The sequence below is a fragment of the Buchnera aphidicola (Aphis glycines) genome (assembly GCF_001280225.1).
GTDB lineage: Bacteria > Pseudomonadota > Gammaproteobacteria > Enterobacterales > Enterobacteriaceae > Buchnera > Buchnera aphidicola_E.
Genome location: NZ_CP009253.1, coordinates 346,029 through 461,371 on the forward strand (window position 1 = coordinate 346,029; position 115,343 = coordinate 461,371).

Consider the following 115,343-nt stretch of genomic DNA (forward strand, 5'->3'; position numbering starts at 1 on the left):
ATGAGAAACTATTAAGATTGTACAATTTAATTCATCACGTATAGAATAAATTAAATTATAAAAATCTAGCTGTCCCGTTACATCAATTCCCTGTGTTGGTTCATCTAATATAAGTAAATTAGGATTATTTAATAAAGCTCTAGCTAATAAAACACGCTGCATTTCACCACCAGATAACATTCTTAATAAAATATGCCTAAGAGATTCTGCTTTTACGCGTTTTAATATTTTTAAAACATTTGTGTTTTTCTTTTGACAAGACAACTTCATAAATCGTTCTACTGTAATAGGTAGTAAATGATTAAAATAAAACTTTTGAGGCACATAACCAATAGATATATATGGAGATCGAAATACTGTTCCCAAATTAGGTTTGATTAAGCCCAATATAACCCGTATTAAAGTAGACTTACCAGATCCATTTGGACCAATTAATGTTATTATACGATTGGAATTTAAAGATAATGATATGTTATGAAGAATAGATCGATCAGATAAGGTAACATAAATGTTTTTTAAAACAATAAACTCTAACATAATAAGATAGACTTTGTGTATTAAATCCTAATTTTTTATATTATAAAAGATTTTTTTAGAAATGAATATACATTTATTTGAAAAATGTAATTATAATTTTTATTTCGTATTAGCAATAATACAGACATTATTTAACAATTTGTTTTTTAAAATTATTTTACATATAAATTTTTTTAAAATAAAAAAATTTGAAAAAATTCATCATATACATTATATATAATATATTTAAATTAAAATAAAATTTATCGATTTTTAAATTCATTTATATCATTTTAAAACATATTTTTTTAAAATTTTTATAAATTACAAGATTTAATTTGTTTCAAAAGTGTGTGGTAGAAAAATAAAATCATTCAATAATGGCTAATATAGAAAAAATATTCTAATTATTATGCTAAGCAAAAAAATTAAATATTTTTTGCTTAAAATTTTCATATTATCAATTCATTTTGTTTAATTATATTTTTAAATTTATTATACTATTATAATTAATATATTATCCGATTAAAATTATTCGAGGAATGCAAGAAGTGTATTGTGTTTACAAAAAAATTTCTTTATTTTTAAATCTCTTACATTTAAATTATATAGTTAACTTTTATAATATATCTATATTCTTCATAAAAATCATTATTTTTACTTTGATACTATCCAGTTGTAACATTGAACTGAAAGAAAAAAAAACGTTATTTAATCGAATTATTAATCTTAAAAAAAACGATCAATTAATAAATCATTCGAAAGACGATACTAAATATAAAAAAAACAAAAACGTTAACTTTCAATTTTTTAAAAATTTTATGACAATTAAAAATGAATCTAGTTTTATTTCATTTTTGTCAAATAACACGTTATTTAAAAAAACAGTTTATATTCAAAAAAATTCTAATTTTTTCAGAAGCGCACGTCAAATAGGATTAAATTTATTTGATATTAATACTGCTATTCAGGCTATAGAATGGCAAATTAGTTTTCATAAAATACATCCTAATAGTACATTTGATCTCATTTTTTTAAAAGAAAAAACAAATTCAAAAAAAAATAAAAATATATTACTAGGTATAAAATTAAATAATATAGACAAAACGTATTATTCTATACGAGCTATGAATGGAAATTTTTATGATATTCATGGTTTTAATACATCAAAAATGAATATGAACTTTTTATTTTTAAAAAAATATCGAATTTCTTCTTCTTTTAATTTACATCGTATTCATCCCATTACACATCGTATAAGTCGTCATTTAGGAGTAGATTTAGCAATGCCACAAGGAACTGTAGTTCGAGCTACTAGTAATGGGAAAGTCATAAAAACGGGATTCAATAAAATCTCAGGTTTTTATGTAGTGTTAAAACATTTTAATCAATGTATCACTAAATATATGCATCTTAAAAAAATCTTAGTTAAAATAAATCAAGATGTTCAAATAAATCAAAAAATTGCGTTATCTGGAAATTCTGGTAGAACAACCGGACCACATTTACACTATGAAATATGGATTAATAAACATGCAGTCAATCCAATATATGCTCAGTCTGATTTTATAGAGCCACTGACAGACAAAAAGTTAACTTTATATTTTAAAATATCTAAAATCATTTTATCAAAATTAAAATAATTTTTTTAATACATTGCAATTAACATAAATTCAAGCTAATAAATAACTTTTAAAATTCTACTAGTATTTGTTTTTCCTGTTTTTCCCATTATATCTCCTTGAGTGACGATAACTAAATCATTATTAAATAAAAAACCTTTTTTACATAATAATATTATAGCTTCATTAGCAGCTTTTACCCCATCATGTTGACTATCAAAATAAATAGGAATAACACCTCTATATAAAGTAGATAAATTCAAAGTTTTCTTATGTTTTGATAAAGCAAAAATAGGCAATCCAGATGTAATTCGAGATGTCATTAAAGCAGTTTTACCAGATTCAGTCATAGTAATAATTGCTGTAATTCCATTTAAATGATTTGCTGCGTACATAGCCGACATAGCAATAGTTTCTTCTATATCATTAAACTTTATATTCATGCGATGTCTAGATACATTGATACTAGGTACCCTTTCAGCTCCCATACAAACTTTTGACATATTTAAAACAGTTTCTGCAGGATATTTACCAGATGCAGTTTCAGCAGATAACATAACTGCATCACTCCCATCTAATACAGCATTTGCAACATCCATTACTTCTGCACGAGTAGGTGATGGATTTAAAATCATAGATTCCATCATCTGAGTGGCTGTAATAACGACTTTATTTAATTTCCTAGCACTTCTAATTAAATTTTTTTGAATACCAACAAGTTCTGCGTCTCCAATCTCTACTCCTAAATCTCCTCTAGCAATCATGATAGCATCTGACGATAGTATTATATCTTCTATTGAATTTTGGCTGCTCACAGCTTCTGCGCGCTCTATTTTCGCAATAATTTTAGCTTGACTACCAGCTTTATTTAATAAATATCTTGCTTTTTTTAAATCTTCTCCACATCTAGGGAAGGATATGGCTAAATAATCTACATCTATTGTGGAAGCAAGTATTATATCTTTTTTGTCTTTTTCTGTTAAAGCATGAGCAGATAATCCACCACCTAATTTATTAATACCTTTATTATTTGATAAAATTCCTCCTATAACAACTATAGTATATATTTCGAAATCTGTAACTTTTAATACTTTTAATTGTATTTTACCATCGTCTAACAGTAAAATGTCATTAATATTTAAATCATATGGTAATTTTTTATAATCAATTCCTACTCTTTCTTGATTACCATCAGTATCTTTCAAGTTTGCATCTAATATAAAAATTTCATTTTTTTGAAGTAAAATACTATTGTTTTGAAATTTGGAAATTCTAATTTTCGGCCCTTGTAAATCACCAAGTAAGGCAATATTACAATTTAAATGGCACATAATTTCTCTTGCTTTTTCAGCTCTTTCAATATGTTCATTAGCAGAGCCGTGAGAAAAATTTAAACGAAGAACATTGACTCCAGATTCAATAATTTTTTTAAGATTATCGTTTTTGTCTGTAGCAGGACCTAAAGTAGCAACGATTTTAGTTCTTCTTAAACGAGTTAACATGAATACCTCCAGTAATTTATTTTATTATAATATTATTAATTAAATTTTATTTTTAAAATTCACTTAAAATAAAATATAACAAACACTAAGCGTTTATTTATATTGATTTATTTAGTAAAATTGATAGAAAAATTTTAAATTTAGTATTAATAATAGATGATATTAAATAAAAAATCTTAAAAATATATTTTAATCTATAATGATTTTCAAAAAAAGTGTATTAATTTTCTATATTTTTAAACACATAAAATATGATATTTTAGAAAAGAGAACCGTTATGATCGATACTATTCAAGCTTGCGATTTAGTTATTTTTGGAGCCAAGGGAGATTTAGCTCAAAGAAAATTATTACCTGCTTTATATAAATTAGAAGAATATAAAAAAATACATCCTGATACACGCATCATCGCATCAGGCCGTGCTGATTGGACTAGAAAAGAATATATAAAAATAGCAAAAACAGCAATTAAAAAATTTTTAACACAAGAAATCAATGAAAATATTTGGAATAAATTTAGTGCACGTTTATATTTTTTAAATGTTGATATTTTTAAAGAGCTGTGTTTTATAGAATTAAAAAAAATACTAAATCAAACAAAAAGTATAATTATTTATTATTGTGCTGTCCCTCCAAGTGTATTTAGTACTATTTTTAAAAGATTAGGACAAATTAATTTAAATTTATTTCCTGCAAGAATAATCATAGAAAAACCATTAGGTGTATGTCTTAAAACATGTAAAGCAATTAATGATCAAATATCTAAATATTTCTTAGAATCACAAATTTTTAGAATTGATCACTACCTAGGTAAAGAATCAATACTCAATTTAATTTCTTTACGATTTGCTAATTCATTATTTTTTAATAGTTGGAATAATAAAATAATTGATCATGTGCAAATTACTATTTCTGAACAAGTAGGTATTGAAAACAGATGGAACTATTTTGATAAAATGGGCCAAACAAAAGACATGGTTCAAAATCATCTTTTACAAATATTAACTATAATTGCAATGGATCCACCAAAAAATATTTCATCAACAAGCATACAAAATGAAAAAATAAAAATTTTACGTGCGTTAAAAACTATTAATTCAGAAAACATAAATATTAAAACTGTTCGCGGTCAATACACCGAAGGTAATATTCAAGGGAAAAAAGTTTCTTCATATTTAGAAGAAAAGGGAGCAAATGTAAAAAGTCAAACTGAAACATTTGTATGTATTAAAGTAGATCTTAAAAACGATCAATGGTTTGGTGTACCTTTTTATTTAAGAACTGGAAAAAGATTAGCAGAGAAATATTCAGAAATAGTAATTGTGTTCAAAAAAATGCCAATTAATTTATTCAAAAATAATAATTATAATTTGTCTCAAAATAAATTAATTATACGTTTAGATCCAAATGAAAACATCCAAATAGATTTTTTAAAAAAAATATCAGGATTAAATGAAATATATCAATTAAAAAATGAAAAAATTCAGTCAAATTTATTTACAAAGACAAATTCAAAAAAAATTGATGCTTATGAAAGACTTTTATTAGCAGCTATGAAAGGGGATCAATCTTGTTTTGTATGTCGTGAAGAAACAGAAGAAGCATGGAAATGGATTGATCCTATTATAGAAGCTTGGAAAAATAGCAAAGAAAACACTCTTAAATTATATGCTGCAGGTACATGGGGGCCACAAAATGCAGATGACATAATTATGAAAGATGGGAGATATTGGCATAAATTTCATTAAAATATAATTAATTTATCTATCTTGACTTTTTTAACAAAAATATGTTATTTTGTCAATATTTTTACATATTTAATTTAAAAATTAACTTTTTTATATAATCAATGTTCAAAAATTAATTTTAAAATACTATTTGACTGAATTGAGGAAGATCATATCTTATGATACGCATCATTCTTTTCTTAATAACTAACTTAGCAGTTACATCAATATTTTCTCTAATTATTGCATTAACAGGAATTGCTTCGGATAGTATTTATGGTATATTTATTATTTCTAGTTTGTTTGGTTTTAGTGGATCCCTTGTATCATTACTTATATCTAAATGGATTGCGTTACGTTCAGTTAATGGTAGAATAATCAAATCTCCTAGCAATGATATAGAAAAATGGCTAGTTTCGACTGTACATAAGCAATCAATTCAAAAAGGAATAAAAACACCTCAAATTGCCACATATGATGCTATTGATATCAATGCATTTGCAACAGGTCCTCGACGTAACTCGGCATTAGTTGCAGTATCATCAGGGCTATTAGAAAAAATGACTAAACATGAAGCAGAAGCAGTGATCGGTCATGAAATTAGTCATATTGCTAACGGAGATATGATTACCATGAGTTTAATACAAGGAGTGGTAAATACTTTTGTTATTTTCATATCTCGTATTATCTCACAAATATTAAATAGCTTTCTATCAAACAATAACGATGAAGATAATACAAATGAAAAAAATTCATTTGTTTTTTTTATCATTTCAACATTATTAGAAATAACGTTTGGTATGCTAGCAACTATCATAACTATGTGGTTTTCTAGACATCGAGAATTTTATGCAGATGCTAGTTCTGCCAAATTGGTTGGGCGTAAAAAAATGATTGCTGCGCTAAATAAATTAAAATCAAGTTATGAAGTTCAAGAATCACAGAGTATTATTACACTTTGTATTAATGGTAGATCTAGATCGATAGCATTATTTGCGTCTCATCCTTCTTTAGATAAAAGAATACAGGCGTTAAATAATAAAAAATATATGTAAAATAAATTGCATACAATTTCTCTTAGTAGAAATATATCTATTAAGAGAAAACATTAAAAAAATTTATTTTTTATTAAATTCTGTTAAGCTTGTATTTTTATGTAAAAAAGTTTATAATTAACGTAAATATAGTTTAAAAAGCAATATTTTTATTCACAATAATACAATTTTAATTAATCAAATAAAAAATATATTTATATAATATTTATATATTTAAAAAACAATATTTTTTTGAATACTATAAAAAAAATAAAATATTTGAATTTAAAATTTAAAATAAAAAAATCCTGGTATAATTAACGTAAATTTTTATATAAAAAAACAAAATTTTTTATAAAATACCTCTGTTCAAAATCAGAGAATGTTGTTTCAATATCAAATTAAATATATAAAATATTAAGAAAGTAAAAATCTAAAAATAATTAAAAAACTTTAACTTCACAGATAAATTCTCTCAAAATCTGTTTTATTCAAACATAGATCTAGATGTATCTAAATGATTTTTTCATCTTCTCGACAATAAAATATGTAATATTTATATAAAATAACTTGAATACTATGCTGTCCTATTTTTTTTACGGAGTTTTTCTGATGGATTTTTTTTTAGAACCGTCAACTTGGGCCGGCTTATTAACACTAGTAGTTCTAGAAGTAGTTCTAGGAATTGATAATTTAATTTTTGTAGCAATTTTATCCGAAAAATTACCTCCTAATCAAAGAGATAACGCAAGATTAATTGGTTTAGGACTAGCACTGGTAATGAGATTAGGATTATTATCGTTTATATCTTGGGTGGTAACTTTAACTACTCCTATCATTAATAATAGATTTTTTACCTTATCAGTTCGTGACTTGATTTTACTTATTGGTGGTTTATTTTTATTATTTAAAGCAACAATTGAATTGCATGAGCGATTAGAAAATGAAGATCATGAAAATTCAGACAACAAAAATTACGCTGGTTTTTGGGCTGTAGTTATTCAAATTGTTGTTTTAGATGCGGTATTTTCATTAGATGCTATTATTACGGCAGTTGGAATGGTTAACCAATTGTTAATTATGATGATTGCAGTGATATTGGCCGCAATACTTATGTTGTTAGCCTCGAAAGCATTAACTAACTTTATTAATTTACATCAAACAGTTATAGTTTTATGTCTTAGTTTTTTATTAATGATTGGATTTAGTTTAGTTGCAGAAGCACTAAAATTTTATATCCCAAAAGGGTATTTATATGCAGCTATAGGATTTTCTATTTTAATCGAAATATTTAATCAAATAGCCCGACATAACTTTATGAAAAATCAATCCAGAAAACCTATGAGACAAAGAGCTGCTGAAGCAATTTTGAGATTAATGATAAGAGAAAAAAATACAAATAAAAATATAACCAATGCACAATTGAGTGAAAATAAAAAAATAAATATCATTCCTTCATTAGCAACAGAAACATTTCAAGATGAAGAAAAATATATGATTAATGGAGTTCTTACGTTAGCAGGTCGATCAATTAAAAGCATTATGACACCAAGAAGTAATATATCTTGGGTGAATACAGAAAAAAACACTAATGAAATTCGTTCTCAATTGTTAGATACACCTCATAGTTTGTTTCCAGTTTGCAAAGGCGAATTAGATGAAATTATTGGTATTGTACGTGCTAAGGAATTGCTTGTAGCGATCGAAAAAAATGTAGATGTTTATCAATTTTCCTCTCAAATACCACCCATCATTATACCTGATACTCTTGATCCTATTAATCTTTTAGGTGTTCTTCGTCGCGCCCAAGGAAGCTTTGTAATTGTTAGTAATGAATTTGGGGTAGTACAAGGATTAATCACTCCATTAGATGTATTAGAAGCTATAGCTGGAGAATTCCCAGATGCTGATGAAACACCAGATATTATAAAAGAAAAGAATAGTTGGTTAGTAAAAGGAGAAACAGATTTGCATTCTTTACAACAATTACTCAATACAAAAGAATTTATTAAAGAAAATGATTGTGCTTCTTTAGGAGGGTTATTAATAGCTCAAAACGGACAATTACCTATCCCAGGAGAAATCATTCATATTAATTCTTTTTCATTTCATATTGTTAAAGTAACCGCATATCGTATTGATTTAGTTCGAATCACTAAAAAATAAAATATTTTTAGTGATACAATAAAAAAATTTTTAATTTTGAGAAAATTATGTCTAATATAATTTTAGCAATTGATACTTCGATGAATTATTGCTCAGTAGCGATATATAAAAAAAAAAATATATTCGTTATCAGATAACTGCAATAAAGAACATACTGCAAAAATATTACCAATGATCAAAAAAATACTATTAATTTCGAAAATAACATTTAAAGATCTTAATTATATATCTTTTGCAAAAGGACCTGGAAATTTTACTGGAATACGAATTGCTATAGGAATCGCTCAAAGTTTATCTTTAAGTTTAAATATTCCTATTTTAGGAATTTCTACTTTAGCTATAATGGCAGAAAAAGCATGGAGGAAGTATCATCAAAAGAAAATTTTAGTCACTATTGGAGCTGGAATCAACAAGATATATTTGGCTAAATATATCAAAGATAATACATTATTATGGACTGGAGAGAAGACAGAAGTTTTAATACATTCTTATGAAATTAACAAAGAAATGAAACACTTGAATAATGATTGGTTTCTTATTGGAAATGGATTAGAGAAATTCAATCAAAAAAATTTTTTTAATTTTAATAAAATAAAAAATATATGGCCTAATGCAAAAGATTTAATTCCATTTTCTTTATTTAATATAAAAAAAAAGAATTTTTTACATTTTACTGAATTAGAACCTAATTATTTAAATAAAGTTTTTTAAATGTAAAAATGTCAATACTGAAATACCAAAAATACTTCAGTATTGATCTCATTACTATTAACGTTAATATAGATTGAATTTGATAAGATTATTTTAACTGTTATATAACTATTCTAGTTATTAGTCTGGTAAAACAACATTTAGTTCTAATATAGAAATATCTTTATTTTTTTGCTCTAACTGTATTGTTACCATGTTAGGATCTATATTGACATATTTACAAATTACAGAAAGTATTTCACGTTTTAATTGCGGAAAATAATCTGGTTCGTTTTGAAATTTTCTTCGTTCTGCAACAATAATTTGCAATCTTTCTTTTGCTACATGAGCAGTATTTTTGTTCCGGGATAAAAAAAAATCTAATAAAGCCATATCTATCTCCCGAATAAACGTCGTAAAAAGCTTTTTTTTTCTTCTTCAATAAAACGAAACTTATGATTTTCACCTAGTAATCGATTCACTGTATCAAAATAGGCATGTCCTGCATTGGAATTATTATCTAAAATCACAGATTCTCCTTGATTTGATGCTCTCAAAACAGATACATCTTCAGGAATTACACCAATAATTGGTATACGAAGGATATCTAATACATCATTCATACTTAACATCTCACCATTTTTAACACGTGTTGGATTATAACGTGTTAACAAGAGATGTTCTTTAATAGGGGCATTATTATCTTCAGATCTTTTTGATTTAGATGATATAATTCCTAAGATTCGATCAGAATCTCGCACTGAGGAAACTTCTGGATTGGTCGTAATAATAGCTTCATCTGCAAAATATAATGATAAAATAGCTCCTTTCTCAATTCCAGCAGGTGAATCACAAATAATAAAATCAAAATGCATTTTAATTAATTCATTTAAAACTTTTTCAACTCCCAAATGCGTTAGAGCGTCTTTATCTCTAGTTTGAGATGCTGGTAGAATAAATAAATTCTTTGTTTTTTTATCTTTGATTAAAGCTTGATTGATTACTGCTTCGCCTTGAATAACATTAACAAAATCATATACTACTCTGCGCTCGCATCCCATAATTAAATCTAAATTTCTTAAACCGATATCAAAATCTATCACAACAGTTTTTTTTCCTTTTTTTGCCAAACCAGTTGCAATAGCAGCACTTGAAGTAGTTTTACCTACACCTCCTTTCCCTGAAGTAACTACAATAATCCGTGTCATATAAAAAGTTCCTAAAAATGCACTTTTAACTAAGAGAATTAATAGTTAAAATTTTATTACGTAAATAAATTTGCGCTGATTTTCCAATAAACTTCAATGGTATTTGATCCGACAACCAATATTCACCAGATATTGACAATAATTCAGCAAATAATGCTGTGCAAAATATATTACTTGTAATGTCTCCATTAGCACCTGCAAGAACTCTACCTCTAACTGAACCATATATATGGATGTTACCGTCAGCAACTAATTCTGCTCCTGCGCTGACATTATTTGTGACTATTAAATCAGAATATTTGGCATATATTTTTTGCCCTGAACGCACAGGTGTATTAATAATATGTGTTTTTTTTATTTTTTTCTTGATTGCTTTATTAGTTTCATTTTCGATATTATGTGTTTTATAAAAAAAACTAATTTTTTGATTTATATTATTTTCTATATTTGTTGATTTTTTTCCTTCTAATAAAACGGGTAATCCTGAATCAATAATAATTTTTTTAAGATAGTTATCTTTACAACCAGTCACACCTACAATAAAAAAACTATGTGAAATAATAACTTTTTGTATTTTTCTCCAATTTTTTTGATTGAATGATAAATATGAAACATTAAGAATAATAGGTGCATTTTTTAAAAATTGAGGATATTCTTGAATTTTTTTATATAATGACTTATCAATTAAATCTATATTATCACTTTTTAGATATAATACTAATAATGTGAAATTACTGCCTTTTATTTCAATAGACGTTTTTTGCATATATATTGCTCGATAATTTATATTTATATGCATATTAAATGTACATGTATTATTTTTAAAAGCTAACACATATTAATTTAGTTAAATTATAATATAAATATCATTTTATAACAATTTCTATTTTTTTAGAATTTTTACACAATTCAAGATATTTCAATGTAACTGATGTGGAGTTTAAATAAAATTTCTAATTAATAAAATATTAAACTTTTTCAAGATCAAATTTGTGAGGATCATTAAAATTTTGTTATTTTCTCAGAATAGTCAACTCATCTTACGTTATCAAAATATTTTTAAAAATAAAAAAATTTTTTTTTCAGGAAATATTCAAGATGAATTACCAAGATATTTATCTTGTATAGACAAAAGCTTACATCTTAGTGTAAAAAATGATTTTTATGAAAAAAAATCGGATCATCCTAAAAAAATTCATATACATTATAATTTACTTGTCTCGAAAAAAACTGTTAAAAATTATAATACACTTATTTACTATTGGCCTAAAAGTAAGTCAGAAGCAAAATTTCAATTGTATAATTTGTTATCTTGTTTTGCTATTGGAACTGAAATTTTTATTGTAGGAAATAATTCATGCGGCGTAAAAAGTGCGATAAAAATATTAAAAAAATGGACACATATAAATAAATTAGAAAGCGCAAAACATTCTATTCTATTCGCAGGCATTCTTCAATATAAAACAAAATTTATATTAAAAGATTTTTTTCACACACATATTTGGAAAGATTTATACATCAAATGTTTACCAGGAGTTTTTGGTTATAAAAAAATAGATTTAGGTAGTCAACTACTTGCTTCTACTTTTTCTAAACATATTCATGGTGAAATATTAGATGTAGGATGTGGATCAGGTTTTTTATCAGTATCTTTGCTTAAATATTCACCAAATTCTATAGTTACTATGATAGATAATAAGGAATCTGCAATAATATCTAGTCAGGAAACACTTTCCTCTAATCAATTATCCGCAAAGGTACTATCTAGCAATCTTTATTCAAATATATTTAATAAATTTAATTTAATTATATCGAATCCGCCATTTCACAATGATTTAAAAATAAACTTTAATATTATTAAAAATGTTATCATGATGGGATCGAAATATTTAAAAAAAAGAGGAGAGTTGAGATTTGTCGTGAATAGTTGTTTTAATTATGATTTAATTTTAAAAAAAAATTTTAAATCATTTCACGTGATTGAAAAAACCAATCTATATAAAGTATATCAAGCTTTATTATAAATATAATATGGTACCCGGAGCGGGACTTGAACCCGCAAAGCTTTTAAAGCCGAGGGATTTTAAGTCCCTTGTGTCTACCAATTTCACCATCCGGGCTTTTTATAGAGGCGTATCCCGGAATCGAACCGGGTTATACGGATTTGCAGTCCGCTACATAGCCAATCTGTCAACACGCCTATAGTTTTATATTATAAAAAAAAAAAAATAAAATTACAATAAAATTTTATAAATATAAAAATATTTATATAAAATTTTTAATAAAATAAAAAATTGTCTTTACATTCATCAATAGAATGTTTTAACATTACTAATGTTTCATAATTAAAACATTATGTTTTTTAAGGAGAGGTGGCCGAGTGGTTTAAGGCAGCGGTCTTGAAAACCGCCGATGAGAAATCATCCGAGAGTTCGAATCTCTCTCTCTCCGAAAAAATTAAAAAATAAAATTTTTATCCTCAAAAAAATTACTGATCAGCAGAAACTTCAATTTCTACACGACGATCAGGTGCTAAACAACTAATCAATAAAGCCCGACTTTCTATATCTTTACATACTTGATCAGTTAAAGGATACTGATTCCCCATTCCTTGAATGTTGATTTGATTTTCAGATATTCCATGAGAAGTAAAATAATTTTTGATACTATATGCACGATCTTCAGATAACTTCTGATTGTATTCTTTATTTCCTATTCTATCTGTATGACCTGATAGTGTAATATAAATTTTTTTTGATTTAATATTATTTATTTCATTATTAATTTTTCTTAATTTGTCATATGAAATAGGTCTTAATTCTGTGCTATTAAAAGGAAAATTAATGTTTTCATTAAGGGCGACATATTGTTGATTGGATGTTTCTGGTGTGTATGATGTAAACATATCATTAATTTTAGACTTTCCGAACTTCCATGCAAATGAAACAACTGCATCTCCTAAAGTAGGTTTTGATAAATTCATTATATTTTCAACACTACTTTTCCATGTATAATCAAATCTAGTAATAAATTCATCATTAAAAATATATTCAGCACCTACAGATAAACTAGGAAATAAACAACTATGTTTAGTAAAAGTTTTTTTCAAATCTTCTTTAGAAGCTAAATTTTCCCAAAACATCATCCCTCCTAATCGTGTGTAAAATCGAAAATCATCTGTAACAGGATAGGATAATTTTGTTGAAATTTGTACGTTATTTGCTTGTATATGTTCTTTCGATTTTTGAAACATTAGATGAGGAAAAAATCCAGTTGTATCATTTTCTATTTCCAAACCAAAATATGGATTAAATTCATATCCTAGAAATAATCCAAAAATAGGAGCATTTGTGCTTTCATCATGCTTTATATCTTGCATTTTCTTATAGTTTAAAAGATTAAAATTCGACCATCCAATTTTAGTACCTATATACCATCCATCGTTATTTTTTGATTGAACATTACTGACCAAGCTTACTAATAAAATTAGAATAGTAAGAGCTCTTTTTTTCATTTGAAAACTCCATTTTTAAGATAAATTACCAATAAATAAAAAAATTTAAAAATCTGAATTATTTTATAAAAAATTATAATACAATCTATTATATAATAAATATTATATTAATAACATAATTCAATATATTTATATTATTTATATAATATTTACATATATCTAACTAATAAAATTCAAAACTGATTAACATATATACATAATTCTTAATTAATAATTTTATTGTTATTGATGTTATTAGGATTATGGAAAAAGGATATACCTAAAAAATATAGACAAGCTAAATAAATCATTCCAGAAAAAAACAATATTGTAAATAGACGTATTATTTTAATAAAACAAGAATTTACATTATATAGAGGTATAAAATATAACATAAAAATTAGAAAAAATATCATAGAAAATGCTGCAATTAATAAACGAAAAATAAAAATTAATTCATTAGAATTAAAAAAAATCAGCTTCTTTTGATATAATTTCCAATATAACAGAAAAAAATTTATCCACCCAAATATACTAAAAGATAAAGCTAAACCTGCATGTTGTAAATAATAAATTAAACATGGGTTAAATATTTGCGTCATAGATAAAGTAAATAATGAAACTCGTGTTGGAAAACTTATTTCTTGAGATGCGTAAAAAGCTGAAGATAAAATTTTTACTAAAACTAATGCCACTAAACCAATAGAATATAATTGTAATGCTTTTTGTGTCATTAAAACATCAAAATCTGTAAATTTTCCATGTTGAAATAATATAACAACTAATGGTTTCGCAAGCATAAATAATAAAATAGAAGCAGGTAATGATAAAATTAAAGCGATTCTAAATCCCCAATGAAGTAATTTTTTATATTCTTCTAGTTTATTTTTAGAATAACTTTTTGATAGCGATGTAAATAAAATTGTACTTAAGGAAACACCTAATATCCCTATCGGAAATTCAATCAATCTATCAGCATAATACATCCAAGATATAGAACCTGAATGTAATAAAGAAATAAAAATAGTATTCAAAATTAAAGCAGTTTGATTTGCAGAAGTAACAATCAAGGACGGACCTATTTTTTTTAAAACTTTTAATAAGCCAGCATTTTTAAAATTAAATTTTGGAATTATTAACATATTTATTTTCAATAAATATGGAAACTGATATATTAACTGGATAAGTCCACCTATAATAACAGACCAAGCTAATATTAAAATTGGCGGTGTAAAAAAATTATTCAAAAAAATAGAACAAACAATCATAGTAATATTTAAAAGACTGGGTGCAATTGCCGGAATTGTAAAGTAATTCCAACTATTTAAAACAGAAGAATATAACGATGATAGAGAAATTAATAAAACATAAGGAAACATAATTTCTAGTAAAGTAGAAGATACTTTCAATGTTTGGAAGCAATTGGAAAAACCTGGCGCAGTCAATTTAACTAAATAATTAGAAAATATCATGCCTAATATTGTTAGGATAGATAAAATACAAATAATTAAACCTAACAAAGATGCAATGAAACATTTTGTATGATGTATGTTTTTATTTGATTTATAATATATTAGAATAGGGATAAAAGATTGCGAAAACACACCTTCGAAAAACAATCGACGTAATAAATTGGGAATTTTAAAAGCTACAAAAAAAGCATCAGTATAAATAGAAACACCAAAAACACGAGCAATTATAAGATCTCTAAAAAAACCTAATATACGTGAAATCAACGTCGTAAAACTAAGAGAAAATAAAGTTTTCAAAAGATTCATATTAAACTGACCTGAAACAAGTTACACATTATATTCACAGAATATTTTATTAAAACCTAAACAAAATTTTCTTGCTCATAAAATACTTAATATGTTATAAAATAAAATTATTTCTAAATAAATTTATTACCTTCAAATACATTCTAAATAATGTCTTCTTTAAAAAAAATAAAAATAATTAAACCTGATGATTGGCATGTTCATCTCAGAGATAAAAGAATCTTAAAAAAAGTTCTAAGATATACTGAAATGTTTTATCAACGAGCAATAATCATGCCTAATCTTAATAAACCGATTATAAATTGCAAACAAGCTATTGCGTATAAAAATAGAATTTTGCAAGCAACAAAACTCAATCACACTCAATTTGAACCATTAATGACTTGCTATTTAACAAGGGAAACTTCTTTAAAAGAATTAAAATATGGTTTCTTGAAAAAAATATTTATAGGCGCAAAATTATACCCTAATCAATGTACAACAAATTCAACAACAGGTATAAATAAAATTAGTGAAATTTTTCATATATTAGAATTAATGCAAAAAATAAAAATGCCATTATTAATTCATGCTGAAGAAAATAATATTGCTATTGATATTTATGATAGAGAAGCAAAATTTATTGAAACAACACTAATACCATTGCGTAAACAATTTCCAGAATTAAAAATAGTATTAGAGCATATTACAACCAAAGAAGCTGTTTCTTACGTTGAAGAAAACAATTCTGCATATTTAGCAGGAACTATAACCCCACATCATTTAATGTTAAATAGAAATAACATGTTTATTCACGGAATTCAACCTAATCTATATTGTTTACCTATTCTAAAAAGAAAAATACATCAAAATGCTTTAAGGAAAGTTATATCTAATGGTAGTACAAATTTTTTTTTAGGAAGTGATAGCGCTCCACATCTTTATAAGAATAAAATTAATTTATTTGGATGCGCAGGAATATTTAATGCTCCATCATCTTTATTATGTTACGTTACTATTTTCGAAGAAATGAAAGCATTAAAATATTTTGAATCTTTTTGTTCAAAAAATGGTCCTAATTTCTATAATTTACCAATCAATCAAAGTACTATCACATTGATAAAAAAACCTTGTAAAATTGTAAAAAAAATAGATCTTGGACAAGATTTTATTTTACCTTTTTTATCCGGAGAAATCTTAAAATGGTCTATTCTTTAAATATTACTAGTATAATTTTTGAATTTTAATAATTTCAGTTCTATAATTTTCCATTAATGTCATAAATAATACTATTATTATAAGATTTATAAAAATTTAAAAAATTTTGATTTAAATAAAATTTGTGTTCCACTAATTTTTTATTTTTAAGATTTATTTTCTTTAAAGATAAGCATTTATTTTTTATCTTATTCAAATAATAATGAATTTTATCACAATCTACACCAGAAGAAATACTATTATATTGCTTTTCAAGAGATAACTGTATTTTTTTTGCATAGTTTAATTTATTCAATAAAATATGTTTTCTTTCTATAATAAGAGATAATTCCTTTATGTTAGTTTTTGAGTTCAATAAATTTATGTTCTCTTCATGCATAGTTTTATCTAATAAAAATAAAATATTATCTATTTTTTTAACAACGTCGATTAATTTTTTCATATTTTTATGTATTTTATAATTTGTATCATTGATAAATATAATATTATTAAATTTATAAAACAACTATTACTTCTCTATCATTGTTAATTATTCCAGTAAAAATTTTCCCACTTTTAATTTGAATACGTATTTTTTCGTTTATGCCGCCATTATCGAGTGCTTTTCCGGTAGTAATAATTTCAAAATTGTTTCCTTTGAACTTAATAGTAACCTCTTTATTTAATCTGATCACCCAGAAAGCACGTGTCATAAAAGATGTAATAGGTTGAAAAGGAAAAATATCTCGTAAATTTACTCTATTTATAACATCTTGTTTATTCAAATAAGTTCCATTAGGTAAATTATTTAAACTTCCTGTTATAGATTTTAAATCTGATTCGCTTATTTTTGTTCCTCGAAAAATTTTTTTCTTTGCTACAATATACTGCCCTTGAACTTGTAATTCTAATTTTAAAAATCGATGTTGATGCCCACAAATGTATAAAATATCAAATAATCGCGCATTATGAAAATGATTTGATAATAAAAAATATGGTTTTTTACAAACTTGATTTGTTTTAAGAGGAACATGAAATAATATTTTAAAATTTTTTGTATTCAGAGAATATTCTTTTTTAAAAAATTTATTTAAGTGATTTATTAAATCATCAGCGCTAATTTTAAAAGATAAAAAAAACAATAAAATAAAAAAAATTTTTAATAATTTCATTTTCTTCCTTATTCACTGACAGAAATTAAAACTTAACCCATTACGGTTAATAAATACATATAATATATTATAAATTCTTTATAGATTTTCTTATAATCTACAAAGATTTAATAAAAAATTTAATATAAATCTATTTTAAATTTAAATTTTTTAAAAATTTATAATATAATTATATTTACAGAAAAAATTTTCTAAGTTAGCTAAGAATCATTGAAAATAAATTTTCAATGTTATTTTAATTTTATAAAATATAATGTAAAAAATTATTATTAAATTTAAAAAAGCAAAAAGGTATAAATATGTTTGAAAAAATAAATAATATGTTTAATTTAAATCAAAAATTATTAAATTTTTACGCTACAAGAAGTGAAATTTTGTCATCAAATATAGCTAATTCTGAGACACCAAAATATCAAGCAATGGATATTAACTTCAAAGATACCTTTCAAAAAATATTACAAGAAAATAAAAATTATTCTTTAAAAGTTACATTAAAAAGAACCTCAAAAAAACATTTAACACAAAACCTAAGAAGAAATAGTAATTCTTTATTTTCAGTTAAACCTGTCAAAAATACAAATATTAAAGTTGATGGTAATACAGTAGATATGAATCGTGAACGTATCGAATTTCTAAAAAATACTTTAAAGTACGAAGAAAATTTAGTATTCATAAAAAATGAAATTAAAAATATGATGCATGTACTAAAAGGATAAAAAAATGTCTTTATTTAATATACTTAATATTGCAGGTTCGGCTATAACTGCGCAATCTGAAAAAATGAATATTGTTGCTACAAATTTAGCAAATGCAGATAGTGTAATATATAAAAATGAACAATATTACCCATATATCGCACAAAGAGTTGTGTTTAAATCGTTCAATTTAAACCAAAAAGGAGCAAAAGGAGTTAAAGTAACTAAAATAATTAACGATAAAAATCCAATACAAATGATATATGATCCGAATCATCCGCTTTCTAACTCAAAAGGATATGTTTTAAAATCTAACATTAATCCCATGACAGAAACAATAGATCATATTACTGCTTCACGAGCTTATCAAGCGAATATAGAAATTTTAAAAACTGCTAAAAATATGATATTAAAAACACTATCTATTGGAGAATAAGAAAAAAAAATGAATAATATCAATGCAAATTCTTCTATTAATAACAACGTTGATAATAAAACTACTAGTGATTTTGATAGTGCTACTAATCCATTAGATCTGCAAAACAATTTTTTAAGTTTATTAATTGCCCAAATTAAAAACCAAGACCCGACTGATCCTATTAAAAATACCGAGTTAACATCACAGTTAGCTCAAATTAATACCGCAACTGGAATTGAAAGATTAAACAATACTGTAGGAAAATTTTCTGATAAAATCAATCAAAATCAAAATATTCAAATATCTTCATTAATTGGTCATCGAGTCATGATACCTAATTCACAAATTGTTCATACTAAAGATATAAAGACAGAATTTGGAATAGATTTAATTGGTTATGCAACATCAGCTGAGATAAAAATATTAGATGAAAAGGGAAAAGTGCTGCATATCAAAACAATAAAAGATGCCAAACCTGGAATATATAGTTTTACATGGGATGGTTTAGATTTAGATAAAAACACTGTTCCTACTGGAAAATATAATGTCAATGTAATAGCTAAAAACAAAGACAAAGACATTCCGGTAGAAATCTTATGTGAAGCATTGGTACATAGTATAATTACTTCTTCTAGAGACCCTATAATAGATTTAGGAGCAATGGGTACCACAACGTTATCAAAAATTCGTAAAATTTTAAAATAAATATATATGCATTCAAAAAAAATTTTAAAATCAATTGTTTAAGGAATAAAATATGTCAACGATGGAAGCTATTAGTGGATTAATGGCAAACAGTAATAATATAGATGTTGTATCAAATAATATAGCAAACGCTTCTACGATTGGATTTAAATCGAGTACTCTTTCTTTTTTTGATATAGTATCTAGCTCGTTTTGCTCTAATAAAATTATCGGTTCTGGTGTTGGAACTTCTAATATGAGACAAAATTTTAGCAATGGAATATTAATGCAAACAGGCAGAGATTTAGACTTAGGTATTGTACAAGATGGTTTTTTTAGAGTATTAAATTCTAAAGGTTATGTATATTATACGCGAAATGGACAGTTTTTATTAGACAAAGATAAAAATATTATAAATATGGATGGAATGTATTTAACTGGTCAAAATCAATTCGATTTGCAAAATAATTTAAATAACATATCTAAATTAGAACCTATTAATTTAAAAAAATCTGATTTTCTCAAGTCTAAACAAACAAATACAATCAAATTACATGCAGATCTAATTGAAAATAATCACTCCTCCACTAATACTATCACAGGTTCTGATGATGATATATCAAATTCAGAAATCAATAACATTACTGTATATGATAAAAATGGACAAGCTCAAAACATAAATATTTTGATCAATAAAGACGAAAATGAATGGACTATTAAAATTGAGTCAAATAATATTAATAATTCAAATGATGATAAAATTGATGATACTATTCATTTAAAATTTGATTCTGAAGGTAAATTAACTTCTGATTCAAAAATAAAGATTAAATCAAAAAAATTTAAAGACCTGACTTTAAATCTAGAGTGTACATTAAAAAAATCAGAAGATGATAATAATACAATACAGATTTCTCAAGATGGATATCCAGAAGGTCATTTAACATCTTTTGAAATCTTAAATAATGGCGAAATTATAGGTCAATATACAAATCAAAGAGTAGAAAAAATTGGACAAATATTTTTATCTAAGTTTATCAACCCAGAGAAACTTAAACCTGAAAGTGGAAACGTTTGGTCCGCAACGCACGAATCTGGCAATGAAAATATTGGAATTGCAGGAGATAAAGGATTTGGAATCATAATTTCAAAAACTTTAGAATCATCTAATGTTAATTTAAATAAAGAATTAATTAACATGATTGTAGCTCAACGTAATTACCAATCTAGTGCACAAGCTTTTAAAACAGAAGATAAAATAATTAACACATTAATAAATTTAAGATAATTATAAAAATTAGGTGTTTTCATGGATAACACAATTTATCAATCAATGAAATCGGCTATTCAGTTACTAGAGAATCAAAATATCATTGCAAATAATTTAGCGAATATATCGACTAATGGTTTTAAAGAAACGTTTAATGTTTTTATAAAAGATAAAAATGAAAATAATTTATATAAAACTCAAACAAAAAAATACTATAATTTTTCAGAAGGTTTAATAACACATACACAAAGAAAACTTGATTTAGTTGTTAAAAATAATGGTTGGTTAGTAATAAAAGACCAGAATGGAAAAGATGCATACACAAAGAATGGACATTTACAAATCAACGCGCAAGGACAACTTACCATTCAAAATTATAAAGTAGTTGGAAAGCAAGGAGATATAAAAATACCACACAATGTAAATGTAAAAATTTTATCTAATGGAACCATTAAAGAAATAGAAAACAAACAAAATAACATTTCTGAAAAAATAATAGGATCATTAAAATTAGTATGTTTTAAAAAAAATGATCTTATTCAAAAAGATAATGGATTATTTTACTTAAAAAAAAATAGATTCAATCAAAATTTAAAAGTACTACATGATAATACTATTCGTGTGCAATCAGAAATGTTAGAAAATAGCAACGTTAATCCGACTAAAAATATAGTAGATATGATATCCAATGCTAGACAATTTGACATGAACATGAAAATGATATCAATGTATGATCAAAATATAGAACGTGCAAATCAACTATTTAATGTAAACAATTAAAAGGATAAAAAATATGATTCCTTCTTTATGGATTTCTAAAACAGGTCTTGACGCGCAACAAATTAATATGAATGTAATTTCAAACAATTTAGCAAATGTTAGTACAAATGGATTCAAACGGTCTAGAGCAGTTTTTGAAGATTTAATGTATCAAACAATACGGCAAGCAGGAACAAATTCTTCTGTTGATACCACTTTACCTTCTGGGTTACAAATAGGAACAGGTGTAAGACCTGTCGCTACTGAAAGAATTCATAGTCAAGGAAATTTATCTAAAACAGACTCTTCTAAAGATGTAGCTATTAACGGTCCTGGGTTTTTTCAAGTACAATTACCAGATGGCAACATAGCATATACAAGAGATGGATCATTTCAATTAGATCAAAATGGTCAACTAGTAACTAATAGTGGATTTGCAGTAATGCCTGAAATAAATATTCCTCCTAATTCCACCAATATTAACATAGCAAGAGATGGTATTGTTAGTGTTACTATACAAGGTCAAACGCAACCAATGTCTATTGGTCAATTAAACTTAATTAATTTTATTAACGATTCTGGATTAGAAAGTCTAGGAGAAAACTTATACCAAGAAACACAAGCATCTGGAAGTCCAATAGATACTACACCAGGTTTAAATGGAACAGGTTTATTATATCAAGGATATGTTGAAACATCCAATGTTAACGTTGCTGAAGAATTGGTTAATATGATTCAAACTCAACGCGCGTACGAAATTAATAGTAAATCTATAAATACTTCAGATCAAATGTTACAAAAATTATCTCAACTATAAAAATTGATTTTAATAATAAAATAAATTTAACATTTATATATTAAGATTTTTTTATTAAGGATTATTTTTCCGTGGTAAAGTTATTTATTTATACAATTAAATATTATTTAACTTTTCTTGTTTTATTAGTTATTCAAAGTTGTTCGTCTATTGAACATCAACCTTTAGTTAAAGGAATTACTACTTCTATAGCGCCTAATGTTTTTCCTAAAACTACAAATGGCTCAATATTTCAAGAAACTACACCTATTAACTATGGATATCAACCGCTATTTGAAGATCATCGATCTCATAATATCGGAGATACAATTACTGTTGTATTGCAAGAAAATATCAGTGCAAGCAATAGTTCGTCTTCTAATATCACTCGAAATGGTACTGCTAATTTAGGCATGACAATCACACCAGGACAATTAAATCCTATATTAGGATTTAATATTAATGAAAGTAAAACGGGTTTTGATAGTATAGGAAAAAATGACTTTTACGGAAAAGGTAGTCATTCAGCTAAAAATACATTTACAGGGCTTATGTCTGTAACTGTAAAAAGAGTATTACCAAATGGTAATTTACAAGTAGTTGGAGAAAAACAAGTTGCTATTAATGAAGGAATAGAGTTTATTCGTTTTTCAGGGGTAGTAAATCCTCATAATATTAATAAGAATAATTTAGTTGCTTCAACTCAAATTGCAGATATACGTATTGAATATGTCAGTAATAATCGAATTAATGAGACTCAGAAAATGGGTTGGTTACAACGATTATTATTAAAAATTTCTCCCATTTAACACTAAAAATTAAAAAACAAAATTCTTAGTATCATTTAAACTCATAAAGGATTAGAACAATCCTTTATGAGTAAAGATTTTTTATGAGATTAAAAATTATTCATAAATGACATATTGTATATTTTGTATATAATATATATTAAAAAAATAAAATCAATAAAGCACATGTATAAGGTATTTTATGTTTAAGATTATATCGTTATTAAAATTTATTATTTGTATTATAATAAGTTTTTATTCTTTTGCACATGCTGAAAAAATACGAGATCTAACTAGCATTGAAGGTATAAGAGAAAATCAACTCATTGGTTATGGTTTAATTGTTGGATTAGATGGAACTGGCGACCAGTCAACACAAGCCCCATTTACTAATCAATCATTATATAATATGCTTTCTCAATTAGGCGTAACTATTCCACCGGATACTAATATGCATTTAAAAAATGTAGCAGCTGTAATAGTTACTGCAAAATTACCTCCTTTTAGTCATACAGGAGAAAAAATAGATGTAGTAGTTTCTTCTATGGGTAATGCAAGAAGTCTTAAAGGCGGAACTTTATTGATGACTCCTTTGAAAGGTGCTGATAATCAAATTTATGCGATTGCTCAAGGGAGCATATTAGTATCTGAAAAAATGAATGCTCAAAAAAAAAATAACTATATTATATTTAATCAAGTAAATTCAGGAAGAATTAATCACGGAGCAACTATTGAAAAAGAAATAAATACTGATTTTGGAAGTAAAAAAATAATTAATCTTCAGTTGAATCAAGAAAATTTTAGTATTGCACAAAAAATAAGTGATATGATTAACATAAAATATCCAGATACAGCTATAGCTATAAATTCTAAAACAGTACAAATAAATACATATCCAAATAATACAATACAAGTGCATATGCTTTCTAATATTCAAGACATAGATATTTCTATACCGTCTGAAGAAGCTAAAGTAATAGTTAATCCTAGAACCGGTTCGGTTGTAATGAATCAAGAAGTCAGATTGGGGACATGTATTGTAGCACATAAAAATTTGTCTGTGATCATTAACAAAACAATCAATACAAATAATCAGTTAAACTTATTACAAACAGATTTAAAAAATAAATCAGATTTATTAAAAAATATTAATAATAAAAATTATTTAGAATATCAACAGAAAAGCAATGAAAACTTAAATAATATTATACGAGCATTAAACGCGCTAGGAACAAAACCTGATGAATTGATATCTATTCTTCAATCGCTGAAAAGCGCAGGTTGTCTTCATGCTAAATTGGAAATTATTTAATGGAAAATCATTTATCTTTATTTAATATAACAAACTATAGTGCTAAATTAGTTGATAATCTAAAATATCAAGTAAAAAATAACCCTAAAAAATATGCTTTAGAAACGGCTAAACAAGTTGAAAGTATTTTTATTCATATATTACTCAAAAGCATGAGATCTTCCTTAACAGAAGAAAATTTTTTAGATAATAATCAAAGTCGTTTATACACTGAAATATATGATGAGCAAATTTCGAAAGAATTAACTAAAAAAGGTATTGGTTTAACAAATATTATTTTAAAGCAAATTGAACAGAAAAAATCATATACATAATGATTATTTAAAGAGGGGGCTATATGAGTTCCATATTAAATGCTACTATTTCAAGTATTGATGCTATTCAAATATTAATTGATAACACATCAGAAAAAGTTTTAAATCCAAGTTATAGAGATTCATCAGAGCGTATTTCGATAGAAAATAACATAGATGAATCTAATGCTAATGCAGGAGTAAAAATACAAAAAGTATATGATGAATATAATAATTTTATTGAAGAAGAAAAACGAAGAACTAGTGAGCGAGTGCAGGATGAACAAACAAGAATTGATGAATATATAAAGCTAGAAGATTTATTTATTAAAAACATAAATATTTTTAGCGACTTAATAAACAAATTATTTTCTTCTATTCAAGAAAACATTTCAAATAAAAATCAAAATGTATTCAATGAGGAAATAGAAAAAAATTTAAAAAACGTTGTAGATGGATTGAAAAATTTTAATGATAAGCTCACATGCCTAGAAAGCGACGTTAGAAACACTATATCAGAGAATATAAAAAAAGCAAATATCTTAATTAATAAAATTTATAATCTTAACGTCACTATTCGTTATTTTCCAGTGCAACAAGTTCCTAATGGAATTTATAAATATATCGACGAAAGAGATCAATTAGTTGATGAACTAAACGATATTATCGGCGTAACAGTAATCAAAGATAATAATAACTTTGAAGTTCGCTTACATAGCGGAATGTGCCTGATTAATAATGATACAAAAAAAAATTTAATGATTTTAACATCTGATACTGATAAAAAATATATTAGTGTTGGATATTGGGATAATCATGAAAAAACACTAAAAAAAATAGAACATATGATTCCAAGTGGATCTTTAGGTGCTCTTCTCTCATTTCGAAGGGAAGAATTAAAAAATGCTAGAAATAAACTCGGACAATTAACTGTCAATTTTGCTGATAGTATCAACGAAAATCATACATTAGGATATGATATGCTTGGTAACCTTGGAAAACAAGTGTTTAACATTAGTACGCCTGAAATTATATCTAGTTCAAATAATAAATCAAATCCTTTTACATCTATTCAATGGATATCTACAAGCAATGCGCAAGATACTGATTATGTAGTATATATGCAAAATAATCATTGGAGAGTCCAAAGGTTACTAGATAAAACAACATTTGAACCAGAAATATATCAAAACAATAATAATGTATACCTTACTTTCGATGGAATAGAGTTAAAAATTGAAGGAACTAATAATGAAGGTAATATGTATATGATTAAACCATATGATAAAACATTAGATGAATTAGAACTTTTAATTGTAGAAAATACTCCATTCGCATTTTCTTCAACTAACGACATAAACCAACAAAATAGAAATAATGCAATTATTATATATAATTTGAACAAAGATAAATTAGTGAATAAAAAAGATACATTAGGTACGTCTTATCTTAAATTTTTAAAATCTATCTCTTATAAATGTAATGATCTTGAAGAAAAAGTTCCTTTCAAACGTCAAATGATTACAATATTAAAAAATAAAAAATTATCAATGTCTGATGATATAAATGAAGATTATGAAAACCTTAGTTACGAACAAAAATGTTATATTGCAAATGTGAAAATTTTAAAAATGGCTGAAAGTATCTTTAATGATATTATTGACTGTTACAGTTAATACTTATAAAAATTTTTTATAATAAAAACTTACTTTAGAAGTAAGTTTTTATTTTTTATATGTAACTATTGAAGTAAAGAATAATTTCTCTAAAATATTGAGCATAAAAATAATTTTATTCAGTTTTAGTAATAGGTGACATAGCAACATCAGTCGCAACATGCGCTCCAGCAGCATTTTTTTTCTTATTTATTTGTGTTAAAAAAATTGAAGATTTTATCGTTTTTTTATGCGTATTCGGATGTAAACTATTAAAAATTTTTGTAATAGGTGCGTAAGCTTTATTTTTAGTTTTTTCTTGTCTAAAATTCTTATTATTTAAAATTTTTTCGTGATGTAATATGAACGTATTACTTTTCTTCAAAGATAAGTGAAATTTTTTTCTCTCTCTAATTATATTTGGATTTTTAAAACTTTTTCTAATTTTATAAGAACGATTTTGTTTGTTTTCTTTTAAATCATTATTTTCTTGCAATGATATACTTTTTTTAGTCATTTCATCATTTAAATACATAGACGAAATATTTATTTTTTTTTTAGCATTAAAAACACAATTGTTATTTATTGTATTTTCTTTTATTAGTGAATTTTTAAACCACACTCTCCCTAATGCCAATTCTAATGAAACAACAATTCCAGTCACTTTTTTTGTGGAATTAGGAGAACATACATTAATAAATTTATTTTTTAAAAGATTAACATTTGTAGAATTAAGCTTTCGTTTAGGTGGTAAAATAAAAAAATTTTCATTTTTCACAATATTAATGCATTGGCGTCGATTATCGAAAATATTATCTTCTGAATTATATGCATTTAATTTAAAGAAATTAAATTGTTCTATATAATTTATAAAATGATTTTTTTTAAAATACTTATTTTTCAAAGATAAATTATATTTTTTACTTAATAAATTAAATTTATTTTCAAAAATTCTTTTATTGTTTATATTGTTTTCAATTTGATTTTTTTTAGATTTAATTGTGATATTGCTGTTCGCATCGTTTATGCAAATATTCTTTTCTTTTTTGAAAAAAATATTATTTTTGCAATTAAAAATATTTTTTTTTAATATTTCGCTTTTAATAAAAATATGTCTTATTAAAACAGATTCTTTTATCCAAGACATAAAATTAATAAAAAAGTTATTTTTGATATTTTTTTTAAAAAATCTTTTTTGAGTGATATTTTTTGAATTAATAGAACAATAAAATAATTTATTATTTTTTAAAAATGGTCTAGATTTAATTTTTTTCTCTATCATTTCCTTTTTTTTATTTTTTAAACTTTTGCTATTTTTAATACTCGAAAGATAATAACTCATTGATGGTATTCGTTCTCCTTTTCTAATTCTAGAAACAAGATAATGAGGAGTTTTCATATTTTTATTAGGAACAATAATTGTTTTTCCACCTGCTTGTCGTTTTTCAATTGCATGCACTGCATTTCTTTTTTCATTTAATAAATAACAAGCAATTTCTATAGGCACAATCGCATGTACTTCGTATGTATTTTCTTTTAATGCTTCCTCTTCAATTAAACGTAAAATTGATAAAGACAAAGATTCGTTATCTCTGATAGTACCTGTGCCTGTGCATCTAGGACAGATATGATGACTAGATTCGCCTAAAGATGAGCTTATCCTTTGCCTTGACATTTCTAAAAGACCAAATCTAGAAATATTACCAATTTGCACACGTGCTCGATCTTCACGTACAATTTCTCGAAGTTTGTTTTCGATAGCTTTTTGATTACTCACAGGAGTCATATCTATGAAATCAATTACTATTAAACCACCTAAATCTCGTAATCTTAATTGTCTTGAAATTTCTTCAACTGCTTCTAAATTTGTATTAAAAGCGGTTGATTCAATATCTAAACCCCGTGTAGAACGAGCAGAATTAATATCAATAGCTGTTAACGCTTCTGTACTATCTAACATGATAGAACCACCAGAAGGTAACCGTACTTTTCTTTGAAAAGCAGAATTTATTTGAGATTCAATTTGATAATAACTAAATAACGGAATATCACCAGTATAAAGCTTAATTTTATTAATAAAATCCGGACGACCTAAAGCAGAAATATGTTCTCTAGCTATATGTAATATTTCCGGGTTATCAATTAATATTTCACCAATATCTTGACGTAAATAATCTCTAAAAGCACGAAAAATTACATTACTTTCTTGATGAATCAAGAATGGAGCAACTTTATTTTCTGCAGCTTTTTGAATTGCATCCCAGTGTTTTAATCGAAGCGATAAATCCCATTGCAATGATTTTATCGGTTTTCCCACTCCCGCTGTGCGAATGATTAAACCCATATTTTTAGGCACTTTTAAAGACAGAAGAGACTCTTTTAATTCAATACGATCATTGCCTTCAATTCTTCTAGATATACCAGCAATATTAGGACTATTTGGCATCAAAACTAAATAACTTCCTGCCAAAGTAATAAAAGTTGTTAAAGCTGCACCTTTAGTACCTCTTTCCTCTTTATTTATTTGAACTATAAGTTCTTGTCCTTCTTGTAAAATATTTTTAATATTTAAACGAATATTATTATTATAATTTTTTGGAAAATATTTTTTAGAAATTTCTTTTAAAGGTAAAAAACCATGCTTTTCCATTCCATAATCTACAAAAGCAGCTTCTAAGCTAGGTTCTATTCGAGTAATTTTTCCTTTATATATATTTGACTTTTTTTGTTCTGATCCAGAGTTTTCTATATCAAGATCATATAAACGTTGACCATCAACAAGAGCTACACGTAACTCTTCCTGCTGAGTTGCGTTAATTAACATTCTTTTCATTATAACATTTTCTCTCTTATTTTTATAAATAAGTAAATGAATCAACAGGAAATATATACTTTTAAAAAAATTAATATTTTATTATCTAACTATGATTTTTATTTAAAATATATATAAAAATAAGTTGTTTTAAAATAATATAAAAATAACTTAAAAATTAACAAATAAAATTTTTTATAATGTAAAATTATAAATAATTTAATTATTGATACTAATATATTTATACATTTAATTATATTATAATTAATAAAAATTAAAAAAATTACATAATTATAGAGATTTTTTTAATGACATATAAAATATTATCTACATCTATTATATATATTAATGAAGATATGATAAATCAACGAATTGACAATTTTTTGAAAAAAAAATTTAAAAATATACCAAAAAGTATGATTTATCGTATTATCAGAACAGGAAAGATTCGAATTAATAAAAAAAGAATTAAACCAAATTATAAATTAAAAATTGGAGATCAAATCAAAGTTCCTCCAATAAAAATTTTCGCAGAGAAAAAAAAATATTGCCATATTAATTATGATCAAATAAATCTATCAAATAATATACTTTATGAAGATAACTATTTATTAATAATAAATAAACCTTCTGGTATCGCAGTACATGGTGGAAGCGGTATTAATTTTGGAGTCATAGAATATTTTCGTAAAGTTCGTCCGTTAGAAAAATTTCTAGAACTTGTGCATCGTATTGATCGAGATACATCAGGAATATTAATTTTAGCTAAAAAAAGAACATCTCTTATATCTATGCATCAACAAATCAGAGAAAAAAAAATACAAAAAGAATATGTTGCATTAGTGCATGGTTTATGGCCTTGTAATTTAAAAAAAATATCCAAACCTTTATTAAAAATTTATTTTAAAAATAAACAAAAAAAAATGTTTATTAATAATAATGGAAAAGTTTCTGAAACTTATTTTAAAATAAAAAAACAATATTCTTCTACAACATTCATGTCGATTTTCCCAAGAACAGGAAGAACACATCAAATTAGAGCACATACATCATATGTAGGACATCCAATATTATTTGATAAAAATTATGGAAATTTAGATTTAGACCGATTAATAAAAAATAAAATTAATTGTAACAGACTTTTATTACATGCTATTTCGATTCATTTTATACATCCAAATGATGGTAAAATATTACATATAGAAGCACCATTAGATATGAATATTAGAAATTTTTTACAAAATCTTGTATAATATATTAAATAACAAATGTATTTTAGTTTAAAAATTTACAGAGAAAATTATATGGCTGTTCAAAAAAACAAACCTACTCGCTCCAAAAGAGGAATGCGTCGATCACATGATAGTCTAACAAATATGAAATTATCTATAGATAAATCATCTGGAGAGACGCATATTCGACACCATATTACCCAAAAAGGATTTTATAAAGGTAAAAAAGTTATTTAAAAAAATATAATAACGGTATTTAAAAAATACCGTTTGATAAAGGAATAAATTATTAAATTTTATTTGTAAAACATTTAATTATTTATTGATATCAATCTTTTATTTAAATAAAAAGGTCATTTTAATGCGTTTATTTGCTATGTTATTTCCAGGACAGGGTGTCCAGTATATCAATATGTTATCTAGCTTTTTAAAGAAAGAAAAAATTTTTCGAAACGTCTTTGAAGAAGCATCAGAACATATAAGTTGCAACTTACTAAAATTGATCAAAGAAGGTCCGTTAGAAAAAATAAATCATAGCAAATATACACAACCAATGATATTAGCTTCATCAATTGCAATTTATAAATTTTGGAGAAAATGCAATGGAAAAAATCCATCATTTATGTCCGGTCATAGTTTAGGTGAATATTCTGCATTAGTTTGTGCTAAAGCTTTAAAATTTACAGACGCATTAAAAATTGTTTCGTTGCGCGGCAAATATATGCAAAAAACAATTTTCAATAAATCATACCTAGTCAAAGCTATAATTGGTTTAAACGAAAACATCATTAAAAAAATTTGTCATAAATATACATCTAATACTGTTTCTATTGCAAGCATTAACTCAGATAATCAAATAATTATTTCAGGAAGTAAATTAGATGTATACAAAGCAAGTTTAGATTGCAAAAAATATGGAGCTAAATTTATTTTTGATGTTAACCTGAACATACCAGTACACAGCTGTGTAATGAAACCAGTGGCTAAAAAAATTGAAAATATATTAAAAGATATTAAAATTAAACAACCTAGAATACCAGTGATTAATAATGTAGATGTAAAATGCGAAAATAATAGTAAAAGTATTAAAAAAGCATTAGTCAAGCAAATATATAAAACTGTAAGATGGAAAGAAATAATAGATTTTATACAATCAAAAAATATTTTTACTATGCTAGAAGTTGGACCAAATAATATTTTAACTAATTTAAATAAAAATAACGTTAATTTAATTTCTCTTAATACAAGCAATAAAAAATGTTTTTTTTATGCTTTCAAGAAAATTAACTAAAATCATGAAAAATATTAAAAAAACAGCTTTAGTCACAGGTGCAAATAAAGGTATCGGAAAAGCAATAGCTATAAAATTATCAAAACAGGGAATTAGAGTTATTGGCACGTCTACTAGTCAATATGGAGTACAAGCAATTAATGCATATTTAAAAAAAAACGGTTTTGGTTTAATTTTAGATCTAAAAGATACTAATTCTATTTCAGAAAAAATTGAAGAAATTTATAAAAAAAAATATTCTATTGATATATTAATTAATAATGCTGGAGCAAAATTAGACAAACTGCTGATTCAGATGAAAAATAAAGAGTGGGAGGATATAATAAAAATTAATTTAACATCTATATTTTATATTTCTAAAGCAGTCATTCGTTCAATGATCAAAAAAAAATCAGGGCGAATAATAACAATTAGTTCTATAATTGGTTATACAGGGAATAAAGGTCAAATTAATTATAGCGCTGCAAAATCCGGTCTGATTGGATTTCATAAAACATTAGCATTAGAAGTAGCCTCAAAAGGGATCACTGTAAATATTATTGCTCCAGGACTGATTAAAACAGAATTTATTAAAGATTTAAATGCATCTCAATATAAAAATTATTTATCTAAAATTCCAATGAAAAGATTAGGTACAGTAGAAGAAATAGCAGATGCTGTTATATTCTTATCTTCTCACAAAGCATCCTATATTACTGGTCAAACATTACATATTAACGGTGGTATGTATATGTAAATGATATATTACATACATAAAACATTTAAAAGTGAATAACATGAACAATATTGAAAAAAAAATAAAAAATATTATTACTAAAAAATTAGATATAAAAATAGATGATATTACTAAAAATTCTTCATTTTTAGAAGATCTTGGAGCAGATTCATTAGATATTGTAGAATTAATTATGACTTTGGAAGAAGATTTTAATATAGAAATATCTGATAATGAAGCAGAAAAAATTAAAACAGTACAAAACGCTGTAGATTTTATTAAAAGTAAAATTAAAAATTAAAATTATCAAATACTACTTAAAATGAATTTATATTACATATCTAAAAAAATAATGATAAAAAATAAATTTATTGTGATTGAAGGCTTAGAAGGTGCAGGAAAAACACATGCGTGTTTTTATGTAAAAAAGACTTTAAAAAAAAACAACATTAAAAATGTTGTATTAGTACGCCAACCAGGTAGTACACCTATTGCAGAAAAAATAAGAAATTTAATTAAAGCATATCACACGGAAAAAATTACCAGAGAAACAGAATTACTATTAGTATATGCAGCGAGAATTCAATTAGTTGAAACAATTATAAAACCTGCATTACAACGGGGAGATTGGGTTATTTCAGACCGCCACGACTTATCTTCTTTAGCTTATCAAGGAGGAGGTTTAGGTATTAGTGAGAATATGATCAATCAGTTAAAAAATTTATTATTAAAAGATTTTACTCCTGATTTAACTCTATATTTAGATGTTATACCCGAAACTGGTTTAAAAAGAATATTAAAAAGAAGTCCATTAGATAGAATAGAAAATCGGTCTTTAACATTTTTTAAAAAAACAAGAAAAAGTTATTTAAATAATGTAAAATACGACAACAAAATTATTACAATTGATGCTAATTTAGACATTAAAAATGTTACTAAAAATATTAAAAAACAACTATTAAAATGGCTTCAAAAACAATTCATATGAAACGCTATCCTTGGCTAATAAATCCATATAAAATAATTATCAAACAACATCAAATTAAAAAAACGCATCATGCATTTTTAATAAAAACTATTAAAGGACTAGGAGTATGTAAATTAATTTTAGAAATTAGCAAATGGTTATTATGCAACCACAGAAATGGAATTAAATGTTGTAAAAAATGTCATAGTTGTCAATTAATGTTATCTGGAAACCACCCAGACTGGCATCAATATATTAGCAAAAAAGATGAAATCATTACTGTTAACCATATCCGAGAAATAAATGAAAAAATATTTAAATATCCAAAACAAGGAAAAAATAAAATAATATTTTTATCCAATATTCAAAAAATGACAGAATCTGCAAAAAATGCATTATTGAAAACGCTAGAAGAACCACCAAAAAACACTTGGTTTTTCCTAATTGATTATAATAATTTAAGAGTGAATTCTACACTACATAGTCGTTGTTTAATATATATATTATCTCCTCCACTAGAAAAAAACAGTTTAAGTTGGTTAAAAAATCAAAATTTATTAAATAAAAAATTAAATTTAATTGCATTACGTATTTATCAAGGATCACCAATATCGGCTAAAAAATTTATCAATGATGGTCTTTGGGAAGAAAGAAATAATTTATTTTTATATTTTTTAAAATCTATTAAAAATCAAAATTTACTAAAAATATTACCAATTTTATCTATAAAAAATACTATATTAAAAATAGATTGGATCTGTTTATTATTATTTGATTCTATACAACTATATTTTAATCAAAAAAAAAAATTAACTAATTTTGATCAACTAGAATTAATTCAATTTTTTTCTAGTAACTATAATTATTTTACTTTGCATCAAAGTATTTATACATGGACTAAATGTAGATATAGATTATTAAATATACCTAGCATTAATAGCGAATTATTATTATTAGAACAATTACTTAAATGGGAAAAAATTTTAAGCTTTGTTATTTAATTTTAATCGATGAATAATTTTAAACGAAAGAGATAAAATTATGTTTTTAGTTGATTCTCATTGTCATCTTGACCAATTAAATTATCATTCATTACATAAAAACATAGAAGATATGTTAAAAAAATCAAATCAAAGCCATGTAAAAAAATTTTTAACAGTATCTACTTCTATTAATAATTTTTATAAAATAAAAAAATTATTTGATAAATACAATTCTATTTTTTATTCCTGTGGTGTGCATCCCATATATTGTCAAAAAGAAATACAAAATTTTAACAAATTAGAATCACTATCAAAAGAAAAACGTGTAATTGCCTTAGGCGAAACAGGTTTAGATTATTATTACTCATATGAAACAAAAAAAATACAACAATATTTGTTTCGAAAACATATACAAATTGCAATCAAATTAAATAAACCTATCATAGTTCATACACGCAACGCCATAAACGATACAATAAAAATATTAAAAGAAGAACATGCAGAAAAATGTGGAGGTATTTTACATTCATTTACTGAAAATGATACAGCGGCATTCAAATTATTAGACTTAGGATTTTATATTTCTTTCTCTGGAATCATTACTTTTAAAAATTCAATTGCATTACGAAACACATTAAAAAAAATACCATTAACAAATTTGCTAATTGAAACAGATTCCCCATACTTATCGCCTATACCATATAGAGGAAAAGAAAATCAACCAGCTTATTTAATTAATATAGCAAAAGATATTTGTTTGATAAAAGAAATACATTTAAAAAAATTTGCTGAAATTATAAAAAATAATTTTTATACATTATTTAGATTTTAAAATAAAACATATTATTTAATTAATTTTATATTTTATATATACTTAGGAGTTTTCAATATGTTTAAAAATGTATTTTCAAGTCTTCAAAAAATTGGAAAATCACTTATGTTACCTGTTTCAGTGTTACCAATAGCAGGGATATTACTTGGTATAGGATCAGCTCATTTTAGCTTATTACCAGATACTATTTCTACAATTATGGCTCAAACAGGGGGATCTGTTTTTTCAAATATGCCATTAATTTTTGCTATTGGGGTAGCGTTAGGTTTTAGTAACAACGATGGTGTAGCAGCATTAGCAGCAGTAGTAGCATATAGTATATTAATTCAGACATTATCTGTAATTGAACCTAATACTATGTTATATGCAAATATTGATATAACAAAAAGTAAACATTTTTCTGATATAGGAATATTAGGTGGTATTATAGCAGGAGGAATTGCTGCTTATATGTTTAATAAGTTCTATAAAATTCAATTACCTGAATATTTAGGATTTTTTGCTGGAAAAAGATTTGTTCCTATTATCTCGGGACTATGTGCAATATTTATAGGATTATTATTATCTTTAATTTGGCCATCAATTGCTATAAAAATTCAAATATTTTCTCAATGGGCTGCTTATCAAAATCCAATTTTCGCTTTTTCTTTATATGGATTAGTAGAAAGAGCATTAGTTCCATTTGGCTTGCATCATATATGGAACGTTCCATTTCAAATGCAAATTGGAGAGTATACTAACTCTATTGGACAAGTGTTTCATGGTGACATCGCAAGATATATAGCCGGAGATAGAACTGCAGGAAACTTATCAGGCGGATTTATTTTCAAGATGTATGGTCTTCCAGGAGCAGCTTTAGCAATTTGGCATGCAGCAAAAAAAGAAAATAAAAAAAAAATAGGAAGTATTATGATTTCTGCTGCATTAACAGCTTTTTTAACTGGAATTACCGAGCCGATTGAATTTTCATTTATATTAGTTGCTCCAATATTATATGTTATTCATGCTTTTTTAGCAGGATTATCTTTTCCATTGTGTATTTTTTTAAATATGCGGGCAGGAACAAGTTTTTCACACGGATTGATAGATTTTATAGTGCTAAGTGGGCATAGTAGTAAGTTGTTTCTTTTCCCAATCGTTGGTATTTTATATGGTTCTTTATATTATATAATATTTTATTTTGTAATAATGACATTTAATTTGAAAACTCCAGGAAGAGAGAATAAACGAAATAATATTGTAATAAAAAATAATAATGAGATAGCACCTGAGATTGTTCATGCATTAGGCGGAAAAGAAAATATCAAAAATTTAGATGCTTGTATTACTAGATTGCGTATTACAGTATTAGACATGTCAAAAGTTAATAAAGTTGCTTTAAAAGATTTAGGAGCAGCAGGAGTAGTAATATCAGGGTTAGGAGTTCAAGCTGTTTTTGGGACTAAATCTGAAAATATTAAGACAGCAATAGATGAATATATAAAAAATAAATAAACAATAGGGTGAGTAAACTATAACTCGCCCAATAATAGGCATATTTTGTCAAACCAACATTGGAATAAAAATATTTTATTATGAATAATGATTTAATTTTTCAAAAAATTATCAAAAAAGAAATTTCATCAAATATCTTATATCAAGACAACATAGTTACAGCTTTTGATGATATAAATCCAAAAGCTCCTATACATATATTAATTGTACCAAACTGTATAATAAAAACAGCAAATGACATAAATAAAAAAAATAAAAATATTTTTGCACATATGTTTTATATTGCAGTTCAGATAGCTAAAAAGAAAAATATCAGTGAAGATGGGTATAAGATTATTATTAATTGCAATAAAAATGGAGGACAAGAAATTAATTATTTACATATGCATTTATTAGGTGGAACTAAACTAAAAGCATTATATTAAAATATAGCTTTTTAAAAAAGTAAATCATTTAAAAAATAAATTAATATTTATATTAATTATTTTTTTAAAAACAAGTGTTCATTTTTTAAAAAAATAAATTTAAAAATACAAGTTTTATTTTATTAAAATTGAAAATACTATTAACTATATTGTTGTAGAAAACATTTTTTGATAAAAGTATTTTTTTTAAAAATACACTTATATATATGAACACCTTAAAAAATGAAGAGAAATATTTTTTAGATCACAAAAAATCAATAAACATATGAAAAAAATTGTTAAAAAATAAAAATATTTAACATTATTAATGATAATCAAATCAGTGCAAGCACAAAAAATTCGGACTACCTGAGAAAAAATAAATTTTTAAATATCAATAACCTCAATATTCTTAGCTAAAAATCAAAATGAAATATATTATCTTAATCCTAGGAATTATTATTGTTGATAAATAATTTGTAAAAATTAAGTTAATTTTTTTAAAATAAGAGAAATTGTACTTTAAAAAATAAAAAATTTATTTTCTTAAAAAATATATTAATTGTAAATAATTATGAAACCATTTAATACAGTAAAACTTTCTACTCAAATGTATAACATAAAATATATATTGTATATTTAAAAAAATACATTTTACTTGTTATCAATGAGTAGAAAGTTTTAACCTTAATTTTTTATATAAAAACTTTTTTAAAAATTTAATTGAAAAAGTTATTTAGTATGCAATTAAAATTGGTAAACCAATCCAGCACCAATAATATTATCCGTAGAAATTTTATTTGTTTTAATAAAATCATTTTCTTTCAACAAATTAATCTTATAATTCATATAAGTTGAAATATTTTTATTAAACTCGTAACGAGTAGAAATATTAATTTGTTTTGCTAAACCTAATTCACTTTTTTTAGAACCATGCATATTATAACCTTTAGAATCTAGATAACTTAAAGAAGGACGAAATCCAGATTTAAAAGTATATTCCGCAATAGCCTCAATATTTTGCGTTTCGTTTATATAACTGCTAGTATGAATGTTATGAGGTGTTAAATTTCTCGCTGCACCATAAAAAGCAGCAAAATATATATTATTAGCATCATATTTAAAACCTAACCCATATGAATTCACAGATTCATTTGTTAAAATTTTACCTGTTGCAGAATGAGTTCTTTTCGATGTAAAACAAGATCCGATAGCAGTTAATCCAGAATCACTTTCATATTTTAAAGATGCGCCCCAACCTGAATGATTTTTTTGGCTTGGATGTCGATTTTTAGTTTCATCTTGATATTGTAATGCAAAACTCATACCATCAATTAAACCAAAAACATTATCATTTCTATAAGTTAACAAACTGCTATTTCTACCTACCATATAATTATCATTATATGCAAAAACACTGTCATTTTTGATATATGGCGCACGATTAATCAAAGACTCCACATCATGAATAACACCATAATTTCTACCATAATCTATAGATCCTAAATTACCATACTTCAAACCAGCATATCCTAAACGTATAGTATTATTTTGTTGTTGATTCATTAATTCTTCAGGCATAAAAAAATCAGTTTTATATTCAATTTTTGCATAACTAGATAGTTTATTAGTGATATTAATTTTTCCAGATAATCCTAAAATAGCATTAGTATTATCTTCTTTTGGAGTAATCTTGGTAGATAAAAAACTATTAGAAAATTCATGATTAGGGTTTATAATTCCATATAATTCTAACTTGTTTCCATTTTTGTTAAAAATTTCAGCAGCTTGAACTGCACTACTAGTTGCAAATAACATAGGTATCAAAATTGATAAAGATTTTTTTTTGTTCATATTTTTAAATTACCTTATTAGTAATGTCATATAAATTAAACAATTATAAAAATAATTTGATATAAAAATTTATTTAAAAACGAGAGTTTTTAGCAGTACGAGGAAATGGTGTTATATCTCTTATATTCGATACACCAGTAATATAAGCAATAAATCGCTCAAAACCCATACCAAAACCTGAGTGTTGAACAGTCCCGTAACGTCTAAGGTCTCGATACCACCAATAATCTTCTTTTTTAAGACCTAATTCTAATAAACGTAAATCTAGTATTTCAATACGTTCTTCACGTTGAGATCCACCTATTAATTCGCCAATACCTGGTACTAAAAGATCCATAGCAGAAACAGTTTTTTTATCATCGTTCAGTCTCATATAAAATGCTTTTAATTCTTTTGGATAATCCGTTATTATTACAGGTCTTTTAAAGTGTTTCTCAACAAGAAAACGTTCATGTTCAGCATTTAAGTCAATTCCTGAATAAATAATTTTATCAAATTTATTTTGAGAACTTATTAAAATATTTATAGCTTCAGTATACTTTATTCGTATAAAATCTAATGATACAAACTTTTCAAGACGGTTAATTATATCACTATCGATGTAATTTTTAAGGAATTTAATATCTGTCGTACAGTTTTTTAGAACACGTTTACAAATATACTTCAACATTTCTTCTGAAAATTTAGATATTTCATGTAAATTTAAAAAAGATGATTCAATTTCTAACATCCAAAATTCCGCTAAATGACGAACAGTGTTTGAATTTTCAGCTCTAAAAGTTGGTCCAAAAGTGTATACTTTAGACAAAGAGCAAGCATATGATTCTAAGTTTAGTTGTCCCGAAACAGTTAAAAAAGACTCTTTTCCAAAAAAATCTTTTTTAAAATCAACGGAACCATTATCGTTTTTAGGAATATTTTTCATATTTAATGTTGAAACATTAAACATTTCTCCAGCACCTTCAGTATTTAAACTAGTAATAATAGGTGTCGGAATCCAATAATATCCTTTTTTATTTAAAAATTTATGTAATAGTTGAAATACATAGTTTCGTATTCTTACTATAACTCCAATTAAATTTGTTCTACCACGTAAATGCGCTACTTCTCGCAAATATTCTAAGCTATGTTTTTTAGCAGAAATTGGATAAGTATCTGGATTGTCTACCCATCCTAATACTTGAATTTCTGTCGCTTTAATTTCATATTCTTGCTTCCTGCCGATAGATAAAATAAGATCTCCTTTAATCAATACGGAACATCCAACAGTTAAACGCAATATTTCTTTATAATAGTTATATAAAGTATTATTAGCAATAACTTGTATAGCATGAAAACACGATCCGTCGTATACTGTAATAAAAGAAAATCCAGATTTTGAACTTCTTCGACTCTTGACCCATCCAGATATAGTAATTGAATCATTTAACATAGTATCATTTTGATATATTTTTGATATTGATACTGTATTCATTATATTTTCCCTTATACTCTATTTTTTAAATAATATTGATAAAAATAAGTATAATCAAAAAAATTATTAATATTATTTTATATTTTTTAAAGGTAAATCAAATGCTTTAAATAACGATTTCATAAATTCTTTGTCTAAACAAAACATTTTCCCAGGACTATCAGATATTTTTGCCACAGGTTTTCCATTGCATTTAACTAACTTAATTACAATATTTAACGGTTTTACATTTGGAATATCACAAGTTAATTTTGTTCCAATACCAAATACAATATTAATTTTTTGATTAAATTTGCTATATAAAGTTATAATTGTGTTAAAATTTAAGTTATCTGAAAACAATAAAGTTTTACTAGAAGGATCAATTCCTAAACGATTATAATGCTTTAAAGCTTTTTTAGCCCATTGTATTGGATCACCTGAATCATGCCTCATCCCTTGGTATGATTTAGATAAAAATAAATTAAAATCACGTAAAAAAGAATCCATTGTAATACAATCTGTCAAAGCAATTCCTAAATGTTTTTTATATTGACACAACCATATTTTTAAAGCTAAAGATTGACTGTATTTTAAATTAGAACTAATTTGCTGGTGCGCTTGAAACCATTCATGCGCTTGAGTTCCCACTGGGGATAATTTTAAAATACGAGAGATATGATAGTTGCTTGATCCAACTAAAAAAGGAAATTGTTTTTTCAATCTTTTTACAATAGAATATTGTACATCATATGAAAATCTGCGTCTTGTCCCAAAATCAATAATTTTTAAGCGAGAGAGATCTAAATTTTTAGTGTAGTTAAAAAATTTTTTTAATTTTAAGTTCAAATAATCTACTGCAATTTCCGGAGTCACTTCAGGATAATGGTTTTTATGAAAAATTTCACTAATTAAAGATAAAATAGGAACTTCCCATAAAATTACTTCTTTCCATAATCCGGAAATTCGAATACGCAATTGACCATGATGATTATTGACTTTGACTTGTTTTATATTATATCGAAAATTTTTTAACCAATGTAAATATTCTTTTTTAAAGAATGGAAATGAATTCATATATAAATATTCTTCATGACTCAAAGATAAAGATTCCATCATATTAATTTGATCTAACAAAACATGCGAATACGATCCTAAAATATTAGGTCCTCTACAAATAAAATCTGAAACAACATTAACATTCTTGTAGAAAAAAAACACAGCTTGCTGCATATGAAGCTTATATGCATCAGTATCAAGTAATGTTTTTACTATTGGATAATTGTATTTTTTCATAGTATATCTATTTTATAATATTTTTTGTATTATGATAATTACGATATAATTCTTAGTATTGAGCTAATTGTACAATTTATATAAAAATATAGCATAAATAAGAAAGTTATCAATTTTTCAATATTTATTATAAACTAATAATAAATTGAAACTTTTAATGTTTATTGGAATTATAATAAAATAATTACGCTTTTTAAAATGAAAAAATAGTTAAAAACGCACATCTTACGTGGTCAGTAAAAAGGAATTATAATGTTTTACTATTTAATACGTAAACTTTTATTTTTAATAGATCCTGAAAAATCACATACATTGACGTTGAAATATATTAGTTTTAAATACATACAAAAATTAATAAATTTTTTTTTAAAACCTATTCCATCTAAACCAATTAAATGTATGGGATTAAAATTTCCTAACAAGGTTGGTTTAGCTGCTGGAATGGATAAAAATGGTGAATATATAGATTTTTTTTCTAAACTAGGTTTTGGTTTTATTGAATTAGGCACGGTTACTCCATTACCTCAAACAGGAAACCCAAAACCAAGAATGTTTCGAATAATTCAATCAGAAGCAATTATTAATAACATGGGATTTAATAACCTTGGTATAGAAAATCTTATTTATAATATCAAAAAATCAAAATTTAAAGGAATAATCGGGGTTAATATAGGAAAAAATAAAAATACTTCTATTAAAAATGCAATAAATGATTATTTAATATGTATCGAGAAAATATATTGTTATACTCATTATATAACTATCAATATTTCTTCTCCTAATACAAAATATTTAAGAGATTTACAATATGGAGTATTATTTGAAAATTTACTAAAAAATATTAAAATAAAACAAAAGGAAATGCATAAAAAATATTTTAAATATGTACCAATAGCTATCAAAATTTCACCAGACTTATTAAAACATGAAATAATCCATATTGCTAAAAAATTAATTCAATTTAATATAGATGCAGTTGTCGCAACTAACACCACTACAAATCATTTCTCTATCCACAAAAAAATAACAAGTAAACACATGCAAGGAGGTCTCAGCGGTTTACCTTTACAAAACAAGAGTAATTATGTAGTGTCAATATTACATCAAGAGCTTAAAAAAAAATTCCTATAATTGGAGTAGGAGGAATTAATTCTTTAAATTCAGCAAAAGAAAAAATAAAGTTAGGAGCTGATTTAATACAAATATATTCTGGACTTATATATCATGGTCCAATATTTATTAGAAATATAATTAAAAAATTATGAACTATTTATATGCAATTACAAATTCAGGATGTGAAAATTGTTAGAAAAGGAACTTATTTCTTTAAGAACAAAAAATTTAAATATTATTGACGGAGGTATTTATTATGAAGCGAAGGATTTGCTATTATACGAAAGTGTAATATGAAATCGAATTGCTTCTAATATTTATATATGTATTAAAAATTTTACCATTAACAGTATCCATAATTTATATACTAACACTTATCAAATTAATTGGAACAAAATTTTTTATTTAAAAAATACATTTTTAATAAAATTTAAAGGATACAGTAATATTGTTAAAATAGTTCGTTTGCTGTATTAACTATAAATAATGCAATTATAGATCAATTTTATAAAAAATATTCTATGTATCCTAATATTAATCTTATTAATCCTGATATCAATATTCAAGTATTATTAATTAATAACAGAATAAATATTATGTTATATCTATCTGGATATTCTTTGCATCAAAGATGGTATCGAAAATGTTTTAATATTACTTCGCTACAAGAAAAATTAAGTGCGGCAATTATATTAAGCTCTACATGGAAAAAAATTTTCTTTTAATCGATCCTATTCGTGGTTCTGAGACTATGTGAATTAAAGCAGCTATGATTTATTCTGATAGAGCACCAGAATTAAAAAGAAATAAATTAGGTTTTAAATATCGTAAAGGATATAATAGTTTTTTATGGAATACAGTTTGTAATGAAGCAAATAAAAGATTTGAAACTAAAATAAGTAAATGTCATAAAAATTTATTTATAGGATATGATTATAATAAAAAAATTATAAAACAAGAAAAAGAAAATGCGTTTAATGCAAACATATTAAAAATTATTCAATTTTCAACATGTAATTTAAATAATATTATTAACCTGTATAAAAATAAAAAAATTAGAATATTATTAAGCAACCCATCGCATACAGACAAAGAAAATGCTGAAAGCACACTAGTAGTATTATATGTTCAAATCGGTTTTGTATTGAAGAAGTACTTTAAAAATTAAACACTATAAATATTTACTAGATCAGAATTTTTATTGCATTTCGTACAAATAGAATATTATGAAACATTTTTTTAAGAATGCTCTATCCGACTGTTTTTTAAGAAATTATAAAATGTCTTCAAACATACTAAATTATGAAAATAAAGAATACGAAAACAGACTAAAAAAGAATATCAAAAAATTAAAAACATGGAATGACTGAAAAAAAATAGACTGTTTTCGTATATATGATAGAGATATACCTAATTATAATATTGTTGTACATGTTTGTAAAAACTGGTTAGTTATTCAAGAATATCAAGTTCCAAAAGAAATAAATATACATAATTCTTATAAAAGATTATGCGATGCAATGTATTACACTAAAGAAGTATTATCTATTTCAATTAATAAGATAGTGCTTAAGATAAAAAAACAAAAAAATTACAATATCAAAAACTTTTTAATAGTAAAAAATTTTTTATAATTCAAGAATATAAGACTAAATTATTAATAAATTTATTTGATTATTTAGATTGTGGATTATTTTTGTAACATCGATACGTAAGAAAGATTATAAGTACGATATCACATGGTAAAGATTTTTTAAATTTATTTGCATATACTGATAGTGTGACTGTTTTTACTAAATTAAGAGGAACTAAAAGTACAACGACTATAGATATATCCAAAAAATATATACAGTATTCTATAAAAAATATGTCAATTAATAATATAATTGGAATACAACATTCTTTTATCCAAACAAACTGTTTAGAGTAGATCGAATCAACTTATCAAAAATTTGATTTAATATTTTTTAATCTACCAACTTTTTCAAATTCGAAAAAATGAAAAAGTTTTTTGAATTAAAAAAGATTATCTTAACTTATTAAAAATTTTAAAAAAACTTTGCGAAAAATGGTTGTATTATTTTTTCAAGCTCTAAAAATAATTTTAAATTAGATTTTGATAAAACTAAAAAAATGAAAATATATGTTAAAAATATTACTCATTTAATGCAATCAAAAGATTTTTTAAATGAAAAATATTACTCCTGGATAATAAAACATACATAATGAATTTTAAATGAGAACAATATGAATGTTATTAGTATACAAGATGCTTCTTTGTCATTTAGCGATTTAGAAATACTAAAAAATACTTCTTTTTATTTAAATAAAAATGAACGTGTTTGTTTGACTGGAAAAAATGGAGTAGGAAAATCAACTCTATTAAAAGTGATCAATAAAAAACAAGATTTAGATTCAGGTGTAGTTATCTATAGAAAAAACATTAAAATATCATATTTATCTCAAAAAAATTTAGATCATTTAAATATTTCAATTTTCGAATTTATTAAAAAAAAATTTAAAAAAATTAATCTTCACGAAATCCTAAAAATAGAAAAAATCATTGAAATATTAAATCTTAAAAAAGATACTTTACTTTCAGAAGCATCTGGTGGATTTTTAAGAAAAATTGCATTAGGCGCTGCATTAGTAAATGAACCTGATATATTATTACTAGATGAACCCACTAATCATCTAGATGTCAATACAGTAAAATGGTTAGAAAATTTTTTAAAAAATTTTTCTGGGAGTGTTGTATTCATATCACATGATAGATTTTTTATTAATAATATATGCACAAGAATTATTGATCTTGATCGAGGAAAACTTAGATCATTCCCAGGAGATTATAAAAAGTTTATTATATTAAAAAATAAGAATCATGAAATTGAAAAAATTCAAAAAAAATTGTTTGATCAAAAATTAAACAAAGAAGAAATTTGGATTAAAAAGGGAATTAAAGCACGAAGCACAAGAAATGAAGGTAGAGTAAAAAATTTAGAAAAGCTAAGAAAAGAAAATGAAAATTATAAAAAAATAGAAAAATTTGAAAATATTTTAATTAATGAAACTAAAGATTATTCTGGAAAAATTATGTTTCATTTAAAAAATATAAATTTTTGTATTTCAAATAAAAAGATTATTCACAATTTTTCTTCAATAATACAATATGGTGATAAAATAGGATTTATAGGTAATAGTGGTTCTGGTAAAAGTACTATGATAAAAATACTCATAGGAGAAAATAAAATCAAAACAGGATGTTTCTACTCAAGTAAGAAGGTGAAAATAGCATATTTTGATCAAAATCGAACAATATTAAATCCTAAAAAATCTATTTTAGATAATATTAATGAAGGGAAAAATGAAATAATAATTAACGGAAAAAAACATTATTTAATAGGATACTTAAAAAAATTTTTATTTCAACCATACGAATTAAAACGATTAGTAAAAACTTTATCTGGTGGAGAGTGCAATAGATTACTTTTAGCTAAATTATTTTTACAAAAAAACAATACATTAATTCTTGATGAACCTACGAATGATTTAGATCTAGATACATTAAAATTGTTAGAAAACATTATTATTCGGTATTCTGGAACTGTTATAATAGTCAGTCATGATAGAAGTTTTATTCAAAATACGGTTAATCAATATTGGATGTTTAAGGGTAACGGATTAATCACTAAACACTTAAATAGCTACAACGAAATAATAGATAAAAAAATAAAAAAAGATAAAAATAAAAAAAATATATATGTTTTAAATAAAAAATTAAATTTACCAAACAAAAACAAGCTCAAAAAAGAAACAGAAAAAATATTAAATCAAATTGAACAAATAGAAAAAAATATTACAATTTTACAAAATAAAATAAATCAACCTGAATTTTTTAGAAAAAATTTTATTAATCAATTGCCTATGTTGAAAGAATTAGATTTAGAAGAAAAAAAATTAGAAAAAAAAATAACATATTGGGAAAATTTAGAAAAAAATATAAATAACTCCAATAATTAGTTTCAAATTAAACATTATTTTTTTTTAATAAAACGTTAGCCTGTTTCATACAATCAAAAGAGCAACAATTTTTAAAATTGATTGCACAGCTATGACATTGAATAAACAATAGATGACATAAATTAAACATACAATTTACATAGTTATTTGAAGGCTGATTGCATTGTGTACAAAGAGATAAAACATCTTCTGATATTTTTTCGCTCATTCGATTATCAAATACAAAATTACTTCCTTTAAATAAAATAGGTAATCTATTTCTTTTTGCTTGATTTACATACCCAATAATTCCACCTTCTATGTGATAAACATTCGTAAAGCCATTAAAAATCATCCAAGATGTTGCTTTTTCACAGCGAATACCACCGGTACAATACATTACTATTTTTTCATTTTTAGCATAACTCATAGTTTTAATTATATTTTTTAACTGTTCTCGAAACGTATTGCTTTTAATTTCGATAGCATTAGGAAATCGACCTATTTTATATTCATAAGAATTTCTCATGTCAATAAATATTATTTTTTTATTCTGAATCATTAAATTAACTTTTTCTGCATTAACATATGTTCCAACATGTTCAAATTTAAATAAAGGATTTTCAATACCATCATTTACAATGTTTTTTTTAACCTTGACAGAAAACATCCAAAATGCATATACATTATTAAAACTAAATGTTTTATTAATACGTACGTTATTTAATTCCGAGTCAAATTGATATAAAAATTTTTTAAAACTCGAATAGATATGAACAGGGATACTAATTTGAGCATTTATTCCTTCATTAGCAATATATACTCTACCTAATATTTGATATTGTAGAAAATTTTTATAAATTTGATCTCTATAACTTTGAGGATCTTTAATATAAAAATACTTATAAAATGAAAGAATTAAACGAGGTGTTTTTTTTAAAAACATATTATTTTTTAATGCTTTTTTAGAACTACGATTATGTAAAATTGACATAATAAACCTATAATATAATAAAAATAAATGTTACATTTTATCACGAGATAAATTATTTTCATTTTCATTTAAAAGATTATTAAAAATTTTTATTTGACGCGATAATTTAGAATATATTTCATTTAAATTTTTTAATTTTTCTTTTTCTTTTTGTATAATATTTTGAGGAGCATAACGTAAAAAATCTTGATTTAATATTTTTTCTTTTATAGATATAATTTTTAATGTAATATTTTTTATTTCTTTATTTAATCGTTTCAATTCAATTTTTTTATCTATTATATCAAATATAGGAATTAAAATTTCTACGCCATCAATAATTTTTTTAATAGATAATAAAGGTTCTTTATATTTTTTAGAAACAATTTCAATTTTATCTAAATGAACTATATTTTTTAACAATAAAAAATTTTCTTGAATAATTTTTTCTCGATCATAAGAGACATTTTTTAAAAATAATGATAATAATGTTTTTGAACCAATTTTCATTTCAGATCTAATATTTCTTAAAGCAATTATTATTTTTTTGATCCAATGCATATCTAATAAAATCTTTTCATTAAAAAACAAATTATTATATTTCGGAAAAGGTTGAAGCATAATCGTTTTTTCTTTAATATTTTTAATTTTTTTAACACGTTGCCAAATGGTTTCAGTAATAAAAGGTATAATTGGATGTAATAATTTTAAAAGTTTCTCCAAAATATCCACTAAAATATTTTTAGTATAATATACATCTTGAGATGAACCAGATTTTATAATTAATTTAACAAACTCTAAATACCAATCACAAAAAGTATTCCAAGTAAAATCATATAAAATATTCGCCGAAACATCAAATCTATAGTTATCTAATGAATTTCTATATAGTTTTACTACCTTGTTAAACTCCGTTAAAATCCATTTATTTATAAACATCATATTATCATTTATTTCAAAATGAAAGAAACGATGATTATTGGTATTCATCAAAACAAATCGACTAGCATTCCACAGTTTATTACAAAAGTTTCGATAACCTCTCAATCTACTCATATCCCATTTTATATCGCGTGTATTAGAAGCTAAAGCGCAAAAAGTAAAACGTAATGCATCTGTACCTGTTGGACTAATTCCATTTGGAAATTGCTTTATAGTACGTTTTTTAATTTTATAAGATAGTTGTGGTTTTAATAAATTATGTGTTCTTTTCTTAATTAAATCATTTAACGTAATACCGTCTATCATATCCAATGGATCAATAACATTACCTTTCGATTTTGACATTTTTTGACCTTCCTCATCACGTATTAAACCTGTAATATACACGTTTTCAAAAGGTACTTGAGATATACCAAAATTATCTTTAACAAGATACATAGTTAACATAATCATTCTAGCAATCCAAAAAAAAATAATATCAAAACCGCTCACTAATACATTAGTGGAATGAAAAACTTTTAAAAATTTTGTTTTTTTAGGCCATCCTAGTGTGGAAAAAGTCCATAACCCAGAAGAAAACCAAGTATCTAAAACATCTTCGTCTTGAATTAATTTTATATCATTTGATATTTTATAATTTTTCCGTATTTCATTCTCATCACGTCCAACATATATATTTTTTTTACAATCATACCAAACTGGAATACGATGCCCCCACCATAATTGACGTGAAATACACCAGTCTTCAATATTGTTCATCCAAGATAAGTACATAGCTTCATATTTTGATGGAATAAAATTAATTTTTTTTTCTTTAACTGCAGAAATCGCTAAATTAGCTAATTTTGATGTTTTCAAGTACCATTGATTAGTCAACATAGGCTGGATAATGACACCACTTCTGTCGCTATGAGGTGTAAGAATTTCACATTCTTCAACTTTTTCCAGTAATCCTATTTTTTTTATTTCCTCAATGACTTTGATTCTTGCAGAAATAATATCTAAATTTTGAAACTTATTCGGTACTAATGAACTATATATATTAGATATTTCGCCTTTATAATTATAAACATCAAAATTATTTTTAATTTTACCATCAAACGTGAAAATATTAATCATTGGTAATTTATGCCGTAATCCTACTTGGTAATCATTGAAATCATGTGCAGGTGTAATTTTTACACAACCCGTTCCTTTTTTTAGATCTGCATATTGATCTGAAATAACAGGTATGATTCTATTCACTAACGGACATATAACAAATTGACCAATAAACTGTTGATAATTTTTATCTTGCGGATTAATAACTAAAGCTGTATCTCCTAGTAATGTTTCAGGTCGAGTTGTGGTAACTGTTAAATATTGAATCTGCTGATTATTTTTTTTTTGATTAAAAAAAACAGGATATCGAATAAACCATTTTTTGCTTTTTACTAAACGATGCTCTACTTCTAGATCGGAAATAACTGTTTCTAATTTTGAATCCCAATGTACTAATCTTTTTTTTTGGTATATTAAATTATCTTTATAAAAAATAACAAAAGCTTCTTTAACAGCATTGCAAATATCAGGATCTAAAGTAAATTTTTCACGATCCCAATCAACAGAATTTCCTAAACGTCGCATTTGTTTTGTAACGATAAGATTATATTTATTTTTCCATGACCATATTTTTTTAATAAAATCATCTCTATGATAATCTTTTTTAGTTTTATTTTCTGTAAGATATATATCACGTTCAACTAATACTTGTGTTGCTATTCCAGCATGATCTGTTCCAACTTGCCATAACGTATTTTTTCCTTGCATTCTGTGATAACGAATTAATATATCCATAATAGTTTGTTGAAATGCATGCCCCATGTGTAAATTCCCAGTAATATTAGGAGGTGGCATCATAATACAAAACGATGGTTGAGTTGCATCGTTACTAGGTTTAAAATATCCGTTTTTTTCCCAAAAATTATATAAAGATTCTTCAATATGCTGAGGATTGTAAGTTTTTTCCATTGTATTTAATTATTTTCTGTTAACAAGTAATGTTTTTAATTGAATATAAAACGTTTTAAAATTATTTAGCATTCATTTAATTTTGATATATTTAATAAAAACTGAGACAAAAGTTCGACAGGACGTCCTGTTGATCCTTTATTTATACCAGATTCCCAAGCAGTTCCAGCAATATCTAGATGTGCCCAATGGTATTTTTTTGTAAATTGCGATAAAAAACACGCCGCTGTTATTGCTCCAGCCCCGCGATTTCCAACATTAGAAAAATCAGCTATATTAGATTTTATATCTTTTTCATATTCTTCAAATAAAGGTAATTGCCAAACTTTATCATCTGTTTGTTGAGCAGCTTCTTTTAAATTATTTACTAAAGTTTGGTGATTAGAAAATAAACCAGTAACATCATGTCCTAATGCAGTAACACATGCACCAGTTAAAGTGGCAACGTCAATTACTATATTCGGTGAAAAACGTTCTATATATTTGAAAACATCACATAAAACTAAACGTCCTTCAGCATCTGTATTTAATACTTCCACTGTTTTTCCAGACATAGTATTTAAAACATCACCGGGCCTGAAAGAACTTCCTCCTGGCATATTTTCACAACTCGCTAAAACTCCAATAATATTTAAAGGTAAATTTAATTCAGCAGCCATAATTAACGTTCCGTAAACCGCAGCTGCACCACACATATCATATTTCATTTCATGCATGTTCTGAGAAGGTTTGATAGAAATACCTCCAGAATCAAATGTTAATCCTTTTCCTACTAATATAATAATTTTTTTGTTAAGAGTATTTTTTGTAGAATATTGAATAACAGACATATATGGCTTGTTTTTTGAACTACTCCCCACTGCTAAATAGGCATGCATACCTAAACTTTTCATTTTTTTTGAATCAATAGTTTTTACTTCAATATTATCTTTATATATTTGAGATAATTTTTCCGCTTGTAGAGATACATATAATGGGTTACAAATATTAGGAGGTAAATTACTTAATTTTTTTGCGGCTATTAATCCAGCACTAATAGCTTTAGCATGTTGTATAGCAGTTTTAGCTAATAAGAGTAAATTTTTATCTTCTATATCAAATGTAATAGATTTTAAGTAGATTTCTTTTCTTAAAAATGTACTTATGTCAAAAATTTCTTTTTGAACATCACTAATTATTTTCCGAATAAACCAGTATATTTGATTCTTATTGCAATGCAATTCAGTTAAAGAAAAAAATATATTTTGAATAGATTTTTTATTTAACATCGGAATAATTTTTTTAATAACTTTTGTTAAACAAAACAAGTTAAAGTTATTTTTTGCTCCGCATCCTACCAGCAATATTCTTTTCGAGATAATATTTGGAACATTATATAACAATAAATGTGTTCCTATTTCTCCGTTAATATCTCCCTGATTAATTAATTGACTAATATAACCATCACTATATTTATTTAAAATGTCAGCGGACATTGTTAATTCACCAAATTTAAAAACACCAACAACTATACAATCTGTTTTCACTATATTTAAATTTAAGTGATCTAAAAAAAATTTCATAATATATCTCTATAATTTTATTTTTTACAGTTTATAATGTACAAAGCAGCCATAAATAATTTAATTAAAAATAATAAAATATTATATACTATAATAGTATGAAAATATTCAATCATTTAAGATTTTTTATTAGTTTCATTTTTATATATATTTAAAACCCATTGAAATCTAATTTTAAGAGAATTGAAATTATGAATTATCTTTATCAACGTGATTTTTTAAGATTATTAGACTTTTCTAATATAGAATTAGAAAGTATTATTATATTATCTAAAAAACTAAAAAAAATAAAAAAAAATAATCAAGAAACTCAACTATTGAAAAAAAAAAATATTGCCTTAATCTTTGAAAAAGAATCTACTCGTACAAGATGCTCATTTGAAATTGCCGCATTTGACCAAGGTGCACATGTAACTTATCTTGGGCCAGGAAGCACTCATTTTGGTACAAAAGAATCTATTGAAGATACAGCGCAAGTTCTTAGTCGTTTATATGATGGAATTGAATATCGCGGTCATAGTCATAAAGTAATAGAAACATTATCAAAATACTCTGCTGTTCCTGTATGGAACGGATTAACTGAAAAATTTCATCCTACACAAATCATAGCAGATTTATTAACAATGAAAGAAATTTTTCCAAAAAAACAATTTTTTGAAATAAAATGTGCATATGTTGGTGATTCACATAACAATATAGCAAATAGTTTGCTAGAAGCTTCAGCTATTTTAGGGATAGATCTACGTTTAGTTTCTCCAAAGCAATATTGGCCAGAAAAAAATATTTTAAATATATGCAAAGAAAAAGCTAAAAAAAATAGCAGTAAAATAACATGCACTGACAATATAAAAGAAGGTGTAAAAAATGTAGATTTCATTTATACAGACGTTTGGGTATCTATGGGGGAACCAGAAAAGCAATGGAAAGAAAAAATAGCATTATTAAAAAATTACCAAGTTAGTCAAAGTATGTTAGATATGACTGATAATAATTCAGTCAAAGTATTACATTGCCTCCCTGCACTGCATAGCCAAAAAAACATTATAGTTAAATCAATTTTAAAAGAATATAATTTTCAAGACGGAGTAGAAATTACAGATAGTGTTTTTCAAAAAAATAAAAATATTATCTTCGAACAAGCAGAAAATAGATTACACACTATAAAAGCTATTCTCATATCTAGTCTTGTTAAAAACATTAATTTTTAGCGAAATATATAATTTATAAAATAATTATTTGTTACTGTTTCTCATCTTTTTCAAAAATAACAATAACTACTTTTTCTTTCTCTACAATTAAGGAATTTAGAAGTTGAGAAACTCTCTATATAAAAAAAGCATAATTTCAATAAATGATCTTAGACGCGATGAACTAGAATTAGTTTTAAAAAAATCTGCCATTTTAAAAAAAGAACCTGCACCTAATTTATTAAAAAATAAAATTATTGCTAGCTGCTTTTTTGAAGCCTCTACTCGTACACGATTATCTTTTGAAACAGCAATTTGCCGATTAGGCGCTTCAACAATAGGTTTTTCTGATGGGAATAATATATCTTTAGGGAAAAAAGGAGAATCATTAGCAGATACTATTTCAGTAATTAGTTCGTATGTAGATGCTATTATTATTCGACACCCTCAGGAAGGATCGGCTCGTTTAGCCGCAGAATTTTCGAATAATATACCAATATTTAATGCTGGAGACGGATCGAATCAACATCCTACGCAAACACTTTTAGATTTATTCACTATTAAAGAAACTCAATATCGACTTGATGATTTAAACATTGCAATGGTAGGAGATTTAAAATATGGACGAACTGTACATTCTTTAACACAAGCATTAGCTAAGTATAATAAAAATAAATTTTTTTTTATTTCTCCTGATGCATTAACAATGCCAAATTATATTAACGATATGCTTTTAGAAAAAGAAATTGCTTGGACGAGATGTCAAAACATAGAAGAAGTTATTTCTGAAATTGATATTCTTTATATGACTCGCGTTCAAAAAGAAAGGCTGGAATCTACAGAATATGCAAATGCTAAATCAAAATTTATACTAAATACTAAGATTTTACAAAATGCACGCAGTAATTTAAAAATATTGCATCCTCTACCGCGTGTAGATGAAATTAATTATGATGTTGATTATACACCGTACGCTTGGTATTTTAAACAAGCAGCAAATGGTGTTTATGCACGTCAAGCCATATTATCATTAGTGTTAATAGAAAATCATTTTTAATAAGAAAATATGCAAATAAATAAACTACAAGTAGAAGCTATAAAATGTGGTAGCGTAATTGATCACATTCCATCTCAAATAGGTTTTAAACTATTATCTTTATTTAGATTTACAGAAACAGAAAAACGCATTACTATTGGTTTAAACTTGCCCTCTCAAAAATTAGGAAAAAAAGATATTATTAAAATTGAAAATACTTTTTTAAGTGAAGATCAAATAAATCAATTAGCTATTTATTCACCATGTGCCACGGTTAATTATATTGATCAATACAACTTAGTAGGAAAAATATTTCCAAAATTACCTAAAACAATAGATCGTATTTTAATTTGCCCAAATAGTAATTGTATTACTCATGATAATTTTATTAATTCTAGTTTTATTTTTGTCAAAAAATTAGATAAAAATATGAATTTAAAGTGTCAATATTGCGAAAAGGAATTCTCTAAAAATATAGTTCTATTATAGATAAATTTGATTAAACAATGGTGTAATATGAATATTATTAATACAAAAAATGCTCCTCAACCAATTGGACCATATTCGCAGGCTATACAATTCGAAAATTTTTTAATTATATCTGGCCAAATACCAATTGATGTAAAATCTGGATTTATACCAGAAAGCATTGATGAGCAAACATATATAGTATTAAAAAACATAAAATATATTCTTAAAAAATCTAAATATCAAGTAAAAAATATTGTCAAAATAACAATTTTTACTATTGATTTAAATAAAATTCAGATAATTAATGAGATATATGAAAATTTTTTTTTAAAAAATAAATCCTCTTTTCCTGCAAGATCTTGTGTAGAAGTGAAAGCATTACCAAAAAATGTTAAAATTGAAATAGAAGCTATGGCATATAGATAAAAAATAACGATGAATGTACTTAATTATTTATCAAGTTTCAATATGCCGCAAAGCGGCATAAAAAATTAAATATTTTTACGACGGAATGAAGACGATTTTATTTCATTTTTAGCAGAATGAGATTGCATTACACGATTTTTATCAAACCTGCGATTAGAATTTGAATCTTTGCTCAAAATAGATCGATTATATGATTTATTTTGATAATATTTGAAATTTCGAAGTAATTTGATATTTATTGGCTTATTTAAAATTCTTGTTTTCATTAATTTCTGTAATAATTCTTTAGATAAACCTAAAGGTAATTCAACAATCGAATATGAAGAAAATAATTTGATATTACCAATGTTACGACTATTTATATTTCCTTCATTAGCAATAGCTCCAACTATATGACGTACTTCAATTCCATCATTACGACCAACTTCAATGCGATATAAATCGATATTCTTTATTTCGTTTCGATCACGACGATGCCGAGTATTTCTATTTTCTTCTTGTTTATAATGATTTTTATAAAAGCCTTCTTTATTAGGACGTTTTAATAGATCTTTTTTAATAATTAAAGGACGACCTCCTTGAGCCATTTTCAATAAAGCTGCTGCAAGAGTTTTAATATCTAGATCGTCAGGAAAATATAATTTATCTAATAAAGACACATATTCATTTAAGTCTTTACTTTCAAGTTGTTGTTGTACTTTTTTCGCAAATTGTTGAAGACGTTTTTCGCACAACAATTCAATTCTTGGTAATTGTACTTCTGGAATTGATTGATTAATCGTTCGCTCAATATTGCGAAGCAATCTACGCTCACGGTTTTCTACAAATAATAGTGCTCGACCTGCTCGACCTGCTCGACCTGTACGTCCAATACGATGCACATAAGATTCAGAATCCATAGGAATATCATAATTAATGACAAAACTAATTCGATCAACATCTAAACCACGAGCTGCAACATCTGTTGCAATTAAAATATCTAATCTACCATTTTTTAAGCGTTCTAAAGTTTGTTCTCTTAAAGCTTGGTTCATATCTCCATTTAACGCCGCACTGTTATATCCATGTTTCTCTAAAGCTTCGGAAACTTCTAAAGTAGCATTTTTCGTTTTGACAAAAATAATTGTAGCTGAAAATTCTTCTACTTCTAAAAAACGAATTAAAGCATCTGTTTTTTTTCCATATACCATCCAATAACTTTGTTTGATATCAGGACGTGTTGTTATATTAGATTTAATTCTTATTTCCTGAGGATCTTTCATAAATCTTTTAGAAATACGTCGTATAACTTCTGGCATTGTTGCTGAAAATAAAGCAGTTTGATGTTCTTTTGGTATTTTTGACATAATTGTTTCTACATCTTCTATAAAACCCATTCTCAACATTTCATCTGCTTCATCTAAAACTAAACCATGTAAATTAGAAAGATTCAGAGTTCCTCTTTTCAAATGATCTAATAATCGACCTGGAGTTCCTACAACAATTTGTGGGCCTTGCTTTAATGCTCGTAATTGCAATTCATATCGTTGACCTCCGTATAAAGGTAATACATTTACTCCGACCATATGTTTAGAAAACATAGAAAAAGCTTCGGCAACTTGAACAGCTAATTCTCTTGTAGGAGCCAAAACTAAAATTTGCGGTGCTTTTAAATTAATTTTTAAATTATTCAATAATGGCAATGAAAAAGCAGCTGTTTTTCCGCTACCAGTTTGTGCCATTCCTAATACATCTTTTCCTTTTAAAAGTAACGGAATACAAGCTGCTTGAATAGGAGATGGTTTAACATATCCCATTTCATTTAAAGATTGAATAATTAAAGGATTTAAACCAAGAAAAGAAAAATTTTTTTCAGTATGAGTCATGCAATAGATATGCCTTTTAAGTTACATTGGCCAGTCTACATAGCTCATGATGAAAATATATATATTATTTATTTTCATTGAAAAGTGTCAACCGGCTACAATTAAATAATCTAATAAATACAATACGAAATAAATAATATTTATTGCTAATGATTAATGAAGATATAACATTAGCAACTAATTGACAATTTTAAAAACAAAGTATCTATTTATTAGGAAAGAAAATCAACTACAAAAAATAAAAAAATTATTAATTATATATTATATTTCAAATATATTTTTTTAAAAATATAAATTTATACTTTATAAAAAAACAAAATTTTTTCTTTTAAAAATCTAAAAATAATGTATTTTAAGTAATTATATCAGATAAAAATATTATTTATAGATTTATTAGATATAATAGAATCTTTTACTTCTTTAATACTTAACCTTAAACGTCCTTGTCTATCAATTTCCAATACCTTTACAGGTATAATTTGATCTAATTTCAAATGATCCGACACTTTTTCTACTCTTTTATCAGAAATTTGAGAAATATGCACCAACCCTTCCTTTCCAAAACCTATTGCAATGAAAGCACCAAAATCAACAATACGAGTGACTTTTCCTGAATAAATACGACCAACTTCAATTTCAGCGGTAATTTCTTCAATTCTACGAATTGCATTTTTTGCTTTCTCTCCGATTGCGGCGGATATTTTTACTGTTCCATCATCTTCAATTTCAATTATAGTTCCTGTTTCTTCTGTTAACATTCTAATGACAGAACCCCCTTTTCCTATTACATCTTTAATTTTTTCAGGATTAATTTTAATTGTATGAATTCTTGGTGCAAATTCAGAAATTTCTTTTCTAGGCTGACCTAATGCTTGTTTCATAACATTTAAAATATGTAATCTAGCAGATTTAGCTTTACTTAAAGCAATATGCATAATCTCATTAGTTATACCTTCTATTTTTATATCCATTTGTAAAGCTGTAATACCTTCTTTAGTACCAGAAACTTTGAAATCCATATCTCCTAAATGATCTTCATCACCTAAAATATCTGAAAGTAATACATAATTGTCACCTTCTTTTACTAAGCCCATAGATATTCCAGCTACAGCAGATTTTATTGGAACTCCAGCATCCATTAAAGCTAATGACGCTCCACAAACAGAAGCCATAGAAGACGAACCATTTGATTCAGTTATTTCAGATACAACTCTAATCGTATATGGAAATGCATCAATTTTCGGCATTACCGCTAATAAACTTCTTTTAGCTAATCGACCATGTCCAATTTCTCTTCTTTTAGGCGATCCTACTATACCTATCTCTCCTACAGAATAAGGTGGAAAATTATAATGAAATAAAAAATTATCTGTTTTATCACCTAATAATTCATCTAAATTTTGCGCATCCCGAGATGTTCCTAAAGTAACAGAAACTAAGGATTGTGTTTCACCGCGAGTAAATAAAGCAGAACCATGTGTACGAGGTAAAACACCTGTCCTCACATCTAATGCTCGAATCATATCCTTTTCTCTTCCATCAATACGATATTCATTATTTAATATACGTTTTCTTACAATATTTTTTTCAATCTTTTGAAAAATTTCATCAATTTCACTTACATCTACATTTAAGTTTTCATTAAAAAGTGATTTTACTATATTATCTTTAAGAAAATTTAATTTTTCATGTCTTTCTTGTTTATTGAATATTAAATAAGCATTACTTATATCTTTTTCAACCAATGTTATAAGTTTAGACTCTAATGTAGTATTAATTTCAGGATAAGATATAATCCAAGGTAATTTTCTAGCTTCGTTCGATAAAGATCGAATATTATTAATAACAACTTGTTGTTGTTGATGACCAAAAATAATTGCTCCAAGTACTTTTTCTTCACTCAATATTTTTGATTCCGCTTCTACCATTAAAACAGCATTTTGAGTTCCTGATACAACTAGATCTAAAGAACTAGATTTCATGTCGTCAGTTGTAGGATTTAATATATACTGATTATCAATTAAACCTACTCTGGCGGCTCCAACTGGACCATAAAATGGAATCCCAGATAAACTGAGTGCTGCTGAAGCGCCAATAATAGAAATGATATCAGGATTGATTTGTGGGTTAACTGATACTACTGTGGCAATAATTTGGATTTCATTAAAAAATCCTTTTGGAAATAAAGGTCGAATTGGCCTATCAATTAACCGAGCAGTTAGTATTTCATTTTCACTAGGACGACCTTCTCTTCTAAAAAAACCTCCAGGTATCCTACCAACAGCATATGTTCTTTCTTGATAATTAACTGTAAGAGGGAAAAATTTTTGACCAGGATGCACTGTTTTATCTCCAACGACAGTAACAAAAACAGCAGTATCATCCATACTTGCCATAATAGCAGATGTTGCTTGTCGGGCCATTATCCCGGTTTCTAATGTAATTATATGTTGACCATATTGGAATTTTCGTACAATTGGACTCAGCAAAATAATATCCTTAATATAAAATTAATTTTTTTATTAATTATAAATTAATTTACTTGAAAAAAAGCATTAATATATTTTATAAAAATTATCTATAAATTATAAATTAAATATTTATTTTTAATAATAAATTTATTTTATTATATAGTTAATAAAATATTTTAATGAGATTGTAAAAAAAAGGGCCAATCCAAGCCCTTTATAAAAATTTTAAGTCTAATAAATTAATTAACAAAATTAAAATGTTTTCATAATATGATAATATAAGAAAATTTCTTACCGTCTTAAATTCAAATTTTCAATTAATACACTGTAATTAGACATATTTTTTTTCTTTAAATAATTTAATAATTTACGACGTTTAGAAACCATATTTAATAAGCCTCTTCGACTGGAATGATCTTTTTTGTGCTGAGAAAAATGTAATTGTAGATGATTAATTTGGTGTGTTAATAATGCAATTTGAACTTCTGTTTTCCCGCTATCTTTGTTATTTTTTCCGTATTTTAAAATATTTTCTTTTACGCTTACTGTATCAATAGACATGTTATACCTCATTTATTTTAAATTATGTTAAACTAATATTTTAGTAAAATTATTTCAAAATAATATCATGCTACTCTTCAGTTGAATAGAAAATAACTTAATTAGTAAATATCGAAATCAATCGATAAGGAATTAATTTCGCTTCAATATAAATTTGTCCTAATCCAATAAAAACTTTTTTTTCTTTTTCTAACACACGTACTAAACTATTTTTTATATTAGATGTAAAACTAATTTTTTGTCCTAATTTAAAATTATAAGATTCTTTTTTAGATAGATATACTTTTGGCAAAAAATTAACAGGAGTATCAATAGGCATTAATAAATTATCTAATTTTTTTATATTTTCTTGATGTAATAATTCTTTTAAATAGGGTATTGTAACTAATTGAGCACAGGAAAATGACCCGACTTCTGTTCGACGCAAAGAAATAACATGCGCTCCACAACCTAATTTTTCACCGAGATCATCAATAAGTGTCCTGATATATGTTCCTTTTGAACAATGTACGTTTAATTTAATTAAATTATTTTTTTTTTCAACAAGAATTAATTTGTATATTTTAACGTACCTTATATTACGTGCAATATTAAATCCTTTTCTTGCATATTTATATAATGGAACACCATTATACTTAATTGCTGAGTACATGGGAGGAATTTGATTAACTACACCAGTTAATTCTTTTAAAGCATTATATAATTCAAAATATGTAAATGAAATTATTCTTTTTTTCACAATGATTCCGTTAGAATCAAATGTAGATGTTTTTTCACCTAATTTAGCGACAACATTATATTTTTTATCAGAATCATTTAAATAACAAGCAAACTTTGTACTCTCTCCGAAGCAAACTGGTAATATTCCTGAAGCTAATGGATCTAAAGTACCGATATAACCTGCTTTTCTAGCATTAAAAATATTTTTTACTTGTTGCAAAGCATGATTAGATGATATTCCTATAGGTTTATCTATTAATAAAAAACCATTAATATTACGTTGTTTATCAAAAAACATTGAACTATTCCTTGTCAGATAAGATTTTTTTTTGTGTCAATTGATTTAATAATAAAGAAATTCTATTACCTTTTATAAAAGAATCATCATGATAAAAAACAATCTTTGGTATAATTCTTAATGTTAATTTTTTACATAATAATTTACGAATATAACCAGATGCTTTGTTTAATGAAGTTAATAATTTCTTTATACTTAATTTATTATCTATTTCTAAGCAACTAAAAAATACTTGAGCATATGACAAATCTGTAGATACAACAACTTCAGATATCGTGATAATAGTTTTAAAACGCGGGTCTCTAAGAAAATACTGTATAATAATCGAAATTGTTTTTTGTAATTCTTGAGATATTTTAGAAGATCGACTAAATGATTTTTCCATGTTTTTATTACCAATATTTATATATATATAAAAATATAAATTTATTTTTAAATATTAATTTACAAAGTTCTTTTCACCTCTTTCAATTCAAATACTTCTATATGATCCATAATTTTTATATCATTAAAATTTTTTACTCCAATTCCACATTCCATACCATTTCGAACTTCATTAACATCTTCTTTAAAACGACGCAAAGACTCTAAATCGCCTTCATAAATCACTATGTTATTTCTAAGTATACGAATTGGATTATTTTTTTTAATAATACCATCAATTACCATACATCCTGCAATCAATCCAAATTTAGGTGATTTAAATATGTTTCGTACTTCTGCTAAACCAATTATATTTTGTTTATATTCAGGGGATAGTAATCCTGTCATAGCAGATTGCACTTCATTGATCAAATCATAAATAACAGAATAATAACGTAGATCTAAATGTTCCATTTCAATGATTTTTTTTGCAGAAACATCCGCTCTAACATTAAATCCTAAAATAATAGCGTTTGATGCTAATGCTAGTGCAGCATCTGTTTCTGTAATGCCTCCGATACCTGATCCTATGATATTAATTTTTACTTCATTAGTAGATAACTTTAATAAAGCTCCAGAAATAGCTTCTAAAGAACCTTGAATATCAGATTTAATAATAACTTTTAATTCTGAGAAACAAGATTTTTTAATATTATCAAACATATTATCAAGGCTTAATCTATTCTGCTTTGCTAATTTTAATTCACGAGATTTATTTTGACGATAATATGCGACTTCTTTAGCTTTTTTTTCATCACGAACTACAGTTACTTGATCACCAGCAAAAGGGACTTTGGACAAGCCTAAAACTTCTACAGGAATAGAAGGTCCTGCGTTTTTTAATATTGTTCCATTTTCATTACGCAATGATTTAATACGACCGTATTCTAAACCACATAATATTACATCTCCTTTTTTTAAATTTCCTTTTTGAACTAATACAGTTGCTATTGGTCCTCGTCCTTTATCAAGAAAAGATTCTATTACAATACCTTCTGCCATACCAGTGGATATTGCTTTTAATTCTAACATTTCTGATTGTAATAAAATTGTATTCAATAACATATCTATACCTTGTCCAGTTTTTGCAGATATAGAAACAAATATATTTTCACCGCCCCATTCTTCTGAAACAATATTGTATTTCGTTAAATCATTTTTAATTTGATTAATATCAGAATCTATTTTGTCTATTTTATTCACTGCAACAATAATTGGTACATTAGCTTCTTTTGCATGCTGAATAGCTTCAATAGTTTGTGGTTTTACTCCATCATCAGCAGCAACTACTAATATAACAATATCGGTTAATTTGACTCCACGAGCACGCATTCCAGTAAAAGCTGAATGACCTGGTGTATCTAAAAAAGTAATTGATCCTAATTTTGTTTTAACATGATAAGCACCAATATTTTGCGTGATACCACCTGCTTCATTAAATGCTATTTTAGTAGATCGAATACAATCTAACAACGATGTTTTACCATGATCTACATGACCCATTATAGTAACTACTGGCGATCTTATAATAGATTTAGAATTTCCTAAATCACGATCTTGCATAATCAATTCTTCTAATTTATTTTCTTTATGTAAAATAACTTTGTGACCCATTTCTTCTGCAATTAACTGTGCGGTGTCTTGATCAAGTGTTTGATTGATCGTTCCTATAATACCCATATTCATCATATTTTTAATTACTTCAGAGCTTTTTACTGCCATTTTATTAGCTAACTCAAAAACTGTAATAGTGCTATTAATGATCACATCTCTATTAATAAAAGATTTAGGCTTTTTAAACACTTGTTGTAATAAAATAGACTTATTTTTTTGTTTAAAATTTTTTTTATTTTTATGAATTCGATGATCTTCTTTTTTACTGTTTATATTAGTATTTTGTTTGTTATTTTTCTTTGGACGATAATTTTTTAAATTTCGATTATAATTTTTTTTATTTTTCTCAACTTCATTATTATTTTCATCATTTTCTATATTACGAGAATTAAAGAATGTAGTTAAATGGTAATCTTTTTTTTCGTCATAAAATTTTTTATGTATTACATTTTCTCTTATTATTTTTTTTGAACTTGATGAATTTTTATTCAAATCGAAGTTTTTTTTTGAAACTTTATTTTTTTCATTTTTTTGAAGATGATGAGCATGATTTAATAGGTTTACTTTATTTGAAACATTTTTATCAGATTTATTTTTTAATGCAAGATTGATATTTTTTTTAAAATTATATTCTTTTGCATTTTTTTTTGAAAAATTTTTCTCTTTATTTTGAAATAATTGTTTATCTTTTAACAAATTTTGCACATCTGATGCCATATTTGTTGTATATGTTCTTTGTTTTCTAACTTCTACTTGAACAGATTTATTTTTCCCTCCTGCTAAAGGCACATTTAAAGTACTACGAGTTTTTCTTTGTAAAATAAAAGTATTGTTAGAAATGTTTTCTTTTCTTTTTAAATATTTTAACAAAAAATTTTTCTCTGAAATATTAATAAAATCATTTTCGTTTTTAACAATTCCAATTTCAGAAAAATTTTTTATTAACTCTTTTATTGATATTCCAATTTCATTAGATAATACTTTTAAACTCATATCAATCATACTATTTTCCTATTATTAGACTTTATTATCAAACCAACAAATATTACGAGCAGTCATAATTAACATACCAGCTTTTTCAGCATTCAAATTTTCAATATCAATTAAATCATCTACTCCTTGATCAGCTAGTTGTTCTAAAGTAAATATATTCTTTTCAGCTAATTTTAAAGCTAAGATTTCATTCATACCCTCTATATTCAAAAGTTGTTTTTCTGTTTGTTTTTTATGAATCATGGTTTTTTGATCTAATTTAATTAGATTTAATCCATTTTGTGCGCATTCTCGAACTAACTTTACTTCTTCTTCAGTCAAGTCATTAATTAATGATAGTTCATCGATTGGTACATAAGCTAATTCTTCAAGAGAAGAAAAACCTTCTTTAACTAAAATTTTAATAATTCTTTCAGAAACATTTAAATATTTTTTAAAAATATTAAATGCAGCAGATGCCTCTTCTTTATGCTTAATGCGCAAATCTTCTGTCGTCATTACATTAAGTTCCCACCCACTAATTTGAGAAGCTAAACGAACATTTTGACCATTTCTACCAATAGCTTGAGCTAAATTACTAGAATCTACAGCAATATCCATTGTGTGACGATCTTCATCCACTATAATAGATGTCACATCTGCAGGAGCCATTGCGTTAATAACAAATTGAGCTGGATTATCATTCCATAGAATAATATCAATACGTTCTCCGCACAATTCACTAGATACTGCTTGCACTCGAGCACCTCTCATACCTACACATGCACCTACTGGGTCAATGCGTTTATCATTAGTTTTTACTGCAATTTTAGCACGAGACCCAGGATCACGTGCAGCTGCTTTAATTTCAATAATTTCTTCACCAATTTCAGGTACTTCTATGCGAAACAATTCTATAAGCATTTCAGTTTTTGAACGACTCACGAATAACTGAGTACCACGAGCTTCAGGATATACCCCATACAAAATACCACGAATACGATCTCCAGGGCGAAAATTTTCTCTAGGTAACATACCTTCTTTTAAAATAATAGCTTCAGCATTATTGCCTAAATCTAATATAAGATTATCTCTATTAATTTTTTTCACCACACCAATAACAATCTGTCCAATATATTGTCGAAATTGGTCAACTAACATAGCACGTTCTGCTTCACGTACTTTTTGAACGATCACTTGTTTAGCAGTTTGTGTTGTAATACGATCAAAATTAACCGAATCAATTTTATCTTCTATATAATCATTAAGCTTGACTTTATCGCCTTCAAAACAAGCTGCTGCTAAAGTAATTTCTTTTGTTGGGTGATTTACAATATCTACTACCATCCATCGTCTAAAAGTACTAAAATTTCCAGTTTTACGATTAATACTAACTCGTACATCAATTTCTTGTTCATGTTTTTTCTTTGTAGCTGTTGCTAATGCTACTTCTAAAGCTTCAAAAATTTTTTCACGTGGTAGTGATTTTTCATTAGATACAGCTTCTACAACAGCTAATATTTCTTTATTCATTTTAATAAGCCTCTGAATAAATATTTTTAAACACTCTAATAAAAAACCCCGAAAATTCGGGGTTTTAAGTAATACCACCCTATTTTAATATAAAATTTTATTAATATTTTATACGAAATATTTTGATATTTTTCAAATAAATACCGAGGACGGGACTTGAACCCATACGCCGTAAAGCACTATCTCCTCAAGATAGCGTGTCTACCAATTTCACCACCTCGGTTCATATATAATATTTATTATTATAGTTTAAAACATTTTAATACTTATAATTTAAAATCAATTAGGTATTTCAGTGTTTAATATGTTATCTTTTTTTAAAGTTAATCTTTCTTCATTTAAGGTTGTATCGTAATTTTCAAATAAATTGAAATTTATTTTTTTATCATTAATATTACACAAAATAAGACTGATGATTAAAAATAAACAGGCACATAATCCAATGATATTTGTTGTAAAACTATTACCTCGAAAACTATTGAATAGTTTGTTATTAGTAGATATATTTGAATGCGCAATATTACTTACATTTTTCCCCGGTTGTAACAAAATAAAAAAATTTAAACAAATAGAAATAAAGATCAAAAAAACTAAAAAAAATAAATACATAAAAAAATAGTTTTCCTTTGTATATAATTAAAATAATAGATAACTGCTATTTTATCAAAAAAAAATTTAATTAAAATTTATACATACTTGATAATGTTTTATAAAAAAACAATATTTTACATGGTAGTTAAATTAATTTGATTACATTTGTAATATTATGCGCGATTTTTTTTATCTTACTATAATCTTCATCTTCTAACATAATTCGAAGACAAGACTCAGTTCCAGATTTTCGCATAAAAATACGACCAGTATTTCTCAAAATATTTTTTGATTGCTCAAGAATAGATTGAAATTTTGTATTTTTTTGAAAATTTTTCTCTTTTTTCAAAGACAAATTCAACAATATTTGAGGAAATAATTTTACTTGATTAGATAAACAGTATAAAGATGTGTTATTTTCAATCATACTTGATAATACTTGTAGACTAGCGATAATTCCATCACCAGTAGAATGTTTATCTAATAAAATAACATGTCCTGATTGTTCAGCTCCAAGCATCCAATTTTTTTCTTTAATTTTTTTATATATATAACGATCTCCTATGTTTGTAGCGTAAAACGGTATTCCAATTTTTTTTAAACCTAAAATAATACCCATATTAGTCATTAAAGTACCTACCACGCCACCAATTAACTGATTATTTTTTGAATATTGTTTTGCAATAATATAAATAATTTGATCTCCATTTATTGTATTTCCTAAATGATCTACCATAATAACACGATCTCCATCACCATCAAATGCTAATCCAACATCAGCTTGATGCAAAACAACTAATTTTTTTAGCTGATTAATGTTAGTAGATCCTGATTTTTTATTTATATTGATGCCGTTTGGACAAACAGAAGAAGTTATAATATTTGCACCTAAATCTTTAAAAATTTGAGGCGCTATATTATAAGTCGACCCATTAGCACAATCCAATACAATAGTAAATTTAGATAAATTCATATATTTAGGAAAAGTATTTTTACAAAAATTAATATATTTTTTTGAAGCATTATAAATTTTTTTAGGCAATCCAAAATTTTTTACATAAGACTGATCATAAGCAAGATCATTTATTTTTTTTTCAATTAAAACTTCAATATTTCTAGTAATTTTAATTCCGTTTTTAAAAAATATTTTTATTCCATTATCATCAAAAGAATTATGAGAAGCTGAAACGATAATACCTGCTGAAACATTTAAAGATCTTGTTAAATATGCAATTGCAGAAGTAGGTATACAACCAGCTGATAAAGTAGAAATGCCTTTTGACAAAACACCAAATTCTAAAGAATACTGTAACATACATCCCGAAATACGTGTATCCCGTCCAATAAGAATTTTTTTTTATTTTTTCCTAAAATAGTTCCAATAATTTGCCCTAATTTTAACATAAAATTCGGGGTAATTGGGATTTCACCTACTTTTCCACGTATTCCATCTGTTTTAAAATATTTAAAATTTTTCATGTTTATTTATCTCTTTTAAAATATTTGTCAAATAAAAAATGATATTTTTTTAAAAACAAGATGAAGTTATAATAATGCATATTACTTCATCTTATTTCAATATTTATTAAAATATAAGATTAACTAATTAAATTATTACATATTAGATAATTTTTTATATGTTAAATATTTCATATAATAACATTATTTGAATTTAACTATCACGCTAATAATATATTTCAAATTTTTATTTATTTTCAGACCATTCTTTTGGTTTTCTAACCTCTCTTCTTGCCATTAAATCATCAATTTGAAAGGAGTCAATAGTTTCGTATTTTATTAAAGCATCTTTCATGGAATGTAAAATATCAATATTTTCATTTAAAATATTTTTAGCTCGATTGTAATTTACTTCTATTAATGATTTCACTTCTTCATCAATAATTCTAGCAGTTTCATCAGACATATGTTTTGCTTTTGCTACTGTACGACCCAAAAAAACTTCCCCTTCTTCTTCTGCATATAAAAGCGGACCTAATTTATCTGAAAAACCCCATTGTGTTACCATATTTCTTGCTAAATTTGTAGCTACTTTAATATCATTAAAAGCACCAGTAGACACTTTTTTAGAACCATAAATGATTTCTTCTGCTAAACGACCGCCATATAAAGTTGATATTTGACTTTCTAGTTTTTGTCTACTAACACTAAATGTATCTGATTCTGGTAAAAAAAAAGTTACACCTAGTGCTTGACCTCTAGGAATAATTGTAACTTTATGAGCCGGATCATGATCTGGAACTAATTTTCCAACGATCACATGACCAGCTTCATGATATGCAGTAGATTCTTTTTGAAAATCACTCATTATCATTGATTTACGTTCAGATCCCATCATAATTTTATCTTTTGCTTTTTCAAATTCAGCCATAGAAACAACGCGATTATTTAAACGTGCTGCAAATAATGCTGCTTCATTCACTAAATTAGCTAAATCCGCCCCTGAAAAACCTGGTGTTCCACGAGCAATAATTATTGGATCAACATCTTTAGATAAAGGCACTTTACGCATATGAATTTTTAAAATTTGCTCCCTTCCACGTATGTCTGGAAGCGCAACAATGACTTGACGATCAAATCGACCTGGACGTAATAAAGCCGGATCTAAAACATCAGGTCTATTAGTAGCAGCTATTAAAATTACACCTTCATTCCCATCAAAACCATCCATTTCTACTAACATTTGATTAAGAGTTTGCTCTCTCTCATCATGTCCTCCGCCTAAACCAGCTCCTCTTTGCCGACCTACCGCATCAATTTCATCAATAAATATGATACATGGAGCATTTTTTCTGGAATGTTCAAACATATCCCTAACTCTAGATGCTCCGACTCCAACAAACATTTCAACAAAATCTGAACCAGATATAGTAAAAAAAGGAACTTTTGCTTCTCCTGCAACTGCTTTTGCAAGCAATGTTTTTCCAGTTCCAGGTGGTCCGACCATAAGAATACCTTTAGGTATTTTTCCTCCTAATTTTTGAAATCGATTAGGTTCCTTTAAATATTCAACTAATTCACTTACTTCTTCTTTAGCTTCATCGCATCCTGCAACGTCATCAAAAGTAGTTTTAATTTCATCTTCTGATAGCATTCTAGCTTTACTTTTACCAAAAGACATCGCTCCTTTTCCACCTCCCATTTGCATTTGGCGCATAAAAAAAATCCACACACCAATAAGCAATAACATGGGAAACCAGGAAATAAATATGGAAAATAAAATACTTGGTTCTTCCGGAGCTTCTCCGATAACTTTAACATTTTTAGTTATCAGATGATCTAATAACTTAGGATCATTCATTGGAATATAAGTAGTGTATTTATTACTATCTTTCTTAGTAACACTAATTATACGTCCATTAATATACACTTCACGAATCTGATCTTGGTTAACTTCTGATAAAAAAGTAGAATAATCAATCCTGTGATTATTAGAATCGCTAGCATTAAAGTTTTGAAAAACAGACATTAAAATTACTGTAATTACTAACCAAAATATCAGGTTTTTAACCATGTCACTCAAAGGAAAGACCTCTCATTACATCTATTTAAAAACATCATAGATTTAAAATTTTATTAATAAAATAATATTTTTATTTAGCAGCTAGAATAAATATTTCTCGTGATCTTGGTCGAGAACTTTTTGGTTTACAAATTTTAATTCTTGAAAATAATATTTTAATTTCTTCACAAAATTCATTTAAACCTTCTCCTTGAAAAGATTTTACTAGAAAAACACCATGTTTTGATAATAAAAGTTTAGATATTTTAAGTGCTATTTTACATATTTCTATAATACGTGGCATATCAATAGACCAACAACCTGTAATATTAGGAGCCATATCAGACATAACTATATTAAAAGTATGGTTAGATATATTTTTTAACATAGAATTTAACGTATGTGGATTACGAAAATCTCCTTGAAAAAATTTTACTCCTTCTATTTTTTTCATAGGCAACATATCACATGCAATAACAGATCCTTTTGAACCAACTTTATTGGCTGCATATTGCGACCATCCTCCTGGAGCGGAACCTAAATCAATAATATGCATTCCAAGTTGAAATAATTTATTATCTTTATCTATTTCTTTTAATTTAAACCAAGATCTAGATCGAATTTTATTTTCCTTTGCTTTTTTAACATATAAATCTTGACAATGTTCTGATAGCCAACGCTTAGAACTATTTGATTTAGTATTAGTAATCATATTACTTAATTCTTTTATAACATTGATAATAAATTAAATTATTTTAGTTGAAAAAATAATGTTTCAAATATAATCTATTTTTAAAATTTTATATTGAACACTACCAGCGGGTGTTAATATAGTAGCAATCGTATTAACATGTTTGCCAATTAAACCTCTTGACATTGGAGAATTAATTGAAATTAAATTTTTTTTGAAATCCGATTCATCATCGCCAACAATTTGATATGTAAAAATTGCATTATTCTTTATATTTAAAATAGTTACTGTAGAGCCAAATACAACTCTTCCATCATTAGGTATTTTTGTAATATCTATAATTTGACAATTAGATAATTTTAATTCTATTTCTTTAATTCGTCCTTCACAAAAACTCTGCTCTTCACGGGCTGAATGATATTCAGCGTTCTCTTTTAAATCACCATGTTCTCTAGCTTTTGCTATTTCGATAATAATACGAGGGCGTTTTTTATTTTTTAATTGTTCAAGTTCTTGACGAAGTTTTTTAGCACCCCTAATAGTCATTGGAATTAAATTCACCATCTAACATACCTCATTTTTTTTCTTCAAGAATATAAAATATTCATTTCAATACAGTAAAAATTTTTATTTTATTTTCAAAATAAAACATATTTTGAAAAAGATTTAATTTTAATTAAATATTTTGAAAAAATTAAATTATTCATATATTTTAATAAAGAAAATTAGTAATATTAGTTTATCATTGATAAAATCTAATAAAGCAAAAAAAATTAAAGATTTTAATATTACTTATTAAATAGAAAATAATATTTAAATTATTTCCTATGAAATTATTATAGAGGCAAAATTCATAATTTTTTAAAAAATACATCTTTTCGATACAAATATTAACCGTCAAATAAATGTATCTATCTTAATGTAAAAAATACAATTTATCAAAAATTTCAATTATGTGAAGAAAAACTATTTATTAATTTATTATAAAGACGCTCATAATAAAATTTAAAATATATTTATACATGTATAATTTGAAAATTTTTATATCTCAAAAAAACTAAATTAAAGTATATTTAAAATGAACAATCAAAAAATAATATCTATATTAAATAATAAATTAAATTTAGAAAAAATATATGCTACCGGAGATAATAATCACATGGAGATCATCGCAATAGGAGAGATATTTAAAGGTATTAGCCAAGTGAAAAGACAACAAATGATTTACGCACCTTTAATTAATATGATCACAGAAAAAAAAATTCATGCATTATCTATCAGAACATATACAACAGAAGAATGGAAAAAAAATGAAAAAAGCTCTTAGTTAAATATTTTAAAAATTAATAGAGATTTGATAATGAATGAATAAATTATATATAGAAGGTAATAAAAAATTAAATGGTCATGTTGTAATTTCGGGTTCTAAAAATGCCGCTTTACCTATTTTATTTATGACAATATTAGCAACAGAGGAAATTGAAATACATAATATTCCACAAGTTACAGATATTAAAATAGCAATAAAACTACTAAAATATTTAGGAGCAAAAATAAAAAATAAAAACAAAATTTTATATATTGATACAAGTAGCATGAATATTTATAACCCACCATATCACCTAACAAAAAAAATCAGAGCGTCTATTTGGATGCTAAGCCCACTTGTAACACGTTTCGGAAAAGCTAAGATATTTTTTCCAGGAGGATGCGATATAGGTTGCAGACCCATTGACCTTCATTTAAAAGGATTGGTGTCGCTAGGAGTTAAAATTATAAAAAAAGATAATTATATCATTGCATTAGCTGACAGACCTCTTCAAGGAAAACATATTTATATAGAAAAAATTAGTGTTGGAGCAACTGTGACTATTATGAGCGCTGCAACATTAGCAAAAGGCTTGACAATCATAGAAAATGCTGCTCAAGAACCTGAAATTGTTGATGTTGCAAAATTTCTAAATACTTTAGGTGCTAATATTACTGGGGCAGGAAGCAATAAAATATATATCACAGGTGTTTCTAAGTTATATGGGGGATATCATAAAATTATACCAGATAGAATTGAAACAGGAACTTTTTTAATAGCTGCTGCGATTTCTAAAGGATTTATCATATGTAATAAAACTGAGCCAAAATATCTAACAAATGTATTAAAAAAACTATCTGAAAGTGGTGCAAATATAAAAGTTGGAAAAAATTGGATTAAATTAGATATGCAAAAAAAGATGCCGAAAGCAGTAAATATTTCAACATCTCCATATCCTGGTTTTCCAACTGATATGCAACCACAATTTACTTTATTAAATAGTATTGCTCAAGGAAAAAGTATTATTGTTGAAAATATATTTGAAAATCGTTTCGTTTATACCAATGAATTAATTCGCATGGGGGCTAAAATAAAGATTAAAAAAAATTATATTGTTTGTACAGGCACTTCAAAACTATCTTCTAACAATCTTTTTTGTCATGATTTAAGAGGTTCAGCTACATTAATTTTAGCAGGATGTATTGCAAATGGAATTACAGTAGTAAATAATATTCATCATTTTAAAAGAGGATATGAATCATTTATGAAAAAACTAAATAAATTAGGAGCAAATATTAAATATATATAATAATATTTTAATTACCTATTATATAAAAGAAATTATTAGTATTTCATTAATCAAAAACAAATAGAGAAATCATTGGAGTATTACATGTATGCAGTTTTTTTAAGTGGTGGAAAACAATATCGAGTTAAAAAAAATCAAGTAATTCATATAGAAAAATTAAATTGTTCAACTGGATCAATAGTTGAATTCGAAAAAATTTTAATGATTTCAAATAAAAATAAAACAGAAATAGGATATCCTTTTTTAAATGGAATCAAAGTGAAAGCGTTTGTCGAGCATCATGGAAGATCCAAAAAAATCAAAGTAATTAAGTTTAACCGTCGCAAACATTATAAAAAACAGCAAGGACATCGTCAACATTTTACTAGTGTAAAAATCATAGATATTAACCATGTAGAGAAATAAAATGGCACATAAAAAAGCTGGTGGTTCCACAAGGAACGGAAGAGATTCTCATGCTCAACGATTAGGTGTAAAACATTTTGGTGGTGAACTAGTGTCAGCAGGAAGCATTATCGTAAGACAAAGAGGAACTAAATTTCATCCTGGGAAAAATACAGGTTGTGGAAAAGATCATACTATTTTTGCAATTGTTGAAGGAAGAATAGAATTTAAAAAAAAAGGAGCAAAAAAAAGAACATATATTAACATTATTAACTAATAAAAATAAAAATTTCTGTTTTTAAAACACCCCTTTTCTGAGGGGTTATTATTTTTTATAAAAAATATTTATCAAAATTATAATTTTCAAAAACAAGGAATTTATATGAAATTTGTCGACCAAACTATTATAGAAGTAATTGCAGGAAATGGCGGGCATGGATGTGTTCATTTTAGACGGGAAAAATACATACCTAAAGGAGGTCCAGATGGTGGAGATGGAGGAGATGGTGGAAATGTTTGGATTCAATCAAATAATAACTTAAATACTCTTGTAGATTTTAGATTTAAAAAAAAATTTCAAGCCGAGCATGGAACCAATGGATTAAAAAGAAACTGCTCTGGGAAAAAAGGAAACGATATTACTATATATGTACCCGTTGGCACTAAAATTATTAACTATCAAACACGCGAAATAATATATGATTTAACAAAAGATCAACAAAAAATACTCATTGCAAAAGGTGGATGGCATGGGTTAGGTAATTTTAGATTTAAATCTTCAATTAATAGAACACCAAAGCAAAGGACATTAGGAGTAATAGGAGAAAAAAGACATATACAATTAGAACTATTATTAATAGCAGATGTAGGAACATTAGGGATGCCAAACGCTGGAAAGTCAACTTTAGTAAAAAATATCTCTGGTGCTAAAACAAAAATTTCAGATTATCCATTTACTACACTCAATCCGATTTTAGGTAGTGTTAAAATTAAAAATAAAAAATTCATCATAGCAGATATTCCTGGAATAATTCAAGGTGCATCTAAAGGAAAAGGGTTAGGAATTCACTTCTTAAAACATTTAGAAAGATGTAAAATATTACTACATATTGTTGATTTATTTCCATCGGACTATTCTGATCCAATAGAAAATATTAAATATGTATTATATGAGTTAAAACAGTATAGTATAGAATTATATAATAAACCAAGACTCTTAATTTTTAACAAAATTGATTTGATGACAACCGATCAAGTTCATGTATTTATGAAAAAAATAAAAAACGATTTTACAATAAAAGAACCATATTATTTAATTTCTTCTCTAAAAAAAACAGGAACAAAAAAATTATGTTCCGATATTTTATATTATTTAAAAAAATAAGATTTTTTAATTTTTTTATTTAATTTTTAATTTTTTTAAAATAAAAATATCACATTATGAAAAACCAACAAAAGAACTCGGTTTAATACAAAAACCAAGTTCTTTAAAATAAGTCTTATTATTTTCAATTTAACGTTTAGAAAATTGTATTCGTTTTCTAGCTTTACGAAAACCTACTTTTTTCCGTTCTACTTGTCGTGAATCACGTGTAACAAATCCAGATTTTCTGAGTTCACTACGTAATAATGGATTATAATCTATTAGAGCACGAGTAATACCTTGTCTAATTGCACCAGCTTGACCAGAAATTCCTCCACCTTTTACTGTAATATAAAAATCAAAATTGTTTATCATATCGATTAATTCTAAAGGTTGCCGAACAATCATACAAGAAGTTTCTCGGCCAAAATAGTTATTTAACAAACGTTTATTCACAACTATTTTTCCTGTTCCTGGTCTTAAAAAGACTCTAGCAGAAGAACTTTTACGACGTCCAGTTCCATAATTTTGAATTTTCATAATTTATTTTAATATTATCCTATTAAATATTTAAAAATCGAGGACATTGGGCTATATGATCATGTTTATCATCAGAAAAAATTTTTAATTTTTTTAGCATTAATCGTCCTAATGGCCCTTTTGGTAACATCCCTTTAACTGCTATTTTAATAATTTTTTCAGGATTTTTTGACATAATTTCCTCAAATGTAAATTTTTTTATTCCACCAATATAACCTGTATGATGATAATATATTTTTTTACTTTTCTTTTTTCCTGTAACTAATACTTTAGAAGCGTTTAAAACTATAATATAATCTCCAATATCAAGATGCGGCGTATATTGAGGTTTATGTTTGCCTCTAAGACGTAAAGATACAGCACTTGCGAATCTTCCAAGCACTTTATTGGTAGCATCAACATAAAACCAATCTCTCTTAATATTTTTTTCTTTAATTGAAAAAGTTTTCATTAAATGACTCACTATAAAATAATATATCTAAAAAACGATATTATTAAAACTAACAAAATACAATAAGTATATTATCATCTATTGCACCTAGTGAAATATTTTTAAAAAAAATATTTGATGTACTTTTAAAAAACAACTCATTTTTTTAGATATAAAAATAGTATATTATATGTTGATTATTATTTTTATATCAAAAAATTAATACTGATTAAGTAAAAATATTTGATTTTAATTCTAATATAAAACATATTAAATATTTTAATAGGTAAAACAGGTAAAATACGCTATGTTGTCTCAAAATGATTTATTAAATTTTCGCCATAAAATTAACAATATTGATAAAAAAATAGTCATGTTACTTGCGAAAAGAAAAAAACTAATATTAGATATTGCTCAGTCTAAAATACAAAATAATCAGCCTATACGAGATATAAATCGTGAAAAAAATTTGCTATCTAATCTAACTGATCTAGGAAGAAAAAAAAATTTAAATACTAATTATATACAACGTTTGTTTACACTAATCATTGAAGAGTCTGTATTGACTCAAAAAAAATTATTAGAAAAATTTCGAACTCAAAGAGACACAAATAAAACTATTATTTCTTTTCTTGGTGATGAAGGATCTTATTCATATATCGCTTTATCTAGATATAAAAAACACAATATAAAAAACATTATTCGAAGAAAATGCTCAAATTTTGAAGAAGTTGTTCAATCAGTCGAAAATAATGAATCAAATTATGCTATTTTACCAATAGAAAATACTTGCTCTGGTCCTATCAATGAAATATTTAACATTTTAAAAAATATAAATTTATTTATTGTAGGAGAAATTTATGTCGATATAAATCATTGTTTGTTAGCAATAGAAAAAGTGGAACTTAATACTATTCAAAAAGTATATAGTCATTCTCAACCATTTAAACAATGTAGTAATTTTATTAATCAATTTCCACATTGGAAAATTGAACATACTCATAGTACAACCGATGCGATGAAAAAAATTATTCAAAAAAACGAAAAAACTAATGCTGTTTTAGGAAGTGAAATAAGCAGTAAAATTTATAAATTAAAAATTTTATGCCAAAATATATCCAATATAAAAAATAATATAACTAGATTTGTTTGTTTATCAAAAAAACCTTATAAAATTGATTTAGATAAACAAGTAAAAACTACAATAATATTTTCTTTAAAAAAAGAAAAACAAGAACTTTCTAAAATTCTTTCAACTTTAGAACCAAAAAACATAATGGTGAAAATGTTAAATTTTTATAATGATAATACAAAAGACCAAATGTTTTATCTTGATATTGAAAAAAAAATATCATCTAACACAATGCAAAATATTTTTAAAAAAATTCAAAAAATTAGCAAATTTATCAAAATATTAGGTTGTTATCCTAGTGCCAATAAAAAACTGTTTTAATTATAATATTTTGAAATATTTATTAATTAAAAATATTTTTAAAATTAATTCAAATATTTTTAATGATTACATTTTACATTATTCAATATTAATTTATTAAAGAGCAATGAATATGTTTAGTAGCCTAACTGAACGCCTCTCAAAAAGTTTTCGTAACATTATTCATAAAGGAAGACTGACAGAAAGTAACATTAAGGATACAATAAGAGAAGTAAGAAAAGCACTACTAGAAGCTGATGTTACGTTATCAGTAATAAAGACATTTATAAATAACGTCACAAACAAAGCAATTGGTTGCGAAATTAATAAAAGTCTTACTCCTGGACAAGAATTTATAAAAATTGTACGAAATGAATTAATTTTAGCTATGGGTGAAAAAAATAATAATTTAAATTTATCTATTTGCCCACCAGCAGTGATATTAATAGTAGGTTTACAAGGAGTTGGAAAAACTACAACTACAGCAAAAATAGCGAAATGGATACAAGATAAACATAAAAAAAAAATACTCATCACATCTACCGACATTTATCGTGCCGCGGCGATAAAACAATTAGAAATTCTATCTACTCAGATTAATGTAAACTTTTACACACCAGATGCTCATCAGAAACCAATATATATAACAGAAAAAGCAATTCAACATGCTAAATTAAAATTATATGATATTTTGTTAATAGATACAGCTGGACGCATGCATATTGATGAAATAATGATGAACGAAATAGAAAAAATACAAAATCTTTCTCAACCTATTGAAACATTGTTAGTAGTCGATTCGATGATGGGTCAAGATGCAATTAATATGGCAAAAAATTTCAGTAAATCTTTATCTATATCAGGTATTATATTAACAAAAACTGATAGCGATGCTAGAAGTGGAGTTGCATTATCAATGCGTTATGTTACTAAAAAACCTATTAAATTTATAGGAACAGGAGAAAAACTAGAAAATTTAGAAATATTTTATCCAGCACGTATAGCTGATAAAATTTTAGGCATGAATAAAGTTATATCTGTTATTAAAGATATTGAAGAAAAAATTAACCAATCTCATGTGAAAGATTTAACTAAAAAACTAAAAAAAGGTCATGATTTTAATTTAAACGATTTTTTAACTCAAATAAAAGAAATGAGAAAAATAGGAGGATTAAACTATTTTATAGATAAATTTTCAAACAATAAAACAATGCATAATAGTTCATTATTAAATGATGAAAAAAATAATTTGAATAAAATAGAAGCAATAATCTATTCAATGACGCCTAAAGAACGAAACAATCCAGATATTATAAAAGGCTCTCGTAAACGTAGAATTTCTTTAGGATCTGGAACTAAAATTCAAGATGTTAATAAATTATTAAAAAATTTTGGCGATATAAAAAAAGTTATGAAGAAAATCAAAAGTAACGGAATCAGTAAAATTATACGAAACATTAAAAATATATTACCTAAAAACTTTTAAAATATATTAAAATAATTACATTAATGAATTCAATAAAAAATATTTTCATTATGAAAAAATTAAGGGAAAAACATGGTAAAAATTCGATTAGCTCGATATGGAAATAAAAAACGTCCTTTTTATAAAATAGTAGCAGCAGATAGTCGATTTTCTAGAGATGGTCGTTTTATTGAACAACTAGGTTACTTCAATCCATTATCAAAAGATATAACTACTTCTTTACAAATCAATATTAATCGTATTATATATTGGAAGCAAAATGGAGCGCAGATTTCAGACCGATCAAACAAACTCATTAAATTATTTAAAAAAAATAAGGCAACATTATAAATATTAAATCATATACAATCATAAACCCTATTTTAGTTGGAAAAATTGGAAGAGTTTACGGAATATTAGGTTGGATAAACTTGTTTTCTTTGACAGAAAATAAAGAAAAAATATTTAGTTATCTCCCATGGTTTACTTTAAAAAATAAAAAATGGAAAACTATTCAACTAAAAAATTGGAAAAAACATAATAATCGTTTTATTATTCAAATTAACAATGTCATAGATAGATCAATAGCAAGCACGTGGACTAATGCTGATATTTTTATTGATCAAAGTCAATTACCAAAACTTAAAAAAAACGAATATTATTGGAACGATATTATAAAATGTGAAGTGTTTAATGTAAAACATCAATATTTAGGTACAGTAATTAATTTAACAAGCAACAAATACAATGATACTATTCTTATAAAGAATAAGATAAAAAAAAATAAAACAATTATGATTCCATTTATCATTGAAAAAATAGTAAAAAATATAGATATTAAAAATAAAACCATAATAGTCCAATGGAATTAAAATATGATATATCAATCAAAAAAAAAAATAATCAAGCATTGATATCATTTTATATAATTACTATATTTCCAGAAATGTTCACTTCGATTTCACATTATGGAGTAACTGGAAAAGCCATTCAAAAAAAAATTATTGAACTTAGTTTTATAAATCCAAGAGATTTTACTGAACATAAACATAAATCTGTAGACGATCGTCCTTATGGAGGAGGACCAGGCATGTTAATGACTGTTCAACCATTATATTTATCAATTAAACATGCGCAATCTTTACTGAAAGATGCAACAGTTGTGTATTTATCTCCACAAGGAATAAAATTAAATCAAAATAATATTTTTAATCTGATTCAAAAGAAAAAAATTATTTTTGTATGTGGAAGGTATGAAGGAATAGATCAGCGAATTATCGATTCTTTAATAGATGAAGAATGGTCAATAGGTGATTATATCTTGACTGGTGGAGAACTTGCAGCAATGGTAATAATAGATTCTGTTTCCAGATTTATTCCTGGTGTAATTAACAAAAAAAAATCATTAGAAAATGAATCTTTTTGCAATAATTTACTTGATTACCCAAATTACACTAGACCAAAAGAAATTTATAATATGAAAGTTCCAGATATCTTACTTTCTGGTGATCACAATAAAATTCGTTTATGGCGATTAAAAAAATCTTTAGAAAAAACTTTAGAAAAACGACCAGATTTATTGGAAAAAAAAATTTTAAAAAAGAAGAAAAAAATATTTTAAATGCATTTAGAAAAATAAAAAATAAAAATATTATTAATTCATAATGATTGTATTTAGAGGTAAAAATGACCAATATAATCAATAAAATAGAAGAAGAACAACTGAAGAAAAATATACCTAATTTCCGTCCTGGTGATACAGTAGAAGTAAAAGTATGGGTTATTGAAGGGACTAAAAAACGTTTGCAATCTTTCGAAGGGATAATAATTTCAATAAAAAATCGATCTTTAAATTCATCTTTCACTATACGTAAATTTTCAAATGGAGAGGCGGTCGAACGAGTGTTTCAAACTCATTCTTATAACATTGACAATATTATTGTTAAAAGAAAGGGGTTAGTTAGAAAAGCGAAATTGTATTATCTTAGAACACGTACTGGAAAATCCGCTCGAATTAAAGAGAAAATTAAGTAAATTTTTTAATATAATTAACATGCAGTCACGACGTTATTCTTGACTGCACTAGTAATGCTTATATATTATACTAAATAGTTCCACCTATAGTCAATTGATCTACTTTAATAGAAGGTTGCCCTATTCCTACTGGGATATTTTGACCTTCTTTTCCACATATACCCGTACCTTGATCCATTTTTAAGTCATTACCTACCATAGATATTTTTTTCATAACTTCCACACCAGATCCTATTAGTGTAGTATTTTTAATAGGATTTAAAATTTTTCCTTGTTTTACTAAAAATGCTTCTGAAGTTGAAAAAACAAATTGTCCAGAAGTTATATCTACTTGACCACCTGAAAAATTTACAGCATATATTCCATAATCAATACTTTTAATAATATCTTCTATTTTCGATGTTCCGGATAACATATATGTATTTGTCATTCTTGGAATTGGTAAGTGAGAGTAAGATTGCCTACGACCATTACCTGTAGATTCCGTTTCCATTAAACGAGCATTAAGTTTATCTTGCATATATTTTTTTAAAATTCCATTTTCAATCAATATATTATATTGCCCAACTACTCCTTCATCATCAATATTTAATGATCCGCGTTGATTTTTTATTGTACCATCATCAATGATAGTGCATAATTCTGAAGCAACTTTTTTCCCGATCATATTGGTAAAAACAGATGTTCCTTTTCTATTAAAATCACCTTCTAAACCATGTCCTACAGCTTCATGTAGCAAAACACCAGGCCATCCAGCTCCTAAAACAACTGGAAAAGTTCCAGATGGAGCTTCTTTTGAAGATAAATTTAATAAAGCTATACGAACCGCTTCTTTAGTCCAATGATCAATTCTAATTTCTTCAAAAAAATCATCTTTTCTTAAGAAAAAATTATAATTAGTACGACTACCTCCGCCACTTTTTCCTCGCTCTATTTTCCCACGTTCTTCAACTAATACACTAACTGTAAACTCAACTAATGGTCGTATATCTGTAGATAAATTTCCATCAGTAGAAACAACTAAAATTTTTTCATAAGATCCACTTAAAGCGGCATTTACTTGTATTACACGACTATCAGAATGACGAGCAACATGATCTACTCTGTGCAGTAGATTAATTTTTTCATTAGAAGTAAATTTTTTTAACGGATTAAAAATATCATAAAAAGAATTTTTCTTTTGATCTCTAAAAGTTTTTATTTGTGTTGTTTTTACTTGTTTATTAATGATTTTTTTTGCTATTTGAGCGCTTTTTCTAACAGCTTCTACAGAGATTTCATCTGTATATGAAAAGCCTGTTTTTTCTCCAGAAATAGCTCTTACACCAACGCCTTGATCAAAATGACAAAATCCTTCTTTAATAATGCGATTTTCTAAAATCCAAGATTCACACACGCGTGATTGAAAATATAGATCTCCATAATCTAAACCATGAGTAGATATATCTTCTAAGATCTCAAAAAGATCCTGACGATTTAATTTATTTGAAGTTAACAATGATTCACTAACTAGTTCCAATGTCATTTGAACTCACTTATATTTAAAATATTTTTATATTTTTATTATAAAATATAAAACAAAAAATAAAAAATATTTTTATAAAAATATTATATATAATCTTAAAAATTTGTTATAAAATATAATATTAAAATGTTAAATTAGTCTGATAATTTTATCGAGTTAAAAATGAAAAAAAAAATAAATGTTTTACTAATAAATGGTCCTAACTTAAATCTTTTAGGAACGAGAGAACCGGACATATATGGACATGAAACTTTAACAGATTTAATAAAAAAGTTAATAAAAAAATCAGAAAAATTAAATATATCATTAAGTCATACACAATCTAATGCAGAACACAAATTAATTGAGACAATACACTCTGCTAAAAAAAATAACATTAGTTATATTATAATTAACCCAGCCGCGTTTACACACACTAGTATAGCCATAAGAGATGCATTAATTGCGGTTTCTATACCATTTATTGAGATTCATATTTCTAATATTTATAACAGAGAAAATTTTCGTTCTCATTCATGGTTTTCTGATATTTCACAAGGCGTGATTACAGGGTTGGGATTAGAAGGTTACTATTGGGCATTAAAAACAATATCTAAAAGATGCTCAATAAAAAAATAAAATGTTATTCTTATTTTTGCACCTTCTTTATTTGAAATTTATAGAAAGTGCAATTAAATATAAAATTTATAAAAAAATTAATTCATACCATACTTTTTTAATTTTTTTCGTAAAGTACTACGATTGATACCCATCATTAAAGCAGCTTTTGTTTGGTTTCCACGTGTATACTGCATCATGACATCTAACAATGGTTGTTCTAGTTCAGATAATATTAATGAATATAAATTATTGATATATTTAGTATCATCTAAATGTAATAAATAATTTTCTAAAGATTTTTTAATTAATAAACGCAAAGGTTTTTTTATATTTTGATTATCTTTAGTATAATTTACTAAAAATTTTGTACCTATTAAATTTTCTGACATAAAATTATCAACTCTTTAATCTTGTGTGGATTTTAAATGAAGTTAAGATTATTAAAAAATTGAAATATATTCTACAAAAAAATAATATATTTTATTATATAAAAAACTTTATACTTCTTTTTTTAAATCTAAAATAAGATTTTTCATATCTTTAGGTAAATCAACTTTAAAACTCATCAAATTTTTGGTAGAAGGATTTAAAAATTCAATATAATGCGCATGTAATGCTTGACGAGGAAAAATTTTATTTATATAAAAATACTTTTTTTTTGAACAATTATTAGAATAGTTGATCCCATTATATAAGGGGTCACCTAATAAGGGGTAATTAATATGTAACATGTGTACTCGAATTTGGTGCGTTCGACCTGTTTCTAATCGTAATAAGAGATGTGTATAAAATTTAAAACGCTGAATTATTTTATAATGCGTGATAGCAGGTTTTCCTGATGAATGTACTATCATAGATGTTCGTTTTTTAGGATTACGCATTATAGGACTGTTAATAATACCTCCAGAAATCACATTTCCTTTCACAATAGCCTGATATTCTCGAATTATTTTTTTATCTTTTAACAATTTTATTAAATAATAATATGCACAAATTGTTTTTGCTATAATCATTAAACCACTTGTATTTTTATCTAATCTGTGAATAATTCCACAACGAGGTAAATATCTACTATTTTTATAATAATACAGTAATCCATTTAAAACTGTACCAGTATCATTTCCGGCACCGGGATGTACAACTAAACCAGGAGGTTTATTTATAACTAATAAATTATTATCTTCATATATAATATTTAAAGTAATATTCTCTGGTAAATTAGATTGAATTTTTTTAATAATTGGATAAATAGTAATTATTTCACCTCCTAATATTTTTTTATCAGGATTTTTTTCTATTTTACCATTAACACAAACAAGACTCATAAGAATCCAATTTTTAAGGCAAGAACGAGAATACTGTGGAAGTAATTTAGAAATAATGTGATCTAATCTCTTTCCTACAATTGAAGAATAGGGAGCTAGTATATTTATTTCTTTTTTTTTCAATATAAAATCCTTATTTAAAATATATTTAATCTAAATCTTTAATCTTTATAGAATATGATATTCTAATATATATTAACATAATAAATATTATTAATAATTTCATTAAATTATAGAAAACATATTATGATACTTAAAAAAAATATTTTAATTATTTTTGTACTACTGTTTACATATTCTTTAGCGCATTCACACAATATACAACAAAAAAAATTTATTCAAGAAAAAAAATTTTATGAATACTGTAAACAAGAGCTTAAAGAAAATAAATTTGATAACGCAATATCACATTTAGAAAATATGAAAAAAAAAAATATTTCTAATTTTTACTCAGATAAAATTCAAATTAATTTAATCTATGCTTATTATAAAATTGAAAATTTTAATATGGCACAAAAAAATATAAATGAATTTATAAAACTATATCCGAAAAATATAAATATTGATTATGTTTTTTATATAAAAAGTTTAATAAATATATCGCTTGACAAAAATATTTTTTTAAAATTTTTAAATATAAAAAATTATAAAAGCGATCCTATTTATGCAAAAAAAGCTTTTTTTGAGTTAAAAAATTTTTTATATAATTATCCTAACAGTATTTATATTATCAATGTAAAACAAGATTTATTTGACTTAAAAGAACGTTTATCAAATTATGAGTTTGAAATATTAAAATACTATTTTAATCGAAAAGAATATATCGCAGTCATCAATCGAGGTGAGGAAATACTCAAAAAATATCCCGAAACTTTATCTGCAAGAGAAGTTTTAAATTATATGAGACAATCTTTTATTGAATTAAAAATGTTTAACACTGCTAAAAAAATATCTAAAGTTATTTTATTAAATAAAGCTGAAAAATTTTTTTATTAAATATAACATAAAATTTTTTTATATTTGAATTATTAATAAAATAATTCTAATTAATAATAAATTATTCAACACTTTAATAGTATAAATATTATTTTTAAAAAATTAAAAAATATGAAAAATACAATAAATGAAATACGACAAAAATTTTTACAATTTTTTCAGAAAAAAGGACATACTATTCTACCAAGTAGTTCTTTAATTCCAAAAAACGATTCTACATTACTATTTACTAACGCAGGAATGAACCAATTTAAAGATTTTTTTTTAGATCCTAAAAAAAAAAAATATTCTCGTGTCGTTACTTCACAGCGTTGTTTAAGAACAGGTGGAAAACATAATGATTTAGAAAATGTAGGATATACTGAACGACATCATACATTTTTTGAAATGCTTGGTAATTTTAGTTTTAATGATTATTTTAAAAAAGAAGCAATTATATATGCATGGGAATTATTAACATCTAAAAAATGGTTTAATATTAACAAAAATAAACTATGGATCTCAGTATATAAAGATGACGAAGAAACATATAAAATATGGCTTAATATTATTAAATTATCTCCTGATCATATCATTAAAATAGGGGATAAAAATAATTGTAAATATAATTCTGAAAATTTTTGGCAAATGGGCGAAACTGGCCCATGTGGTCCATGTACTGAAATATTTTATAATTATGACATAAAAAAAAATAATAATTTCTCTCAGTTCCTAGAAAACAAAAACGAAAACTTTATTGAAATCTGGAATATTGTTTTTATAGAATATAACCGTATCTCTTCAACAAAAATAATTCCTTTAAAATATAAATCTATAGATACAGGGATGGGTTTAGAAAGAATTGCTTCTGTTTTACAGAATGTCAACTCAAATTATAAAATTGATATCTTTAAAAAATTAATTAAACAAATTTCTTGTTTTAGCAAAATAACTAATTTAAATAATATATCTTTAAAAATTATTTCAGATCATATCAGATCTTGTATATTTCTGATTTATGAAAATATATCTCCATCAAATGAACATCGAGGATATATTTTAAGAAGAATCATTAGAAGAATGTTAATACATGCGTATAAAATTGGAATAAAAAAAAATTTCTTTTATAAAATTGTTCCGAACTTGATCGAACATATCACTGAAGATTTTAATTTTTTAAAAGGAACAGAACAAACAATTAAAGAAATACTACAAATAGAAGAAACACAGTTTTCTGAAACTCTCGAAAAAGGATTAAGAATACTAAACATAGAAATACAAAAAGCACCTAATCAAGAAATTTCTGGAAAAACTATTTTCTATCTTTATGACACATTTGGATTTCCTTCAGATTTAGCATTAGATATTTGTCGTGAAAAAAAAATAAAAGTCGATCTTAATAGTTATTATTTAGAAAAAGAAAAACAAAAAAAACAATCAAAAATAGGAAATAAATTTTATAACAATGGTAATAACATAATTAATATTAATGATACTTGTAACTTTGAGGGTTATAAAAAAAATACAATTAAATCATTAATCAAGTATATTTATATTGAAACAAAATTAGTTTCATTAATTTCCGAAGGTGAAAAAGGAATTATTTTTCTTGATAAAACATGTTTTTATCCAGAATCTGGAGGGCAAATAGGTGATATTGGTGAATTATATTTCAAAAAATCACGTTTTATAGTTGAAAATACAAAAAAATATGGAAATACAATTGGACATATCGGAAAAGTGATTACAGGTGCATTTGAAGTAAATAATTTTTTATACGCTAAAATTGATAAACTTTATAGAAATCAAATTCAAATAAACCATTCCGCTACCCACTTACTGCATTCTGCATTACGAAAAGTTTTAGGTGATATAGTCACACAAAAAGGTTCTTCAATTACCAATACACGTTTAAGATTTGATTTTTCTTATCCTAATATTATTAACCTATCTAAGTTGCAAAAAGTTGAAAATATTATCAATGCAGAAATATATAAAAATCATTTAATCAAAATCCAATATTGCAGTTTAGAAGAAGCTAAAAAGCAAAAAGCTATGGCATTATTTGAAAATAAATATGATTCTATTGTTCGAGTTGTATCTATAAAAAATTTTTCTATAGAACTTTGTGGAGGAACGCATACTAATAGAACAGGAAATATTGGATTGTTTAAAATAATAGCGCAATCAAGTGTATCATCTGGGATTAAAAGAATAGAAGCTCTTACACAATCTAAAGCATTGCAATTTTTGCATAATCAAGAAAATGAAATAGAAAATATATCAAAAATTTTAAAAACTAAAAGTATTAGCTTTAAAGACAAAATAAATAAATTAATACTACAAATTAAATATCTAGAAGACCAAATACATATTTTTCAAACAAAAGAAAACCAATATCAAATTAAAAAAATTATTAGCAATATTGAAAATATAAAGGGAGTGAAATTATTAATTAATGTATTTAATAACTATAATTATAATTCATTAAAATTAATAATTGATCAATTAAAAAAAGATTTTCAAAACATCATAATAATTTTTATCAATAAAAATAATAATTATTTTAATATCATTACCGGGATAACTAAAAATTTAACTAATTATTTAACTGCATTGGAAATTATTAAAATTTTTATTAAACACACTAATGGAAAGGGGGGTGGAAAAAACGAAATTGCTGAAAGCATAAGTTCTAATGTAATAAATTTATCTAAAATTTTAAAAATCATTAAATCATGGATCCATTTAAAGTTAAACAATATAAAAGATAAGATTCATGAATAATTATATTAAAAAATAAACAGGATGCATCCAAAACTACATGAATATTTAATGATGTAATATATTTTAATGCAATAAAATACTATATTATTTTAATATTTCACAGTTTAAATTTAATTCTATATTATTTAACTAAAGGAATCAAATAGGATGAACTCTTTTACTTCAAGGAAAAAAGAATGCTTATTCTAACTCGTCGAGTTGGCGAAACATTGATAATTGGCGATGAAATTACTGTAACAGTACTAGGAGTAAAAGGCAATCAAGTTCGTATAGGTGTAAATGCTCCTAAAGAAATTTCGGTACATCGTGAAGAGATATATCAACGTATTCAAGCGGAAAAAAAACAACAAAAAAATTCATAGTAAATATTGCATCTTACTATCATCAAGTAAGATGCATTTTATGCTTTAAAATTTTTTTTTAGTTTTTATTTGTTTTAAAAAAAAAATTGACTTATAATTAAAAAAAAGTAAAATTAAAGTAATAAAAATAGGTGAAATGGCCGAGTGGTTTAAGGCGCTCCCCTGCTAAGGGAGTATGCAGAAAAACTCTGCATCGAGGGTTCAAATCCCTCTTTCACCGATATAAAATTGCATCCGTAGCTCAGTTGGATAGAGTACTCGGCTACGAACCGAGCGGTCGGAGGTTCGAATCCTTCCGGATGCAAAAATCTAACCAAGAATTTATTATCCTTGATAAAAATTTTTTTAAAAACAATTAAAAATTTAAACTTAGGAGAAAAAGTTGATAGAGGATATCTCAAAAGAAATTACTTGGCTAGAAAAACACTCATCAATACTAAAAAACATTTATCGAGGTATTGAAAGAGAAACTCTAAGAATCAAAGAAAATGGAGATTTTTCAAATACTCCACATCCATATCAAATTGGTTCTCCATTAACACATCAATGGATCACAACTGATTTTTCTGAAAACTTATTAGAATTTATTACACCAAAAACTAATAATATAAATTACTTATTAAATTTTTTAAAAAATCTTCATTCTTTTGTAGCGCGTAAAAACCCAACAGAGTTAATGTGGCCATTTAGCATTCCATACAACTATAGAAAATCAACAAATATTCAAATAGCGCAATATGGAACATCTAATTATGGCGCATTTAAGAGCCTATATAGAAAAGGTTTAAAAATAAGATATGGTGATTTAAAAAATACTATCACAGGAATACATTATAATTTTTCACTTCCAAAAACGTTTTGGAAAAAAACAAAAAAAAATGAAATAGATAATATTTCATCAGGTTATTTAAATTTAATCCGTAACTACTATAGATTTGGGTGGATTATTCCATACTTATTCGGATCATCACCTGCAATATCGAAGTATTTCTCAAAAAATGAAAATTATGAATTCCAGAGAAATAAAGAAGGTATATTATACTTACCTTGGTCTACTTCATTGCGAATAAGTGATATAGGGTATACAAGTACTTCTATTGAGAATTTAAATATCACATTTAATGATTTAGAATCATATATTAAATGTTTAAAAAAAGCTATGTATACCCCATCTAAAAAATTTTCTAATTTAGGCTTAACAGATAAATTTGGACAATTACAACAATTAAATACTAATATATTGCAATTAGAAAACGAACTATATACACAAATTAGACCAAAAATAAAAACTAATTATGGAGAATCACTGTTAGATGCTCTAAAAAATAGAGGAATTGAATATGTAGAAATACGTTCTTTAGATATAAATCCATTTTCATCTATTGGAATTAATAAAAACCAAATACTTTTGTTAGATTTATTTTTAATTTGGTGTTCTTTAGTAAACGCTCCTAAAATAAAAAAAACAGATTTTTATTTTATTATAGAAAACTGGAAAAAAACTGTTTTTGAAGGAAGAAAACCAAACCAAAAAATTTATATTAATGAAAATAAACAGTATAAATTAATGCAAATTGGAAAAAGAATATTTCAAGATTTAAAAAAAATTGCTATTATCCTCGATAATCAATTAAACGATTCAGAATATCAAAAAGTATGTGATAAAAAAATACTTTTCTTTGAATACCCAGAATTAACTTATTCAGCAAAATTTTTAAAATTATTCATTCAAAATAAAAAAATCAAACAAATAGGATTAAATTTAGCTCATAAATATCACCATAAATTTATACATCAATATTTTTATAATTCATATAATAAAATTTTAGAAAATGAAACTATTAAATCACATAAAAAACAAACACAAATAGAAAAAAACGAAACTTTATCTCTACAAGATTACTTACACAGATGAGTTTCTCCCATGCTAAAGCAACATGGGAAATTATTAACAATTTAATTATCCATGTCAGCAATAAGATATTTAAAGAAAGTGTTTTTCTAAAAATAACATATTAAATATTATAAAATTTTTATTGAGATAATTCATCTACTTTGTCTAATCTTTCCCATGGAAACTCCTCTCTTCCAAAATGCCCATACACAGATGTGTTAAGGTAAATAGGTTGAAGCAAACCAAGCATTTCAATTAACCCATATGGACGTAAATCAAAAATATCTCGAACTAAATTAATTAATGCTGTATTACTAATTTTACCAGTTCTAAATGTTTCAATCATAATAGAAGTAGGTTCTGCTATTCCAATAGCATATGACAATTGAATTTCGCAACGATCAGCTAAACCTGCTGCAACAATATTTTTAGCTACATATCTAGCAGCATATGCCGCAGATCGATCTACTTTAGATGGATCTTTTCCAGAAAAAGCTCCGCCTCCGTGTCTAGACATTCCGCCATAAGTATCTACAATAATTTTACGACCTGTTAAACCACAATCACCCATTGGACCTCCAATCACAAATCTTCCAGTGGGATTAATAAAAAATTTAGTATCTTTTGTTAACCATTTTTTTGGCAAAACTGGTTTAATAATTTCTTCCATAACAGCTTCTCTTAAAACATTTTGATCAATACTTTCTTTATGCTGAGTAGAAAAAACAACTGTATCAATTCCAATTACATTTCCATTCTTGTATTTAAATGTTACTTGGCTTTTAGCATCAGGTCTTAACCAAGATAAAATATTTTTTTTTCTTAATTCAGATTGTTTTTTAACTAATAAATGCGCGTAAGTAATTGGAGCTGGCATTAAAACTTCAGTTTCATTAGTAGCATATCCGAAAATAATACCTTGGTCTCCAGCTCCCTGTTTTAAAGGATCAGATCGATCAACTCCTTGATTAATATCAGGTGATTGTTTGCCTATAGCACTCAATATAGCGCAAGAATTAGCATCAAAACCTGTTTCTGAATTTATATATCCAATGTTGTGAATGGTATTTCGAGTAATTTCCTCAACGTCTACCCAAGCAGTAGTAGTAATTTCACCTCCAATTAAAACCATTCCTGTTTTAACATAAGTTTCACAAGCAACTCTTGCTTTTATATCTTGTTTAATAATTTCATCTAATAAAGCATCAGAAATTTGATCTGCAATTTTATCTGGATGACCTTCTGAAACTGATTCCGATGTAAAAAGATATTCATTCATTATATTTTATATTCCTTTTAATTAAATAATTTATTAAAATTAGAAAAATATCTAATTTATTATTTTTAAAGAAAAACACTTTTTTTTAAAACATATGATAATATATATTTTAAATGTTTTTATCAGAAACAACACTCAAATAAAATATTCTTAAAATTAAAAATAAACAATAACAATTCAATATGATTTTTAATATAAAATGATTAAAAAAATATTTCTTACTTTACTTAGTTGCTGCTTGTTTTTTATTTTTGTTAAAAAAAGCGAAATAAAAAGAAGTAATATAAAAAATTTTCAGCAAGCTAAAATTTTAGCAATTAAAGTACATAAAAATGCTCCTGGAACATTTTATTGTGGATGTAAAATTATTTGGAGCAAAAAAAAAGGGACTCCTAATTTGTCATCATGCGGATATAAAATTCGTAAAAATGTAAATCGAGCAACAAGAATCGAATGGGAACATGTTGTTCCAGCATGGCAATTCGGACATCAACAAAAATGTTGGAAAAAAGGAGGCAGGAAAAAATGCATCAAAAGTCAAAATTATCGAAATATTGAATTTGATTTACATAATTTACAGCCTTCTATTGGAGAAATTAATGCAGATCGTTCTAATTTTATGTATAGTGAATTAAATAGTCAAATAAAGCAATATGGAAAATGCAGTATGAAAATAGATTTCAAAAAAAAATTAGTAGAACCACCTAAAATAGCTCGAGGAGCAATAGCTAGAACTTATTTTTATATGAGTGAAATATATAACATTAAATTATCTATCAAAGAAAAAAAATTGTTTAAAAAATGGAATCATAATTTTCCGGTTACTAAATGGGAATGTATTAGAGAAAATTTAATATTTCATATACAAGGTAATCACAATAATTATGTTTATAAACAGTGTCATAAATGAAAAGTGAATATTTTACAAGATGAAAAATCGAATCCCACGTATTTATATTGATAAAAATGTAAAAACTCATGAAAAAATAATTTTAAACTTAGCTAATACACATTATATAACAAACGTTTTACGAATGAATATTGAAGAAAAATTAGAAGTATTTAATAATACAAATTATGTTTTTTTATCAAAAATTATTGAAATTAAAAAAAAAATAGCAACTATTATAGTTCTAAATAAAGAAAAAAAAAATATCGAATCTCCCTTATCAATTCATCTTGGATTAGCTGTTTCAAAAAATGAAAAAATGAATTTTGCTATTCAAAAATGCATTGAATTAGGTGTGAATACAATTACTCCAATATTTTCAAAACATTGCAACATTCATAGAAACAAAAAAAACATTTTAAAAAAAATGCTTTATTGGAAAAATATCATCGTATCTGCATGTCAACAATGTAAACGAAATATTATCCCGAAAATTAATAATGTAGAAGATATTAATTTTTGGATGATACAATCAAATAAAAATGAAACAAAAATTGTTTTAAACCCAAAATCTTCAATTACTCTTAATCAATTACCTAAACAAAATAGTTGTATTCGATTATTAGTGGGTTGTGAAGGTGGACTTTCATCTTTAGAAATGCAAACAGTAATTAAACACGAGTTTATTCCAATTAAATTAGGACCAAGAATTTTAAGAACAGAAACAGCTGCAATTGCAGCAGTTACTGCTTTACAAATGAAATTTGGTGATTTATTAATTTAATCACATAAAAATAAATTCTAATAAAAATACTGATTGAATAGTAAAACATTTGTATTTAAAAAATCTATTTTTCTATAATTTTTACACTATTTTTAGTTCCCATTAATATTGTATCAGCTCCTCTTAGAGCAAATAAACCAACAGTTACTACTCCTGGTAATATACTAATTTTCTGTTCTATAGCAATAGGATCAGAAATACTTAAATTATGTATATCCAAAATTATATTACCATGTTCCGTAACGACATTTTTTCTAATTTTAGGTTTTCCGCCTAATTTAGTTATTTCGTTTTCAATAAATGACGAAGCCACAGGAATAATTTCAATAGGTAATGGAAAAGACCCTAATATATTTACTTTTTTTGTTTCATCTATAATGCAGACAAACTTTTTAGCAATAGCAGCAATAATTTTTTCTTTAGTTAGCGCTGCCCCTCCACCTTTGATCATTTGCATATTATTGTTTATTTCATCAGCACTATCAATATAGATATCTAATGAATGAAAGTTATTTAAACGTAAAATATTATTGATTCCTCTATTTTTTAATAAGATTGTTGAAGCATTTGAGCTAGATACAACTCCTGATATTAAATGTTTCATTGTGCTTAAAGCTTCAATAAAATAAAATACAGTACTTCCTGTGCCTATTCCAACGACAGCACCAGGAGAAATATAATCTAATGCAGCCCATGCTGCTTTTTTTTTAGATTCATTTAAATTCATAATATAAAACCTATTTTATTTTATATAAATATTCTACAATAGAAATATAAAATTTTAATATAAAAAATATAATAGTACTATATAAAACAAAAAAGTTTATATGTTATTTTTTAAAATTATTTTTTTGGAATATTCAAAAAAAACAGATCAGATGGCTGGGGTACCTGGATTCGAACCAGGGATGCCGGTATCAAAAACCGGTGCCTTAACCACTTGGCTATACCCCAAAATCAAATAAGGAGAATATAAAATATACGGGAGGCGAGATTTGAACTCGCAAACCTTTCGGCGCCAGAACCTAAATCTGGTGCGTCTACCTATTTCGCCACTCCCGCATAAAATTGTAATTATTTATACTGGCTACGACGGGATTTGAACCCATGACCCCAGCGTTATGAGTGCTGTGCTCTAACCAACTGAGCTACGTAGCCGAATTAAATAAAAATAATTGATTTTAACATTTTGAAATAATTATTTTTTTTATTTTATAATAAATCAAGTAGATTATCAATATAATTAATTAATTTATTAATATGTTAAGTTAAATGATATTAATGAAAAATTTATAAATATATTTTAAACCAATTAAATTGCAGGAAAAAATGAAAGATAAAACTAGTGAATATAGTAATAACTTTATTTATAACATCATTAAAGAAGATTTAAAAAAAAATAAATTTTTGTCATTACGTACTCGTTTTCCTCCAGAACCGAATGGCTATCTTCATATTGGACATGCTAAATCAATATGTTTGAACTTTGAACTTGCAAATTTATATAATGGATACTGCAATCTTCGTTTTGATGATACTAACCCTAGAAAAGAAAACATTAAATATATTAATTCTATTAAGAATGATATTAAATGGTTAGGCTATAAATGGAACAAAAAAATTTTTTATTCTTCTGAATACTTCTCGAAATTATATCACTATGCACAAGAGCTTATTAAAAAAAAATTAGCTTATGTAGATCAGTTAACAAAAGATCAAATTCGTGAATACAGAGGAACATTAATTAATTCTGGAAAAAATAGTCCCTATAGAAATCGAGATATTGAAGAAAATTTAGAATTATTTAAAAAAATGAAACAAGGATACTTTAATGAAGGTGAAATGTGTTTACGTGCTAAAATTGATATGAGTTCTCCATATATTATTATGCGCGATCCTGTTCTGTATCGAATTATGTACATAAAACATCATCAAACAAAAAATCAATGGTGTATTTATCCCATGTACGATTTCGCGCATTGTATTTCAGATTCAATAGAAGGTATCACACACTCTTTTTGTACATTGGAATTTCAAGATAATAAATGCTTGTATAATTGGATCTTAAAAAATACTAGTGTTTCTCACTATCCGAAGCAATATGAGTTTTCTCGGTTAAATTTAAAACATTCAATTTTATCGAAAAGAAAAATTAAAATACTTATTGAAAAAAACATAATTGATAGCTGGGATGACCCCAGAATACAAACTATTTCTGGGTTGAGAAGAAAAGGATATACACCGTCTTCTATTCGAAATTTTTGTAAAAAAATTGGCGTCACTAAACAAAATAATTTAATAGAATTTTCTATGTTAGAATATTGTATTAGAAGTGAGTTAGATACTAAATCTATACGCACAATGGCTGTTTTAGATCCAATAAAATTATATTTGTATAATATTGATGATAATTATAAAGAAATTTTTACCGTTCCAAATCATCCAAAAAAACCAGAGCTAGGTACTCATAAAGTTATTTTTACTAATACAATATATATTGAAAGAGAAGATTTTAAAGAAAAATATGAAAAAAATTATAAAAGATTAAAAATTGGCGCAGAAATACGTTTAAGATACGCATATATAATCAAAGCAGAAAAAATAGAAAAAGATATATATGGAAATATTACACAAATAATATGCTCTTGTGATCTTACAACGTTAGGAAAAAAACCAACTAATCGAAAAAACCCAGCAGTAATTCACTGGATTTCAATACAAAATTCATATGCATCTGAATTTAGATTGTATGAGAAATTATTTAATATAGATAACCCAGAACAAGAAAAAAATTTTTTGTCTTTTGTCAATCCTAAATCAATAATTGTCAAACACGGTTTTATTGAAAAACAGATGAATGAAAAAATACAAAAAGAAATACACGATATTAAATCACAAAACAAAAATTTATTTTTCCAATTCGAAAGAGTTGGATATTTTTGTATAGATTTAGTTGATTCAAAAAAAAATAAATTAATTTTTAATAGAACTGTGAGCTTACGAGATACATGGAATAAAAAAAATAAAAACAATTAACATAATTTTTGAAAATTATATATGATTAATTAATAAAATAATTTTATTTTTCATAACAATTCAATTAAAGATTTTAATCTTTAAATTACTTTCTATTTTAACTAATATTTTTATATTTAGCATGACTAAAAACTATATTTTCATTACCGGTGGAGTTGTTTCATCTTTAGGAAAGGGTATTGCAGCAGCTTCTTTAGGAGCTATACTAGAAGCAAGAGATCTGAAAATAACGATTATGAAATTAGATCCGTATATTAATGTTGACCCAGGAACCATGAGTCCTATTCAACATGGGGAGGTATTTGTTACTGAAGATGGAGCCGAAACCGATTTAGATTTAGGACATTATGAGAGATTTATTCGAACAAAGATGACGTATTTAAATAGCTTTACTACAGGTAGTATTTATTCTGAAGTATTAAAAAAAGAAAGACGAGGAGATTATTTAGGAGCAACTATTCAAGTGATACCTCATATTACTAATGCTATCAAAGAAAGAATTGTTTTATGCGCCAAGAACAGCGATGTTATACTTGTAGAAATAGGAGGCACAGTAGGAGATATTGAATCTTTACCATTTTTGGAAGCAATTCGTCAAATCGCAGTAGATATTGGTAGAAAAAATGTAATTTATATACACTTAACGCTAGTGCCTTATATTAAAACAGCTGGGGAAATTAAAACTAAACCTACACAACATTCCGTGAAAGAATTGCTATCTATCGGAATACAACCTGACATTTTAATTTGTAGATCTCAAAAAGACATACCAATAAATGAGAGAAAAAAAATAGCTCTTTTTTGCAACGTACCGGTTGATGCAGTAATATCATTAAAAGATGTGCATTCAATATATACCATACCAACATTATTAAAAGACCAAAAATTAGATAACTATATATGTAAATATTTTAAATTAAACGTACCTGAAGCTAATTTAAAAGAATGGGAAAAAGTGATCTATGAAGAAAAAAACTCTAACAACACAATTATTATTGGTATAATTGGGAAATATGTTAAATTACCTGATGCATATAAATCTGTGATAGAAGCACTAAAGCATGCTGGTTTAAAAAATAAAATTAAAGTGAATATAAAATTAATTAACTCTCAAGAAATAGAAGAGAAAAACTTTCAATATTTAAAAAATCTTAATGGTATCTTAATACCTGGTGGTTTTGGAGACCGAGGCGTAATAGGTAAATTATTATCAGTACAGTATGCTCGAGAAAATAATATTCCATATTTTGGGATATGTTTAGGGATGCAAATAGCAATTATAGAATTTGCACAAAATGTAATAGGAATTAAAGGCGCAAATTCTACAGAATTTGATCCTAAATGTAAATTCCCTGTAATTGATTTAATTAAAGAAAAAAACAATAATATAAAATACATTATTAACCATAGAAAAAGACATAATTCTAATTTAGGCGGAACCATGAGACTAGGAAGTCAGCCTTGTAAATTAACTTTTAATAGTTTATCTCGAAAATTATACAAAAAAGATATCATTATAGAACGACATCGTCACCGTTATGAGGTAAATAATATTTTATTAAAAAAAATCGAAAAATTTGGGCTAAAAATTACAGGTAGATCAGAAAATAATAACGTTGTTGAAATCATAGAAATATCTAATCACCCATGGTTCCTTGGTTGTCAATTTCACCCTGAATTCACTTCTACACCACGTGATGGACACCCATTGTTTATAGGATTTATAAAATCAGCAGAAAAATATAAAAATCAAAATAAAAAATACATGAAGGTAAAAAATGTCTAAAATAAAAAATATAATAGGTCGCGAAATTTTAGATTCTCGAGGTCATCCTACAGTAGAGGCTGAAGTGTATCTTGAAAAAGGTTCAGTAGGATTAGCATCTGTACCTTCTGGTGCTTCTACTGGATCTTTAGAAGCTTTGGAATTACGTGATCAAGATAAAAATCGTTTTATGGGAAAAGGCGTACTGAAAGCAGTTGAATTTATTAATAATGATATTAGAAATGCTTTGATCAATAAAAATGCTTATGATCAAGATAATATTGATCAAATTATGATTGATCTTGATGGTACTAAAAACAAGTCTAAACTAGGTTCTAATTCCATTTTATCCGTATCCTTAGCTGTAGCAAAAGCAGCTGCGTCTTCTAAAAAAATACCTTTATATCAGCATATAGCAGAATTAAATAATTCGACCGGTATATACTCAATGCCACTGCCAATGATTAATATTATTAATGGTGGAAAGCACGCAAATAATAATATTGATCTTCAAGAATTTATGATACAACCTATTAGTGCAAAATCCATAAAAGAAGCAATACGTATCGGAGCAGAAATATTTCATGCATTAGGTAATTTACTTAGAGATAAAAATATTAGTACTACAGTAGGTGATGAAGGTGGATATGCTCCTAATTTAAAATCTAATGAAGCAGCTTTAAATATAATCCAAGAAGCAATACATAGAACCAAATATAAATTAGGAAAGGATATTACATTAGCAATAGATTGCGCCGCTTCTGAATTATATAATATAAATGATAAAAAATATCAATTTAAAGGAGAGCAATTAAAATTTAATTCCATTGAATTAACTCATTATTTAGAAAAATTATGCAAAAAATATCCTATTGTTTCGATCGAAGATGGTCAAAATGAATCTGATTGGGAAGGATTTTTGTATCAAACTAAAATATTAGGAAATACTATACAATTAGTAGGAGATGATTTATTTGCTACAAACGTAAAACTTTTAAAAAAAGGGATTAAAAAAGGCATCGGAAATGCTATTTTAATAAAATTAAATCAAATTGGTACATTAACTGAAACAATTCAAACTATAAAAATAGCAAAAAAATTTCACTATAGTACTATTATTTCTCATCGTTCTGGTGAAACTGAAGATGCTACAATAGCAGATTTAGCAGTAGGAACAGCATCTGGACAAATTAAAACAGGATCTATGTGCCGTTCTGATAGAACATCAAAATATAATCAACTAATAAGAATTGAAGAAAATTTAGGTGTAGAAAAAGCTCCTTTTTATGGCTTAAAAGAAGTTAAATCATCTTTTACAAAATTATAATTTTAACAGAGAATCAGGTATGTATAAATATGCGTATACCTGCTTCTCGTTTACCAGTTACAATTTAATCATTAATTTACGAGTATAAATACTATGTATTATCCAATTAACGAAATTTTTCAAACTATACAAGGGGAAGGACAATATACTGGTATACCATCCATTTTTATTAGATTACAAGGTTGTCCAGTACATTGTTCTTGGTGCGATACCAAATATACCTGGATTTGTAATCAAAAAGACAACGTGTCTATAAATGAGATAATAAATAAAAACCAATCTAATAAAAAATGGAGTTTTATACATGTCAAGGATATTTTAAAAATTTTAAAAAAATGGACTGCTAAACATGTTGTAATTAGCGGAGGTGAGCCATGCTTATATGATCTCTTAAAAATAACAAAAAAATTAGAAAAAAAAGATTATCAATGTCAAATAGAAACTAGTGGGATAAAAAATATTATATGCTCTTTAGATACTTGGATTACTCTTTCTCCTAAAAAAAATATCAATCCATTATATGCGTCTATAATACGCTCGAATGAAATAAAATTTCCTATTTGTAAAAAAAAAGATTTATTATATGTATATAATATTTTATCAACAATAAAAGATAAAAAAAAACGCATTATTTGTTTGCAACCTGTCAGTCAAAACAAACAAGCGTTAAAAATATGTATAGAAGCATGCATAAAAAACAATTGGAAACTATCAGTACAATTACACAAATATATTGAAATTCAATAAATTTGCATAATTTTAAAATCCTTTATAAATACAACCAGATGTACATGTTTCTTTAATTATAACAGCGCTTAAAATAAATAAATTTGGTTTCAATCGATCCCAAATCCATTTTGCTAAAATTTCACTTGTAGGATTTTCTAATCCTTTGATGTCATTAAGTAAATAATGATCTAACTTATCATAAATAGGTTGAAATAATATCGTAATATCACGATAATCAATTATCCAACCTTTATCTTTATCAATTGTACCTTGCAATTTTAATCTGACGAAAAAAGAATGACCATGCAATCTTCTACATTTATGTTCTTTAGGAAGATTTGGCAAATAATGCGCAGCTTCAAATTGAAAATCTTTAAATATAGTCGTATTTATCATATTGTATATATCTTATAAAAAATTAATTAAATTTCCGATGTTTTTTAAATTTTATATTAGGAAATAAATTGAATAACTTAATTGGATTACCTTGAAATCTAACTTCAAAATACAATTTCGGTGTATTTTTATCTGATCGCCCTATAGTAGATATTTTTTGATTTGCATACACTTGATCGTTTAATTTAATAAAAATATTTTTATTAAATCCATATATGCTTAAATAAGCATTATCATGTCTAATAATAATTAATTTTCCATAATTTTTAAAAATATTGCTAATATAAACTACTTTTCCTTTATCAACAGCAAAAACTGGTTGTTCTTGTGTACCTTCTATTTCAATACCTTCATTGTTAATAGAATAATTATAAAAAAATTGCATATTAGAATTTTTTAAAGGCCAATACCAGCGTTTAAAAAACATTGTCTCTTCTTTATCACGATATTTATTATAAACAAAGCATATTTCATTTAATGAATTATTTTTATTTAAAATGTTAATAATATCAAATTTCTTATTAAAAAAACTTGTATATAAAATATTTTTTTTATTTTTATCACTATAAATTATATAATTTATATTTTGATGATTTACCATTGAAATATTATTTACTAATATTTTTTGACCAACCAATATTTTGTAAGGTTTATATAAATTATTATATTTTAATAATTGATTAACATTAGACTGAAAACGTTTTGCAATAGAATATAGAGTATCATTTTTTTTAACAATATAAAATATATCAAAATTATTGTTTTTTAAAAATCCAATACAATTTTCATTTTTAATAGCAACTGAATATTTGTTATTTGTTTTAAGAAACAAAAAACATTCCTTTTTATATTGTTTTTGCAAATGATTATTAATATATGAAAATTTTTTAGAATCCAAGTAAACATTTACTTTTTTTGCCAATGCAATATTCGACAACGTATATTTATTATAAAAAAATAATATAACAATAGATAAAAATAATTTGTTTTTTAAAATATTCAGTTTCATTAAATTGCACTATTTTGTTATAAAAAATAATATATTTTAATAAAAAATATTATTCATAAAAAAAATAAAAATGTTTAATCAGTAATTCTAATAAAATTATTTAAAAAAAACATTTTTTTTATCCTTTAAAATCATGACAACCGACTGACATGCGATTCCTTCTTTTCTTCCAATAGATCCTATTTGTTTAGAAGTAGTAGATTTAATACTAATATTATTTATATCAGTGTTTAAATCAATTGATAAATTGGATCTCATCAGAAAAATATGAGGTAAAATCTTAGGAGTTTCAGCAACGATAGTACTATCTATATTAGATATAAAATAGTTTTTCAAATAAATTTTTTTCCAAATTTTTTTTAACAAAATTCTACTATTAATATTTTTATATTTTTTTGTAGTACTTGGAAAGAAAGTGCCAATGTCTCCCATAGCAGCAGCACCTAATAATGCATCTATTAAAGAGTGTATTAATACATCACCATTAGAATGAGCTATTAAACCTTGGTGATCAGGAATTTTTACACCTCCAATAATCAATGGTTTTAAGCTTCCAAATGCATGTAAATCAAAACCATATCCAATTCTCATATATCAAATATCCTTCTACATGTTATATATTTCTTTAAGGTAAATTTCAGCAAAAACAAGATCTTCAGGAAAAGTAATTTTAATATTTTTATAACTACCTAGAACTATTAAAGGATGATACCCACAGTACTCTAATGCTGAAGACTCGTCTGTTATATTAACATTATCTCGAATACTTTTTTCTAAACAAAATCGCAATAAATTAACTGGAAATAATTGAGGCGTTAAAGCGTGCCATAATTTTTTTCGAGCAATAGTATATGATATTTTTTTATTTTCGTGAACATATTTTATGCTATCAAATGCTGGTCTAGCTAAAATTCCACCTATTTTATTTATTTTAATAATAGAAATTAATTTCTCTAAATCTTGATGACTTAAACAAGGTCGAACAGCATCATGAACTATTACCCACCGTGCATTTGTCGGATTAAGTAATCCTGATAAAACTGAATCGATTCTTTTTTTTCCACCTATTACAGGTGTGATGCGCGTATTAGATGAAATAGACAATTTATGAAAATAGTTATCTTTTTTGTGCAAACTTACAACAATATGAGATATACTAGGGTGTGATAACAATGTTGTTAAAGTATATTCAAGAATAGTACGATTTTTGATTTTTATGTATTGTTTTGGAATATCTAATAACATTCTTTTACCAATACCAGCAGCTGGAACAACTGCTAAAATTTCAGGTTTAAAAGTGTTTTTTACTATCATTTTATACCTAATTCTTGATATTGAAGTTTAATACTATAAAATAAAAAAATTACTCTTTAATTTTATTGTTTAAATCTTCAATTTCTAACAATAATTTATTATTTTCTATTTCAAGATTTGCATTTATTTTTTTTTGAACTATAATTTTTTTATAAACTTTAATATAATCTAAAATACCATTTTTCCCTGCCCAAAGAGAATATTGTAACCAAATAAATAATAATAATAAAAATACTTTCAATATTCTCATATAACGACTCTAAATAACTGTGTTTTAATATTCAAATAATTTATGAGTATACGGAAAAAATATAATATTATTTTCATATAAATTTTCAATTAATTGTTTAATATTTTCTTTTATTGAAATTGTTCCATCTAAATAAATATCAGGTTTTTCTGGAACTTCATATACAGAATTTATACCAGTAAAATTTAATATTTCATTACAACGAGATTTTTTATATAATCCTTTAGAATCACGTTTTTCACATATACTAAGAGGAGTGTCAATAAAAACCTCTACAAAATTATCTTTACCTAAAATATTAGAAGCCATTAATCTTTGCTTTTTATACGGAGAAATAACAGATACCAAAACCATGATGTTAGCATCTAACATTAATTTAGCTACTTCTGAAATACGTCGAATATTTTCATTTCTATGAATAAAACTAAAATTTAAATCTGAACATAATCCAGATCTAATGTTATCTCCATCTAATACATAAGTATTAATATTTTTTTCAAACAATATTTTTTCTAATATATTCGCAATAGTAGACTTTCCTGATCCTGATAATCCTGTAAACCATATCACTTGAGATTTATAGCCGTTTTTATTTTCTCGTTTTATACGAGTTATTTCATATTTTTGAAAAATAATATTTTTTTTAAAATTATCATTCATATTCATAAAAACCTATTATTTATTTTTTATATCCCAATGTGGAAAATGTTTTGAGATTAAATTATATAAATCTAATTCAAAATCTTTCATGTTATTTTTCAAAATAACATTGTTGTTATTTGCAGATTTTTTAATCATACCTGCTCCTACTGTAGTATTTTTCAAAATATCAATAAAAATTATATTACCTGTAAATTTATTTTTTTCATAATCGTCAAACAACATAGCTTCACTAAAATTCACTTTAATCCTACCGATACTATTTAATTTTAATAAATTACATTTACTTCGAACTAAATTGTTAACATTAATTTGGAATAAAACTTCTTTGATGTAAGCACGAGTTTTTTTTCCTGATGATTTTACATTATATACTTCACCTGCTTTTAAAGGATCATCAGACATCCAAACAATATCCACAATGGCTTCTTGAGAAGATTCTAAATTAGAATCAACATTTACAAAAAAATCACCACGACTAATATCTATTTCATCTTTTAAAATTAATGTAATTGATTGCCCAACATGTGCTATTTTTAAATCTTGATCAAACATTAAGATACGCGACACAGATGAAATAATATTAATAGGTAAGATTTTTATTAATTGACCTACTTGAATTTCTCCAGAAAACAAAGTACCCGAATAACCTCGAAAATCTGCGTGTGGACGATGTACATATTGAACTGGAAATCGCATTTCTTTTGAGCATATATCATCTTGAATTGCTATTGTTTCTAAAAAATTTAACAATGTTTTATTTTTATACCAAGGCATTAAGTTACTTGAAAAAACAATATTTTCACCTGTTAAAGCAGAGATAGGAGTAAAAAAAATTTTTAAATTTTTAGGAAGTTTTTCAGAGAATATAAGAAAATTTTTTTTTATATTTAAAAATATTTTTTCATCATAATTAACTAAATCCATTTTATTTACTGCAACTACTAAATATTTTATTCCAAGTAAAGAAGATATAAAACTATGTCGATAAGTTTGTTCTGATAAACCCTTTTTTGCATCAATTAAAATAATAGCCAAATCACAAGTAGACGCACCTGTAACCATATTTCTCGTGTATTGTTCGTGACCTGGGGTATCTGCTATAATAAACTTACGTTGATCAGTTGAAAAATAACGATATGCTACATCAATTGTAATACCTTGTTCACGCTCTGACTGTAATCCATCAACTATAAGAGCGAGGTCAATATCACCTCCTTGTGTTCCATGGCGTTTACTGTCTTGTTTTAAAGAAGATAATTGATCATCATAAATATGCTGAGTGTCATGTAATAAGCGACCAATTAATGTGCTTTTTCCATCATCTACACTGCCGCATGTTAAAAATTTTAATAAAGTTTTTTTCTCATTTAAATATATCCATCTTTTAAAACTATCAAAAAATTTAATATTTTTTGTGTGAACACTAGTATTCATTTTTAAATTCAACCTATATTAAATATATTTTCAAAAATAACCTTGTCTTTTTTTAAATTCCATTGAGTTCTTTTGATCATAATCAATAGAACGACCTGTTCTTTCGCTAGTTTTCGTTGTTATTGTTTCTTTAATAATATCTTGAAGAGTTTCAGCAGTTGATTCAATTGCACTAGTTAAAGGCCAACAACCTAATGTTCTAAATCGAACCATTTTATGAATAATTTTTTCATTTTTATTAATTTTAATACGTTCGTCATTAACTACCAAAAGAAAACCATTTCTTTCTATCACTGGTCGAATAGCTGCAAAATATAAAGGAACAATTTCAATTTTTTCTAAAAAAATATATTGCCAAATATCTAATTCAGTCCAATTTGATAATGGAAAGACACGGATATTTTCTCCTTTATTTATTTGACTATTATAATTCCACCACAATTCAGGGCGTTGTTTTTTTGGGTCCCATTGATGAAAAGAATCACGAAAGGAATAAATTCTTTCTTTAGAACGAGATTTTTCTTCATCTCTTCTGGCGCCTCCAAAAGCAGCGTCAAAACTATATTTATTTATTGCCTCTTTTAACCCCTCTGTCTTCATTATATCGGTATATTTTGAATTATTGTCTTGAAATGGATTTAAACCTAACAATTTTCCGCGCATATTGTAATATATAATTAACTCCAAGTTGTTATTTTTAGCAATGTTATCTCTAAATGTATACATTTCTTTAAATTTCCATCCAGTATCTACATGTAATAATGGAAACGGTAAACGTCCAGGATAGAAAGCTTTTTTTGCAAGATGTAACATTACAGAAGAATCTTTTCCAATTGAATAAAGCATAACAGGATTTTCGAATTCAGCTATTACTTCTCTTATTATATAAATACTTTCTGATTCTAGTTGACTTAGATGAGTAGTATTTTTTTTAAACATTTTATTTCCTTACGTTTTTATTATTTAAGAAGTAGTTTCAATATTACTTAAATTAGTAAGTTTCTTAAACCATGCTAGTTTTTTATGCAATACAACTACTTGTCCAATAATTAGTAAAGATGGACTTGAACTAAATTTGAATATTTTCTCAATTTCGTCTAAACGACCTATAATCACCTCTTGATTTATAGTAGTACCATTACTAATAATTGCTATTGGAGTAGATTTAGAGCGACCATGTAAAATAAGTTTTTCAGAAATTTCTAAAGCATTTAAACTTCCCATATAAACTACTAATGTATAAGAAGGATCGGATAATATAGACCAATTATTTGGGGTATTACCCATACATTTATAACCTGTAATAAATATTACTCCTTGTGCGTAATCACGATGTGTTAATGGTATACCAGAATAAGCAGATAAACCAATTCCAGCGGTGATTCCAGGAACTACTTGAAAATCAATATTTGCATTCTGCGCAGCTTCTAGTTCTTCACCTCCACGACCAAATATAAAAGAATCTCCTCCTTTTAAACGAACTACTTTTTTACCCTGCTTAGCAAAAAAAATTAATAATTTTATAATTTTTTCTTGAGTGATACTTTTCAATCTGGCACGTTTTCCAACATAAATGCATTTCGCATCTCTTCGAACAAGATTTAATATATCTTGGGAAACTAAACTATCATATAAAACTACATCCGCTTCCTGCATTACCTGGAAAGCTCTTAAAGTTAACAAGTCACTATTTCCAGGTCCAGCACCAACTAAAATAATTTCGCCTATTAATCTACTTGGTTTTTTAATCATTTTTTGTAAAATAGAAATTGCTTTTTTTTCTTTACCATTAATAATATGTTGAACAAAAATACTATTAAATAGTTTTTCCCAAAAATGTTTTCTTTCTAAGAAATTAGAAAAATGTTTTTTAACTGTCAATCTCCATCTTCCAGCGATTTTAGCAACATTACCCAATCTCATTGGAAATATTGATTCAATTTTTTTTCGTAATAAACGAAGTAACACTGGTGCTTGTCCACTTGAAGACATAGCTACTATTAAAGGAGAACGATCAATAATAGAAGGGAAAATAAAAGAACATTTTGACTGATCATCTACCACATTAACTAATATTTTTAATTTATTACATTTGTTAAAAATCTTTAAATTTAACTCAGTATTCGAAGTGGCTGCTATCACTAAAAAAATATTTTTTAAATAAGATATTTGAAATTCTTGAGCAATCCAAGAGACTTTTTTCTCAACTAACAAACGTCTAATTTCTGAACATAAATTTCTTGAGACAATATTAACTAAAGCATTTGCACGTAATAATAATTTAATTTTATTAAAAGCAACTTCACCAGCTCCAATAACTAATACATATTTATTTTTTAAATCTAAAAAAACAGGTAGATAGTCCACATTGAACCTATAAATATAACAAAAGTTTTATATTAATTTTAACAAAAACATCATCAATTAACTCTAAAAAAATTCAAACATTAATATTTCATTCATACTCGAAAAGTACTTGAAATATTAATGTATAAATTTAAATATTGTTTCAATTTTATTCTTTATCGTAATGTAATCCACATTCACGCTTTAAACCAAAAAATCGCGTTTCTTCTTCACGCATACCAGGTGTATATTTTTTAGTAGTATGTACATCTCCTACAGATATATAACCTTCTTTTAGTAAAGGATGGTTATCTAAATTATTATTCTTTATATATTCATAGATTTTTTGATTAGACCAATCTAAAATCGGAAGAATTTTAAATACTCCTTTTTGAATCGAAACATATGGAAGATTACTTCTACTACTAGATTGTTCTTGACGTAATCCTGCAAACCATGTTTGGACTGATAATTTTTTTAAAGCTATATTCATTGGTTCTATTTTATTGATTTTATTATATAAATCAATGCCTTCTAGTCCTTTTTCCCACAATTTCCCATATCTTGCTTCTTGCCATGCTGGTGAAATATTTGATCGAAAAATTTTTAAATTTAGGTTTAATTTTTTTTTGATTAAATCAATAAAATGATATGTTTGAGGAAATAAATATCCTGTATCAATTAATACGATGGGAATATTTGGTTTCTGCGTAACAACAAGATGTAATAAGACAACTGATTGAATGCCAAAACTAGATGACATTATATGTATACCAGGTAATTTTTTAAATGCCCAAGATATACGTTCTTCTGCTGAATATTTTGATATTAACATATTACATTTTGACAAAAATTTTTTTTTTTCAAAATTTAGCAAATTTATATTTTTTTGATCAAGATAAGACATTTTTTCTCACTATTAATTCCAAAAATCATGAATAGGATTTATAATTTCTTTTACAATTTTTTTTCTAATAACAAAATCACCGAAACCTTCATGTGCCTGGCGATATATAGACCAATTTTTTATTAAAAGATCTAAATGAACTAAAATTTTTTCCTCTGTTATATTTTCTTGATATATCTTAGGAATTCTACTACCTATTTTATTACCACCTATATATAAATTATATCTGCCTATAGATTTTCCAATTAAGCCAATTTCGGCTAACAAAGATCTTCCACAACCGTTAGGACATCCTGAAACACGTAAAATAATCATTTCATTATCTACACCATATTTTAACATGATGTTTTCCACTTTAGTAATAAAATCAGGCAACATCCGCTCCGCTTCTGACATTGCCAAAGGACAAGTAGGAAAAGATACACATGACATAGAATTTTCACGTAATTTACTAATCTTTGTAATTAACCCATGGGATATTGCAATTTCTTCGATTTTATTTTTGTTTTCATTTAATATTTCTGAAATAATTATATTCTGATTAGATGTTAATCTAAAATTTCCTTTATGAATACCTGCGATCTTTAACAATCCTGACTTTAATAATCGATTATCATTATCACATATACGCCCATTTTGAATAAATACCGTCAAACTCCAATTACCATTAACGTCTTTTTTCCATCCTATTTGGTCTCCTCTAGTATTAAAAGAATAAGAACGAATCGGTTCAAAAGTAAGATTGGCTCTTTTTTCAACTTCTTTCTTAAACAAATTTAACCCAAAATTTTCTATAGTATATCTAGTTTTTGCGTTTTTACGGTTACTACGGTTGCCCCAATCTCTTTGCGTTGTAACTATTGACTTAGCAACGGATAGAGTATTATTAACACTAATATAACCTAATTCTAAAGCAAGAAAAGGCCAAGTTTCTTTATTTCCATGAGTAATTGAAAGCCCTCCACCAATTAATACGTTAAAACCTACAATTTTTTTATTTTCTACAATAGCTATAAAATTCATATCATTTGCATATAAATCTACATCATTATGAGGAGGTATGACTACTGTTGTTTTAAATTTTCTTGGTAAGTAAGTTTTTCCAAGAATAGGCTCATGATCAGTACTTAGAATTTTTTTTTGATTTAACCAAATTTCTGCATAAGCTTTTGTATGAGGCAATAAAAAATTAGAAATTTTTCGAGCCCATTGATAACATTCTTGATGAACTTCAGATTGCATAGGGTCGGATGTACAAAGCACGTTTCTATTGACATCATTAGCTGTACCTAAAGAATCTAAACCTATTTGGTGCAATATTTGATGAATATTTTTTAAATCTTTTTTCAAAATTCCATGTAATTGAAAAGTTTGGCGATTAGTTAATCTAATAGTTTTGTATAAAGTATGTTTACTAGCAAACGAATCAATTTTTATCCATTGTTCAGATGATATGACTCCACCAGGTAGTCTACAGCGTAGCATCATAGCATAACGAGGTTCTAATTTCTGTTGGTTACGTTCTACTCGAAGATCTCGATCATCCTGTTGATACATACCATGAAAACGAATTAGTGAAAAATTATCTCCACTAAAACCGTTAGTAATATGATTTTTTAAGTCATCTGAAATCGTTCCACGAAGATAATTACTATTTTCTTTAATATACTCTTCTTTAGTCAGATTTAAAGACGGCTTTTTAAAATTTTTTATCATTAATATACATCTCTTTGATAGCGTTTTTTTAAACGCAAATTATTTAAAAATTCATTTGATTCTTCTATGTTCATATTTCCATGTTGACTAATAATATTTAACAATGTTTTTTCTACATCTTTTGCCATTTTAGCAGCGTTTCCACATATATATATGTGTGCTTTATCTTTTATCCAATTCCATATTTCTTTTCCATGTTCTTTTATTTTATTTTGTATATATATTTTTTTTTCTTGATCTCTTGACCATGCTAAAGTTATTCTAGTAAGAAGACCTTTTTTTAAGTATTTCTGCCATTCTATTTGATATAAAAAATCTTCAGTGAAATGAGGATTGCCAAAAAAAATCCAATTTTTTCCAGTTGCACTATCATTATCTCGTTGTTGCATAAATGAACGATACGGAGCTATTCCAGTTCCTGATCCAATCATAATAATTGGTGCTTCTGCATTTTTAGGTAATCGAAAATTATTATTACTTTCAATAAAAATTTTTACTGGATCATCAATATTTAATAGTTTTGATAAATAACCTGATGCACCACCTAAATGTACGCAACCAGATATATTTTTTTTTACAACACTAACTGTAATATGAATTTCGTTATCAACTTCAGCCTGTGAAGAAGAAATAGAATATAATCTAGGAGTCAAAGGTCGAAGGATATTAACAAATTGTTGGGAGGAAATTTTTTTAGGATAGTCACTAATCATATTAATTAAAGGAGTATTTTTTACATAATTGTCTAATTCTTTTTCATGAAACGTCAATTCTTTTAAAAATTTATTTTGTGTAATATCAGCATATTTTTTTACAATATTTTTCGTATTATTAGTTAATTCAAAACTATTTTTTAGAGCATTAACAATATTTACGTTTTTATTTTTAATATTAATTATATCAGATGCATCTATAGATAACAATTTTAATAATTTTTTTATCAAATTATTATTATTTTCATACCATACCCCTAACGCATCTCCAGGCATATATTTAATATTGGAATTACTAATATCTAATTCAATATGACGAATATCTTTGGTTGAATTGCGACCAGTAATTTTTTGATTAGTTATAATTTTTGCTACAGCAGGATTATGTTTTGTACATATATTAACTTTATCTATAAAAATATTTTCTTTTAAAAAATTAGAAGGGGAATAAGATACGTTTACTTTTTCAAGGCTAGTTAATAATTCTTTAGACCATTGCACATAATCATCTTCATATTCGATATCCACATCTAACCTATCAAGTAAATTTTTACCTCCTAATTCATTTATTCTTTTATCGAAATCTTTTCCAGCTTGACAAAAAAGATCATAAGAACTATCTCCTAATGCCAATATACTATACTTCAGGTGATTTAATTTTGGCGCTCTTTTAGACATAATAAATTTATATAAAGATAAAGCTTCTTCAGGAGGTTCTCCTTCACCTTGAGTGGAAATTATTAATATTAAATACTTTTCATCTTTAATTTTTTTAAAATTATAATCAGCAGCGCTAACTAAATGAGTTTTTTTATTATTGTCGTTTAAATATTTATTTAGACGTTCTGAAAGTGTTCTGGCATTACCAGTTTGAGAGGCTGATATGATTGTAATGACATGATTATCTATTTTTTTTTTCTCTAAAGAGAATATATTGTGATTTTTTTTAAGATTAGAATCATCTTGGTGAGCTAAATTCCAAAAATAGCCTGAAAGCCAAGCAAATTGAAGATTAGAACAATTTTTTTCAATTTTTTTTAAAATCTCTATTTTTTCTAAACTTAATGGAAATATAAAATCGAAAGGATTTTCGTTCTTCATTATACTAAATACCTAAATTTCATGAAATTAAAATTAGAATAACTAATTTAATATAATTTACAGAAATTATTAATCTTTAGCTACTAATAAAAAACTAAAACTTTACATAAAAAAATAAAAATTACATTGTTTTCTAGATATTTTTAAGAATTAAAAAATATTAATATAAAGATTTATTTTTTTTTATTTTAGCAAATCAATTCGAATGGTGCATTGATATATTATAAGATATGAATAGTTAATAAATTGATATATAAAAAACAATTTTTTTAATATCTAATTTTAAAATATAATAAAAATTTATATTTTTTTTATAAATTTTAGTAAAAAAACCTTTTGAAAAATTTTTAATATCAGTTTAATTTTATTAAAATAATACATAGACTAAAAATTAAATTACATAATTATTTTTAAAAAATGATATAATTAAAAAAATAAAAAAAAATAATAAAAATTTATTTTATTTATAATCAAATATTCAATACATATTTTACAAGTTATATACCATGTGAACATTATAAAGAATATTCAAAAATATTAGAATTATTTAGTTTATTCAGTGTATAAAAATTTATATGTATTTTAAACTTTTTTTTAATTCACTTTTTATTATAATACGTAAATTACAAAATATTTCTAATTTTCAATCAAAAGTCTAAATTGTTAAAACAAATTAATACAATCAAATAATATTATTAACATTTTTCATAAGTAATAATTAAATGAATCTAAAAAATTTGTATTGTTCGATTATTTTATATACATACAATTTCTGTTGACTTAATTTATAAAATTAAGTTTCATAATTCTTGTAAATATTTTATCAATTTTAATATTTTTACATATATTCAAATTTATAAAAATGTTATTTTCTATTAAATTTTTTTTGATATTAAAAAAATTATATAAATTAACTTATTAAGTTATAATAAATATAAAATAATTAAGTACAGTAAAAAATTTAATAATAAATTCACATCTAAAGTGAAAATGTTAATTATAAATCTCATAATTAACATATATAAATTAAAAATAATGCAATAAAATACATAAAAATGTTCAAAAAATTAATACTATATTTTTAAAATGATTCAAATATGACAATATTCTAAAATCATTATAATAAACTTGTTTTTTCAAGTCTTAAGAAAATATTATACTGCAATATGATCTTACATTATAAAAATTAGTTTTTTGATAAATCAATTACTAATTGTATAAATTTATCTCAATTTTAATAAATTGAATTAATTTCATATATTGAGATAAAAAAATATTTTAATATGATAAAAACTGTAATTTTTCGCATAATATTTTATTTTAATATTTTTATTTAATCAAAGAGAACATATAAAATTTTTAATATACACATGACTTATATAAAAATATCGATTATATTTTAAAAATAAACTTATTTTTTATTATTTTCACATTTTATTTAAATTACTTTAAATTTATCTTGATTAAAAGATACGTAGAGTATTTCTAAAATCAATTGTGTAAAATGATATTTATTTTTTTAGTATTAAAAAATCAAGCTGGATAAAAAATGAAAAAAAAATTATTTTTTTTATACATCATATTTTTTTCTTATGCTACCTGTGCTTTAGAATTTAATCCTATACAAGCATATAAAATAAAAAAAAAAAATATTTCTAATGTACCTGAAATAATGCAATTTTTTTCTTTTTTATGCCCATATTGTTATAACCTTGAAAAAACATATAATATTAGACAGTTAATACGAAAAAAAATACATCAAAATATTAGGATAAAAACATATCATGTTAATTTTTTAGGAGGAGAACTTGGAAAAATTTTGACAAAAGTATGGATAATAGCTGAACAAATGGGAGTTGAAGAAAAAATAATTACACCTATCTTTCAAGGCATACAAGAAAGTCATACATTAAACAATATTAACGATATTAAAGCTATATTTTTAAAAAAAACAGGAGTAAATATTAATAAATATAATCAATTTTGGAACAGCTTTTTTATCAAAGTATTAATTCAACAAAATAATAATGAAATAAAAAAAACAAACTTAAATTATGTTCCAGCTATGTTAATCAATGGAAAATATACTATTCAATATTCTAAACTAGAAATGTTATTTAAAAATCATTTTTCAAACAACTATATAAAATTAATTAAATTTTTATTATTAAAAAAGAATCAAAAATAATTCTTTTTAAATAAATGCAAAAAAATTTTATTTTTATTAATAAATTTTATAAAATATAATTTAATTATAGTAATTTTATTTATTTAAATTAGTTTACAATTAAAAAATTTTTTTAATAAAATTGTTAACTACAAAATAATATGCCTAACTTGATATAAAATAAAAATGTACTACATAAAAAACAAACCGGTAATTATAATAGATGGAACCTTATACTTATATCGATCATATTTTACGTTCCAGTTTTTTAAAAACAATCAAGAAAATCCATATGGAGCAATATATGGTATATTAAAAACAATAAGAAGCATTTTGTTAAAATGCTATAATTCAAAAAAAATTATTATTATATTTGATTCATCTAAAAAGACTTTTAGAAATGAAATATTTAATGAATATAAAAGCAATAGACCTAAAATGCCTAATTCACTTTATATTCAAATACAACCTCTTTTTCATATATTAAAAAATATTGGAATTAAAACTCTAAGAATTCCTGGGATAGAAGCCGATGATATTATTGGTAGTTTTTCACGTAAACTTGAGAAATGTGGAGAACAAGTATTAATCGCAAGTCACGATAAAGACATGATACAACTTTTAACAAATAATATTAATATATTAAATACAAGTAATAATGAAATTATTACACCAAAAACAATAAAGAAAAAATATGGTATTAATCCTCAAGAATTTATT

At 25.1% G+C, this 115,343-nt stretch carries 103 protein-coding genes, 9 tRNA genes and 4 pseudogenes (2 of these 116 cut by a window edge); 62 read left to right on the forward strand and 54 right to left on the reverse strand.

Going from position 1 to position 115,343, the window contains the following annotated elements; translation table 11 throughout:
* On the reverse strand, positions 1 to 537 hold the 5' portion of the coding sequence (gene znuC, locus IX46_RS01585; protein WP_053940273.1) for a zinc ABC transporter ATP-binding protein ZnuC. Its footprint begins 180 nt before the window's first position; only the first 537 of its 717 coding nucleotides appear in the window; its start codon is at positions 535 to 537; the stop codon falls past the left edge of the window.
* A gap of 521 nt (positions 538 to 1,058) precedes the next feature.
* On the opposite strand from znuC, the gene IX46_RS01590 reads away from it, so the two are divergent.
* Positions 1,059 to 2,159 carry a peptidoglycan DD-metalloendopeptidase family protein gene (locus tag IX46_RS01590; RefSeq protein ID WP_082249198.1) on the forward strand — a complete coding sequence of 367 codons (1,101 nt, stop codon included), beginning with the start codon at positions 1,059 to 1,061 and terminating at the stop codon, positions 2,157 to 2,159.
* 35 nt (positions 2,160 to 2,194) lie between these two features.
* Here the strand turns inward: IX46_RS01590 and pyk are convergent, their stop codons facing one another.
* Positions 2,195 to 3,640, reverse strand: coding sequence for a pyruvate kinase (pyk, locus tag IX46_RS01595; RefSeq protein WP_053940275.1), 1,446 nt, complete (start codon positions 3,638 to 3,640; stop codon positions 2,195 to 2,197).
* 277 nt (positions 3,641 to 3,917) lie between these two features.
* Between pyk and zwf the strand changes: the two genes are divergently transcribed.
* From zwf to tsaB, 4 genes are all read left to right on the forward strand, one after another.
* Complete coding sequence (gene zwf / locus IX46_RS01600; RefSeq protein WP_053940276.1) at positions 3,918 to 5,387, forward strand: glucose-6-phosphate dehydrogenase; 1,470 nt, start codon at positions 3,918 to 3,920, stop codon at positions 5,385 to 5,387.
* A 158-nt stretch (positions 5,388 to 5,545) separates the two neighbouring features.
* Complete coding sequence (gene htpX / locus IX46_RS01605) at positions 5,546 to 6,421, forward strand: protease HtpX (RefSeq protein ID WP_053940277.1); 876 nt, start codon at positions 5,546 to 5,548, stop codon at positions 6,419 to 6,421.
* 591 nt (positions 6,422 to 7,012) lie between these two features.
* Positions 7,013 to 8,566 (forward strand): TerC family protein, encoded by a 1,554-nt coding sequence (locus IX46_RS01610; RefSeq protein ID WP_053940278.1) that lies wholly within the window; start codon positions 7,013 to 7,015, stop codon positions 8,564 to 8,566.
* A 171-nt stretch (positions 8,567 to 8,737) separates the two neighbouring features.
* Positions 8,738 to 9,277, forward strand: coding sequence for a tRNA (adenosine(37)-N6)-threonylcarbamoyltransferase complex dimerization subunit type 1 TsaB (tsaB, locus tag IX46_RS01615; RefSeq protein WP_238967834.1), 540 nt, complete (start codon positions 8,738 to 8,740; stop codon positions 9,275 to 9,277).
* A gap of 120 nt (positions 9,278 to 9,397) precedes the next feature.
* Here tsaB and minE read toward each other — a convergent pair whose 3' ends face one another.
* Genes minE through minC form a run of 3 tightly spaced genes read right to left on the reverse strand, consistent with a single transcriptional unit; the run spans position 9,398 to position 11,230 of the window.
* On the reverse strand, positions 9,398 to 9,649 hold the full coding sequence (minE, locus tag IX46_RS01620) for a cell division topological specificity factor MinE (RefSeq protein WP_053940279.1): 252 nt from the start codon (positions 9,647 to 9,649) through the stop codon (positions 9,398 to 9,400).
* Positions 9,650 to 9,651: 2 nt separating this feature from the next.
* Positions 9,652 to 10,464 (reverse strand): septum site-determining protein MinD, encoded by an 813-nt coding sequence (gene minD, locus IX46_RS01625; protein ID WP_053940280.1) that lies wholly within the window; start codon positions 10,462 to 10,464, stop codon positions 9,652 to 9,654.
* A gap of 25 nt (positions 10,465 to 10,489) precedes the next feature.
* Complete coding sequence (gene minC, locus IX46_RS01630; protein ID WP_053940536.1) at positions 10,490 to 11,230, reverse strand: septum site-determining protein MinC; 741 nt, start codon at positions 11,228 to 11,230, stop codon at positions 10,490 to 10,492.
* A gap of 244 nt (positions 11,231 to 11,474) precedes the next feature.
* Here minC and rsmC point away from each other — a divergent pair, with 244 nt between their 5' ends.
* On the forward strand, positions 11,475 to 12,488 hold the full coding sequence (gene rsmC / locus IX46_RS01635) for a 16S rRNA (guanine(1207)-N(2))-methyltransferase RsmC (protein WP_071880123.1): 1,014 nt from the start codon (positions 11,475 to 11,477) through the stop codon (positions 12,486 to 12,488).
* Positions 12,489 to 12,496: 8 nt separating this feature from the next.
* On the opposite strand, the gene IX46_RS01640 is transcribed toward rsmC, so the two are convergent.
* Together IX46_RS01640 and IX46_RS03190 are read right to left on the reverse strand one after the other, a co-directional pair.
* Positions 12,497 to 12,584: transfer RNA gene (locus IX46_RS01640), tRNA-Leu, on the reverse strand.
* A 9-nt stretch (positions 12,585 to 12,593) separates the two neighbouring features.
* A tRNA-Cys gene (locus tag IX46_RS03190) sits at positions 12,594 to 12,664 on the reverse strand.
* A 166-nt stretch (positions 12,665 to 12,830) separates the two neighbouring features.
* Here IX46_RS03190 and IX46_RS01645 point away from each other — a divergent pair.
* Positions 12,831 to 12,915, forward strand: a tRNA-Ser gene (locus tag IX46_RS01645).
* 37 nt (positions 12,916 to 12,952) lie between these two features.
* Here IX46_RS01645 and IX46_RS01650 read toward each other — a convergent pair.
* Together IX46_RS01650 and murJ are read right to left on the reverse strand one after the other, a co-directional pair.
* A complete protein-coding gene (locus IX46_RS01650) occupies positions 12,953 to 13,978 on the reverse strand; it encodes an OmpA family protein (protein WP_053940281.1) in 1,026 nt (341 codons plus the stop codon).
* A 203-nt stretch (positions 13,979 to 14,181) separates the two neighbouring features.
* The gene (murJ, locus tag IX46_RS01655; RefSeq protein WP_053940282.1) at positions 14,182 to 15,735 is read right to left on the reverse strand and encodes a murein biosynthesis integral membrane protein MurJ; all 1,554 of its coding nucleotides are present in this window, start codon (positions 15,733 to 15,735) and stop codon (positions 14,182 to 14,184) included.
* Between the two features lie 150 nt (positions 15,736 to 15,885).
* Here murJ and pyrC point away from each other — a divergent pair, with 150 nt between their 5' ends.
* Positions 15,886 to 16,932, forward strand: a complete 1,047-nt coding sequence (gene pyrC / locus IX46_RS01660; protein WP_053940283.1) for a dihydroorotase — start codon at positions 15,886 to 15,888, stop codon at positions 16,930 to 16,932.
* 40 nt (positions 16,933 to 16,972) lie between these two features.
* Here the strand turns inward: pyrC and IX46_RS01665 are convergent, their stop codons facing one another.
* Together IX46_RS01665 and flgA are read right to left on the reverse strand one after the other, a co-directional pair.
* A complete protein-coding gene (locus IX46_RS01665) occupies positions 16,973 to 17,374 on the reverse strand; it encodes a hypothetical protein (protein ID WP_071880124.1) in 402 nt (133 codons plus the stop codon).
* A gap of 52 nt (positions 17,375 to 17,426) precedes the next feature.
* Entirely contained in the window at positions 17,427 to 18,083 is a 657-nt protein-coding gene (flgA, locus tag IX46_RS01670) for a flagellar basal body P-ring formation chaperone FlgA (protein ID WP_053940285.1), read from the reverse strand.
* A 299-nt stretch (positions 18,084 to 18,382) separates the two neighbouring features.
* On the opposite strand from flgA, the gene flgB reads away from it, so the two are divergent.
* The 10 genes from flgB (at position 18,383) to IX46_RS01720 (ending at position 26,774) form a co-directional block, all read left to right on the forward strand.
* Positions 18,383 to 18,799: a flagellar basal body rod protein FlgB gene (gene flgB, locus IX46_RS01675; protein WP_053940286.1), complete on the forward strand. Its 417-nt coding sequence runs from the start codon at positions 18,383 to 18,385 to the stop codon at positions 18,797 to 18,799.
* A gap of 4 nt (positions 18,800 to 18,803) precedes the next feature.
* Positions 18,804 to 19,214 (forward strand): flagellar basal body rod protein FlgC, encoded by a 411-nt coding sequence (gene flgC / locus IX46_RS01680; RefSeq protein ID WP_053940287.1) that lies wholly within the window; start codon positions 18,804 to 18,806, stop codon positions 19,212 to 19,214.
* Between the two features lie 9 nt (positions 19,215 to 19,223).
* The gene (locus IX46_RS01685) at positions 19,224 to 19,901 is read left to right on the forward strand and encodes a flagellar hook assembly protein FlgD (RefSeq protein WP_053940288.1); all 678 of its coding nucleotides are present in this window, start codon (positions 19,224 to 19,226) and stop codon (positions 19,899 to 19,901) included.
* Between the two features lie 52 nt (positions 19,902 to 19,953).
* Positions 19,954 to 21,168: a flagellar hook protein FlgE gene (locus tag IX46_RS01690; protein WP_053940289.1), complete on the forward strand. Its 1,215-nt coding sequence runs from the start codon at positions 19,954 to 19,956 to the stop codon at positions 21,166 to 21,168.
* Positions 21,169 to 21,189: 21 nt separating this feature from the next.
* A complete protein-coding gene (gene flgF, locus IX46_RS01695; protein ID WP_053940290.1) occupies positions 21,190 to 21,930 on the forward strand; it encodes a flagellar basal-body rod protein FlgF in 741 nt (246 codons plus the stop codon).
* A gap of 13 nt (positions 21,931 to 21,943) precedes the next feature.
* Positions 21,944 to 22,726: a flagellar basal-body rod protein FlgG gene (flgG, locus tag IX46_RS01700; protein ID WP_053940291.1), complete on the forward strand. Its 783-nt coding sequence runs from the start codon at positions 21,944 to 21,946 to the stop codon at positions 22,724 to 22,726.
* A gap of 71 nt (positions 22,727 to 22,797) precedes the next feature.
* The gene (locus tag IX46_RS01705) at positions 22,798 to 23,514 is read left to right on the forward strand and encodes a flagellar basal body L-ring protein FlgH (RefSeq protein ID WP_053940292.1); all 717 of its coding nucleotides are present in this window, start codon (positions 22,798 to 22,800) and stop codon (positions 23,512 to 23,514) included.
* Positions 23,515 to 23,695: 181 nt separating this feature from the next.
* The gene (locus IX46_RS01710; protein WP_053940293.1) at positions 23,696 to 24,805 is read left to right on the forward strand and encodes a flagellar basal body P-ring protein FlgI; all 1,110 of its coding nucleotides are present in this window, start codon (positions 23,696 to 23,698) and stop codon (positions 24,803 to 24,805) included.
* Positions 24,805 to 25,119, forward strand: a complete 315-nt coding sequence (locus tag IX46_RS01715; RefSeq protein ID WP_053940294.1) for a rod-binding protein — start codon at positions 24,805 to 24,807, stop codon at positions 25,117 to 25,119. The genes IX46_RS01710 and IX46_RS01715 overlap by 1 nt, the downstream gene beginning before the upstream one ends.
* A gap of 23 nt (positions 25,120 to 25,142) precedes the next feature.
* Positions 25,143 to 26,774 carry a FlgK family flagellar hook-associated protein gene (locus IX46_RS01720; RefSeq protein ID WP_053940295.1) on the forward strand — a complete coding sequence of 544 codons (1,632 nt, stop codon included), beginning with the start codon at positions 25,143 to 25,145 and terminating at the stop codon, positions 26,772 to 26,774.
* Positions 26,775 to 26,889: 115 nt separating this feature from the next.
* On the opposite strand, the gene rne is transcribed toward IX46_RS01720, so the two are convergent.
* Positions 26,890 to 29,586, reverse strand: a complete 2,697-nt coding sequence (rne, locus tag IX46_RS01725; RefSeq protein ID WP_053940296.1) for a ribonuclease E — start codon at positions 29,584 to 29,586, stop codon at positions 26,890 to 26,892.
* A 287-nt stretch (positions 29,587 to 29,873) separates the two neighbouring features.
* Here rne and rluC point away from each other — a divergent pair, with 287 nt between their 5' ends.
* The 10 genes from rluC (at position 29,874) to IX46_RS01775 (ending at position 37,504) form a co-directional block, all read left to right on the forward strand.
* Positions 29,874 to 30,818 (forward strand): 23S rRNA pseudouridine(955/2504/2580) synthase RluC, encoded by a 945-nt coding sequence (gene rluC / locus IX46_RS01730; protein ID WP_053940297.1) that lies wholly within the window; start codon positions 29,874 to 29,876, stop codon positions 30,816 to 30,818.
* A 51-nt stretch (positions 30,819 to 30,869) separates the two neighbouring features.
* Entirely contained in the window at positions 30,870 to 31,034 is a 165-nt protein-coding gene (gene rpmF / locus IX46_RS01735) for a 50S ribosomal protein L32 (protein ID WP_053940298.1), read from the forward strand.
* A 124-nt stretch (positions 31,035 to 31,158) separates the two neighbouring features.
* Positions 31,159 to 32,088, forward strand: coding sequence for an ACP S-malonyltransferase (gene fabD, locus IX46_RS01740; protein ID WP_053940299.1), 930 nt, complete (start codon positions 31,159 to 31,161; stop codon positions 32,086 to 32,088).
* A gap of 4 nt (positions 32,089 to 32,092) precedes the next feature.
* The gene (gene fabG / locus IX46_RS01745) at positions 32,093 to 32,824 is read left to right on the forward strand and encodes a 3-oxoacyl-[acyl-carrier-protein] reductase (protein WP_053940538.1); all 732 of its coding nucleotides are present in this window, start codon (positions 32,093 to 32,095) and stop codon (positions 32,822 to 32,824) included.
* A gap of 40 nt (positions 32,825 to 32,864) precedes the next feature.
* On the forward strand, positions 32,865 to 33,104 hold the full coding sequence (acpP, locus tag IX46_RS01750; protein WP_053940300.1) for an acyl carrier protein: 240 nt from the start codon (positions 32,865 to 32,867) through the stop codon (positions 33,102 to 33,104).
* 51 nt (positions 33,105 to 33,155) lie between these two features.
* Positions 33,156 to 33,791, forward strand: coding sequence for a dTMP kinase (gene tmk / locus IX46_RS01755; RefSeq protein ID WP_053940301.1), 636 nt, complete (start codon positions 33,156 to 33,158; stop codon positions 33,789 to 33,791).
* Complete coding sequence (locus tag IX46_RS01760) at positions 33,767 to 34,771, forward strand: DNA polymerase III subunit delta' C-terminal domain-containing protein (RefSeq protein ID WP_238967835.1); 1,005 nt, start codon at positions 33,767 to 33,769, stop codon at positions 34,769 to 34,771. The genes tmk and IX46_RS01760 overlap by 25 nt, the downstream gene beginning before the upstream one ends.
* A 40-nt stretch (positions 34,772 to 34,811) precedes the next feature.
* The gene (locus tag IX46_RS01765; protein ID WP_053940302.1) at positions 34,812 to 35,585 is read left to right on the forward strand and encodes a YchF/TatD family DNA exonuclease; all 774 of its coding nucleotides are present in this window, start codon (positions 34,812 to 34,814) and stop codon (positions 35,583 to 35,585) included.
* Between the two features lie 57 nt (positions 35,586 to 35,642).
* Positions 35,643 to 37,079, forward strand: a complete 1,437-nt coding sequence (gene ptsG, locus IX46_RS01770; protein WP_053940303.1) for a PTS glucose transporter subunit IIBC — start codon at positions 35,643 to 35,645, stop codon at positions 37,077 to 37,079.
* Between the two features lie 80 nt (positions 37,080 to 37,159).
* Positions 37,160 to 37,504 (forward strand): histidine triad nucleotide-binding protein, encoded by a 345-nt coding sequence (locus IX46_RS01775; protein WP_053940304.1) that lies wholly within the window; start codon positions 37,160 to 37,162, stop codon positions 37,502 to 37,504.
* Positions 37,505 to 38,230: 726 nt separating this feature from the next.
* Here the strand turns inward: IX46_RS01775 and IX46_RS01780 are convergent.
* The 3 genes from IX46_RS01780 to pncB all read right to left on the reverse strand — a co-directional run bounded on the left by IX46_RS01780 (position 38,231) and on the right by pncB (position 42,086).
* On the reverse strand, positions 38,231 to 39,337 hold the full coding sequence (locus IX46_RS01780; RefSeq protein ID WP_053940305.1) for a porin: 1,107 nt from the start codon (positions 39,335 to 39,337) through the stop codon (positions 38,231 to 38,233).
* A 73-nt stretch (positions 39,338 to 39,410) separates the two neighbouring features.
* Positions 39,411 to 40,811, reverse strand: a complete 1,401-nt coding sequence (gene asnS / locus IX46_RS01785) for an asparagine--tRNA ligase (protein ID WP_053940306.1) — start codon at positions 40,809 to 40,811, stop codon at positions 39,411 to 39,413.
* A gap of 72 nt (positions 40,812 to 40,883) precedes the next feature.
* Positions 40,884 to 42,086, reverse strand: coding sequence for a nicotinate phosphoribosyltransferase (gene pncB / locus IX46_RS01790; RefSeq protein ID WP_053940307.1), 1,203 nt, complete (start codon positions 42,084 to 42,086; stop codon positions 40,884 to 40,886).
* Between the two features lie 252 nt (positions 42,087 to 42,338).
* Here pncB and pyrD point away from each other — a divergent pair.
* From pyrD to IX46_RS01805, 4 genes and pseudogenes are all read left to right on the forward strand, one after another.
* A pseudogene (pyrD, locus tag IX46_RS01795) lies at positions 42,339 to 43,351 on the forward strand (quinone-dependent dihydroorotate dehydrogenase).
* 369 nt (positions 43,352 to 43,720) lie between these two features.
* A complete protein-coding gene (locus tag IX46_RS03220; RefSeq protein ID WP_238967836.1) occupies positions 43,721 to 43,924 on the forward strand; it encodes a hypothetical protein in 204 nt (67 codons plus the stop codon).
* Positions 43,925 to 43,968: 44 nt separating this feature from the next.
* Positions 43,969 to 44,367, forward strand: a complete 399-nt coding sequence (locus IX46_RS03225) for a hypothetical protein (RefSeq protein WP_238967837.1) — start codon at positions 43,969 to 43,971, stop codon at positions 44,365 to 44,367.
* A gap of 1,079 nt (positions 44,368 to 45,446) precedes the next feature.
* Positions 45,447 to 47,219 carry an ATP-binding cassette domain-containing protein gene (locus IX46_RS01805; RefSeq protein ID WP_053940308.1) on the forward strand — a complete coding sequence of 591 codons (1,773 nt, stop codon included), beginning with the start codon at positions 45,447 to 45,449 and terminating at the stop codon, positions 47,217 to 47,219.
* 7 nt (positions 47,220 to 47,226) lie between these two features.
* On the opposite strand, the gene IX46_RS01810 is transcribed toward IX46_RS01805, so the two are convergent.
* The 3 genes from IX46_RS01810 to IX46_RS01820 form a co-directional block, all read right to left on the reverse strand.
* The gene (locus IX46_RS01810; RefSeq protein WP_053940309.1) at positions 47,227 to 48,192 is read right to left on the reverse strand and encodes a rhodanese-related sulfurtransferase; all 966 of its coding nucleotides are present in this window, start codon (positions 48,190 to 48,192) and stop codon (positions 47,227 to 47,229) included.
* 30 nt (positions 48,193 to 48,222) lie between these two features.
* Complete coding sequence (locus tag IX46_RS01815) at positions 48,223 to 51,123, reverse strand: valine--tRNA ligase (RefSeq protein WP_053940310.1); 2,901 nt, start codon at positions 51,121 to 51,123, stop codon at positions 48,223 to 48,225.
* Positions 51,124 to 51,188: 65 nt separating this feature from the next.
* Complete coding sequence (locus IX46_RS01820; RefSeq protein ID WP_053940311.1) at positions 51,189 to 52,685, reverse strand: leucyl aminopeptidase; 1,497 nt, start codon at positions 52,683 to 52,685, stop codon at positions 51,189 to 51,191.
* 191 nt (positions 52,686 to 52,876) lie between these two features.
* On the opposite strand from IX46_RS01820, the gene argF reads away from it, so the two are divergent.
* The 4 genes from argF (at position 52,877) to IX46_RS01840 (ending at position 55,805) form a co-directional block, all read left to right on the forward strand.
* Positions 52,877 to 53,893, forward strand: coding sequence for an ornithine carbamoyltransferase (gene argF, locus IX46_RS01825; protein ID WP_053940312.1), 1,017 nt, complete (start codon positions 52,877 to 52,879; stop codon positions 53,891 to 53,893).
* A 103-nt stretch (positions 53,894 to 53,996) separates the two neighbouring features.
* The gene (gene pyrB, locus IX46_RS01830; RefSeq protein ID WP_053940313.1) at positions 53,997 to 54,929 is read left to right on the forward strand and encodes an aspartate carbamoyltransferase; all 933 of its coding nucleotides are present in this window, start codon (positions 53,997 to 53,999) and stop codon (positions 54,927 to 54,929) included.
* Between the two features lie 9 nt (positions 54,930 to 54,938).
* A complete protein-coding gene (gene pyrI / locus IX46_RS01835; RefSeq protein WP_053940314.1) occupies positions 54,939 to 55,397 on the forward strand; it encodes an aspartate carbamoyltransferase regulatory subunit in 459 nt (152 codons plus the stop codon).
* Positions 55,398 to 55,424: 27 nt separating this feature from the next.
* Positions 55,425 to 55,805 carry a Rid family detoxifying hydrolase gene (locus IX46_RS01840; protein ID WP_053940315.1) on the forward strand — a complete coding sequence of 127 codons (381 nt, stop codon included), beginning with the start codon at positions 55,425 to 55,427 and terminating at the stop codon, positions 55,803 to 55,805.
* A 65-nt stretch (positions 55,806 to 55,870) separates the two neighbouring features.
* Here the strand turns inward: IX46_RS01840 and IX46_RS01845 are convergent, their stop codons facing one another.
* From IX46_RS01845 to greA, 14 genes and pseudogenes are all read right to left on the reverse strand, one after another.
* Positions 55,871 to 57,670: a DEAD/DEAH family ATP-dependent RNA helicase gene (locus IX46_RS01845; RefSeq protein WP_053940316.1), complete on the reverse strand. Its 1,800-nt coding sequence runs from the start codon at positions 57,668 to 57,670 to the stop codon at positions 55,871 to 55,873.
* A 365-nt stretch (positions 57,671 to 58,035) separates the two neighbouring features.
* Positions 58,036 to 60,159: a polyribonucleotide nucleotidyltransferase gene (pnp, locus tag IX46_RS01850; protein WP_053940317.1), complete on the reverse strand. Its 2,124-nt coding sequence runs from the start codon at positions 60,157 to 60,159 to the stop codon at positions 58,036 to 58,038.
* A gap of 273 nt (positions 60,160 to 60,432) precedes the next feature.
* Positions 60,433 to 60,702 carry a 30S ribosomal protein S15 gene (rpsO, locus tag IX46_RS01855; RefSeq protein ID WP_053940318.1) on the reverse strand — a complete coding sequence of 90 codons (270 nt, stop codon included), beginning with the start codon at positions 60,700 to 60,702 and terminating at the stop codon, positions 60,433 to 60,435.
* Positions 60,703 to 60,799: 97 nt separating this feature from the next.
* Positions 60,800 to 61,720 carry a tRNA pseudouridine(55) synthase TruB gene (gene truB / locus IX46_RS01860; protein WP_053940319.1) on the reverse strand — a complete coding sequence of 307 codons (921 nt, stop codon included), beginning with the start codon at positions 61,718 to 61,720 and terminating at the stop codon, positions 60,800 to 60,802.
* Between the two features lie 4 nt (positions 61,721 to 61,724).
* Entirely contained in the window at positions 61,725 to 62,105 is a 381-nt protein-coding gene (gene rbfA, locus IX46_RS01865; RefSeq protein WP_053940320.1) for a 30S ribosome-binding factor RbfA, read from the reverse strand.
* 59 nt (positions 62,106 to 62,164) lie between these two features.
* A pseudogene (gene infB, locus IX46_RS01870) lies at positions 62,165 to 64,225 on the reverse strand (translation initiation factor IF-2); the annotation flags it as partial.
* Positions 64,226 to 64,479: 254 nt separating this feature from the next.
* Positions 64,480 to 64,759: pseudogene (locus IX46_RS03260) on the reverse strand (IF-2-associated domain-containing protein); the annotation flags it as partial.
* Between the two features lie 15 nt (positions 64,760 to 64,774).
* Positions 64,775 to 66,262 carry a transcription termination factor NusA gene (gene nusA, locus IX46_RS01875; protein WP_053940322.1) on the reverse strand — a complete coding sequence of 496 codons (1,488 nt, stop codon included), beginning with the start codon at positions 66,260 to 66,262 and terminating at the stop codon, positions 64,775 to 64,777.
* Between the two features lie 141 nt (positions 66,263 to 66,403).
* Positions 66,404 to 66,485, reverse strand: a tRNA-Leu gene (locus tag IX46_RS01880).
* 56 nt (positions 66,486 to 66,541) lie between these two features.
* Complete coding sequence (gene secG, locus IX46_RS01885; protein WP_053940323.1) at positions 66,542 to 66,871, reverse strand: preprotein translocase subunit SecG; 330 nt, start codon at positions 66,869 to 66,871, stop codon at positions 66,542 to 66,544.
* A 127-nt stretch (positions 66,872 to 66,998) separates the two neighbouring features.
* Positions 66,999 to 68,332 (reverse strand): annotated as a pseudogene (gene glmM, locus IX46_RS01890) (phosphoglucosamine mutase).
* Between the two features lie 226 nt (positions 68,333 to 68,558).
* Positions 68,559 to 70,385 carry an ATP-dependent zinc metalloprotease FtsH gene (ftsH, locus tag IX46_RS01895; protein ID WP_053940324.1) on the reverse strand — a complete coding sequence of 609 codons (1,827 nt, stop codon included), beginning with the start codon at positions 70,383 to 70,385 and terminating at the stop codon, positions 68,559 to 68,561.
* A gap of 79 nt (positions 70,386 to 70,464) precedes the next feature.
* Complete coding sequence (locus IX46_RS01900; protein ID WP_053940325.1) at positions 70,465 to 71,085, reverse strand: RlmE family RNA methyltransferase; 621 nt, start codon at positions 71,083 to 71,085, stop codon at positions 70,465 to 70,467.
* Positions 71,086 to 71,148: 63 nt separating this feature from the next.
* On the reverse strand, positions 71,149 to 71,628 hold the full coding sequence (greA, locus tag IX46_RS01905) for a transcription elongation factor GreA (RefSeq protein ID WP_071880114.1): 480 nt from the start codon (positions 71,626 to 71,628) through the stop codon (positions 71,149 to 71,151).
* A gap of 514 nt (positions 71,629 to 72,142) precedes the next feature.
* Here greA and IX46_RS01910 point away from each other — a divergent pair.
* The 5 genes from IX46_RS01910 (at position 72,143) to cgtA (ending at position 75,450) form a co-directional block, all read left to right on the forward strand.
* Positions 72,143 to 72,391 carry a BolA family protein gene (locus tag IX46_RS01910; RefSeq protein WP_053940326.1) on the forward strand — a complete coding sequence of 83 codons (249 nt, stop codon included), beginning with the start codon at positions 72,143 to 72,145 and terminating at the stop codon, positions 72,389 to 72,391.
* Positions 72,392 to 72,428: 37 nt separating this feature from the next.
* Positions 72,429 to 73,682, forward strand: a complete 1,254-nt coding sequence (murA, locus tag IX46_RS01915) for a UDP-N-acetylglucosamine 1-carboxyvinyltransferase (protein WP_053940327.1) — start codon at positions 72,429 to 72,431, stop codon at positions 73,680 to 73,682.
* 84 nt (positions 73,683 to 73,766) lie between these two features.
* Positions 73,767 to 74,087 (forward strand): 50S ribosomal protein L21, encoded by a 321-nt coding sequence (gene rplU, locus IX46_RS01920; RefSeq protein ID WP_053940328.1) that lies wholly within the window; start codon positions 73,767 to 73,769, stop codon positions 74,085 to 74,087.
* Position 74,088: 1 nt separating this feature from the next.
* Positions 74,089 to 74,343: a 50S ribosomal protein L27 gene (gene rpmA, locus IX46_RS01925; protein ID WP_053940329.1), complete on the forward strand. Its 255-nt coding sequence runs from the start codon at positions 74,089 to 74,091 to the stop codon at positions 74,341 to 74,343.
* Between the two features lie 105 nt (positions 74,344 to 74,448).
* Positions 74,449 to 75,450, forward strand: a complete 1,002-nt coding sequence (gene cgtA / locus IX46_RS01930; RefSeq protein ID WP_053940330.1) for an Obg family GTPase CgtA — start codon at positions 74,449 to 74,451, stop codon at positions 75,448 to 75,450.
* A gap of 129 nt (positions 75,451 to 75,579) precedes the next feature.
* Here the strand turns inward: cgtA and rpsI are convergent, their stop codons facing one another.
* Positions 75,580 to 75,969 carry a 30S ribosomal protein S9 gene (rpsI, locus tag IX46_RS01935; RefSeq protein WP_053940331.1) on the reverse strand — a complete coding sequence of 130 codons (390 nt, stop codon included), beginning with the start codon at positions 75,967 to 75,969 and terminating at the stop codon, positions 75,580 to 75,582.
* Positions 75,970 to 75,991: 22 nt separating this feature from the next.
* Positions 75,992 to 76,420 (reverse strand): 50S ribosomal protein L13, encoded by a 429-nt coding sequence (rplM, locus tag IX46_RS01940; protein WP_053940332.1) that lies wholly within the window; start codon positions 76,418 to 76,420, stop codon positions 75,992 to 75,994.
* A 286-nt stretch (positions 76,421 to 76,706) separates the two neighbouring features.
* Here rplM and IX46_RS01945 point away from each other — a divergent pair, with 286 nt between their 5' ends.
* From IX46_RS01945 to rplS, 6 genes are all read left to right on the forward strand, one after another.
* The gene (locus IX46_RS01945) at positions 76,707 to 77,852 is read left to right on the forward strand and encodes a chorismate mutase (RefSeq protein ID WP_053940333.1); all 1,146 of its coding nucleotides are present in this window, start codon (positions 76,707 to 76,709) and stop codon (positions 77,850 to 77,852) included.
* A gap of 112 nt (positions 77,853 to 77,964) precedes the next feature.
* On the forward strand, positions 77,965 to 79,317 hold the full coding sequence (ffh, locus tag IX46_RS01950) for a signal recognition particle protein (protein WP_053940334.1): 1,353 nt from the start codon (positions 77,965 to 77,967) through the stop codon (positions 79,315 to 79,317).
* A gap of 72 nt (positions 79,318 to 79,389) precedes the next feature.
* Positions 79,390 to 79,647 carry a 30S ribosomal protein S16 gene (gene rpsP / locus IX46_RS01955; RefSeq protein WP_053940335.1) on the forward strand — a complete coding sequence of 86 codons (258 nt, stop codon included), beginning with the start codon at positions 79,390 to 79,392 and terminating at the stop codon, positions 79,645 to 79,647.
* Complete coding sequence (gene rimM / locus IX46_RS01960; RefSeq protein ID WP_053940336.1) at positions 79,641 to 80,168, forward strand: ribosome maturation factor RimM; 528 nt, start codon at positions 79,641 to 79,643, stop codon at positions 80,166 to 80,168. The genes rpsP and rimM overlap by 7 nt, the downstream gene beginning before the upstream one ends.
* A gap of 14 nt (positions 80,169 to 80,182) precedes the next feature.
* Entirely contained in the window at positions 80,183 to 80,917 is a 735-nt protein-coding gene (gene trmD / locus IX46_RS01965) for a tRNA (guanosine(37)-N1)-methyltransferase TrmD (RefSeq protein ID WP_053940541.1), read from the forward strand.
* 65 nt (positions 80,918 to 80,982) lie between these two features.
* Complete coding sequence (gene rplS / locus IX46_RS01970; protein ID WP_053940337.1) at positions 80,983 to 81,330, forward strand: 50S ribosomal protein L19; 348 nt, start codon at positions 80,983 to 80,985, stop codon at positions 81,328 to 81,330.
* Between the two features lie 70 nt (positions 81,331 to 81,400).
* On the opposite strand, the gene tldD is transcribed toward rplS, so the two are convergent.
* The gene (tldD, locus tag IX46_RS01975; RefSeq protein ID WP_053940338.1) at positions 81,401 to 82,855 is read right to left on the reverse strand and encodes a metalloprotease TldD; all 1,455 of its coding nucleotides are present in this window, start codon (positions 82,853 to 82,855) and stop codon (positions 81,401 to 81,403) included.
* Between the two features lie 162 nt (positions 82,856 to 83,017).
* Between tldD and aroQ the strand changes: the two genes are divergently transcribed.
* Complete coding sequence (aroQ, locus tag IX46_RS01980) at positions 83,018 to 83,473, forward strand: type II 3-dehydroquinate dehydratase (RefSeq protein ID WP_053940339.1); 456 nt, start codon at positions 83,018 to 83,020, stop codon at positions 83,471 to 83,473.
* Between the two features lie 77 nt (positions 83,474 to 83,550).
* Here the strand turns inward: aroQ and fis are convergent, their stop codons facing one another.
* Together fis and rluD are read right to left on the reverse strand one after the other, a co-directional pair.
* Entirely contained in the window at positions 83,551 to 83,844 is a 294-nt protein-coding gene (gene fis / locus IX46_RS01985; RefSeq protein ID WP_053940340.1) for a DNA-binding transcriptional regulator Fis, read from the reverse strand.
* Between the two features lie 108 nt (positions 83,845 to 83,952).
* On the reverse strand, positions 83,953 to 84,903 hold the full coding sequence (gene rluD, locus IX46_RS01990; RefSeq protein ID WP_053940341.1) for a 23S rRNA pseudouridine(1911/1915/1917) synthase RluD: 951 nt from the start codon (positions 84,901 to 84,903) through the stop codon (positions 83,953 to 83,955).
* A gap of 123 nt (positions 84,904 to 85,026) precedes the next feature.
* Between rluD and IX46_RS01995 the strand changes: the two genes are divergently transcribed.
* The 6 genes from IX46_RS01995 to gshA all read left to right on the forward strand — a co-directional run bounded on the left by IX46_RS01995 (position 85,027) and on the right by gshA (position 90,819).
* On the forward strand, positions 85,027 to 85,776 hold the full coding sequence (locus tag IX46_RS01995) for an outer membrane protein assembly factor BamD (RefSeq protein ID WP_053940342.1): 750 nt from the start codon (positions 85,027 to 85,029) through the stop codon (positions 85,774 to 85,776).
* Positions 85,777 to 85,887: 111 nt separating this feature from the next.
* Positions 85,888 to 88,542, forward strand: coding sequence for an alanine--tRNA ligase (gene alaS, locus IX46_RS02000; RefSeq protein WP_053940343.1), 2,655 nt, complete (start codon positions 85,888 to 85,890; stop codon positions 88,540 to 88,542).
* 176 nt (positions 88,543 to 88,718) lie between these two features.
* A complete protein-coding gene (csrA, locus tag IX46_RS02005; RefSeq protein WP_053940344.1) occupies positions 88,719 to 88,904 on the forward strand; it encodes a carbon storage regulator CsrA in 186 nt (61 codons plus the stop codon).
* A 130-nt stretch (positions 88,905 to 89,034) separates the two neighbouring features.
* A tRNA-Ser gene (locus IX46_RS02010) sits at positions 89,035 to 89,124 on the forward strand.
* A gap of 10 nt (positions 89,125 to 89,134) precedes the next feature.
* A tRNA-Arg gene (locus IX46_RS02015) sits at positions 89,135 to 89,208 on the forward strand.
* A gap of 78 nt (positions 89,209 to 89,286) precedes the next feature.
* Entirely contained in the window at positions 89,287 to 90,819 is a 1,533-nt protein-coding gene (gene gshA, locus IX46_RS02020; RefSeq protein WP_053940345.1) for a glutamate--cysteine ligase, read from the forward strand.
* 118 nt (positions 90,820 to 90,937) lie between these two features.
* On the opposite strand, the gene metK is transcribed toward gshA, so the two are convergent.
* Positions 90,938 to 92,077 (reverse strand): methionine adenosyltransferase, encoded by a 1,140-nt coding sequence (gene metK / locus IX46_RS02025; protein ID WP_053940346.1) that lies wholly within the window; start codon positions 92,075 to 92,077, stop codon positions 90,938 to 90,940.
* 199 nt (positions 92,078 to 92,276) lie between these two features.
* Here metK and IX46_RS02030 point away from each other — a divergent pair, with 199 nt between their 5' ends.
* Positions 92,277 to 92,987, forward strand: a complete 711-nt coding sequence (locus tag IX46_RS02030) for an endonuclease (RefSeq protein WP_053940347.1) — start codon at positions 92,277 to 92,279, stop codon at positions 92,985 to 92,987.
* Between the two features lie 19 nt (positions 92,988 to 93,006).
* Positions 93,007 to 93,750, forward strand: coding sequence for a 16S rRNA (uracil(1498)-N(3))-methyltransferase (locus IX46_RS02035; protein WP_053940348.1), 744 nt, complete (start codon positions 93,007 to 93,009; stop codon positions 93,748 to 93,750).
* A gap of 64 nt (positions 93,751 to 93,814) precedes the next feature.
* Here IX46_RS02035 and rpiA read toward each other — a convergent pair whose 3' ends face one another.
* From rpiA to IX46_RS02055, 4 genes are all read right to left on the reverse strand, one after another.
* Positions 93,815 to 94,477 (reverse strand): ribose-5-phosphate isomerase RpiA, encoded by a 663-nt coding sequence (rpiA, locus tag IX46_RS02040; protein WP_053940349.1) that lies wholly within the window; start codon positions 94,475 to 94,477, stop codon positions 93,815 to 93,817.
* A 152-nt stretch (positions 94,478 to 94,629) separates the two neighbouring features.
* Positions 94,630 to 94,704, reverse strand: a tRNA-Gln gene (locus tag IX46_RS02045).
* Positions 94,705 to 94,730: 26 nt separating this feature from the next.
* Positions 94,731 to 94,812 (reverse strand) — tRNA-Leu (locus tag IX46_RS02050).
* A 22-nt stretch (positions 94,813 to 94,834) separates the two neighbouring features.
* Positions 94,835 to 94,908: transfer RNA gene (locus IX46_RS02055), tRNA-Met, on the reverse strand.
* A gap of 171 nt (positions 94,909 to 95,079) precedes the next feature.
* Between IX46_RS02055 and glnS the strand changes: the two genes are divergently transcribed.
* The 4 genes from glnS to queE all read left to right on the forward strand — a co-directional run bounded on the left by glnS (position 95,080) and on the right by queE (position 100,625).
* On the forward strand, positions 95,080 to 96,786 hold the full coding sequence (gene glnS / locus IX46_RS02060) for a glutamine--tRNA ligase (protein ID WP_053940350.1): 1,707 nt from the start codon (positions 95,080 to 95,082) through the stop codon (positions 96,784 to 96,786).
* 121 nt (positions 96,787 to 96,907) lie between these two features.
* Positions 96,908 to 98,572, forward strand: a complete 1,665-nt coding sequence (locus IX46_RS02065; RefSeq protein WP_053940351.1) for a CTP synthase — start codon at positions 96,908 to 96,910, stop codon at positions 98,570 to 98,572.
* Entirely contained in the window at positions 98,565 to 99,878 is a 1,314-nt protein-coding gene (eno, locus tag IX46_RS02070) for a phosphopyruvate hydratase (RefSeq protein ID WP_053940352.1), read from the forward strand. Before IX46_RS02065 ends, eno begins: the two co-directional genes overlap by 8 nt.
* Positions 99,879 to 99,971: 93 nt before the next feature.
* Positions 99,972 to 100,625 carry a 7-carboxy-7-deazaguanine synthase QueE gene (gene queE / locus IX46_RS02075; protein ID WP_053940353.1) on the forward strand — a complete coding sequence of 218 codons (654 nt, stop codon included), beginning with the start codon at positions 99,972 to 99,974 and terminating at the stop codon, positions 100,623 to 100,625.
* 12 nt (positions 100,626 to 100,637) lie between these two features.
* On the opposite strand, the gene queD is transcribed toward queE, so the two are convergent.
* From queD to IX46_RS02135, 12 genes are all read right to left on the reverse strand, one after another.
* Positions 100,638 to 101,003 (reverse strand): 6-carboxytetrahydropterin synthase QueD, encoded by a 366-nt coding sequence (gene queD / locus IX46_RS02080; RefSeq protein WP_203224801.1) that lies wholly within the window; start codon positions 101,001 to 101,003, stop codon positions 100,638 to 100,640.
* Positions 101,004 to 101,025: 22 nt separating this feature from the next.
* Positions 101,026 to 102,012: a peptidoglycan DD-metalloendopeptidase family protein gene (locus IX46_RS02085; protein WP_053940354.1), complete on the reverse strand. Its 987-nt coding sequence runs from the start codon at positions 102,010 to 102,012 to the stop codon at positions 101,026 to 101,028.
* Positions 102,013 to 102,108: 96 nt separating this feature from the next.
* The gene (ispF, locus tag IX46_RS02090) at positions 102,109 to 102,603 is read right to left on the reverse strand and encodes a 2-C-methyl-D-erythritol 2,4-cyclodiphosphate synthase (RefSeq protein ID WP_053940355.1); all 495 of its coding nucleotides are present in this window, start codon (positions 102,601 to 102,603) and stop codon (positions 102,109 to 102,111) included.
* Positions 102,604 to 102,618: 15 nt separating this feature from the next.
* A complete protein-coding gene (ispD, locus tag IX46_RS02095; RefSeq protein ID WP_053940356.1) occupies positions 102,619 to 103,326 on the reverse strand; it encodes a 2-C-methyl-D-erythritol 4-phosphate cytidylyltransferase in 708 nt (235 codons plus the stop codon).
* 49 nt (positions 103,327 to 103,375) lie between these two features.
* The gene (locus IX46_RS02100; protein WP_053940357.1) at positions 103,376 to 103,576 is read right to left on the reverse strand and encodes a septum formation initiator family protein; all 201 of its coding nucleotides are present in this window, start codon (positions 103,574 to 103,576) and stop codon (positions 103,376 to 103,378) included.
* A gap of 24 nt (positions 103,577 to 103,600) precedes the next feature.
* Positions 103,601 to 104,236, reverse strand: a complete 636-nt coding sequence (gene cysC / locus IX46_RS02105; protein ID WP_053940358.1) for an adenylyl-sulfate kinase — start codon at positions 104,234 to 104,236, stop codon at positions 103,601 to 103,603.
* Positions 104,237 to 104,251: 15 nt separating this feature from the next.
* On the reverse strand, positions 104,252 to 105,673 hold the full coding sequence (gene cysN, locus IX46_RS02110; RefSeq protein ID WP_053940359.1) for a sulfate adenylyltransferase subunit CysN: 1,422 nt from the start codon (positions 105,671 to 105,673) through the stop codon (positions 104,252 to 104,254).
* Between the two features lie 30 nt (positions 105,674 to 105,703).
* Positions 105,704 to 106,612, reverse strand: coding sequence for a sulfate adenylyltransferase subunit CysD (gene cysD / locus IX46_RS02115; protein WP_053940360.1), 909 nt, complete (start codon positions 106,610 to 106,612; stop codon positions 105,704 to 105,706).
* A gap of 24 nt (positions 106,613 to 106,636) precedes the next feature.
* Positions 106,637 to 108,040, reverse strand: coding sequence for a siroheme synthase CysG (cysG, locus tag IX46_RS02120; RefSeq protein ID WP_053940361.1), 1,404 nt, complete (start codon positions 108,038 to 108,040; stop codon positions 106,637 to 106,639).
* A gap of 148 nt (positions 108,041 to 108,188) precedes the next feature.
* On the reverse strand, positions 108,189 to 108,926 hold the full coding sequence (locus IX46_RS02125; protein ID WP_053940362.1) for a phosphoadenylyl-sulfate reductase: 738 nt from the start codon (positions 108,924 to 108,926) through the stop codon (positions 108,189 to 108,191).
* Positions 108,927 to 108,938: 12 nt separating this feature from the next.
* Positions 108,939 to 110,642: an assimilatory sulfite reductase (NADPH) hemoprotein subunit gene (gene cysI, locus IX46_RS02130; protein ID WP_053940363.1), complete on the reverse strand. Its 1,704-nt coding sequence runs from the start codon at positions 110,640 to 110,642 to the stop codon at positions 108,939 to 108,941.
* Positions 110,642 to 112,456 (reverse strand): assimilatory sulfite reductase (NADPH) flavoprotein subunit, encoded by a 1,815-nt coding sequence (locus IX46_RS02135; protein ID WP_053940364.1) that lies wholly within the window; start codon positions 112,454 to 112,456, stop codon positions 110,642 to 110,644. Before IX46_RS02135 ends, cysI begins: the two co-directional genes overlap by 1 nt.
* A 1,549-nt stretch (positions 112,457 to 114,005) precedes the next feature.
* Here IX46_RS02135 and IX46_RS02140 point away from each other — a divergent pair.
* Positions 114,006 to 114,644, forward strand: a complete 639-nt coding sequence (locus IX46_RS02140) for a DsbA family protein (RefSeq protein ID WP_053940365.1) — start codon at positions 114,006 to 114,008, stop codon at positions 114,642 to 114,644.
* A 165-nt stretch (positions 114,645 to 114,809) separates the two neighbouring features.
* Positions 114,810 to 115,343 carry the 5' portion of a 5'-3' exonuclease gene (locus IX46_RS02145; protein ID WP_053940366.1) on the forward strand. 348 nt of this gene lie beyond the right edge of the window, so 534 of the gene's 882 nt are visible here — the first part of the coding sequence; it begins with the start codon at positions 114,810 to 114,812; its stop codon lies off the right edge, out of view.

Bases quoted from the DNA above. Each gene is read 5' to 3' on its own strand.
- rplU (WP_053940328.1), top strand. From the start codon at position 73,767: ATGTATGCAGTTTTTTTAAGTGGTGGAAAACAATATCGAGTTAAAAAA.
- IX46_RS01910 (WP_053940326.1), top strand. From the start codon at position 72,143: ATGAACAATCAAAAAATAATATCTATATTAAATAATAAATTAAATTTA.
- minE (WP_053940279.1), bottom strand. From the start codon at position 9,649: ATGGCTTTATTAGATTTTTTTTTATCCCGGAACAAAAATACTGCTCAT.
- IX46_RS02125 (WP_053940362.1), bottom strand. From the start codon at position 108,926: ATGTCTTATCTTGATCAAAAAAATATAAATTTGCTAAATTTTGAAAAA.
- minC (WP_053940536.1), bottom strand. From the start codon at position 11,230: ATGCAAAAAACGTCTATTGAAATAAAAGGCAGTAATTTCACATTATTA.
- rpmF (WP_053940298.1), top strand. From the start codon at position 30,870: ATGGCTGTTCAAAAAAACAAACCTACTCGCTCCAAAAGAGGAATGCGT.
- htpX (WP_053940277.1), top strand. From the start codon at position 5,546: ATGATACGCATCATTCTTTTCTTAATAACTAACTTAGCAGTTACATCA.
- rne (WP_053940296.1), bottom strand. From the start codon at position 29,586: ATGAAAAGAATGTTAATTAACGCAACTCAGCAGGAAGAGTTACGTGTA.
- cysI (WP_053940363.1), bottom strand. From the start codon at position 110,642: ATGATAAAAAATTTTAAAAAGCCGTCTTTAAATCTGACTAAAGAAGAG.
- IX46_RS02135 (WP_053940364.1), bottom strand. From the start codon at position 112,456: ATGAAGAACGAAAATCCTTTCGATTTTATATTTCCATTAAGTTTAGAA.
- aroQ (WP_053940339.1), top strand. From the start codon at position 83,018: ATGAAAAAAAAAATAAATGTTTTACTAATAAATGGTCCTAACTTAAAT.
- IX46_RS01710 (WP_053940293.1), top strand. From the start codon at position 23,696: ATGTTTAAGATTATATCGTTATTAAAATTTATTATTTGTATTATAATA.
- IX46_RS01845 (WP_053940316.1), bottom strand. From the start codon at position 57,670: ATGACTCATACTGAAAAAAATTTTTCTTTTCTTGGTTTAAATCCTTTA.
- ftsH (WP_053940324.1), bottom strand. From the start codon at position 70,385: ATGGTTAAAAACCTGATATTTTGGTTAGTAATTACAGTAATTTTAATG.
- flgB (WP_053940286.1), top strand. From the start codon at position 18,383: ATGTTTGAAAAAATAAATAATATGTTTAATTTAAATCAAAAATTATTA.
- IX46_RS01815 (WP_053940310.1), bottom strand. From the start codon at position 51,123: ATGGAAAAAACTTACAATCCTCAGCATATTGAAGAATCTTTATATAAT.
- IX46_RS02035 (WP_053940348.1), top strand. From the start codon at position 93,007: ATGAAAAATCGAATCCCACGTATTTATATTGATAAAAATGTAAAAACT.
- IX46_RS03220 (WP_238967836.1), top strand. From the start codon at position 43,721: ATGTATCCTAATATTAATCTTATTAATCCTGATATCAATATTCAAGTA.
- asnS (WP_053940306.1), bottom strand. From the start codon at position 40,811: ATGAATACAGTATCAATATCAAAAATATATCAAAATGATACTATGTTA.
- fabG (WP_053940538.1), top strand. From the start codon at position 32,093: ATGAAAAATATTAAAAAAACAGCTTTAGTCACAGGTGCAAATAAAGGT.
- rpsI (WP_053940331.1), bottom strand. From the start codon at position 75,969: ATGAAAATTCAAAATTATGGAACTGGACGTCGTAAAAGTTCTTCTGCT.
- flgC (WP_053940287.1), top strand. From the start codon at position 18,804: ATGTCTTTATTTAATATACTTAATATTGCAGGTTCGGCTATAACTGCG.
- IX46_RS02065 (WP_053940351.1), top strand. From the start codon at position 96,908: ATGACTAAAAACTATATTTTCATTACCGGTGGAGTTGTTTCATCTTTA.
- cysC (WP_053940358.1), bottom strand. From the start codon at position 104,236: ATGAATGATAATTTTAAAAAAAATATTATTTTTCAAAAATATGAAATA.
- IX46_RS01590 (WP_082249198.1), top strand. From the start codon at position 1,059: ATGCAAGAAGTGTATTGTGTTTACAAAAAAATTTCTTTATTTTTAAAT.
- queE (WP_053940353.1), top strand. From the start codon at position 99,972: ATGTATTATCCAATTAACGAAATTTTTCAAACTATACAAGGGGAAGGA.
- IX46_RS01715 (WP_053940294.1), top strand. From the start codon at position 24,805: ATGGAAAATCATTTATCTTTATTTAATATAACAAACTATAGTGCTAAA.
- IX46_RS03225 (WP_238967837.1), top strand. From the start codon at position 43,969: ATGATTTATTCTGATAGAGCACCAGAATTAAAAAGAAATAAATTAGGT.
- IX46_RS01610 (WP_053940278.1), top strand. From the start codon at position 7,013: ATGGATTTTTTTTTAGAACCGTCAACTTGGGCCGGCTTATTAACACTA.
- nusA (WP_053940322.1), bottom strand. From the start codon at position 66,262: ATGAATAAAGAAATATTAGCTGTTGTAGAAGCTGTATCTAATGAAAAA.
- glnS (WP_053940350.1), top strand. From the start codon at position 95,080: ATGAAAGATAAAACTAGTGAATATAGTAATAACTTTATTTATAACATC.
- ispD (WP_053940356.1), bottom strand. From the start codon at position 103,326: ATGATAGTAAAAAACACTTTTAAACCTGAAATTTTAGCAGTTGTTCCA.
- rplS (WP_053940337.1), top strand. From the start codon at position 80,983: ATGACCAATATAATCAATAAAATAGAAGAAGAACAACTGAAGAAAAAT.
- IX46_RS01775 (WP_053940304.1), top strand. From the start codon at position 37,160: ATGAATAATGATTTAATTTTTCAAAAAATTATCAAAAAAGAAATTTCA.
- queD (WP_203224801.1), bottom strand. From the start codon at position 101,003: ATGATAAATACGACTATATTTAAAGATTTTCAATTTGAAGCTGCGCAT.
- IX46_RS01780 (WP_053940305.1), bottom strand. From the start codon at position 39,337: ATGAACAAAAAAAAATCTTTATCAATTTTGATACCTATGTTATTTGCA.
- IX46_RS02030 (WP_053940347.1), top strand. From the start codon at position 92,277: ATGATTAAAAAAATATTTCTTACTTTACTTAGTTGCTGCTTGTTTTTT.
- murJ (WP_053940282.1), bottom strand. From the start codon at position 15,735: ATGAATCTTTTGAAAACTTTATTTTCTCTTAGTTTTACGACGTTGATT.
- IX46_RS01765 (WP_053940302.1), top strand. From the start codon at position 34,812: ATGTTTTTAGTTGATTCTCATTGTCATCTTGACCAATTAAATTATCAT.
- pyrC (WP_053940283.1), top strand. From the start codon at position 15,886: ATGTCTTCTTTAAAAAAAATAAAAATAATTAAACCTGATGATTGGCAT.
- ptsG (WP_053940303.1), top strand. From the start codon at position 35,643: ATGTTTAAAAATGTATTTTCAAGTCTTCAAAAAATTGGAAAATCACTT.
- IX46_RS01945 (WP_053940333.1), top strand. From the start codon at position 76,707: ATGTTGTCTCAAAATGATTTATTAAATTTTCGCCATAAAATTAACAAT.
- murA (WP_053940327.1), top strand. From the start codon at position 72,429: ATGAATAAATTATATATAGAAGGTAATAAAAAATTAAATGGTCATGTT.
- tsaB (WP_238967834.1), top strand. From the start codon at position 8,738: ATGATCAAAAAAATACTATTAATTTCGAAAATAACATTTAAAGATCTT.
- rplM (WP_053940332.1), bottom strand. From the start codon at position 76,420: ATGAAAACTTTTTCAATTAAAGAAAAAAATATTAAGAGAGATTGGTTT.
- rpsP (WP_053940335.1), top strand. From the start codon at position 79,390: ATGGTAAAAATTCGATTAGCTCGATATGGAAATAAAAAACGTCCTTTT.
- argF (WP_053940312.1), top strand. From the start codon at position 52,877: ATGAATTATCTTTATCAACGTGATTTTTTAAGATTATTAGACTTTTCT.
- fis (WP_053940340.1), bottom strand. From the start codon at position 83,844: ATGTCAGAAAATTTAATAGGTACAAAATTTTTAGTAAATTATACTAAA.
- flgG (WP_053940291.1), top strand. From the start codon at position 21,944: ATGATTCCTTCTTTATGGATTTCTAAAACAGGTCTTGACGCGCAACAA.
- cgtA (WP_053940330.1), top strand. From the start codon at position 74,449: ATGAAATTTGTCGACCAAACTATTATAGAAGTAATTGCAGGAAATGGC.
- rbfA (WP_053940320.1), bottom strand. From the start codon at position 62,105: ATGGAAAAATCATTTAGTCGATCTTCTAAAATATCTCAAGAATTACAA.
- cysN (WP_053940359.1), bottom strand. From the start codon at position 105,673: ATGAATACTAGTGTTCACACAAAAAATATTAAATTTTTTGATAGTTTT.
- IX46_RS01760 (WP_238967835.1), top strand. From the start codon at position 33,767: ATGGCTTCAAAAACAATTCATATGAAACGCTATCCTTGGCTAATAAAT.
- flgF (WP_053940290.1), top strand. From the start codon at position 21,190: ATGGATAACACAATTTATCAATCAATGAAATCGGCTATTCAGTTACTA.
- acpP (WP_053940300.1), top strand. From the start codon at position 32,865: ATGAACAATATTGAAAAAAAAATAAAAAATATTATTACTAAAAAATTA.
- zwf (WP_053940276.1), top strand. From the start codon at position 3,918: ATGATCGATACTATTCAAGCTTGCGATTTAGTTATTTTTGGAGCCAAG.
- tmk (WP_053940301.1), top strand. From the start codon at position 33,156: ATGATAAAAAATAAATTTATTGTGATTGAAGGCTTAGAAGGTGCAGGA.
- IX46_RS01650 (WP_053940281.1), bottom strand. From the start codon at position 13,978: ATGAAAAAAAGAGCTCTTACTATTCTAATTTTATTAGTAAGCTTGGTC.
- IX46_RS01685 (WP_053940288.1), top strand. From the start codon at position 19,224: ATGAATAATATCAATGCAAATTCTTCTATTAATAACAACGTTGATAAT.
- IX46_RS02085 (WP_053940354.1), bottom strand. From the start codon at position 102,012: ATGAAACTGAATATTTTAAAAAACAAATTATTTTTATCTATTGTTATA.
- greA (WP_071880114.1), bottom strand. From the start codon at position 71,628: ATGGTGAATTTAATTCCAATGACTATTAGGGGTGCTAAAAAACTTCGT.
- pncB (WP_053940307.1), bottom strand. From the start codon at position 42,086: ATGAAAAAATACAATTATCCAATAGTAAAAACATTACTTGATACTGAT.
- IX46_RS02100 (WP_053940357.1), bottom strand. From the start codon at position 103,576: ATGAGAATATTGAAAGTATTTTTATTATTATTATTTATTTGGTTACAA.
- IX46_RS01820 (WP_053940311.1), bottom strand. From the start codon at position 52,685: ATGAAATTTTTTTTAGATCACTTAAATTTAAATATAGTGAAAACAGAT.
- IX46_RS01665 (WP_071880124.1), bottom strand. From the start codon at position 17,374: ATGAAAAAATTAATCGACGTTGTTAAAAAAATAGATAATATTTTATTT.
- pyk (WP_053940275.1), bottom strand. From the start codon at position 3,640: ATGTTAACTCGTTTAAGAAGAACTAAAATCGTTGCTACTTTAGGTCCT.
- ffh (WP_053940334.1), top strand. From the start codon at position 77,965: ATGTTTAGTAGCCTAACTGAACGCCTCTCAAAAAGTTTTCGTAACATT.
- IX46_RS02140 (WP_053940365.1), top strand. From the start codon at position 114,006: ATGAAAAAAAAATTATTTTTTTTATACATCATATTTTTTTCTTATGCT.
- eno (WP_053940352.1), top strand. From the start codon at position 98,565: ATGTCTAAAATAAAAAATATAATAGGTCGCGAAATTTTAGATTCTCGA.
- truB (WP_053940319.1), bottom strand. From the start codon at position 61,720: ATGTTTTTTGATAAACAACGTAATATTAATGGTTTTTTATTAATAGAT.
- IX46_RS01690 (WP_053940289.1), top strand. From the start codon at position 19,954: ATGTCAACGATGGAAGCTATTAGTGGATTAATGGCAAACAGTAATAAT.
- pyrI (WP_053940314.1), top strand. From the start codon at position 54,939: ATGCAAATAAATAAACTACAAGTAGAAGCTATAAAATGTGGTAGCGTA.
- alaS (WP_053940343.1), top strand. From the start codon at position 85,888: ATGAAAAATACAATAAATGAAATACGACAAAAATTTTTACAATTTTTT.
- metK (WP_053940346.1), bottom strand. From the start codon at position 92,077: ATGAATGAATATCTTTTTACATCGGAATCAGTTTCAGAAGGTCATCCA.
- secG (WP_053940323.1), bottom strand. From the start codon at position 66,871: ATGTATTTATTTTTTTTAGTTTTTTTGATCTTTATTTCTATTTGTTTA.
- csrA (WP_053940344.1), top strand. From the start codon at position 88,719: ATGCTTATTCTAACTCGTCGAGTTGGCGAAACATTGATAATTGGCGAT.
- IX46_RS01840 (WP_053940315.1), top strand. From the start codon at position 55,425: ATGAATATTATTAATACAAAAAATGCTCCTCAACCAATTGGACCATAT.
- cysD (WP_053940360.1), bottom strand. From the start codon at position 106,612: ATGTTTAAAAAAAATACTACTCATCTAAGTCAACTAGAATCAGAAAGT.
- flgA (WP_053940285.1), bottom strand. From the start codon at position 18,083: ATGAAATTATTAAAAATTTTTTTTATTTTATTGTTTTTTTTATCTTTT.
- minD (WP_053940280.1), bottom strand. From the start codon at position 10,464: ATGACACGGATTATTGTAGTTACTTCAGGGAAAGGAGGTGTAGGTAAA.
- fabD (WP_053940299.1), top strand. From the start codon at position 31,159: ATGCGTTTATTTGCTATGTTATTTCCAGGACAGGGTGTCCAGTATATC.
- rpsO (WP_053940318.1), bottom strand. From the start codon at position 60,702: ATGTCTATTGATACAGTAAGCGTAAAAGAAAATATTTTAAAATACGGA.
- rluC (WP_053940297.1), top strand. From the start codon at position 29,874: ATGACATATAAAATATTATCTACATCTATTATATATATTAATGAAGAT.
- IX46_RS01810 (WP_053940309.1), bottom strand. From the start codon at position 48,192: ATGTCAATTTTACATAATCGTAGTTCTAAAAAAGCATTAAAAAATAAT.
- IX46_RS01995 (WP_053940342.1), top strand. From the start codon at position 85,027: ATGATACTTAAAAAAAATATTTTAATTATTTTTGTACTACTGTTTACA.
- ispF (WP_053940355.1), bottom strand. From the start codon at position 102,603: ATGAGAATTGGATATGGTTTTGATTTACATGCATTTGGAAGCTTAAAA.
- IX46_RS01900 (WP_053940325.1), bottom strand. From the start codon at position 71,085: ATGATTACTAATACTAAATCAAATAGTTCTAAGCGTTGGCTATCAGAA.
- rpmA (WP_053940329.1), top strand. From the start codon at position 74,089: ATGGCACATAAAAAAGCTGGTGGTTCCACAAGGAACGGAAGAGATTCT.
- IX46_RS01720 (WP_053940295.1), top strand. From the start codon at position 25,143: ATGAGTTCCATATTAAATGCTACTATTTCAAGTATTGATGCTATTCAA.
- tldD (WP_053940338.1), bottom strand. From the start codon at position 82,855: ATGACATTGGAACTAGTTAGTGAATCATTGTTAACTTCAAATAAATTA.
- rpiA (WP_053940349.1), bottom strand. From the start codon at position 94,477: ATGAATTTAAATGAATCTAAAAAAAAAGCAGCATGGGCTGCATTAGAT.
- IX46_RS01805 (WP_053940308.1), top strand. From the start codon at position 45,447: ATGAATGTTATTAGTATACAAGATGCTTCTTTGTCATTTAGCGATTTA.